At 63.9% G+C, this 113917-nt stretch carries 79 protein-coding genes and 1 riboswitch; of the genes, 34 read left to right on the top strand and 45 right to left on the bottom strand.

The genetic code is table 11. The annotated features are described in order from the left end of the window. Both APH27_RS27005 and APH27_RS09055 read right to left on the bottom strand, forming a co-directional pair. Nucleotides 1-11046, bottom strand: an 11046-nt coding sequence (locus APH27_RS27005; protein WP_060484614.1) for a non-ribosomal peptide synthetase, incomplete at its 3' end; no start/stop codon positions are given. 256 nt (nucleotides 11047-11302) lie between these two features. Further along, nucleotides 11303-17653, bottom strand: a complete 6351-nt coding sequence (locus APH27_RS09055; RefSeq protein WP_082435067.1) for a non-ribosomal peptide synthetase — start codon at nucleotides 17651-17653, stop codon at nucleotides 11303-11305. Between the two features lie 413 nt (nucleotides 17654-18066). On the opposite strand from APH27_RS09055, the gene APH27_RS09050 reads away from it, so the two are divergent. Then, nucleotides 18067-18837, top strand: a complete 771-nt coding sequence (locus APH27_RS09050; protein WP_027916627.1) for a helix-turn-helix transcriptional regulator — start codon at nucleotides 18067-18069, stop codon at nucleotides 18835-18837. A 17-nt stretch (nucleotides 18838-18854) separates the two neighbouring features. Next, entirely contained in the window at nucleotides 18855-20264 is a 1410-nt protein-coding gene (locus tag APH27_RS09045) for an efflux transporter outer membrane subunit (protein ID WP_060484612.1), read from the top strand. A 3-nt stretch (nucleotides 20265-20267) separates the two neighbouring features. Here the strand turns inward: APH27_RS09045 and mntP are convergent, their stop codons facing one another. Next, nucleotides 20268-20834 carry a manganese efflux pump MntP gene (gene mntP, locus APH27_RS09040; RefSeq protein WP_060484611.1) on the bottom strand — a complete coding sequence of 189 codons (567 nt, stop codon included), beginning with the start codon at nucleotides 20832-20834 and terminating at the stop codon, nucleotides 20268-20270. A 10-nt stretch (nucleotides 20835-20844) separates the two neighbouring features. Next, nucleotides 20845-21015: riboswitch (yybP-ykoY riboswitch) on the bottom strand. A gap of 268 nt (nucleotides 21016-21283) precedes the next feature. Between mntP and APH27_RS25780 the strand changes: the two genes are divergently transcribed. The 3 genes from APH27_RS25780 to APH27_RS09025 all read left to right on the top strand — a co-directional run bounded on the left by APH27_RS25780 (nucleotide 21284) and on the right by APH27_RS09025 (nucleotide 25605). Next, entirely contained in the window at nucleotides 21284-22096 is an 813-nt protein-coding gene (locus APH27_RS25780; RefSeq protein ID WP_082435066.1) for an RHS repeat-associated core domain-containing protein, read from the top strand. Between the two features lie 240 nt (nucleotides 22097-22336). Continuing rightward, entirely contained in the window at nucleotides 22337-23227 is an 891-nt protein-coding gene (locus APH27_RS09030) for a universal stress protein (RefSeq protein ID WP_060484609.1), read from the top strand. Between the two features lie 242 nt (nucleotides 23228-23469). Beyond that, on the top strand, nucleotides 23470-25605 hold the full coding sequence (locus APH27_RS09025; RefSeq protein ID WP_060484608.1) for a TonB-dependent siderophore receptor: 2136 nt from the start codon (nucleotides 23470-23472) through the stop codon (nucleotides 25603-25605). A 30-nt stretch (nucleotides 25606-25635) separates the two neighbouring features. Here APH27_RS09025 and APH27_RS09020 read toward each other — a convergent pair whose 3' ends face one another. The 4 genes from APH27_RS09020 to APH27_RS09005 all read right to left on the bottom strand — a co-directional run bounded on the left by APH27_RS09020 (nucleotide 25636) and on the right by APH27_RS09005 (nucleotide 28550). Next, nucleotides 25636-26157 (bottom strand): acyloxyacyl hydrolase, encoded by a 522-nt coding sequence (locus APH27_RS09020; protein ID WP_060484607.1) that lies wholly within the window; start codon nucleotides 26155-26157, stop codon nucleotides 25636-25638. A gap of 211 nt (nucleotides 26158-26368) precedes the next feature. Continuing rightward, nucleotides 26369-27115, bottom strand: coding sequence for a phytanoyl-CoA dioxygenase family protein (locus APH27_RS09015; protein ID WP_060484606.1), 747 nt, complete (start codon nucleotides 27113-27115; stop codon nucleotides 26369-26371). 55 nt (nucleotides 27116-27170) lie between these two features. Continuing rightward, a complete protein-coding gene (locus tag APH27_RS09010; RefSeq protein WP_060484605.1) occupies nucleotides 27171-27623 on the bottom strand; it encodes a hypothetical protein in 453 nt (150 codons plus the stop codon). A 60-nt stretch (nucleotides 27624-27683) separates the two neighbouring features. Then, entirely contained in the window at nucleotides 27684-28550 is an 867-nt protein-coding gene (locus tag APH27_RS09005) for a LysR family transcriptional regulator (protein ID WP_027916636.1), read from the bottom strand. A 105-nt stretch (nucleotides 28551-28655) separates the two neighbouring features. On the opposite strand from APH27_RS09005, the gene APH27_RS09000 reads away from it, so the two are divergent. Then, the gene (locus APH27_RS09000) at nucleotides 28656-30041 is read left to right on the top strand and encodes an aldehyde dehydrogenase family protein (protein WP_060484604.1); all 1386 of its coding nucleotides are present in this window, start codon (nucleotides 28656-28658) and stop codon (nucleotides 30039-30041) included. 121 nt (nucleotides 30042-30162) lie between these two features. Here the strand turns inward: APH27_RS09000 and APH27_RS08995 are convergent, their stop codons facing one another. Further along, nucleotides 30163-32076, bottom strand: a complete 1914-nt coding sequence (locus APH27_RS08995; RefSeq protein ID WP_060484603.1) for an AAA family ATPase — start codon at nucleotides 32074-32076, stop codon at nucleotides 30163-30165. A 329-nt stretch (nucleotides 32077-32405) separates the two neighbouring features. Further along, entirely contained in the window at nucleotides 32406-33305 is a 900-nt protein-coding gene (locus tag APH27_RS08990; protein ID WP_060484602.1) for a helix-turn-helix domain-containing protein, read from the bottom strand. 152 nt (nucleotides 33306-33457) lie between these two features. Between APH27_RS08990 and APH27_RS08985 the strand changes: the two genes are divergently transcribed. From APH27_RS08985 to APH27_RS08960, 6 genes are all read left to right on the top strand, one after another. Then, nucleotides 33458-34816, top strand: coding sequence for a glutamine synthetase family protein (locus tag APH27_RS08985; RefSeq protein WP_027916640.1), 1359 nt, complete (start codon nucleotides 33458-33460; stop codon nucleotides 34814-34816). Nucleotides 34817-34883: 67 nt separating this feature from the next. Continuing rightward, nucleotides 34884-35972 (top strand): polyamine ABC transporter substrate-binding protein, encoded by a 1089-nt coding sequence (locus tag APH27_RS08980; protein WP_027916641.1) that lies wholly within the window; start codon nucleotides 34884-34886, stop codon nucleotides 35970-35972. Nucleotides 35973-35986: 14 nt separating this feature from the next. Then, nucleotides 35987-37282: an FAD-binding oxidoreductase gene (locus tag APH27_RS08975; protein WP_060484601.1), complete on the top strand. Its 1296-nt coding sequence runs from the start codon at nucleotides 35987-35989 to the stop codon at nucleotides 37280-37282. 507 nt (nucleotides 37283-37789) lie between these two features. Further along, nucleotides 37790-38467: a DUF3313 domain-containing protein gene (locus APH27_RS08970; protein WP_027916643.1), complete on the top strand. Its 678-nt coding sequence runs from the start codon at nucleotides 37790-37792 to the stop codon at nucleotides 38465-38467. 249 nt (nucleotides 38468-38716) lie between these two features. Beyond that, the gene (locus APH27_RS08965) at nucleotides 38717-39298 is read left to right on the top strand and encodes a DUF1842 domain-containing protein (RefSeq protein ID WP_060484600.1); all 582 of its coding nucleotides are present in this window, start codon (nucleotides 38717-38719) and stop codon (nucleotides 39296-39298) included. 19 nt (nucleotides 39299-39317) lie between these two features. Beyond that, nucleotides 39318-39773 (top strand): DUF1842 domain-containing protein, encoded by a 456-nt coding sequence (locus APH27_RS08960; protein WP_027916645.1) that lies wholly within the window; start codon nucleotides 39318-39320, stop codon nucleotides 39771-39773. Nucleotides 39774-39821: 48 nt separating this feature from the next. On the opposite strand, the gene APH27_RS08955 is transcribed toward APH27_RS08960, so the two are convergent. Then, nucleotides 39822-41198 carry an L-serine ammonia-lyase gene (locus APH27_RS08955; RefSeq protein ID WP_060484599.1) on the bottom strand — a complete coding sequence of 459 codons (1377 nt, stop codon included), beginning with the start codon at nucleotides 41196-41198 and terminating at the stop codon, nucleotides 39822-39824. A 146-nt stretch (nucleotides 41199-41344) separates the two neighbouring features. Here APH27_RS08955 and APH27_RS08950 point away from each other — a divergent pair, with 146 nt between their 5' ends. Then, nucleotides 41345-42289, top strand: a complete 945-nt coding sequence (locus tag APH27_RS08950) for a LysR substrate-binding domain-containing protein (protein ID WP_027916647.1) — start codon at nucleotides 41345-41347, stop codon at nucleotides 42287-42289. Here the strand turns inward: APH27_RS08950 and APH27_RS08945 are convergent, their stop codons facing one another. The 12 genes from APH27_RS08945 to APH27_RS25775 form a co-directional block, all read right to left on the bottom strand. Continuing rightward, entirely contained in the window at nucleotides 42290-43951 is a 1662-nt protein-coding gene (locus APH27_RS08945; protein ID WP_060484598.1) for a phosphoethanolamine transferase, read from the bottom strand. It abuts the gene before it with no gap. A 36-nt stretch (nucleotides 43952-43987) separates the two neighbouring features. Continuing rightward, the gene (locus APH27_RS08940) at nucleotides 43988-45409 is read right to left on the bottom strand and encodes an undecaprenyl-phosphate glucose phosphotransferase (protein WP_027916649.1); all 1422 of its coding nucleotides are present in this window, start codon (nucleotides 45407-45409) and stop codon (nucleotides 43988-43990) included. A gap of 200 nt (nucleotides 45410-45609) precedes the next feature. Continuing rightward, the gene (locus APH27_RS08935) at nucleotides 45610-46359 is read right to left on the bottom strand and encodes a WecB/TagA/CpsF family glycosyltransferase (protein ID WP_060484597.1); all 750 of its coding nucleotides are present in this window, start codon (nucleotides 46357-46359) and stop codon (nucleotides 45610-45612) included. Then, the gene (locus APH27_RS08930; protein ID WP_060484596.1) at nucleotides 46359-47546 is read right to left on the bottom strand and encodes a glycosyltransferase family 2 protein; all 1188 of its coding nucleotides are present in this window, start codon (nucleotides 47544-47546) and stop codon (nucleotides 46359-46361) included. Before APH27_RS08930 ends, APH27_RS08935 begins: the two co-directional genes overlap by 1 nt. After that, the gene (locus APH27_RS08925) at nucleotides 47540-48745 is read right to left on the bottom strand and encodes a glycosyltransferase (RefSeq protein ID WP_060484595.1); all 1206 of its coding nucleotides are present in this window, start codon (nucleotides 48743-48745) and stop codon (nucleotides 47540-47542) included. Before APH27_RS08925 ends, APH27_RS08930 begins: the two co-directional genes overlap by 7 nt. Before the next feature lie 22 nt (nucleotides 48746-48767). Next, complete coding sequence (locus APH27_RS08920; RefSeq protein ID WP_060484617.1) at nucleotides 48768-49715, bottom strand: VirK/YbjX family protein; 948 nt, start codon at nucleotides 49713-49715, stop codon at nucleotides 48768-48770. A gap of 7 nt (nucleotides 49716-49722) precedes the next feature. Then, nucleotides 49723-50700, bottom strand: a complete 978-nt coding sequence (locus tag APH27_RS08915) for a glycosyltransferase family 2 protein (RefSeq protein WP_027916653.1) — start codon at nucleotides 50698-50700, stop codon at nucleotides 49723-49725. A 28-nt stretch (nucleotides 50701-50728) separates the two neighbouring features. Further along, the gene (locus APH27_RS08910) at nucleotides 50729-51253 is read right to left on the bottom strand and encodes a serine O-acetyltransferase (protein ID WP_027916654.1); all 525 of its coding nucleotides are present in this window, start codon (nucleotides 51251-51253) and stop codon (nucleotides 50729-50731) included. Nucleotides 51254-51261: 8 nt separating this feature from the next. Further along, complete coding sequence (locus tag APH27_RS08905) at nucleotides 51262-52218, bottom strand: glycosyltransferase family 2 protein (protein ID WP_060484594.1); 957 nt, start codon at nucleotides 52216-52218, stop codon at nucleotides 51262-51264. After that, nucleotides 52211-52828, bottom strand: a complete 618-nt coding sequence (locus APH27_RS08900; protein WP_060484593.1) for an acyltransferase — start codon at nucleotides 52826-52828, stop codon at nucleotides 52211-52213. The genes APH27_RS08905 and APH27_RS08900 overlap by 8 nt, the downstream gene beginning before the upstream one ends. Nucleotides 52829-52949: 121 nt before the next feature. Beyond that, the gene (locus APH27_RS08895) at nucleotides 52950-54416 is read right to left on the bottom strand and encodes an FAD-dependent oxidoreductase (protein ID WP_060484592.1); all 1467 of its coding nucleotides are present in this window, start codon (nucleotides 54414-54416) and stop codon (nucleotides 52950-52952) included. Next, nucleotides 54413-54607: a hypothetical protein gene (locus APH27_RS25775; protein ID WP_027916658.1), complete on the bottom strand. Its 195-nt coding sequence runs from the start codon at nucleotides 54605-54607 to the stop codon at nucleotides 54413-54415. Before APH27_RS25775 ends, APH27_RS08895 begins: the two co-directional genes overlap by 4 nt. A 293-nt stretch (nucleotides 54608-54900) precedes the next feature. Here APH27_RS25775 and APH27_RS08890 point away from each other — a divergent pair, with 293 nt between their 5' ends. From APH27_RS08890 to galE, 3 genes are all read left to right on the top strand, one after another. Next, nucleotides 54901-56427 carry an O-antigen ligase family protein gene (locus APH27_RS08890; RefSeq protein ID WP_060484591.1) on the top strand — a complete coding sequence of 509 codons (1527 nt, stop codon included), beginning with the start codon at nucleotides 54901-54903 and terminating at the stop codon, nucleotides 56425-56427. A 4-nt stretch (nucleotides 56428-56431) separates the two neighbouring features. Next, nucleotides 56432-59032, top strand: a complete 2601-nt coding sequence (locus APH27_RS08885) for a cellulase family glycosylhydrolase (protein ID WP_060484590.1) — start codon at nucleotides 56432-56434, stop codon at nucleotides 59030-59032. A 75-nt stretch (nucleotides 59033-59107) separates the two neighbouring features. After that, nucleotides 59108-60070 carry a UDP-glucose 4-epimerase GalE gene (galE, locus tag APH27_RS08880; protein ID WP_060484589.1) on the top strand — a complete coding sequence of 321 codons (963 nt, stop codon included), beginning with the start codon at nucleotides 59108-59110 and terminating at the stop codon, nucleotides 60068-60070. A gap of 43 nt (nucleotides 60071-60113) precedes the next feature. Here the strand turns inward: galE and APH27_RS08875 are convergent, their stop codons facing one another. From APH27_RS08875 to APH27_RS08850, 7 genes are all read right to left on the bottom strand, one after another. Then, nucleotides 60114-60920: a CpsD/CapB family tyrosine-protein kinase gene (locus APH27_RS08875; protein ID WP_027916662.1), complete on the bottom strand. Its 807-nt coding sequence runs from the start codon at nucleotides 60918-60920 to the stop codon at nucleotides 60114-60116. 11 nt (nucleotides 60921-60931) lie between these two features. Further along, complete coding sequence (locus APH27_RS08870; RefSeq protein WP_060484588.1) at nucleotides 60932-62497, bottom strand: Wzz/FepE/Etk N-terminal domain-containing protein; 1566 nt, start codon at nucleotides 62495-62497, stop codon at nucleotides 60932-60934. Nucleotides 62498-62517: 20 nt separating this feature from the next. After that, complete coding sequence (locus tag APH27_RS08865) at nucleotides 62518-63591, bottom strand: hypothetical protein (protein ID WP_082435069.1); 1074 nt, start codon at nucleotides 63589-63591, stop codon at nucleotides 62518-62520. A gap of 70 nt (nucleotides 63592-63661) precedes the next feature. Next, nucleotides 63662-64207 (bottom strand): polysaccharide biosynthesis/export family protein, encoded by a 546-nt coding sequence (locus APH27_RS08860; RefSeq protein WP_027916665.1) that lies wholly within the window; start codon nucleotides 64205-64207, stop codon nucleotides 63662-63664. Nucleotides 64208-64497: 290 nt separating this feature from the next. Then, the gene (gene eppA / locus APH27_RS26590) at nucleotides 64498-64674 is read right to left on the bottom strand and encodes an EPS-associated small membrane protein EppA (RefSeq protein WP_177331659.1); all 177 of its coding nucleotides are present in this window, start codon (nucleotides 64672-64674) and stop codon (nucleotides 64498-64500) included. Nucleotides 64675-65041: 367 nt separating this feature from the next. Continuing rightward, complete coding sequence (locus APH27_RS08855; protein WP_060484586.1) at nucleotides 65042-66160, bottom strand: glycosyltransferase family 61 protein; 1119 nt, start codon at nucleotides 66158-66160, stop codon at nucleotides 65042-65044. A gap of 52 nt (nucleotides 66161-66212) precedes the next feature. Continuing rightward, nucleotides 66213-67355, bottom strand: coding sequence for a hypothetical protein (locus APH27_RS08850; RefSeq protein ID WP_027916667.1), 1143 nt, complete (start codon nucleotides 67353-67355; stop codon nucleotides 66213-66215). Nucleotides 67356-67665: 310 nt separating this feature from the next. Between APH27_RS08850 and APH27_RS08845 the strand changes: the two genes are divergently transcribed. Further along, a complete protein-coding gene (locus APH27_RS08845) occupies nucleotides 67666-68124 on the top strand; it encodes a hypothetical protein (RefSeq protein ID WP_060484585.1) in 459 nt (152 codons plus the stop codon). Between the two features lie 11 nt (nucleotides 68125-68135). On the opposite strand, the gene APH27_RS08840 is transcribed toward APH27_RS08845, so the two are convergent. Beyond that, nucleotides 68136-69737: a bifunctional diguanylate cyclase/phosphodiesterase gene (locus APH27_RS08840; RefSeq protein WP_050437152.1), complete on the bottom strand. Its 1602-nt coding sequence runs from the start codon at nucleotides 69735-69737 to the stop codon at nucleotides 68136-68138. A 138-nt stretch (nucleotides 69738-69875) separates the two neighbouring features. Between APH27_RS08840 and APH27_RS08835 the strand changes: the two genes are divergently transcribed. The 3 genes from APH27_RS08835 to APH27_RS08825 all read left to right on the top strand — a co-directional run bounded on the left by APH27_RS08835 (nucleotide 69876) and on the right by APH27_RS08825 (nucleotide 73323). Then, a complete protein-coding gene (locus APH27_RS08835; protein WP_027916669.1) occupies nucleotides 69876-71495 on the top strand; it encodes an NADP-dependent glyceraldehyde-3-phosphate dehydrogenase in 1620 nt (539 codons plus the stop codon). Nucleotides 71496-71604: 109 nt separating this feature from the next. Further along, entirely contained in the window at nucleotides 71605-72072 is a 468-nt protein-coding gene (locus APH27_RS08830; protein WP_060484584.1) for a VOC family protein, read from the top strand. A 63-nt stretch (nucleotides 72073-72135) separates the two neighbouring features. Continuing rightward, nucleotides 72136-73323, top strand: coding sequence for a hypothetical protein (locus APH27_RS08825; protein WP_060484583.1), 1188 nt, complete (start codon nucleotides 72136-72138; stop codon nucleotides 73321-73323). Nucleotides 73324-73449: 126 nt separating this feature from the next. Here APH27_RS08825 and yiaY read toward each other — a convergent pair whose 3' ends face one another. The 4 genes from yiaY to APH27_RS26355 all read right to left on the bottom strand — a co-directional run bounded on the left by yiaY (nucleotide 73450) and on the right by APH27_RS26355 (nucleotide 77081). Further along, nucleotides 73450-74598, bottom strand: coding sequence for an L-threonine dehydrogenase (gene yiaY, locus APH27_RS08820; protein ID WP_027916672.1), 1149 nt, complete (start codon nucleotides 74596-74598; stop codon nucleotides 73450-73452). A 78-nt stretch (nucleotides 74599-74676) separates the two neighbouring features. After that, nucleotides 74677-76239, bottom strand: coding sequence for a threonine ammonia-lyase, biosynthetic (gene ilvA, locus APH27_RS08815; RefSeq protein WP_082435065.1), 1563 nt, complete (start codon nucleotides 76237-76239; stop codon nucleotides 74677-74679). 184 nt (nucleotides 76240-76423) lie between these two features. Then, nucleotides 76424-76855 (bottom strand): PACE efflux transporter, encoded by a 432-nt coding sequence (locus APH27_RS08810; protein WP_027916674.1) that lies wholly within the window; start codon nucleotides 76853-76855, stop codon nucleotides 76424-76426. 67 nt (nucleotides 76856-76922) lie between these two features. Then, a complete protein-coding gene (locus tag APH27_RS26355; protein WP_156335866.1) occupies nucleotides 76923-77081 on the bottom strand; it encodes a hypothetical protein in 159 nt (52 codons plus the stop codon). Nucleotides 77082-77343: 262 nt separating this feature from the next. Here APH27_RS26355 and wecB point away from each other — a divergent pair, with 262 nt between their 5' ends. The 5 genes from wecB (at nucleotide 77344) to APH27_RS08785 (ending at nucleotide 85720) form a co-directional block, all read left to right on the top strand. Continuing rightward, a complete protein-coding gene (gene wecB / locus APH27_RS08805; RefSeq protein WP_027916675.1) occupies nucleotides 77344-78498 on the top strand; it encodes a non-hydrolyzing UDP-N-acetylglucosamine 2-epimerase in 1155 nt (384 codons plus the stop codon). Continuing rightward, nucleotides 78495-80669 (top strand): cyclic di-3',5'-guanylate-activated glycosyltransferase NrfB, encoded by a 2175-nt coding sequence (nrfB, locus tag APH27_RS08800; protein WP_060484582.1) that lies wholly within the window; start codon nucleotides 78495-78497, stop codon nucleotides 80667-80669. The genes wecB and nrfB overlap by 4 nt, the downstream gene beginning before the upstream one ends. After that, nucleotides 80666-83668 carry a phage receptor gene (locus APH27_RS08795; RefSeq protein ID WP_060484581.1) on the top strand — a complete coding sequence of 1001 codons (3003 nt, stop codon included), beginning with the start codon at nucleotides 80666-80668 and terminating at the stop codon, nucleotides 83666-83668. The genes nrfB and APH27_RS08795 overlap by 4 nt, the downstream gene beginning before the upstream one ends. Beyond that, the gene (locus APH27_RS08790) at nucleotides 83668-84507 is read left to right on the top strand and encodes a DUF4434 family protein (RefSeq protein WP_060484580.1); all 840 of its coding nucleotides are present in this window, start codon (nucleotides 83668-83670) and stop codon (nucleotides 84505-84507) included. The genes APH27_RS08795 and APH27_RS08790 overlap by 1 nt, the downstream gene beginning before the upstream one ends. Nucleotides 84508-84631: 124 nt before the next feature. Further along, nucleotides 84632-85720 (top strand): GGDEF domain-containing protein, encoded by a 1089-nt coding sequence (locus tag APH27_RS08785; protein ID WP_060484579.1) that lies wholly within the window; start codon nucleotides 84632-84634, stop codon nucleotides 85718-85720. Here the strand turns inward: APH27_RS08785 and APH27_RS08780 are convergent. Beyond that, nucleotides 85695-86993: an ATP-binding protein gene (locus tag APH27_RS08780; RefSeq protein ID WP_027916680.1), complete on the bottom strand. Its 1299-nt coding sequence runs from the start codon at nucleotides 86991-86993 to the stop codon at nucleotides 85695-85697. The two genes, APH27_RS08785 and APH27_RS08780, sit on opposite strands and share 26 nt — an antisense overlap. A 6-nt stretch (nucleotides 86994-86999) precedes the next feature. Beyond that, nucleotides 87000-87701, bottom strand: a complete 702-nt coding sequence (locus APH27_RS08775; RefSeq protein WP_027916681.1) for a response regulator transcription factor — start codon at nucleotides 87699-87701, stop codon at nucleotides 87000-87002. A 252-nt stretch (nucleotides 87702-87953) separates the two neighbouring features. Between APH27_RS08775 and APH27_RS08770 the strand changes: the two genes are divergently transcribed. From APH27_RS08770 to mobA, 3 genes are all read left to right on the top strand, one after another. After that, on the top strand, nucleotides 87954-89123 hold the full coding sequence (locus APH27_RS08770; RefSeq protein WP_060484578.1) for an efflux RND transporter periplasmic adaptor subunit: 1170 nt from the start codon (nucleotides 87954-87956) through the stop codon (nucleotides 89121-89123). Nucleotides 89124-89134: 11 nt separating this feature from the next. Then, the gene (locus tag APH27_RS08765) at nucleotides 89135-92257 is read left to right on the top strand and encodes an efflux RND transporter permease subunit (protein WP_060484577.1); all 3123 of its coding nucleotides are present in this window, start codon (nucleotides 89135-89137) and stop codon (nucleotides 92255-92257) included. Between the two features lie 61 nt (nucleotides 92258-92318). Further along, on the top strand, nucleotides 92319-92894 hold the full coding sequence (gene mobA, locus APH27_RS08760) for a molybdenum cofactor guanylyltransferase MobA (protein WP_027916684.1): 576 nt from the start codon (nucleotides 92319-92321) through the stop codon (nucleotides 92892-92894). 67 nt (nucleotides 92895-92961) lie between these two features. On the opposite strand, the gene APH27_RS08755 is transcribed toward mobA, so the two are convergent. The 5 genes from APH27_RS08755 to peaA form a co-directional block, all read right to left on the bottom strand. Beyond that, nucleotides 92962-94635, bottom strand: a complete 1674-nt coding sequence (locus APH27_RS08755) for a fatty acid CoA ligase family protein (protein WP_060484576.1) — start codon at nucleotides 94633-94635, stop codon at nucleotides 92962-92964. Between the two features lie 138 nt (nucleotides 94636-94773). Then, entirely contained in the window at nucleotides 94774-95895 is a 1122-nt protein-coding gene (gene peaD / locus APH27_RS08750; protein WP_027916686.1) for a quinohemoprotein amine dehydrogenase subunit beta, read from the bottom strand. A 32-nt stretch (nucleotides 95896-95927) separates the two neighbouring features. Next, on the bottom strand, nucleotides 95928-96251 hold the full coding sequence (gene qhpC / locus APH27_RS08745; protein WP_027916687.1) for a quinohemoprotein amine dehydrogenase subunit gamma: 324 nt from the start codon (nucleotides 96249-96251) through the stop codon (nucleotides 95928-95930). 1 nt (nucleotide 96252) lies between these two features. After that, on the bottom strand, nucleotides 96253-97683 hold the full coding sequence (peaB, locus tag APH27_RS08740) for a quinohemoprotein amine dehydrogenase maturation protein (RefSeq protein ID WP_060484575.1): 1431 nt from the start codon (nucleotides 97681-97683) through the stop codon (nucleotides 96253-96255). A 49-nt stretch (nucleotides 97684-97732) separates the two neighbouring features. Next, nucleotides 97733-99298: a quinohemoprotein amine dehydrogenase subunit alpha gene (gene peaA / locus APH27_RS08735; protein WP_060484615.1), complete on the bottom strand. Its 1566-nt coding sequence runs from the start codon at nucleotides 99296-99298 to the stop codon at nucleotides 97733-97735. A gap of 493 nt (nucleotides 99299-99791) precedes the next feature. Here peaA and APH27_RS08730 point away from each other — a divergent pair, with 493 nt between their 5' ends. Then, nucleotides 99792-101285: an aldehyde dehydrogenase gene (locus APH27_RS08730; protein WP_060484574.1), complete on the top strand. Its 1494-nt coding sequence runs from the start codon at nucleotides 99792-99794 to the stop codon at nucleotides 101283-101285. Between the two features lie 35 nt (nucleotides 101286-101320). On the opposite strand, the gene APH27_RS08725 is transcribed toward APH27_RS08730, so the two are convergent. The 4 genes from APH27_RS08725 to APH27_RS08710 are packed head-to-tail and all read right to left on the bottom strand — an operon-like array spanning nucleotide 101321 to nucleotide 106915. After that, nucleotides 101321-102613 (bottom strand): NAD(P)/FAD-dependent oxidoreductase, encoded by a 1293-nt coding sequence (locus APH27_RS08725; RefSeq protein ID WP_060484573.1) that lies wholly within the window; start codon nucleotides 102611-102613, stop codon nucleotides 101321-101323. Beyond that, complete coding sequence (locus APH27_RS08720) at nucleotides 102606-103277, bottom strand: S8 family serine peptidase (RefSeq protein WP_060484572.1); 672 nt, start codon at nucleotides 103275-103277, stop codon at nucleotides 102606-102608. The genes APH27_RS08725 and APH27_RS08720 overlap by 8 nt, the downstream gene beginning before the upstream one ends. Next, nucleotides 103267-105000: an ABC transporter ATP-binding protein gene (locus APH27_RS08715; RefSeq protein WP_060484571.1), complete on the bottom strand. Its 1734-nt coding sequence runs from the start codon at nucleotides 104998-105000 to the stop codon at nucleotides 103267-103269. The genes APH27_RS08720 and APH27_RS08715 overlap by 11 nt, the downstream gene beginning before the upstream one ends. A 1-nt stretch (nucleotide 105001) precedes the next feature. Beyond that, nucleotides 105002-106915: a sigma-54-dependent Fis family transcriptional regulator gene (locus APH27_RS08710; protein WP_060484570.1), complete on the bottom strand. Its 1914-nt coding sequence runs from the start codon at nucleotides 106913-106915 to the stop codon at nucleotides 105002-105004. Between the two features lie 547 nt (nucleotides 106916-107462). Here APH27_RS08710 and APH27_RS08705 point away from each other — a divergent pair. The 5 genes from APH27_RS08705 to alkB all read left to right on the top strand — a co-directional run bounded on the left by APH27_RS08705 (nucleotide 107463) and on the right by alkB (nucleotide 113909). Then, a complete protein-coding gene (locus tag APH27_RS08705; protein ID WP_060484569.1) occupies nucleotides 107463-108791 on the top strand; it encodes a hypothetical protein in 1329 nt (442 codons plus the stop codon). Nucleotides 108792-108823: 32 nt separating this feature from the next. Then, nucleotides 108824-111058, top strand: a complete 2235-nt coding sequence (locus APH27_RS08700; protein ID WP_060484568.1) for an Ig-like domain-containing protein — start codon at nucleotides 108824-108826, stop codon at nucleotides 111056-111058. Between the two features lie 15 nt (nucleotides 111059-111073). Continuing rightward, on the top strand, nucleotides 111074-111544 hold the full coding sequence (locus APH27_RS08695; protein WP_027916697.1) for a curlin: 471 nt from the start codon (nucleotides 111074-111076) through the stop codon (nucleotides 111542-111544). A 16-nt stretch (nucleotides 111545-111560) separates the two neighbouring features. Further along, nucleotides 111561-113006, top strand: coding sequence for a curlin (locus APH27_RS08690; RefSeq protein WP_027916698.1), 1446 nt, complete (start codon nucleotides 111561-111563; stop codon nucleotides 113004-113006). 258 nt (nucleotides 113007-113264) lie between these two features. After that, entirely contained in the window at nucleotides 113265-113909 is a 645-nt protein-coding gene (gene alkB / locus APH27_RS08685) for a DNA oxidative demethylase AlkB (RefSeq protein ID WP_060484567.1), read from the top strand. Nucleotides 113910-113917: the final 8 nt, after the last annotated feature.

Below are 113917 nucleotides of genomic sequence, written 5' to 3'. Positions count from 1 at the left end.
GTCGTTGAAGTCCACCAGCACCCGTTGGCGCTCATTGGCCTCCAGCACCGGCAAACGCTGCAACAACAGCGCCGGCTCATGCTCCAGCGCTTCGGCCATGGCCTCCAGCACCTGGTTCATCTGCCCACAGATACGCGCCGCGCCAACCTCGGCCGGGGTCATGGCAACCAGGCGGAAGCCTTCGCCCAAATCGTCCACGTTCAGGCTCAAGGGGTAGTTGGTACGCTCTTGCCCGTCGAGCACCTCGATGCCTTGCCAGGCCTTGCGCTGTTCTGCATTGGCCTGGGCACCATGGCGGTAATTGAGCATGGCGCTGAACAGCGGCAACGGTGCGGCCACGCCGCTGCAACGCTGGGCCAGGGCCAGCGAGGCATGCTCGTGGGCCAGCAGCGCACTGAGCCGCTGGTGGGTGGCATGCGCGGCCTCGCGCAGGCTGACGCCACCCAGTTCGACCCGCAGCGGCAAGGTATTGATGAACATGCCCAGCGCCCGCTCGGCGCCCTCACCGCCTTGCAGGCGGCCCAGCAGCACGGTGCCGAACACCACGCGGTCCTGGCCACTGGCAGCGCCCAGCAGGCGCGCCCAGGCCAGGTGGAACAGGCTCGCGACGCTGATGCCGAGTACACGGGCCTGACGGCGCAGGCTTGTGGCAAGCGTCGACGCCAACGTCAGCTTGGCCTCCTGCATGTCACGGCCGTCGCCCTGCACGTCGCTCAGGCCAAACGGCAGGGTCGGTGCGTCGATATCGGCCAGTTGCGTCCGGAAGAACGCTTCGTGCTCGGCCGAGCTGGTGCCCAGCCTGGCCTGGGCCACGTAGTTGCGGTATGGCACCGGCGTGTGGGCCGGCGCTGGGGCGCCCTGCATGAAGCCTTGCAGTTCTTCGCCGACCACTTCCAGGGCGGTATGGTCGAGGACGATGTGGTGGAACTGCAGGGTGGCTTCGAGCACGCCATTGCCCGGGGTGTAGAACAGCTGGAGCAGTGGCGCCTGGTCCAGCCGCAGGGCCGGCAAGCCGCCGTCCAAGGCACCCGCCAACACGGTTGGCACGCTGCGCAGGACCACCTGCACCGGCTGCGGCAAACCGTCCCAAAGCACTGCGGTGCGCAACACATCGTGGCGCGCAATGACCTGGTCGAGGGCGCCGGCAAAGGCCTGCAGGCGTTCAAGGTTGTCGAAACGCAGGCGCGAATAGAGCACATACGGGTCGTGCCCGGCGGCGCTCAGGTGGTGATAGAGAATCCCCTCCTGCAACGGCGCCAGCGGGTAGATGTCCTGCACATTGGCAGCGCCGCCCGGCACCCTGGCGACGATCTGGTCGATGCTGGCCTGGTCGAGGTCGATCAGGCTGAGCAGGTCCGGGGTGATCTGGCGGCAGGCCGCCGGGATGCGGTTCTCGGGCACCTCGACCTGCTGAGCGTGCCCCAGGGTGGCCGCCAGTGCGGCGATGGTCGGCTGGCCGAACAAGGTCCGTACATCCACCTGCAGGCCCTCCAGGCGCAGGCGCGCGGTCAGGCTCACGGCCAGCAGCGAGTGGCCGCCCAGCTCGAAGAAATTGTCGTGCCGCCCTACTTGCTGTATGCCCAGCAGTTCGCTCCAGAGGGCGGCCAGCAGGGTTTCAGTGCTGCCTCGCGGGGCCTCGAAGTCGCGATGCTGCAGCGCGGCGTCGGGGGCCGGCAGGGCCTTGCGGTCAAGCTTGCCGTTGGGGCTCAGTGGAAACTGGTCGAGGTGAATGTACTGCGCTGGCACCATGTAATCCGGCAGTTGCGTCAGCAGCGCCTGGCGCAAGCCATCGGCCGTGTGTGGTTCGCCAGTGTGATAGGCGACCAGGCGTGCTTCGAACGCCAGCACCACCGCCTCACGCACACCTTCGATGCGGGTCAGGCAGGCCTCGATCTCGCCCGGCTCGATGCGCAGGCCGCGGATCTTCACCTGGTGATCGTTGCGACCGAGGAACTCAAGGTTGCCATCGGCACGCTGGCGTACCAGGTCACCGCTGCGGTACAGCCGCTCGCCAGCCGCGAACGGGCTGGCGATGAAGCGCTCTGCCTGTTGCTGCGCCAGGCCCAGGTAGCCACGGCTCACGCCGGCGCCACCGATGTGCAGGTGGCCAGCCACACCCCACGGCACTGGCTGGTCGCGGCTGTCGAGCACGTACAGTGCGGTGTTGTCGATCGGCTTGCCAATCGGCAAGCTGCCGCGGGGTAGCGCAGCGTCGGGCTCCAGCGTCCAGGCGCTGCAGTCGACGGTAGTTTCGGTGGGGCCATAGACGTTGTGCAGGCGCACACCCGGCAGGCGCTGGCGGACCAAGGCGGCCAGTGCTTCGGTGAGCTCGCCGCCGCCACAGACGATGTCGCTCAGGCTGGTACAAGCGGCGCTTTGTTCCTGCTCCAGGAACTGCTGCAGCAAGGCCGGTACGAACTGCACCACGTTCACCTGCTGGTGCTGGATCAATTGCGCGAGGTACTGCCCATCGCGCTGGCCACCCGGCCGCGCAAGGACCAGGCGCAAACCGCTGCACAGCGGCCAGAACAACTCCCATACCGAAGCATCGAAGCTGATCGGCGTCTTGTGCAGCACACGCCCGGCACCGGCGCACAGGCGCCGGCTCCAGTGCAGCAGGTTGACCACATTGCGGTGCTCGACCATCACGCCTTTCGGCACGCCGGTAGAGCCTGAGGTGTAAATCACGTAGGCCAGGTGCCGCGCCGTCAGGCCCGCCACTTGCGGGTTACTGGCCGGCTGGTGCTCCCAGCCTGGCCGGTCCAGGTCGACCTGCACCCCATGCTGCGCCACGTCGCGGGTCGCGGCATGCACCAGCAGCACCTGGGGTGCACTGTCGTCGAGCATGTGCCGAATACGCTCGGCCGGGTAGCTGGGGTCGACCGGCACATAAGCGCCGCCGGCCTTGAGAATGGCCAGCAGGCCGACCACCAGCGACAACCCACGCTCGACGCAAACCGCTACCCGATCATCGGGTTTCACACCCAGGGTGATCAGCTGATGCGCCAGGCGGTTGGCCTGCTCATCGAGCTCGCGGTAACTCAGTTCGCCCTCTTCAGCCACCAGTGCCAAAGCATCCGGCGTGAGCCTGGCCTGCGCCTCGAACAGGCTGTGCAGCGTTTGCTGCAGATCGTGTGGGTACTCGCTGGCGTTGGCATCGGCCAGCAGTTGCTGGCGCTCCTGCGGCGCCAGTACCGGCAATTGCTGCAGCGCCAGTTGCGGCTGTTGCTCCAGCGCATCGAGCAGACCAATCAGCACCTGCAGCAACTGCTCACAGATACGTTGTGCGCCTACCTGGGCCGAGACCTGGGCGGTGATGCGCAGGCCGTCACCAAGGTCGTCGACGTTGACGCTCAGCGGGTAGTTGCCATGGCCGCCGCTGGGCAACGCCTGGATGCCCTCCAAGGCTTCGCGCTGCGCCTGCTGTTCGCTGGCACTGGCGCCATGGCGGTAGTTGAGCATGGCGCTGAACAGTGGCAGGGGCGCAGCCACGCCGCTGCAGCGCTGGGCCAGGGCCAACGAGGCGTGCTCATGCTCCAGTAACGCACTCAGGCGCTGATGGGCCAGGCGCACGCCATCACGCACGCCAAGGCCGTCCAGGTCCAGGCGCAATGGCAAGGTGTTGATGAACATGCCCAGGCCATGATCGGCGCCGGCACCGCCCTGCAGGCGACCAAGCAGCACGGTGCCAAACACCACGCTGTCCCTGCCACTGGTGGCCGAGACCAGCCGAGCCCAGGCCAGGTGCAGCAGGCTGGCGGCACTCACGCCCAGTTGCTGGGCCTGTTGGCGCAGCCGTTGGTACTGGCTGCTGTCAAGTGCTACGGCAGCCAGGTCGAAGTGGCTGGCCTGGCCCTGCAAGTCGGTCAGGCCGAAGGGCAAGGTGGGTTCGTCGATGTCCCCGAGCTCTGCGCGGAAGAACGCTTCATGCTCGGCTTCGCTGACGGCCAGACGTGCCTGGGCCACGTAATTGCGGTAAGGCACCGGCGGCCTAGTCGGCTGATCGCCACGCAGGTGGTCGCGGATCTCTTCAAGCACCACTTTCATCGCGGTGTGATCGAGGGCGATATGGTGGAACTGCAAGGTGGCCTCGATGGCGCCGTCAGCGTCGCCGTACAGCAAGCGAATCAGCGGCGCCCGGCTCAACTGGAAGTCGGTGCCGCAGCCTTCGCGGGGCAACACGGCAAGCGGTGCATGGCGCCAGACCACTTGCACCGCTTGCCGCAGCCCGTCCCAGAGCACGGCGGTGCGCAGCACATCGTGGCGGGCGATGACCTTGTCCAGGGCCGCGGCGAAGGCGTGCAGGCGTGCCAGGCTGTCGAAAGCAACACGCCACTGCAGCAAGTACGGGTCGGCACCTGTGGCACTTAGATGGTGATAGAGGATGCCCTCCTGCAGCGGGGCCAGCGGGTAGATGTCCTGCACGTTGGCGGCGCCGCCCGGCACGCTGGCGACGATACACTCGATACTGGCCTGGTCCAGGTTGATCAACGGCAGCAGGTCTGGCGTGATCCGCGTGCAGCCGGCCACGATACGGTTTGCCGGCACCTCCACCTGGCGGCCCTTGCCCAGTGCGGCGGCCAGTGCGGCCACCGTCGGCTGGCTGAACAGCACCCGCACGTCAGTGTGCAAGCCTTGCTCGCGCAGGCGCTCGATCAGGGTCACAGCCAGCAGCGAGTGGCCGCCCAACTCGAAAAAGTTGTCGTGCCGGCCTACCCGCTCGACGCCCAGCACCTCGGCCCAGACAGCGGCCATGGCGGCTTCACGGCCGCCCTGCGGCTCGACATGACCTTGCGCTACCGCATCGGGCTCGGGCAGTGCGTTGCGGTCCAGCTTGCCGTGGCTAGTCAGTGGCAGCTGCTGCAGGCCGATGAACGCATGCGGCAGCATGTGCGCCGGCAAGCTGGCTTGCAGCGCCAGGCGCAACACATCGAGGTCGACCGCTGCGGTTTCGGTGAACCAGGCCAGCAGGCGCTCGCCGCGCACCAGCACCACGGCATGCTCGATACCGGGCTGGGCCGCCATGGCCGCTTCGATCTCGCCCAGTTCGACGCGCATGCCGCGGATCTTCACTTGGTCATCGTTGCGGCCCAGATAGTCGAGGCTGCCGTCGGCGTTCCAGCGCACCAGGTCACCACTGCGATACATGCGAGCGCCCGGCAGACGGCTGAACGGGTCCGCCAGGAAGCGCTCGTCGGTCAGTTGCGGGCGATTGAAATAGCCCCGGGCGACTTGGCCGCCACCGATGTACAGCTCGCCGGTAACCCCCACCGGCACCGGCTGGCGACGCTCGTCGAGCACGTAGACGCGGGTGTTGGCGATCGGCTGGCCGATGTGCAGCGCGCCGCCAGGCAGCACCGTGCCGGAGGTGGCGACCACGGTAGTTTCGGTTGGCCCGTAGTTGTTGACCAGGGCAAAGCCTGGGTCGCGGTCGAACTGGCGCAGGCGGTCACCACCGATCAGCAGGGTGCGCAAGGTCGGGTGCTGGCGTTCGCGGCGCAGCGCCTGTTCGGCGACCGGCGTCGGCAGGAAGCTGACCTTCAGTGGCTGTTCCAGCCACCAGTCGAGCAGTTCCTCGACGTGCTCGTTACCGATGTGGCGCGGTGGCACGTGCAGCGTGGCACCGGCACACAATGCCGGCCAGACTTCCCAGGCCATGGCATCGAAACCAAAGCCGGCAACGCTGGAGGTGCGCTCGCCAGCCCCCAGCGCGAAGGCCTGGCAGTGCCAATGCACCAGGTTGGCCAAGGCCTGGTGCTCAATCATCACGCCCTTGGGCTGGCCGGTTGAACCGGAGGTGTAGACCACATAGGCCAGTTGATGGGCATCGAGGCCAAGTACCTCAGGGTTGCTGTCCACTGCCAGCCAGCTTTCTGGCTGGTCGAGGTCCAGCCGCGGCAGGTGGCCTAGCAAACCATCGACGGACGAGTCGGCCAGCACCAGCGCAGGCGAACTGTCGGCCAGCAGGTAGGCGATGCGCTCACGCGGGTAGGTCGGGTCCACCGGTACATAGGCGGCCCCGGCCTTGAGCACGGCCAGCAAGCCGATCAGCCGTTCGATGCTGCGCGGCAGGCACAAGGCAACCCGGTCGCCGCATTGCACACCATGTTCGATCAGGCGGTGGGCCAGGCGGTTGGCGCGCAGGTTGAGTTCGCCATAGCTCAGGGCCTGATCGCCCTGGCTTACGGCCGACGCTTCAGGTGCGCGGGCGGCCTGGGCCTCGACCAAGGCATGGACGGTCTGGCCCTGCGGGTAGGCCTGCGCCGTGGCGTTGAAGCTGCCGAGCAACTGTTGGCGTGCCTGCTCACCGATTATCGGCAGGCTGTCGACCGTGGCCTCGTGCGCAGGCTCCAACGCTTGCAGCAACTGGGTGAGCGCGTTGGCCATCCATTCGGCGACGCGGGCGGCACCGATGCCTTCGACGGCCAGTACGCTGAAGCTGAAACCCTCGCCAAGGTCGTTGACGCTGAGGGTCAGCGGGTAGTTGCTGCGTTCTTCGCCGCCCAGCAGGCGCACACCCTCCCAGATGCCCTCACCTTCGCGCGGCGCATCGGCGGCGCTGTGGCGGTAGTTGAGCAACGCGCTGAACAGCGGTACCGAAGCGGCCACGCCACTGCAACGTTGGGCCAGGGCCAAGGGTGCATGCTCGTGGCCAAGCAACGCCGACAGGCTGCGATGGGTGGCCCGCACCGCCGCGTGCGCGCTGGCACGGGTGTCGACCCGCAGCGGCAAGGTGTTGATGAACATGCCCAGTGCGCGGTCAGCGCCTTCGCCACCTTGCAGGCGGCCCATCAGTACGGTGCCGAACACCACGTCGGTGCGGTTGGCCAGCACGCCCAGCACCCGCGCCCAGGCCAGGTGCATCAAGCTCGCGGCGCTGACACCCAGCTGCCGGGCCTGGCTGCGCAGCCGCAGGCAGAGGCTGGCATCCAGCGCCAGGAAGGCGCTGTCGATATTGCGCCCGTCGCCCTGCACATCGGCAAAGCCCAACGGCAAGGTTGGCTCGTCGACATCTGCCAGCATCTCGCGGAAGAACGCCTCCTGGCTGGCAGGGTCGGCCATGCGGGCCTGAGCCACGTAGTTGCGATACGGCACGGCCACCGGCAGGGTTGCGCCCTGGCCGAACAGCAAGGCGCGCATTTCCCGGGCGACCACATCCATGGCGGTGTGGTCGAGGGTCAGGTGATGGAACAACAGGATCGCCACCACCTGATGGTTGGCGGGGTCGAGGCTGTAGTGCAGGCGCGTGAGCGGTGCCTGGCCGAGGTCCAGCCGGTGATGGCGGGCATCGAACCGCGCGTGCAATTGTTCGATGCGCGACGCGCCAGGTTCATCGGGCAGGTCGTCAACCTCGCACACGGCCAGCTCGGCAGCACGCCATACCACCTGCAGCGGCTGCGCCAATCCTTGCCAGTGCACCGCGGTGCGCAGGATATCGTGGCGGTCGATGACTTGCTGCAAGGCGCCGGCCCAGGCCAGCAGGCGCTCGACGCTGTCGAACGCCAGGCGCGTCTGCAGCAGGTACGGGTCGCCCTGTTCGGCGCTCAGGTGATGGTAGAGGATGCCTTCCTGCAAAGGCGCCAGCGGGTAGATTTCCTGCACGTTGGCGGCACCGCCCGGCACCGTGGCGACGATGGCATCGATACTGGCCTGGTCCAGCTCGACCAGGCTGAGCATGCCCGGGGTGATGCGCGCAGCGCCCTGTGGCAACCGGTTGGCCGGCACCTTGGCGGCCTCGCCGCTTGCCGTCGCGCAGGCCAGCGCCGCCACGGTCGGCTGGGCGAACAGCACGCGCACGTCGATGACCAGGCCGGCCTTGCGCAGGCGTTCGACCAAGGTCACGGCCAGCAGCGAGTGGCCGCCCAGTTCGAAGAAGTTGTCATGCCGCCCTACCCGCTCGACGCCCAGTACTTCGGCCCAGATCGCAGCCATGGCCACCTCGGTCTGGCCTTGCGCCGCCTCATAGGGCTGGCCTGGCAGCAAAGCGCCGTCCGGGTTGGGCAACGCACGGCGGTCGAGCTTGCCGTGGCTGGTCAATGGCAGTTCATCCAGGCGGATGAACGCCCATGGCAACAGATGTGCCGGCAAGCTGGCCTGCAGGGCCTGGCGCAACTGTTCAGGATCGACTGGCGCGGCCTCGGTGTACCAGGCCAGCAGGCGACCTTCGCGCACCAGCACCACGGCATCGTCGATGCCCGGCCGGGCGGCCAGGGCGGCCTCGATTTCGCCCAGTTCCACACGCACGCCACGGACCTTCACCTGGTCATCGTTGCGCCCCTGGTAATCGAGGGTACCGTCGGCGTTCCAGCGCACCAGGTCGCCGCTGCGGTACATCCGGCCACCGGGGTTGAAGGGGTCGTCAAGGAAGCGTTCTGCGGTGAGTTCAGGCCGATTGAAATAGCCGCGGGCGACCTGCGCCCCGCCGATGAACAGCTCACCAATGACGCCAACCGGCACCGGTTGCCGGCCTTCGTCGAGCACATACACGCGGGTGTTGGCGATCGGCTGGCCGATATGCAGTGGGCCGTTGGCGTTGAGCTGGCCGGAGGTGGCCACCACCGTGGTTTCGGTCGGGCCGTAGTTGTTGATCAGGGCAAAGCCTGTTTCGCGCTCGAACTGGCGCAGGCGGTCGCCGCCCACCAGCAGCGTGCGCAAGGTCGGGTGCTGGTGGTCACGGCGCAAAGCCTGCTCGGCCACCGGGGTGGGCAGGAAGCTGACCTGCAGCGGCTGCGCCAGCCACCAGTCGAGCAGCTCGTCGACGTGTTCGTTGCCGATGTGTGCCGGCGGCAGGTGCAGCGTGGCACCTGCGCACAGGGTCGGCCAGACCTCCCAGGCCATGGCGTCGAAGCCGAAACCGGCGACACTGGAGCTGTGCGAGCCGGCCCTCAGCTGGAACGCCTGGCAGTGCCAGTGGACCAGGTTGGCGAGGGTCTGGTGCTCGATCATCACCCCCTTGGGCTGGCCGGTGGAGCCGGAGGTGTAGACCAGGTAAGCCAGCTGCCGTGCATCGAGCTCGGGCAGTTCAGGGTTGCTGCTGTTTGCGGCAAAGGCTTCGGCCTGGTCCAGGTCCAGGCGCGGTATCGGCGGCAAGCCTTCGATCGCAGTGCTCGCCAGCACCAGCGCCGGTGCGCTGTCTGCCAGCAGATAGGCGATACGTTCCGCCGGATAGGCCGGGTCGACCGGTACATAGGCGGCGCCTGCCTTGAGCACCGCCAGCAAGCCGACCAAGCGTTCCGGGCTGCGTGCCAGGCACAGGGCAACCCGGTCGCCAACCTTGACGCCGCGCTCGATCAGCCGATGCGCCAGCTGGTTGGCGCGCCGGTTCAGTTCGCCGTAGCCAAGGGCCAGGCCACCCTGCAGCAGCGCGGGCGCCTCGGGTGCGCGGGCTGCCTGGGCTTCGACCAGGGCATGCACGGTCAGCCCTTGCGGGTAGGCCTGGGCGGTGCGGTTGAACTGCTCCAGCACCTGCTCGCGCTCTGCCTGGGGCAGCACTGCCAACCCTTGCAGTGGTGTTTCAGGGGCCTGTTCAAGGGCGTCGATCAGGCTCGCCAGCACCTGCTCGAACTGCTCGCACAAGCGTGCAGCCCCCCACTGCGGCAGGCTCTGCACGGTCAGGCGCAGATCATCGCCAAGGTCGTCGACGCTGACGGTCAGCGGATAGTCGGTGCGCTCTTCAGCGCCGACGATATCGATACCCGGCGCCACCGGAATGATCTCGGCAGCATCGCCGGCAGCACTGTGGCGGTAGTTGAGCATGCTGTTGAACAGCGGCGCTGGCGCGGCCACGCCACTGCAACGTTGGGCCAGGGCCAGCGAGGCTTGCTCATGGCCGAGCAAGGCGCTGAGCCGCTGGTGGGTGGCCAGCAGGGCCTGGCGCACGCCGTGCTGGCCGAGGTCGATGCGCAGCGGCAAGGTGTTGATGAACATGCCCAGCGCCTGCTCACCGCCCTCACCGGTGGTCATGCGCCCCAGCAGCACACTGCCGAACACCACGGCCTGGCGTGCGGACAGTTGCCCGACCAGGCGGGCGAAGCCCAGGTGCAGGACACTGGCCGGGCTCACGCCCAGGTGCCGGGCCTGGTGGCGCAGGCGCAAGCTCAGCGCGGGCGCAAGGGTCAGGCGCGCCTGCTCCAGTGGCTGCTGGCCTTTGTCCTGCAAGCCGAAGGCCAAGGTCGGCTCTTCGATGTCGTTGAGCATTTCGCGGAAGAATCGCTCGTGGGCGTGTTCGTCCAGCGCCTGGCGCGCTGCCGCCAGCACGTTGCGGAACGGCATCGGCGGCGCCACCAGCGCAGCCTCGCCGGCCAGGTGCGCCTGGATTTCGCGGCGCACGATGTCCAGCGCAGTGTGGTCCATGACCACGTGGTGGAACATCAGCAAGGCGACCCACTGCTCGCCCTCGCCGGGGGCGTGCACCAGCTGCATCAGCGGTGCCTGACGCAGGTCTACGCGGTAGTGGTGCGGATCGAAGCGCGCGCACAGCCGGGCCAGGGCATCGTCGCCGTCGACCTCGATGGCCTCACGCACCAGGGTCGCTTCGCGCCACACCACCTGCACAGGTTCATCGAGGTATTCCCAGTGCAGCGCGGTGCGCAGGATGTCGTGGCGCTGGATCACCCATTGCAGGGCCTGGGCAAAGGCTTCGAGGTGTGCCTTGCTGGCAAAGCGCAGCTGCACCTGGGCCAGGTACGGGTCACCGTCAACGGCTGACAGGTGCTGGTAGAGCATGCCTTGCTGCAGCGGTGCCAGCGGGTAGATGTCCTGCACGTTGGCGGCGCCGCCCGGCACGCTGGCGACGATGCGGTCGATGGCCTGCTGCTCGAGTTGCACCAGCGGCAGCATGTCAGGGGTAATGCGAAACGCCGGGCTGAGCCAGCCGTCATCGCGCTCGGCGAGCATTTCCAGCAAGGCCGGCTTGTGCCGTGACAGCGCCTCCCACAGGGTGTCGTCCAGGGCTTCATCGTCGCCCAGGACGATCAGGTCCTGGTCTTCGCGCTGGAGTCGGATTGCATGGGTGGAGAGAGCAGCCATCAGTTCGCTGAAAAGCATCGGTAAGCATCCTGCTTTGCCTGGAAGGGGGTCGTCGACACGCTAAAGGATCGTGACCGGGTGGTCTGACATGGGAAGCGGGGACAGAGGGGATGGCTTGGGGGGTGGCTTGGGGTTTTCAGCGCCTGTGATATTTCTGGCTTGAGATTTTCAGAGTCCGTGATATTCCAGGCTTGAGATTTTCAGCGCTTGTGAGATCGAGCGCCGCACGGGCGGCGCTCATCTCACAGGCGACAAAACGATCAAGGCGAACCGTTCAAATCCGCCGACGTTTGCCCAAGCTCGGTATGGTCGTCTGCGGTATCTTCACCGCCACCTGCTCACGGCTGGTACTGGCCGCCAGCCCGGCCAACGTCGGCTGGCTGAACAAGGTCCGGGCATCGACATGCAGACCGGCCTGGCGCATGCGCGCCACCAGGCTCACTGCCAACAATGAATGCCCGCCCAGCTCGAAGAAATTGTCCTCACGCCCCACCTGCTCGATCTTCAGCACCTCAGTCCAGATCGCCGCCAGCGCAGCTTCCAGCTCACCTTGCGGCGCCTGGTACTGGCGGCTGATCACTGCCTCGGCCCCCGGCGCCGGCAGCGCGCGGCGGTCGAGCTTGCCGTTGGGGCTCAACGGCAGCTCGGCCAGCGCGACGAAAGCCTGCGGCACCATGTACTCGGGCATGCGCGCCAGCAGATAATTGCGCAGCACCTCCAGGGCCGGAGGCTGGCCGCCATCACGGCAGGTGAAATAAGCCACCAGGCGCTCTTCGCGCATCAGCACCACGCTTTGCCCGATCACCGGGTGCGCCGCCAGCGCAGCCTCGATCTCGCCCAGCTCTACCCGCAGCCCGCGCAGCTTGACCTGAAAGTCGTTGCGCCCGATGAAGTCCAGCTCGCCGTTCTCGCGGTAACGCACCAGGTCGCCGGTGCGGTATAGCCGGTCGCCCTCGACGAAGGGGCTGGCGATGAAACGTTCGGCCTGTAACACCGGCAAGCCCAGGTAACCACGGGCCACGCCAACGCCGCCAATGTGCAGCTGCCCCACGGCCCCCAACGGCACCGGGCGGTCATGCGCATCGAGCACATACAGCCGGGTGTTGGCGATCGGCCGGCCAATCGGTGGCGCCAGCTCGGGCAGGGGCTGATGGGGCTGCAAGGTCCAGGCGGTGCTGTCGACTGTTGCCTCGGTGGGCCCGTAGACGTTGTGCACGCGGACCTTCGGCAGGCACTGGCGAATGCGCTGCAGCAACGCCAAGGTCAGTTCGCCCCCCCCACAGAAAAGATCGGTCAGGCTGGTGCAACGCTCGACGCCGGGCTCCTCCAAAAACTGATGCAGCAACGCCGGCACGAACTTCATGATCGTCACCTGGCGTGCCTGCACCTGCTGCACCAGATAGCCCGGGTCACGGTGCCCGTCGGGCCGGGCCAATACCAGGCGCAGCCCGGCGACCAGTGGCCAGAACAGCTCCCAGACCGAGCCATCGAAACTGAACGGTGCCCGCTGCAACAGCGCGCCGCCCGGCTGTGGCGGGCAAATCTGCGAGCCCCAGTGCATCAGGTTGCACAGGCCGCGATGCTCGATCATCACACCCTTTGGCGTACCGGTGGAGCCGGAGGTGTACATCACATAGGCCAAGCCGGACGGCCCGAGGCCCGGCACTTGCGGGTTTGCGGCGCTGCACGTCTGCCAGTCGTCAGCGTCGAGGTCGAGCAGCGGTGTGGCCAGCGCGTCGAACAGCCCTAGCGTAGCGGCGTGCACCAGCAACACGGTTGGCGCGCTGTCGTCGAGCATGTAACGCAGGCGTTCGACCGGATAACCAGGGTCCAGCGGTACATAGGCGCCACCTGCCTTGAGCACCGCAAGCAGCGCAACCATCATCGAGCTGCCGCGCTCGATGCAGATCGCCACCCGTGAATCGACACCGACACCCAATGCGATCAGGCGATGGGCCAGGCGGTTGGCCTGGGCATTGAGGGTGTAATAGTCGAGGGCAGCATCGTCCGTTTGCAGGGCAAGGGCCAGTGGCGTGCGCTGCACCTGGGCCTCGAACAGTGCTGGCAGCGTACTGCCCAGCGGGCTGTGGCGATCCTGGCTGAGGTTGAAGGTGTGCAGCAGGCGCTGCAGTTCGTCCTGCGGCACGCTGCACAGCGCAGTCAAAGGGCTGTGCATGCCATCGGCGAATTGGCGCAGGGTGGTCAGCAGGCTGGCGAGTACCCGCGGCGCGCCGAGCGCACGCGGCGCACGCAAGCCAAGCTGCAGCGCGTCGCCCAGGTCGTCGACACTCAACACCAGCGTGTGACTCAGCACTTCGCTGGCCTGCAGCAATGTTACGCCCGGCAGCACTTCGCCTTGTGGCAAGGCACCTTGGCGGTAGTTGATCAGGCCCTGGAACAGTGCTGTGCCTGCGGGCAGCCCGCTGCACCGCTGGGCCAGCAACAGCGGTGCATCTTCGTGGCCGAGCAAGCTGGCAAGCTGTGCATGGGTCTGGGTCAGGGCCTGGCTCAGCGAGCCTGCGGCCAGGCTGATGCGCAGCGGCAGGCTGTTGATGAACATGCCCAAGGCGCGGTCTGCGCCGTGGCCGGCCATGGTCCGGCCCAGCAGCACGGTGCCGAGCACAACCTCGTCGCGGCCCGACAAGCTCCCGAGTACCTGGGCCCAGGCCAGGTGCAGCAGGCTGGCCAGGCTGGCGCCGTGGTGACGGGCCTGCTTGCGCAACAGCTCGCTCTGGGCGGCGTCGAGGGTGGCGGTATGGCTGTGCAGGTCGTTTTCATCGACTGCTTTGCCGCCCAACCCTGGGATCGCTGCCAGCGGCTCGACGCCAGCCAGCTGCTCGCGGAAATAGGTTTCGTGGCGAGCCTGCCGTTCAGCATTGCTGCTCAGTGCCACATAGTCGCGGTACGGCACCGGCGTCGGCAGCTGCCCACCGCGCGCGTGCATGAAAGCCTCGAGTTCGCCCAGCAGCACCTGCAACGACACCGCGTCGTTGACCAGATGGTGGAAGCGCAGCAAGCCCAACCAGCGGCCTTGGGCAGGGTCCTCGGCGGTGACCATCGCCAGCATCGGTGCCTGGCGCAGGTCCAGCGGCCGTTGTTGTGGGTCGAAGGCCTTGCACAACTGCCCGGCCAGATCGCCTGACGAAGGGGCAGCCCAGCTTTCCACCGGCAGGCGAGCCTGGCGCCAGACCACCTGCTGCGGCTGTTGCAACCCTTCCCAGGCGAGGCTGGTGCGCAGGATGTCATGCCGCTCGATCACCTGCTGCAGGCCATCGACAAAGGCCTGCCGTTGTTCGCGGCTGGCGAAGGCGAACAGCGCCTGCTGCTGGTAAGGATCCCGGGCTTCGCTGACATGGTGGTACAGCAGCCCTTGCTGCAACGGCGCCAGCGGGTAGATTTCCTGCACGTTGGCGGCGCCACCTGGCACCAATGCGACGATCTGCTCGATGGTGGGCTGGTCGAGCGAAGTGAGCCGCAGCATATCGGGGGTGATTTGCTGGCACCCCGGCAGTACGCCATTGGCTGGCACCCGCGCAACATCACCTACCGCCACCGCAGCCGCCAGGCTGGCCAGGGTCGACTGGCCGAACAGTACCTGCACGTCAGCTTGCATGCCTTGCTGGCGCATGCGCTCGATCAGTTGCACCGCCAGCAGCGAATGGCCGCCCAGTTCAAAGAAGTGGTCCTGGCGCCCGACCCGCTCGACCTGCAGCAACTCGGCCCAGAGCAATGCCAGCTGCGCTTCGATGTCCCCTTGCGGCGGTTCATGCTCGCGGCGTACCTTCGCGCCTTCATCCGCGGCCGGCAAGGCGCGGCGATCGAGCTTGCCGTTGGCCGTCAGCGGCCAGCCGGCCAGGCTGACGTAGGCCGCGGGCAGCAAGGCGGCAGGCAAGCGTTCGCGCAAATGCTCATGCAACGCGCGCGGCGTTACTGCTGCATCGCCGAGGTACCAAGCCTGTAACTGCCCCTCGCGCAGCAGCACCACGCTTTCGCGCACGGCCACATGGCTGTTCAGGGCGGCTTCGATTTCGGCCAGCTCGACCCGCACACCGCGAATCTTCACCTGGTCGTCGTTGCGCCCGAGGTATTCCAAGGTGCCGTCAGCCCGCCAGCGTACCAGGTCGCCGCTCCGGTACATGCGCTCCCCGGGGCGTGCACTGAACGGGTCGTCGAGGAAGCGCTCGGCGGTCAGCGCGGGACGGTTCAGGTAACCGCGCGCCACGCCGCCGCCAGCGATATACAACTCACCGACGGCGCCAGGCGGCAGCAATCGCTGCTGGTCGTCCAGCACATACAGCCGGGTGTTGGCGACCGGCCCGCCGATGTGCAGCGGCTGCCCGGCATTCACATCCCCTGAAGTGGCCACCACGGTGGTCTCGGTGGGGCCGTAGTTGTTCACCACCCGGTAACGGCGCTCGCGGGCCAGGCGACGCAGGCGGTCACCGCCGACCAGCAGGGTCTGCAGGGTCGGGTGCAGTTCGCCCTGAGCAAAGGCATGCTCGGCCACCGGCGTCGGCAGAAAGCTCACGTCCAGCGGCTGCGCGCGCCACCACTTCAGCAAGGCGTCGATGTCTTCGGCGCCCTCGCGTACCGGCGCCAGGTGCAGGGTCGCGCCGCTGCACAAGGTTGGCCAGACCTCCCAGGCCATCGCGTCGAAACCGAAACCGGCCAGGCTCGACTGCTGACGGCCCGGGCCCAGGTCGAAGGCGTTGCAGTGCCAGTCGACCAGGTTGGCCAGCATGCGGTGCTCGACCATCACGCCCTTGGGCAGGCCGGTGGAGCCAGAGGTGTAGATGACATACACCAGATGGTTCGGCGCCAGGTGTGCGACGGCCGGCGCCTCGGCGCTTGCCGCTTGCCAGGTGCAGCGGTCCAGTTCGAGTTGTGGCAGGTCGTGGGCTGGCAGGCATGCACTGAACCGGGAGTGGGTCAGCACCGCGCAGGGTGCGCTGTCTTCGAGCAGGTAGGCCAGGCGCTCCTGCGGGTGTGCCGGGTCGATTGGCACATAGGCGGCGCCGGCCTTGAGTACCGCCAGCAAGCCGACCAGCGTGTCCAGCCCGCGCTGGGCCACCACCGCGATGCGCTGGTCCGGGCCTGCGCCAAGGTCGATCAGCCGCCGCGCCAACTGGTTGGCGCGCCCGTTCAGTTCGCCATAGCTCAGGCGCTGGCCGGCGTGCAGTGCCGCCAGCGCCCCCGGCTGGCGCCTGGCTTGGGCTTCAATCCGTCGGTGGATCAATGGCTCCTGCTGCCCCAGAGTGATCGTCGCCTGGTTCCAATGCTGCAACTGCTGCTGTTCAGCGGCCGTTACCAGGTCAAACCCGGCGACGCTCAACCCGGGTCGCGCCAGCCCCTGTTGCAACACCTGCAACAGCCGCTCTGCCAGGGCGGCGACCTCGTCCTTGCTGAACCAGGCCAAGTTGTGCACCAGGTGCAGGCGGGCCTTGCCGCTGTGCGGGTTGCTGCGCAGGTGTAGGCTCAACGGTGTCGGTTCGTGGCTGTTGCAGGTCATCACCGTATGGCCGCAGGCGTCACCAAAGCGCAGCTCGTTGCCATCTTCTTCGTAAGACACCATCAGCTCGAACAGCTGCGGCCGTTCTTCGCGCAGGGCGCCTAGCGTGCGGTTCAACTCGCTGAGGGCGAAGCGCTGATGACGAAAGTCTTGCTTGAGTGCGTCGCGAATGCTGCGTACCAGCTCGGCAAATGACCCATGACGGCCAAAATCCATGCGCAAGGCGCTGACCTGGGTGAACAGCCCCAGGGTCGATTTGAAACGCGCATTGCCGCGATTGCGCACCGGCACGCCGACCACCCATTGGTCCCGCTGCCAGGTACGTGTGCAGCACACATGCATGGCCGCCAACAACACGTGGAAGGCCGACGCCTGCAGCTCGCTGCCCAGTGCGTTCATGCGCGCCAGCAGCTGGCTGTCGAAGGGCAGATCGAGGGCCGCGCTGGGCTCGCCGGCTGCCACCCGCCCGCGCTCGCGCGGCGCCAGCAAGGCATCGGGCAACTGCTGATATTTGCCTAGCCAGTAATCACGGTCGCGGCCATGGCGTGCCGACGCCTGGTACTGGCTGTCGTCTTCGATGAACTCGCGGTAACCGGGCGCGCTGTCAGGCAAGGGCGTGCCCTGGCCCAGCAGGCCATAGTAGTCAGCGACCTGTTTGAACCACAGGTCCACACCCCAGCCATCGAGGACCAGGTGATGCGCCTGCAGCGCGAACAGGTAGCGCTGCTCGCCCAGCCTGATCAACTGCGTGCCCCACAAGGGGCCGACGCCCAGCACAAAAGGCTTTTGCATGCAGCTGCCGAGCAGCGCCCGGGCGGCGGCCATCGGGCTTGGGGCAGCACGCAGGTCATGTTCGGCCAGATCCACCGTCAGCGTTTGCGCAAAGTACTGGCGCGGTACGCCACCCTGCCCCGCTGGCTCCACCAGCACCGTGCGCAAGCCTTCATGCAGCGCCACCAGGTGCGCCAGCGCCCTGCGCAGCCGCGGGACATCCATCGCGCCGTCGATCTCGACATAGGCACCGATGTTGTACAGCGGTGAATCGCCGTGGCCGATCTGGTCCAGCCAGATATCACGCTGGGCAACGGTCAGGGCAAAGGTTTGGGCGGCAGGCATGGGCGGGCAAGTCCTTCTTGGCTTGAACATCCGCGGATTCAAGCACCCCCTCTTCGCACTGTATGGCCCGTTAAACCCGGACAACCGAGGCGCCTATCAATAGCAGCTGAAAAGCCTGTAGGAAATCGACCACAGCTGGCCGCCCTTGATGACTTACGCCAAGTCTCATTGACCGGAAACAGCAGTGAACCGTCAGGGATACGGCGCCATTTCACTGGCTAATCCGAACTTGCCCTGCACGAGCCCAATTTCATGCCCCACTCGGGCAGTAGGAATTGATGGCATTTTCTGTCCCGGTTTTCCATTACAGACGCAGCCCCCGCTGCGGGCTTGAATACCGCCACCCCCCACCACCCGGAGCACTCGACAGCGAGACCACCCGCCGTAACGCTTTGAATCAAGGAAGACAGGATATGAAGCTGACCGCCAGCCTCGCACACCGCCCCGACCCTCAGCTGTACCTGCAACTGGGCGAACTGGTCGCCAGTACCGGCGCCGACGGTTTCGCCGCACAGATGTTACGCCTGGTCGATGCCCAGGTACCGATCCACCGGCTCGAGCTCAGCGAGTTGACCCTTGACTCGCGCCAGGCCAGTGTCAGCCGCATCAGGTTACTGGGCAGTGCCGGCCTTGCGCAGCAACGGCCTGGCAACGAGCCACTGCGCCACCCGTTGCTGCAGAGCATCATGCAGATGGACGACCCGCTGCTGATCGAGTTCAAGGCCCCGCTGGATGCCCAGCACCCCCACCAGTGCCACTTGGTGTCGTGCAGCGGCGACCGGCGCTGGGTCATCTGTTTCCATCGCCTGCCCGGGCAAAGGGCGTTTTCCCTGGCGGAGCTGTCTCAGCTCAAGAGCCTTTCCGACACCTTGCTGCCACTGGTCGAGCACCATGGTCAGTTGCTCGACCAGGGCCTCGTACGCCGCATCGGCACGCCCCCGGCCGACCTTGAAGCTGGTTCGCTGCGCCACGCCTTTGGCGAGCGCCTGGTCCAGGAAGCGGTCAGGCTTTCTACCCGCGAGGAGGAAGTGTGCATCGGCCTGCTGACAGGCGGCACGGTGCCGGAAATGGCGCAGAAGCTGAATGTGAAGAACAGCTCGATCGAAACCTACCTAAAGCGCGCCACCGCCAAGCTGGGGGTCAGTGGCCGCCATGGGCTGGCGAAATGGATGGCCGGCGCCTGACTGCACGAGAGCCCGTGATGCCCCCACACGCCCTGACCCTGTGCGCCGCGCTGCTGTGCGGCTGCTCCCTGGTACCGGACTATCAGCGCCCCGCCGCCCCTGTGCCCGGCCAGTTCCCTCAAGGCCCGGCCTATCAGGGCGACGCGTTGGCCCGCCAGCCCGCCGAGGACTGGCGGCAGGTGTTCCAGGACCCGGTGCTGCGCCAACTGATCGACAGCGCGCTGGCCAACAACCGCGACCTGCGCGAGGCTGCGCTGAACGTCGAAGCCTACCGCGCCCAGTACCGCATCCAGCGCGCCGACTTGCTGCCGAAGGTGTCTGCCGACGCCACGGGCAAGCGCCAGTACCTGCCGCGGGGTGTGACCGGCACCGACCAGGGGATGATTACCTCGACCTATGCCGCAACCCTGGGCATCAGCGCCTACGAACTGGACCTGTTCGGCCGCCTGCGCAGCCTCAGTGACCAGGCGCTGCTGACTTACCTGGCCAGTGAACAAGCGCGGCGAAGCACACAGCTGAGCCTGGTGGCCAGCGTTGCCAGCGCCTACCTGACCTGGCGCGCCGATCAGGAGCTGCTGGTGTTGGCCAAGGACACCCTGGCCGCCGACGAACGCAGCCTGCGCTTGACCAGTGCCCAGCGCCGCGCCGGCACGGTATCGGCGCTGGACCAGATCCAGTCACGCACCAGCGTCGACAGCACCCGTGCCACGGTGGCGCGCTACAAACGCCAGGTGGCCCAGGACCTCAATCAGTTGTCCTTGTTGGTGGGTACCGCCGTGGCGGGCGACCTGGCCGCCCTGCCCTTGGCCGACGAGCAGATCGCCGGGTTGCCGGCCGGGTTGCCTTCGGACCTGCTGCGCCGCCGCCCGGACATCGTCCAGGCGGAATATCAGCTGCGTGCGGCCAATGCCAATATCGGCGCGGCGCGGGCGGCGTTCTTCCCCAGTATCAGCCTCACCGCCAACGCCGGCAGCACCAGCCCGCAACTGAGCGGCCTGTTCGACGGCGGCAGCGGCACCTGGCTGTTTCAGCCACAGATCAGCCTGCCGATATTCACCGCTGGCAGGCTGCGCGCCAGCCTGGATTATGCAGCGTTACAGAAGGACATTCAGGTGGCGCAGTACGAGAAAGCCATCCAGAGCGCGTTCCAGGAGGTGGCCGATGGCCTGGCAGCGCGGGCGACCTATCAGCGACAGCTGCAGGCCCAGCACGATCTTGTGGCGTCGAACCAGCGGTATTACAACCTGGCCGAGCATCGTTACCGGATCGGCGTGGACAGCAGCCTGACCTTTCTCGATGCACAGCGCTCGCTGTTCACGGCGCAGCAGGGGTTGATCAGCGACCGCCTGGCGCAGCTGGTGGCGGAAGTGAACCTGTATGCGGCGCTGGGTGGGGGGTGGCAGGAGGCCGCAGAGCGGCCTCGGTAACGCTTACACCGCGCTCAGGTGCTCGTAGAGAATGGTTGCGCCGACCAGCATCAGCACGATGCCACCGACGATCTCGGCGCGCTTGCCCACCACCGAACCCAACGCACGCCCGAGCATGGTACCAAGGGTCACCATGGTCATGGTCGCCAGGCCGATCGCCGCGGCCGCCACCCAGATGTTGACGTCGACGAAGGCCAGGCCGACGCCCACTGCCAGGGCATCGATACTGGTGGCAACCGCAGTCACCGCAAGGATCCAGAACGAGTGCTGGCTCTGTTTTTCCACTTCTTCGTCATCCGGCTTCAGGCCGGCATGCACCATGTGCGCGCCCAGCAGCAGCAACAGGGCAAAGGCGATCCAGTGGTCCCACTGTTCGACATACTGGCTGGCCGCCTGGCCAAGCAGCCAGCCGATGACCGGAGTGAGGGCCTCGATGACGCCGAAGATCAGGCCGGTGCGCAGGGCTTCGGCCAGGCGTGGCTTGTGCAGGCTGGAACCTTTGCCAATGGCGGCCGCGAAGGCGTCCGTAGACATGGCGAAGGCGAGAAAGGCGAGGGAAATGGGATTCAACGATCAGACTCCAGCCGGGCAACGAGTCAACGACAGACGACCTGCAGGCCCGGTTTGGCTGCAGGAAGGTCGTTGGTCTCGCCAATCCGGGTGGATGCGCTGGCCATGGCAGGTTGCCAAATATGTTGACCAGAGCGCCTTTGCAGTGTGCGAAGGCAGGCTACTCCCCAATGAGTGGCGCGATGATACCAGCGTAAAGAGAAAAAAGCGTGAAAATCCACTTGCAGTAGGTGAAATCAAAAAATGCCCTGATCAACGGGCCCCTCTCACCACATCCGAACCCAGCGCTGCAGGCAATGCAGGGCAACAACGGCTCAACGTATTGGCATGGAACGGTTTAATTGCACGCACATTGAAAGCAGATGGTCAACTATTAAAAGTGCCAGTGGCGACCCACCTAAATTTCGCTATTGTTTCTTTTGCCAAAATTATGCCAGGAGGAACAAACGATGAGCAACTATGCCCCCTACGGTTGGAAAACCGTGACTCAGCACTCCACCCTCGCATTCAATGGTGAACTATTCGATGACAGGCTCGGCGGGTATTCTCTCGGGAATGGCAGGCGCCTATATAATCCTCGACTGATGCGATTTTGCATCCCCGACAGCCTAAGTCCATTTCACATAGGCGGCATCAACAGCTACGCCTACTGCCAAGGAGACCCGATCAATTTCACTGATCCAAGTGGCCACGCCCCCTCAATTCCAACAACGCATTCAAATCGAAAAGTCCCATCACTCCTGCAGCAGACATCAGTAAGAGTATCGCTCATGAAAATAAATAAATTATCGGAGCCTCTAAGAGGGAATGCTATTAAAGCCAGAAATGAACTACACAAACTAATGACCGATGATTTGAAGCGAATCTTTAAGGGTGAAAAACCGCTCATTTACAGTTTAGCCCAACTCGAAACATATCGTGACTGGCCAGACAGAGAGAGCATGACCAGGCATTCGGCAATTGTCGCCCCCGAGCGCTTCACTAGTGACCGCTTCGATAGAAGAGTGATTAAAAGGGATCGAGACTTACTTATAAATGCAGGGATCGAGAACGCCACAGAGGATCAAAAAGATCAAGCCATGTTAGCACTGTACAATATAAGAGAAAACATCCGCCCACGTGACCCTATAGTCTTACAGCTATTTTATGCAGGCGTTGTGCTCGAGTATCGTAAAAAAAGGCCATTCTTTAATGATAATCCGGACCTCAAAAATGAAGCAAAAAGGTATCTGCGCCAAAAAGGTATAATGCCCCAAAAGTGATCGCCTGGCGAGTGCGTTAAAGTGCTGCCTGTATGGAACGATCAAAATTTTTGAATGAGCTCAATGACGCAATGAAACGTACCCGAACACGGTGAAATCAACATCAACTGTTCATCCGATTTCAGATCTGGCATTGCGCGCAACCACTAGACTGATTGATTGGCTGTTCGATGCCATGAGCGCATTGGGCACGTTGTGAAATCTGTATAGCTGGGGGGCTGCCACACGTGGAGGTGTGCGATGAGCCAGTTCAAGCGTCTGTTGGTCATGCTCGGCCCGCAAATGCGCCATACCCCGGCGCTGCAGCGCGCTGCGGCGCTGGCGGAGTCCAGTGGTGCCCTGCTGGATATCAATGTGTTCGTCGACGATGTCGACACCTTCGGCCTGATGAGCGATGGCCGCGAGCGTGAGCGGCTGCTCGGCGACAACCGCCAGTGGCTGGCCGACGAGGCCGAGCAACTGGGCAACGCCGGGCTCGATGTGTCCACCGAACTGCTGCTGACCCGCGACCCTCTGGGCAGTGCGCTCGAACGTATCCAACGGCTGGGTTGCGACCTGCTGGTCAAGGACGTGCAGCACGAACCGGTACTCAAGCGCCTTCTGGTCACGCCGCTGGACTGGCAATTGCTCAAGGAAAGCCCGGTGGCCGTGCACTTGGTCAGCGACATTCGCCTACCGCTGCCCCGGCAGATTGCGGCGGCGGTCGATCTGAACTGCCACGGTGCGGGCGAACACCTGGACGACCAGGTGATTTACAGCGCCCATGCCCTGGCCCTGCAATGCAACGCCGAACTGCACTTGCTGCATGTATGCGATGCGGCCAAGACCCATATCGCCGACTTCGGTGCCGGCACCATAACCATGCCGGGGTTCGATGGCAGCGTGCGCACGGCGCAGCGGGCAGCGTTCAACCGGCTGGGTGACCATCACCAGATACCCCTGGAGCGGCGGCATTTTGTCGAAGGTGCGGCGATCCGGGCGATTGCCCAGTTCGTTAGCCACAGCCGGGTCGATGTGATCGTGATGGGCAGCCATCGGCATGATGCGATGCAGACGTTCCTGGGCGGCACCACGGCCCATGTGCTGGAGCATCCGCTGTGCAACGTACTGGCGATCAGGGCTGCTCACTGATTAGCGCACTGCCTGAGCCGGCCTTTTCGCGGGCCTGCCCGCCCCCACAGGTATACCAGCAGCCTGAAGCCCGCCGGTGCCGGTGGGAGCGGGCTTGCCCGCGAAAAGGCCAGGCCTGCCAACCAAATGGTATCTGGTACACCAGTGCCACTTAAAATTAATGCATTTGATAATGATTCGTAGTATTTTCTCGGCGCTTCCCACACTCCTCTCCAGCGCCCTACTCCAGGATCGTACCGTCGATGCGTCGCACGTTCGTTTCGCTTTGTGTGCTTCAAGCTCTCTCCCCGCTGGCCTTTGCCGAGCCTGAGCCGCTCGGCGACAACGCCCAGGTCGAACTCCAGGCCCTGAACATCACCAGCAGCGCCGACAGCGAGCGCGCCGATGGCCCGGTGGACGGCTACAAGGCCAGCCGCTCGGCCAGCGCCACACGCACCGACACGGCCCTGCACGAGACCCCGCAGTCGATCAGCGTGGTGCCCAAGGATGTGCTTGAAGACACCGGTGCCACTCGCCTGCAGGATGGCCTGGACTATGCCGGTGGCGTTGGCCGTGCCAACAACTTTGGTGGCCAGGGCCTGACCACCTTCACCGTGCGCGGCTTCACCACCGGCGAATTCTACCGCAACGGCTTCCCGATCAACCGTGGCTACCCCAACGCCCCCGACGCCAACACCGTCGAGCGCCTGGAAGTGATCCGCGGCCCGGCCACCAGCCTGTATGGCCGTGGCGACCCCGGCGGCACCTTCAATGTGGTCAGCAAGCAACCCCTGGCCGAGCCCAAGGTCACCCTGGGCAGCCAGTTCGATGACCAGGGCATGCACCGTGCAACCCTCGACGCCACCGGCCCGCTCAACGCCGACGGCTCGCTGGCCTATCGCCTGAATGTGCTGGGTGAAGGTGGCGACAGTTTCCGTGACGATGTCGAAAGCGAGCGCTACGACGTAGCGCCGGTGATCAGCTGGCAGGTCAACGATGCCACCAAGGTCACCTTCGAAGGCGACTTCATGCGCAACAACCACCCACTGGACCGCGGCCTGACCCGCCTGCCCGGCCAGCTCGGCAGAGCCTCGCGCGACACCAACATCTGGGAAAAAGGCAGCGACAACCTGCTGCACAACGACAACAACATGGCCCAGCTGCGCTTCGAGCACCTGCTCAACGACAACTGGACCTTGGGTGGCGGCATGCAATGGCTGGACGGCTCGCTCAAGGGCAACGCCGTGGAAGCCAACGGCCTGCAGCCTGACGGCCGCACGCTGGGGCGCAACTTCAACTACCGCAAGCTGGCGTGGACCGACCGCGATTACCAGCTCAACCTTACCGGGCACTTCGACACCGGCGGCTTCAGCCATACGCTGCTGACCGGCATCGAGTACGAAGATTACGACTACAGCTCGATCATCCAGCGCTCGGCTGCAGGGACCGGCGCCTATCCGATCGACATCTTCGACCCGGTGCTGGGCCAGACACGCCCTGCCCTGACCCGCACCACCACCCATGACAAGGAAAACCTCAAGACCTGGGCGGCGTTCATCCAGGATCAGGTGGCCCTGACAGAGCGCCTGAAAGCCCTTGCCGGTGTGCGCTTCGAGCGCTTCGAGCACGACTACGACAACAAGCTCAACAATGCCGGTGACTTCAACAAGGGCGAAAACGGCGTCACTCCACGCTTCGGCCTGATCTACGACCTGACCGATACCGTTGCCGTTTACGCCAACACCGCGCGCTCGTTCAAGCCCAACAGCGGCGCCAGCCTGCAAGGCACTGGCTTCGATCCGGAAAAAGGCACGTCATACGAGCTGGGCGTGAAGTGGGAGGCGCTGGACCGCCAGCTCAGCGTCGACGCCGCGATCTACCACATCGTCAAGGAAAACGTGCTGACCCGCGACCCGAACGACCCCAGCGGCACCTACAGTGTCGCTGCCGGCGAAGTGCGTAGCCGCGGCCTGGACATCAACGTCGCGGGCAACCTGACGCCGGAATGGCGGATGATCGGTGGCTATGCGTACGTCGACGCCGAGGTGACCAAGGACAACAGCATCCCCACCGGCACCCGCCTGGCGAACATCCCGCGCAACAGCTTCAGCCTGCTCAATACCTATGAGTTCCAGGACGGGCTGGCCAAGGGGCTGGGACTGGGGGTTGGCGTGAAATACGTGGACGACCGCGCCGGGCAGACGGCAGCGACGACCTACACCATGGAGCGCTATAGCGTGGTCGACCTGTTGAGCTTCTACAAGGTCAACGAGCACGTGCGCTTGAACCTGGATGTGAAGAACGTGTTCAACAAGGGGTATGACGAGGGGGCGTTCAACACCTACGTGTACCCTGGCGCGCCGCGCACGGTGCAGGCTGGGGTTTCCTACACCTTCTAGAAGGCTGGGGCCGCATTGCGGCCCCCGGCATCAGAACCCTTTGCTGTAGAACAGCGAGTAGGATTCGATACCGTCGTTCGGCTGCTTGATGCCAGCATTGGAATAGTGAATCGCACGGACACCCACTTTCTGCTCGCCCGGCAGCTTCAAGCCGAAGCCGATGCGGTCTTCGAAGTTGACCGACGAACCAAGGCGCTGATCGCCCACGTCGGTCTTGGAGAAGGCCGCCAGGCCAATACCGGCTTCGATGTAGGGGGTGTAGGTGAAACCACTGAACTCATAGGTGAACACCGGGCTGAACGACAGCGAGTGGGCGCCGCTGGCATCACCACCTTCCCAGTAGGTGTAGGCTGCGTCCCAGTAGCCGGTTACATAACCGATGTCACTCTGCAGCCACTTATTGTCCCAGTCGAACGACATACCGAGACGGTAGGTCATATCGCCCTGGCTGGTGACCCCCACGGCTCCGGACACCTGCGCGGCCTGGGCCAGGCTGGTGCCGGCGGCGGCCAATAAGGCGACAACCAGCGTGCTGGCAAGACGTTTTTTCATCAATGACTTCTCCTGATGGTCAACACGGGCAAGTCGTTGCCACTGGCAACGTTTGCTGACAAATGGGGGCTTGGGCCCCTCGATTTTTGCGGTGAGCGGTGCATCCAACCGGTCACACGGAGTAATACTTTTCTAATTATTGTCCAGATAATCAGAAAGTTGAAAGTGAATTGCCAGCATTGCTTGCATTTACCTACGCTTACGAACCACCTCAGTCGTATTCGGCCTCCTCATGTTCCCCCAGCAAGCGCCGTTGCCGTGGTGTCGCTTGCGCCAGCACCTGCGGGTTGAATTGCCAGCGCAGGTAGGGGGAAAACTTCTGCGCCACCATGCGCCTGCCGTAGTGCACCTGCAGCATGTCGCGCTCGCGCCCCTGGCTGCAGTTGGCGCCACCGCTGTGCCAGAGATCGCTGCGAAACAGCAGCGCGTCGCCCGCCTGGCACAGCACTGGCCGCGCTTCACGGCCCTGCCAATGGCACTCGCCTGGTTGCGGAGGGCGCGCAGCGCGGTGGCTACCAGGCACTACCCAGGTGGGACCGATGTCGACGTCGATATCGCTCAGGTACACCTGTGCAGTCAGAATTTGCATGGGCTGACAAAAATCGCCGCGTGTAACCAGCCATTCCGGCAACACCATGGGCAGATGATCCAGGTGCAGGCCCATGCCTGGGTAACCAGGGTGGCTGCGCCAGGCGGTCTGGCCAATCACGTGGCAGTCTGCGCCTAGCGCAGCTTCGGCGAGGTCGATCAACGGCGAAAGGTCGAGAAAGGGCAACCACAGTGGGTCGCGATTGAAGACGCACTTGTAGTGTTCCAGCAGGCCTTGGTAATCCCAGTGCAGTGGCTGCAGGTCGTCGATGGCGCCGCGCAGCAGCGCTACGCGCAAGCCATCGAGCACACCGCGCAACAGTAGGTAGCCTTGCTCCTGCAGCGTTTGCAGTTGTGGCTCGAGGCTCATGCCGACAGGCTCCTGCTCAGGCGGAGTGCAGCTGCACTCCGCCTGTTGTTACCGATCAGTGCCAGTTCAGGCTTGCAGTGGCAGGCGTCTTGCCATTCACCGTGACCATCTGCTGGACCGTAGTACCCTGCCCGTGGCCGACGACCTTGTACTGGCCCGGCGGTAGCTGGACATACACCAGCGGGCCGACATCCTGAAGGCTCAACACCGACTTGCCTTGTGCATTCTGGATATCGACTGCGGCACCGCTTTCGAACTGGCCGTGGGCTCCGGTCGACAGTTCGACGTGCAGGTCGTAACCCTTGGTGTGGCGCATGGCATTGGCCTCATCCTGCCCGATACCGCCTTCCAGGTAGCGCACGCCATTCTGCTCCTGCGGTTGCAGTTGCACGGCTTGCATGTCGATGGGGGCGTTGTGGTCGTCCACTTCGCCAGCGACGGCCAGGGTCCAGGGCAGCGCCAGTGTGATCAGCAACGTGGCGCCCAAAGCATAGTGATGGTTACGCATGGTCAGCTCCTCCTCAAGGAGATGGCTTACCTAATGTTTGACCCCAGCCAATGCCGTTGTTCACGCCGTTCGCCGCTCTTCGAGCAGTTTCACGAACATGCTCAGGCTGCGCGAAACCGTGCCGCGCCGCCACACCAGCCAGGTCTTGAGGTAACGGAACTGTTCCTGCATCGGCCAGGCGCAGACCGTGCTGCAGCCAGGCATGTTGTCGAGCATGCTGCGCGGCAGCATGGCCAGCCCGGCGCCAGCGCTGACACAGGCGAGCATGCCGTGGTACGACTCCATTTCGTGGATCTTGCCTGGCACCGCCTGGTCCTGGACGAACCAGTTCTCGAAGTGGTGGCGATACGAGCAGTTGGCACGGAAGGCGTAGATGCTCGCGCCGTTGACGTCCTGGGCACGGGTGACCGGGGCGTGGTTGAGCGGCGAGATGATCACCATCTCTTCCTCGAACACCGGCATGCCTTCAAGCGTGGGGTGCAACAGCGGGCCGTCGACGAAGGCCGCCACCAGGCGCCCCGACAGCACGCCTTCGAGCATGGTCCCGGAAGGCCCGGTGGACAGGTCGAGGTCGACTTTCGGGTAGCGCTGGTTGTAGGCGGCCAGCAGCGCCGGGATACGCACCGCCGCCGTACTTTCCAGCGAACCCAGGGCGAAGGTGCCCTGCGGGTCCTCGCCAGCCACGGTCAGCCGCGCCTCGTGCACCAGGTCGAGGATGCGCCGGGTGTACTCAAGGAAGTTCCAGCCGGCCGGCGACAGGCGCAGGCGGCTTTTTTCGCGGATGAACAGCTCGACGCCAAGGTCTTCCTCCAGCTGCTTGATGCGCGTGGTCAGGTTCGACGGCACCCGATGGATGTGCTGGGCGGCGGCGCTGATGCTGCCCTGCTCGGCCACGGCCTTGAAGATCTCCAGTTGCACCAGGTCCACAATCATTCTCCAAATGTGAATGTTTCGCTCATTATTATTCAGTTTTCATTAAAGCCATAGCCCACTAGTCTGGCCTCACTGATTAACAAACGAGAGTGTCCAGCCATGAGTGCGATCAGCAGCCTGACCCACGCCATCTCCGTCGACCCCTTCAGCGGCGAGCAGATTGGCGCCTACCCGTTTGACACCGACGCCGCACTGGAAGCGGCGCTGCAACGTGCCAAGGCTGGCTACGGCCAGTGGCGCCAAGTGTCGCTGGGTCAGCGCAGCGAGTACCTGCTCGCCTTGGCCAGCACCCTCGAAGCCAAGGCCGAAGCCTTCGCGCAGATGATCAGCCGCGAAATCGGCAAGCCGATCGCCCAGGCCCGCGGTGAAGTCGGCAAGTGCGTCGGCCTGTGCCGCTGGTATGCCGAGCACGGCCCGGCCATGCTGGCCGCAGAGCCAACCCAGGTCGAGAAAGCCCGCATCGAGTACCGCCCGCTGGGCCCGATCCTCGCCGTGATGCCATGGAACTTCCCGGTCTGGCAGGTGCTGCGTGGCGCGGTGCCGGCAATCCTGGCGGGCAACACCTATGTGCTCAAGCATGCGCCGAACGTGATGGGCAGCGCCTACTTGCTGGGTGAACTGTTCAAGGATGCCGGCCTGCCTGAAGGCGTGTTCGAGGTCCTGAACGTCACCCCGGACGGTGTTACCCGCGCCATCAATGACGTGCGCATCGCTGCCGTGACCCTGACCGGCAGCGTGCGCGCCGGCATGGCCATCGGCGCCCAGGCAGGTGCCGCGCTGAAGAAGTGCGTGCTGGAGCTGGGGGGTTCCGACCCGTTCATCGTGCTGGCCGATGCCGACCTGGATGCGGCTGTACAGGCCGCCGTCATTGGCCGCTACCAGAACACAGGCCAGGTCTGCGCCGCCGCCAAGCGCCTGATCATCGAAGAAGGCATTGTCGAGGCGTTCACCAGCAAGTTCGTCGAAGCCACGCGCAAGCTGAAGCTCGGCAACCCGCTGGAAGATGACACCTACATCGGCCCGATGGCCCGTTACGACCTGCGTGACGAACTGGATGGCCAGGTGCAGGCGACGCTGGCCGAAGGCGCCACCCTGCTGCTGGGCGGCAACAAGGTCGAAGGCGTGGGCAACTTCTACGCACCGACCGTGTTCGCCAACGTCACGCCGGACATGACAGCCTTCAAGCAGGAACTGTTCGGGCCGGTGGCGGCGATCATCACTGCCCGTGATGCCGAGCATGCGGTGGAGTTGGCCAACGACAGCGAGTTCGGCCTGGCCTCGACCATCTACACGGCCGACTATGCGCTGGCCGAGCGCATGACCGCAGCGCTGGATACCGGTGGCGTGTTCATCAACGGTTACTGCGCTTCGGACCCCCGCGTGGCGTTTGGTGGCGTGAAGAAGAGCGGCTTCGGGCGCGAGCTGTCGCACTTTGGTGTACGCGAGTTCACCAATGCCCAGACTGTCTGGCTGGACCGTAACTGATTTAAAAGCCTGGGGCCGCTGTGCGGCCCTTTCGCGACACAAGGCCGCTCCTACAGGATTACGCATTCCTCTGTAGGAGCGGCCTTGTGTCGCGAAAGGGCTGCACAGCAGCCCCAGGATCTCAATCCCGGATCTGGTCCTTGACCCAATCCAGCATCCCCCCCGGCACGATCAGTTCATGCCGCGCCCGCGAACAGGCGGTATACAACCCCGCCAGCATCCGCGCCCGCTCGTTGCGGTTGCCTGCCGTAGACGGCGCCACCATCAGCTCCGGCGACACCATCACCCGGGCAAACTCCATGTTCTTCACATCTCGCACCCGCCCAAGGAACAGCTTCGGCGCCTTGTCCCAGCGGTAACGGCTCTTGGCCTTGGCAAAATGCTCAGGGGTATAGCCTTTGCGCAGCATGCCGGCCACGGCGACAAAGGCCTTGTCGTCGCCCTTGTCCTGCTCCAGTGCCTGCCAGCTGGGGTAACGGAACAGCATCGGATGGCGTGCCCGGGTACCGTAGCGGTACAGCTCGATGCAATCTTCGACGAACAGCTCGAAGTCCTTGCGCGCGCTTTGCAGCAGCACGAACGGCACCCCTTGATGGGTCAGGCGCTGGAACCAGCCGAACAGGCCCCACTCATCATCGACGATCAATGCGGTCGGCTGTTCGGGCACCGTCACGGTGTCGAAGAAGCTCACCCGCGTGTAATGCTCGGCACTGCCGCTGAAAGCTGCCTGGACAGCCGCCGGGTGCGCCTGGATCAACGGGTTCAGCACGCCGTCCATGGCCGGGCCGGCGCGCAAGGAATGGTCGATGTAGCGCTGGCGGATGAAATTGCCATGGTGAGGGCTGAGGCCGTTGAGGTTCTGCAGCTCGTCACCCAGGGCGATGACCGACTGCGGGCTGCGGTCGAGTACCGCGAGCATCGGTGCCGACAACTCATGGGCTTCGTCGACGATGACGTGGCTGTAGCGGCTGTCGATCACTTCGGCGGTCAACGACAACAGCTTGACCCGGTGGTAATCACGCACCGGCAGCTGGATTTCGCGTGCCGAAGGGCGGATCAGTTCCTGCCAGTACAGGCGGGCCTTTTCCAGCAACACTTCCTGGTCCAGCGGCGTGGTCCCTGGCCCGGCCCAGGGCAAGTGATGCAACTGCAACTGGCTGTCACCGCTGCGGCAGAAGCTGCGCACGGCCTTGATGCACAGGGCCACCACATCGCGTGCGGCCAGCGGGCCGATGTCAGGGATATTCAGCCAGCGCACCACTTGCGCTTCCTGCGGGCGCCAGGACAGTTTGGTCCGGTACGGGTCGCGTAGCCTCCAGCCGTTGCTGGTGAGGTCGCGGTTGAGGAGCTCGTCGGCCAGTTGGCCGAAGGTCAGTGCCGTGTAGGCCTGGGCATCCTTCACCCGCGCCTGCAACGCCCGCAGCTGGCTTTCGGTGAGGGCCAGCAACAAGGTGCGCTGGGGGTCGAGCAGTCGCGCAAACTGGTGGATCAGGAACGTCTTGCCAGTACCGGCGAAACCCTGCACGGCAACCGATTCGTCCACGCCGCTAAGGAACTCGCGCAGCAGGCGGTTCTGTTGGTCACTCAGCATCAGGTCGCTGGCCAGCGAGGGCAGGTACACCGGGTGCAGCGGCGTGACACGCTGGCGGTAGGTGTCGGCGAACTGGAAATTCCACTGGCCTTCGGCGTCCTGGAACTCGTCGACCTGGTACTCGGTTTCAGCCGACACCAGGGCGACACCGTTCTCACCCAGCATGCCCAGGCCCATGGCGAACGCTTCGCGGTCGAAATGCTGCGCTACCTGCCCTTGGAAGCGGCCTGGGGCGGCGCCTTCGACGTCATTGGCGATGCGCACGATTTCGGCGAACCGGCGCTGCTGCGCATCCGCCGAGGCACTGGCCGGTTGCCGCGGCAGGTTCTGCACGAACAACACGGCGGCAGCCTCCAGCAGGCTGGCGGTCGGGAAGAAGTCGGTGGCGGTGGTCGCGCTGGCCAGGCGGTCGGCCTGGTCGCTGGGCAAAGGCAGGAAGAACATCGGGACCTCGGGTGGACACTGCCGGGCACGATAGCAATTTTCTAAGGGGAATGCTGGGTTGTCTGTGCCGGCCTCTTCGCGGGCAAGCCCGCTCCCACAGGGATATCACAAGGCTTGAAGGCAGCGCAGTACCTGTGGGAGGGGTTTACCCGCGAAGAGGCCGGCACGGGCAAAACCCCATCTCAGCGTCTGCTAAGCCTGAACGCCTCGCTAGCAAACTTCTTGAACAACTACCGGTAAAGCCTTGAAAAACCGACAAATACTAAAACCACCAAGTAGTACCTGTGGGAGCGGGTTTACCCGCGAAGAGGCCGGCACAGACAACAAGGTCAGCTCCTGCGCCTTTTGAGTGTCTCGCTCGGAAATTCCTTGAACAATTGCCGGTAACTCTCTGAAAACCTTCCCAAATGCCAGAACGACCAGCGCATGGCCACTTCGGCCACGGTTACTTCACCGCCACTTAACAGGTCCCGCCGCGCGCCGTTTAGCCGACGCAAGCGCAGCCAGTGCGCCGGCGGCATCCCGGTAAACGCCTTGAACGCTTGCTGCAGCTGGCGCAACGACACACCGGCCACCTCGGCCAACTCCACCAGATTGAGGGTTTCTTCCGGGCAATCTGCTGCCCATTCACTGACCCGTTGCATGATCGCCCGCTCCTCGCCACGCCGCCCAAGCGCCCCGCCTTGCAAACGCTGGCAGGCGTTGTCGAGGATGAACAGGCAGTCTTCGAGCAACTGCTCGGCCAGTGCCTGCCCTTGCAGTGGGCAATCAGCCTGGCCTAGGCGGGTCAAGGTGGCGCTAAGCCAACTGCCGAACAACGCATTCTGCCCGCTGCCCAACGGCACCATGAACAACCCTTCGAGCCGTTGCGGGTCCAGCCCGTGGCGGGCAAGAAACGCCTGGTCGAACACCACCGCCACCTCCTGGTAGTTCTCCGGCGTGATCCAGATATTGCGGCTCTGCTCGTTGAGCAGGTACAGGCTGTTTTCGCTCTGGTCGAAACAGAACGCCAACGAACCGCTCGGCGCACGGAAGAACTGCTCGACCCGAGTATTCAGGCGCTCCTCGTACACCTCCACGCCATCGAGCCCCAGGCAGCGCAACTGGCCGCTGAAATGCCCTGGCGACATTTGCCGGTATTGCTGCTGCCAACCGGGGGTGGCGCGCACCTGTTCGGTGACATCCGTGGTGTGGAAAGCCTGAACTTGCAAGGCATTGGGCGCTGTCACGCGTTGTCCTATTTGCACTCTTTTGGTGCATTCATGACTGAAGAAAGTGGATAGATGGCTTTGCGGGCCTGGCCCCAAGATAGTCTCCAGCGCGCCACCTGGGAAGTCACCGGCACCTGCCGCGCACACAAAAACCCAACCAAGAGGTCTGTATGAACGCCCCCTTCGATCAGCTGTCCACCTGGCTGAAAGAACACCGCATCACTGAAGTCGAATGCGTGATCAGCGACCTGACCGGCATCGCCCGCGGCAAGATCGCACCGACCGCCAAGTTCCTGCACGAACGCGGCATGCGCCTGCCCGAAAGCGTGCTGCTGCAGACCGTCACCGGCGATTATGTCGATGACGAGATCTACTACAGCCTGCTCGATGCGGCCGATATCGACATGGTCTGCCGCCCCGACCCGACAGCGGTCTACCAGATCCCGTGGGCCATCGAACCTACCGCCATCGTGATCCACGATACCTTCGACAAGCAGGGCAACCCGATCGAGCTGTCGCCCCGCAACGTGCTGAAGAAAGTGCTCAAGCTGTATGCCGACAAAGGCTGGCAGCCGATTGTCGCGCCGGAAATGGAGTTCTACCTGACCCAGCGCTGCGAAGACCCGGACCTGCCCCTGCAGGTGCCGCTGGGCCGCTCGGGCCGCGCCGAAAGCGGGCGTCAGTCGTTTTCGATCGACGCCGCCAACGAATTCGACCCGCTGTTCGAAGACGTCTACGACTGGTGTGAGCTGCAGGGCCTTGACCTGGACACGCTGATCCACGAAGACGGCCCGGCGCAGATGGAGATCAACTTCCGCCACGGCGACGCACTGGACTTGGCCGACCAGATCACCGTATTCAAGCGCACCATGCGTGAAGCCGCGCTCAAACATAACGTCACCGCCACCTTCATGGCCAAGCCGATCACCGACGAGCCGGGCAGTGCCATGCACCTGCACCAGAGCGTGGTCGACATTGCCACCGGCAAGCCGGTGTTCGCCAATGACGATGGCAGCATGAGCGAACTGTTCCTGCACCACATCGGTGGCCTGCAGAAGTACATCCCCAAGCTGCTGCCGATGTTCGCGCCGAACGTCAACTCGTTCCGCCGCTTCCTGCCGGACACCTCGGCACCGGTCAACGTCGAGTGGGGCGAGGAAAACCGCACCGCCGGGCTGCGCGTTCCGACCTCCAGCCCCGATGCCATGCGCGTCGAAAACCGCCTGCCGGGTGCCGATGCCAACCCTTACCTGGCGATCGCCGCCAGCCTGCTGTGCGGTTACCTGGGCATGGTCGAGAGGATCGAGCCGAGCGCGCCAGTGCAGGGCCGTGCCTATGAGCGGCGCAACCTGCGCTTGCCGATCACCATCGAAGATGCGCTGCAGCACATGGAAGATTGCGAGACCGTGCAGCAGTACCTGGGCAAGCAGTTCGTCCAGGGCTACGTCGCGGTCAAGCGCGCCGAGCATGAAAACTTCAAGCGCGTCATCAGTTCCTGGGAGCGCGAGTTCCTGCTGCTGAGCGTGTAATGCCCCGGGGGCGCCAGGCGCCCCCCCTTGCACCGAATTCAAAGAACAAGACCAACGAGGTGTCGACATGCGTCATCTGCAAGCCCTGATCCCCGCCACATTCGCCCTGCTGTTCGGCGCTGCCGCCCAGGCCACGCCCAGCGTCAGCGTCTACAACTGGACCGACTACATCGGTGACACGACCCTGGCCGACTTCCAGGCCAGCAGCGGGATCAAGGTCGTCTATGACGTGTTCGACTCCAACGAAACCCTGGAAGGCAAGCTGCTCGCCGGCCGCACCGGTTACGACGTGGTGGTGCCGTCCAACCACTTCCTGGCCCGCCAGGCCCAGGCCGGTGCATTCCTGCCACTGGACCGCAGCAAGCTGCCGAACTGGCAGCACCTGGACCCGAAGCTGCTCAAGCAGCTTGAGCAGAACGACCCAGGCAACCAGTACGCGGTGCCGTACCTGTGGGGCACCAACGGCATCGGCTACAACGTCGAAAAGGTCAAGGCCGCACTGGGCGTTGACCATATCGACTCCTGGGCGACCCTGTTCGAGCCGCAGAACCTGAAAAAGCTCAAGCAATGCGGCGTGGCCTTCATGGACTCGCCCGACGAGCTGTTCCCGGCGGTGCTCAACTACCTGGGCCTGGACCCGCGCAGCGAAAAGCCGGGCGACTATGCCAAGGCCGAAGCACGCCTGCTTGAGCTGCGCCCGTACATCACCTACTTCCACTCCTCCAAGTACGTATCGGACCTGGCCAACGGTGACATCTGCGTGGCCTTCGGCTACTCCGGCGACGTATTCCAGGCCGCCAACCGGGCGGTGGAAGCGAAGAACGGGGTCAAGATTGCCTACAGCATTCCCAAGGAAGGGAGCAACCTGTGGTTCGACCTGCTGGCGATCCCCAAGGACGCCAGCAACCCCGATCAGGCCCTGGCCTTCATCAACTACCTGCTCGACCCGAAGGTAATCGCCAAGGTCAGTGCCACGGTCGGCTACGCCAACGCCAACCCTGATGCCCAGGCCTACATGGACAAGTCGCTGGTCGACAACCCCGAGATCTACCCACCCCAGGCAGTACTGGACAAGCTTTACATCTCCAGCACCCCGAGCCCGAAGATCATGCGTGTCATGACCCGCTCCTGGAGCAAGATCAAGTCCAACCGCTGAACCGAGAACGCGCCATGCCTTTCGATACTCAACATACCGCATCGTACTACGCCGCCACGGCGCGTAACGCGGCGCCCTACCCCAGCCTCGACGGCGAACTGACGGCCGACGTTTGCGTGGTCGGTGGCGGCCTGACCGGGGTCAACACCGCACTGGAGCTGGCCGAACGCGGGCTCAGTGTGGTGCTGCTGGAAGGCCGGCGCATCGGCTGGGGCGCCAGCGGACGCAATGGCGGCCAACTGATTCGTGGCATCGGCCACGACGTCAGCGGCTTTGCCCGCTATGTCGGCCAGGACGGCGTGCAATACCTGAAGCAAGCGGGTATCGAGTCGGTGGCCCTGGTGGCTCGCCGTATCGAACAGTATGCGATTGCCTGCGACCTGCGCTGGGGCTTCTGCGAGCTGGCCAATACCTCGGCGCAGTTCACTGCCTTCAAGGATGAACAGGAAGAGTTGGCCAGCCTTGGCTACCGCCACGAAACCCGCCTGATCGGGCCCGAGGGCATGCACGAGATCGTCGCCAGCGACCAGTACGCCGGCGGCCTGGTGGACATGGGCTCGGGCCATCTGCACCCGCTCGATCTGGTCCAAGGCGAGGCGCGCGTGGCCCATGGCCTGGGCGTGCGCATCTTCGAGCAGAGCCCGGTGCTGCGCATCGAACATGGCCCCACAGTGACCGTGCATACGGCACGGGGCAAGGTGCGGGCGCAGAGCCTGGTGCTGGGCTGCAATGCTCACCTCGATGAGCTGGAGCCACGCCTGAGCGGTAAAGTGCTGCCCGCCGGCAGCTATGTGGTGGCAACCGAGCCGCTGCCGGAAGCACTGGCCAGCCAGCTGATCCCGCAGAACATGGCCATGTGCGACCAGAAAGTCGGCCTGGACTACTACCGCCTCACAGCCGACCGCCGTCTGCTGTTTGGCGGCGCCTGCCACTACTCCGGGCGCGACCCCAAGGACATCGCTGCCTACATGCGGCCGAAGGTGCTCAAGGTGTTCCCGCAACTGGCCGATGTGCGCATCGACTATCAGTGGGGCGGCATGATCGGCATCACCGCCAACCGCTTCCCGCAAGTGGGGCGGCTCAGCCAACATCCTAACGTCTTCTACGCCCAAGGCTATTCCGGGCATGGCCTCAATGTGACGCACTGGACGGCGAAGTTGCTGGCCGAAGGCATCGCACAGGGGCAAAGCCACGGGCTGGATGTGTTCAGCGCGGTACCTCATCTGACGTTCCCGGGCGGCAAGGCATTGCGCTCACCGCTGCTGGCGTTGGGGATGCTGTGGTACCGGTTGCGGGAGGCGCTGGGATAGCAAGGCGTAAGCCGTGAAAGCTGTGCCGCGTATAAGATCGAGCGCCGCCCGCGCGGCGCATCGCGGATAAATCCGCTCCCACATCTGTTTCGGGCCAATCCATTCTGTGAGGTCACCGCTGCCCGCCTCATTGGTACGGCTCTAGGGCAACCATGGCGCAACAGGTTCGGTACGTTGCAACAGATGTAGGAGCGGATTTATCCGCGATGCGCCGCGCGGGCGGCGCGCGATGTCACAGGCGCGCACTCGCTAAAGACATGCATTCAAGCTAATAAACCTTTTAACTGTAATTCATACGTTGTTGTTTTTTATCTATTTTTAAAAACCTAGAATCAACATTAATCACGCGATGAATCGCGCCCCTTCACTAAAGGCCTTGATACGCTCCACGCCTCGCGTGAGGCTCGAGAGGAAGCTGGATCAGACTGCTTTTCCTGAGACCACTGGCCTTCTGCCAAGCACCTGCTAGCGTTGTTCTGGCCGCCCCATCATGGATGCATGATCATCATGAAATCATTGCCTCGCGTTACCCTGCTGTGCGCCGCTTTGCTCGCTGTCGCTGCCTGCTCCAGCAACCGCGTGGATCCAAAGGACTATTCCGGCTTCCTCAAGGACTACAGTCGTCTGCAGGAAGCGAAAAGCCCATCGGGCGCACCCGTGATGCGCTGGATTGACCCCAAGGTAAACATCAATCAGTACACGCAGGTCTTCATCGAGCCCAGCCAGTTCTACCCCAAGCCGCAAGCGACAGCGGTCATTTCCCAGCAGACGCTGGCTGAAATCACCCGCTACTTCAACGATGCCTTGCGCCGTGAGCTGGGCAGCGTGCTGACGCTGGCCAAGGCGCCCGGCCCGGGCACCATCGTGGTACGCCCTGCGATTACCGCGGTATCCACCAGCAATGAAGGCCTCAAGCCTTACGAATTCATCCCGATCGCACTGGTTTCGGCGGGTGTCAACACGGCCATGGGTGGCCGCGACCAGCAGGTAGATGTTGGTGTCGAAGCGGCCTTTCTCGATGGCGGCAACCAGAAGGTGCTGGCCCAGGTGGTGCGCAAGGGCACAGGCAAAGAGCTGGAAAACGACACGACCAAGTTGACCCTCAACGATGTCAAGCCCGTGCTCGACGGCTGGGCCAAGGACATGCGCGCCAGCTTCATTACCCTCAAGAACAAGAGCAAGTAAGCGAAAGCCGCTCCGCTCGTCGGAGATCATGTAAAAACGCCATCACTGCCTGGCAGCCCTGCTTTACTCAAGCGGGCTGCCAGGCAGGCGGCACCGCAGACCAGGGACTGGTTGCACAAGCAGGCTGACAACAGCCGCTCGCTCCGGGCAAGCATCAGCGCCGCCCGGTTCCCTCTTCTCCCCGCCTTTTCCGCCCGCCTTCGCAGTCGTGTATCGGTTTTTCATTCATCGAATGCAATGGAGGCAATCATGTCTGATTCACTGCTCGCACCTTCGGTAGGCCTGTTTCCGGTGTCCTACCAGATAGGCAACAACGCCGCTGGCGCTGCGCGCCTGCAACTGGACCTGCTGGTTCACACCCCGGACCGCAGCGTCAATGGCACGGCCCAGATTACCCAGGCCATCAACCCACCGCTGGACCTGCACCTGGATGTCTGGGGCAGCTACACCTACCTCACCGTCCAGCCGCCGAGCGACGCCAGGATCCTGATCACTGCCCAGGGCAATCAGGGTGGGCCGCACGCCAACTCGCCCGTGCACTTCAAGTTCAGGGCGCTGCTCGATCCGACCTGGCAGCGCGGTGTGGCTGACTACGAGTACTTCAATGGCCAGCGCTGGGTGAGCGTGGATAACGTCCCGGTCACGCTGGAAGGCCAGCGCATCCAGCAGCTGGCCAATGTCGACCTGCACAGCGAACTGCACAACGCCACCCTGGAGGCGGCCATTGCCAACGGTGATGTCGCGCAGCTCAAGCAGCTGGCCACCGGCGGCCTCGACCAGGCCATTGCTGCGACCAAGTCCCCGGCCACCAAGGCCGCCAAGAAAGCCTGAGCTGGCAAGGAGATACACCATGGCAATCGGACTGTTCCATGTGCGCCTGAACGTCAGCAACGGCTTGCTCGGCGCACCAACCCTGACCCTCGACCTGCTGGTCAACACTGTGACCAAGAAGGTCTCCGGCAAGGCCCGCGCCAGCCAGGCCACGTACCCGCAGCAACCCTTCCAGGCCAACGTGTGGGGTGACTACAGCGAGCTGCAGTTCGCGCCGGCCGGCGCGCCCTCGATCGTCCTCAGCCTGGATGGCAGCCCCAGCGGCCCGCTCAGCCAGATCGCGCAGACCTTCCACCTGCACGGCCTGCTGGAAGCCGACTGGAGCAACGGCTCGGCCAGCTACCGTTACTTCAGTAACGGCCACTGGCTCGATCAGCATGGCCGAGTGCGCAAGGCGCCGGATGTGACCCACCAGGGCCGTCCGCAATTGGCGCAGCGGTTGAAGGCGGCCATCAACCAGCTGGAAAGCGTGTAACCCGCAACCAAGGTTCGCCGGCAAGCCAACTTGCCGGCGATACCACCATCAACACTCGACGAATGCCACCGCCAGGCCGCCGCGCGATGTCTCTTTATAGTTGGCATGCATATCGGCACCGGTGTCGCGCATGGTGCGGATCACCCGGTCGAGCGAGATGAAATGCTCACCGTCACCCCGCAGGGCCATCTGCACGGCATTGATCGCCTTCACTGCGGCAATCGCATTGCGCTCGATGCACGGCACCTGGACCAGCCCACCGACCGGGTCGCAGGTCAGCCCGAGGTTATGCTCCAGGGCAATCTCGGCGGCGTTTTCCAGTTGCGCTGGCGTGGCGCCCAGCACTTCGGCCAGGCCCGCCGCGGCCATCGAGCAGGCCGAGCCGACCTCCCCCTGGCAGCCGACTTCGGCACCTGAGATCGACGCATTCTTCTTGCACAGGATGCCGACTGCGGCAGCGGCCAGCAGAAACGCCACCACATCGTCGTCGCAGGCGCTCGGGTTGAACTTCATGTAGTAGTGCAACACCGCCGGGATGATGCCGGCAGCACCGTTGGTGGGCGCGGTGACCATGCGCCCGCCGGCGGCATTTTCTTCGTTGACCGCCAGGGCAAACAGGTTGACCCACTCCATGGCGCTCAAAGTCGAACCAATCACGTTGGGCTGCCCGGCCTCCTGCAAGGCGCGGTGCAGCCGTGCGGCGCGCCGCTTGACGTTGAGGCCACCGGGCAGGATGCCTTCGTTGCGCAGGCCGTTGTCGACGCAATCACGCATCGCTGCCCAGATCTTCAGCAGGCCTTCGCGCACCTGCGCTTCCGGGCGCCAGGCGCATTCGTTGGCCAGCATCAGTTGACCGACGCTCAGGTTATTGGCCTTGCACAAGGCCAGCAATTCGGCGCCGCTGGAAAACTCGTACGGCAGGTTGACGGCATTCGCCTCAGCCTGCGGTGCATCGATCTCGCCCTGCTCGACAATGAAGCCGCCACCGATGGAATAGTAGGTCTGCTGCAACAGGCTGCCCTGCCCACCGACTGCCTCCAGGGTCATGGCGTTGGGGTGATAAGGCAGGCTTTCGTCCAGCAGCAGCATGTCGCGGTCGTACTGGAACGGCAGTGGATGGCTGCCATCAAGCATCAGGCACTGCTCCTGCAGCAACTGATGGATGCGCGGCTCGATGGTGGCCGGGTCGATACGATCCGGCCACTGCCCCATCAGGCCGAGCAGGCAGGCGCGATCAGTGGCATGACCTACCCCGGTGGCAGAAAGCGAGCCATACAGGCGCACTTCAACACGCTGCACCTGTGCCAGCAGGCCTTGCTCACGCAACGCCTGGGCAAAGCTCGCCGCCGCCCGCATCGGGCCTACGGTATGGGAACTGGACGGGCCGATGCCAATCTTGAAAAGGTCGAAAACACTGATAGCCATACTAATGCCTGACCGTACCGGCGCTGAACGCTGCCGCACGGCTGTTTGAGAAAATTGAACGCTATTACCAATTTGCGCGATACTGCCGCGCTCACCGGTAGATGACCAACGAAACTTCCTAAGCAAGGCTTTAGTGGTACTAAACGATGCGACGGCAACTCAATGGCCAGATGTTCGTCTGGCTGCATGTCTTTTCCTGTGCGGCGCGGCACCTGTCGTTCACCCGCTGCGCCGAAGAACTGCACATTACCCCGGGCGCGGTCAGCCAGCAGATGCGTCAGCTCGAAGAACGCCTGGGCTACAAACTGTTCCTGCGTCGGGCGCGGGGGGTCGAACTGAGCGCCGAGGGCCAGCGCCTGGCACAGGCCGTGACCGAGGCCTATGGCAGCATCGAGGCCGAACTGCTGCGCCTGGATGCCGGGGAAATTCGCGGCACCTTGCGTTTGCGTTCAATTCCTTCGTTCCTGGCCAAGTGGCTCACTCCGCGGCTGCCGCGCTTCCAGCAGCGCTACCCGGACATCGCGCTGCGCCTGGTCGCCGAAGACAGCGCCCAGGCCTTGCACCCTGGCGACTTCGACCTGGCCATCGACCTCAACGACGGCAGTTACCCCGGCATGCTGTCGACCCCGTTGCTGGACGAACAGATCTTCCCGGTCTGTTCACCCGCGCTGCTGCGGGGCCGCCCGCCGCTGCATGGTCCGGCCGACCTGGCTCACTACCCGCTGCTGCATGACATCACCGCCTGGCGCGGCAGTTCGGAATACGCGGAGTGGGAGTTCTACCTGGAGGGTATCGGCGCCACCGGGCTGGATGTGCGCCGAGGGCATACCTTCAACCGTAACCACCTGACCATCGAAGCGGCGATCGCGGGCATCGGCGTGGCCATTGCGCGGCGCACACTGCTCAATGACGAGCTTGAACGCGGCGCCTTGATCGTGCCCTTCGGCCACCCCATCGCCAATCACAAACGTTACATGGTGCATTACCCGCCAGGCGGCCTGAACCAGCCCGGCGCCCGTGCGGTGCATGACTGGTTGGTAGAAGAAGCACAAAGCTTTCGCACCTTGCACCCACTGGCGCTACCGGCCTGATCATTCGGCGGCAATGTGCTTGATGTCGAAGTTGAACGACGGCACATAGCCGGTACCGAGCAGGTGCGGGCATTGCGAGGGCTTGTAGTCATCGCTGAGCAAGTCCTGCGTGCTGTCATAGCCCGGCATCGAAATCCCGGTCATGTTCAGCACCGTATGCGGCAGCGAGGCGATGCTGACCTGCTGGTCCTCCCTGGTCTTCAACTTCTGCAATTTGCCCGATTGCTCAGCTGACAGGTTGCCGCTTGACCAGATAAACGCCGAGGTCGACAGGTCATATTCATTGCCCATGCCATGGCCCAGCAGTTGCCGGCTGTCATCCAGCAGGTTCTCGCCATGGTCCGATGAGTAGACCAGCAGCGCTTTCTTCTGGCTGGCCGTCAGTTGCTGCATGATCGTGGACAGCAGCCAGTCGGTATACAAAACCGAATTGTCGTAATCGGCCGTGATCCGGTCTTTCTGGCTGCTGCTGGCAGGCTTGAACTGGGCAAAGTCACTGGGGTAACGCCGCGCGTATTGGAAGTGGCTGCCCTTGATATGAATGAATATTGCCTGCCGGCGCCCATTGGCCTTGCCCAGAACGCTCTGCAAGGCCGGCATCAGCGCACCGTCATAGCTGCGCTCCAGATACTGGCGGTATTGCGCTTCTGCGGCGATCTGCGGAATGATGCCGCCAAAGCTGTCTACCTCCTGTGAAGACAGCCAGTAAGTGTCGTATCCAGCCGCGCGCAGTATCCCTACCAGCGATTTGTTCGAGGCGATCAAGTCCCAGTCACGGATGGGTTCCAGGCTGAGCAGCGAAGGCACGGCAACCGATGTATAGGGCGCGGTGGTGCACATGCGGTTGAACTTGAACAGCCCCGGCTGCTGGTCGAGATGGGGCGTGGTTCGGTTGTGGTAACCGTACAGCGACCAGTTGTGCGGGCGCGAAGATTCGCCGATGACGAACACCAGTGTCTGGATGTCGGCCTGGTCGGAGATGCTGGTGATCTTCACCTCCGATTCCAGGCGCTGCTTGATGTATCCCTTGGACTCAACATACAAGGTGGCCGTCAGGCCGATCTGCGACAGGTAACCAACCGGCGTGCTCTGGTCTTTCGCCACCAGATCGAGCACGGCACCTTTACTCAACGAATTGACCTTCACGGTCTTGTAGAAGTACGCCCCATAACCCAGCAGCAGGCCGCTGAGCGCCAGCGCAAAAATGGCCTTGTTGCGGTACAGGCGACGCCCGTGCAACCCGGCCAAACCCACCCCATAGCACACTGCGAAAACGGCCAGGATGCCAGCGATCGAGCGCCAGTAGGTGGCGAGAAAGTCGGTCGCTTCCTTGTAGTTGGTCAAGGCGATGAACAGGTAGGCCGCCGTCAGGCGCGAACCAAAGTTCAGCACCAGGAACAGGTCGATGCTCGCCAGCAGATAGAAGGGCAACAGCAGCAGATGCACCTTGAACTGATTGGCGGATGCGAAACGGATTGCCAGCAGCCACAAAAACGAAATGGCAAAGGTGTATAAAACCAGCAAGTCGATCTTCGCGCATTGGCAGTCCGCCAACAGCCTGGCGAACAGCGGCGAAAACAGAAACGCCCACAGCACCAGCGAGGGCCACTCGGCTTTCAACAGTCTGGCGGCACCTGCCCCTCCCGCTGACAAGATGCTCATGCCCCCTCCCCCTGTACACCACGCTGGATTCCGGCGTCAGTAAGCCTGCTTGCCGGTGAAGGCATTGATCGTGCGCACCAGGATCACGAAGTCGAGCCACAATGACCAGTTGTTGATGTACTCGATGTCCGAATTGACCCGCTGGATCATCTGCTCGATGTCCTTGGTTTCACCCCGGTACCCGCGCACTTGCGCCAGGCCCGTCATGCCGGGCTTGATGTTGTGGCGGGCGAAGTAGTCGACGATGTCCTGTGAATACAGCGTGTCATGCTGCAGGGCATGGGGGCGAGGGCCGACCAGCGACATGTCGCCGGTCAGTACGTTGAACAGTTGCGGCAATTCATCGAGGCTGGTGCGCCGAATGAATGCCCCGACACGGGTCAGCCTCGGGTCATTGCGCTGCGCCTGCGCGACCACGCCGTTTTCCGGCTGATGCACATGCATGCTGCGGAATTTCCAGATACGGAACGACTCCCCGGTCCAGCCTGTGCGGTCCTGGCGGAAGAACACCGGCCCCGGGCTGTCGAGCTTGATGATCAGCGCGACCGTCAGCAACACCGGCGATGCGCACAGCAGGATGAGCGCGGCCAGTACGCGGTCCTCAAGGTTTTTCAGGAACAGGCTGGTGCCGGTCAGTGGCGTTTCCGACAAGGTCAGCACCGGAATCCCGGCAATCTCACGCACGCTATGGTTGATCAGGCGCAGCGAGAAGATGTCCGGCACCCAGTTGACCGCGATGCACTTGTCGAGCAGCTTGAGGTAGACATCCTGGATGACTGCCGACCCCCCAAGAGGGGTTACCAGGTACACCGTGCGAATACCATGTTGGGCAATGATATCGTCCAGGTCGGCAATGCTGCCCAACACTGGCAGGCGCTGCTTGTTATCTAGCGCCTCGCGCCCCTGGTCCTCTTCCTGATCGACCCAGATGCAGCCCATCACCCGCTCGCCGAACCACGGGTTGTTGCTGATCTTCTGGTACAGGAAGTTGGCCAGGTCGCCATTGCCGATGATCAAGGCATTATCCAGCCGCGCATGGGCCGTGAAGCGCTTCTGCAACTCGCGCATGGCCACGTGCAGGAACAACTGGACGAAATAGCCAATGACAAACAGTTGAACGACCAACAGCCGTGAGTAGGTTTCGCTCTGCTTGGTCAGGAAGGCGATGACCACCAGGAAACAGAATGTTGCCGACCAGGCCTTGAACAGCCTGAAGGCCTTTACCGAAAGCCCTACGTTGCTGCGGTAGATGGCGTAGTGGTCATAAATGACCGCCAGTGCGCCGATCAGCAGCAGGAGCATGATCACGTAGTCCGAAGTGATGTAACCAAACTGGTCGTAGATCAGGTACCACGCCACACTGGTGACGGCAATCCCATCAAGGCCTGCTTGAACGGCGTTACTGACGCTGCTTCTTCGCTGGAGCAACGACCGACTGCTGCGGGGTTCGAACACCATCGTAAGGCCTCACTGATCTGTGTGTATGGCACATGCCTGACCATCACAACGAAGCGATGGAAACTCACCTCAGGTACCTGAAAAACCTTTGAAATTTTGCTGCCGGGCGCGCGGCTATAGACTGATATCACTGTAGCAGTACCCGGGGGGTTGCTGCGGCGCAGATCGACCACTCCGACAGACTGCGTTCAGCTTCGCCACTACAGCCGATGCGCAGGCGCCCTGGCATAGAGCAGCGCCCGCAACAGGAACAACGGATTACCAAGCACATAGCGCGTAAACAGCCGCTTGGGTTCTTTGAGCAACCTGAAAATCCACTCACCGTTCAGTCGCCGCACCCAATGGGGCGCTCGCGTTACCTTGCCACCCAGAAAATCCACAATGGCCCCGCCGCACACGATCAGGCAGGGGTAGCCGAGCGTCGCCAGCCGGGCAGCCACCTGTTCCTGCTTGGGCATCCCCATGCCCAACACGATCAACGCTGGCTGTTGTTGCTGGGCGAGACCCAGGTAAGTATCGACCTGGGCAAAACCATCGTGCCGTGACACCACGTGCACGCCATACCGCGCTTCGCAGCGCTGAGCGGCCTCGGACAGGAACGGCTCCCGCGTCCCCCAGAACGCCACGCGCCTGCCATTGAAGGCCGCCAGCACCTTGGGGATGAAATCCGTGCCGTTCATGTTGAGCCCAGGCGCCAGCCCCAGGCGCCGCAGCAATATCGCCATGCCGGCCCCATCGCGCAGCAGCACGTCAGCTGACGCCAGTGCCTGGCAGTAATCAGCCTTGCCGGCGACCAGGTTCATGGCATGGGCGTTGACGAAGCCCAGCACCGTTGGCTGCTGTGCTGAACATAGCGACGCAAGCAACTGTTGCTCGCCTGCGGCATCCTCGACCAGGTGCAGTTTGCCCATGATCGTCTTCCAGCGTTGCAGCCAGGCCCAGGCACCCATCAGCTGTCATCCCGTTTTGAACGCACCCAGTCCACCTGGCGCTTGAGTAGGAACCCCAGGTACAGGGGGATTTTCCTGGCCGCATAGAACGGCGCGTACATCAGTACCGAAAACGGCATCACCTCCCGTGCAAAACGTGCCCACGCCAGCAAGACTGCAGTGCCCAACAAGCCCAACGCCAGCGTGGCAAGCAATGCAGGCAACAGCAGCCCAAATAGTCCGAACGCCAGCCAGGTGACCACGAAAAGCACCGTCAGCAGCAATGACAGCAAGGCCAGCGGGGGCACCAGCAGGTCCATGGCCATGCCCAACAGCGGCCAGTTACCTCGCGCCAGCGCATGCCCGACAAGCTTCGGGCCTTCCGCCAGCACCACCCCCAGGTGCCCATGTTCCCAGCGCTTGCGCTGGATGCTCAGGCCTTCCTGGCTGGTGGGGAAATGACTGTTGACGACAGCTTCCGGGCAGAACAGCGGCGGTTTGCCGAGCGCGGCACACTCCAGCCCCAGCTTCAGGTCTTCAACCAGATGCCCGGTGGCCAGGTTGACGGCCGACAAGTCTTGCCAGGTAAATGCCATGCCCGCTCCCATCAACTGGCAGGGCAAGCCGGCACGGGCCCAACCACGCGGGCGGACCAGGTTCTTTACCCGCCAGGCAAAGGCGGCGACCTGCACTTTCAACCCCGCGCCAGCAGGTGCATGCATCAGGTACAGCGCTTGTGCCGGCCGGCCGTTGTCGACACAACAGCGTGCCAGTTGCTCAAGCGCATCCGCGCCAACCTGGCAGTCTGCGTCGATGATGATCAGTACATCCGGTGGCGACTGGCGCAGATGCTGCACCCCGAAGTCCAATGCGTAACCCTTGCCGCGGCGCTGTTGATCCTGGCGCTCGACCACTTGTGCGCCTGCCGCGCGGGCCAGGCTTGCGGTCTGGTCCGTGCAGTTGTCGGCTACCACCAGCAGTTGGTCGCCTTCACGCAATTGCGGCCTGATGCTGGCGAGCGTGGAGGCAATCAGCGTTGCCTCGTTGTGCGCGGGCACCAGCACGGCAACCCGCGCACGCTTGCCTTGCCGGGTAACCCGCACAGGCGCAGGCAGGCAGGCCAGTACTACCTGGGTGAACAACAGCAGTGCCGGCAACAGCAGCAGTAGCGCCGCCAGCACCAGCAACCCGCCCAACAGGGTCAGCATGTCGGCTCCTTGAAATGGCTGACCAACCTGGCCGCTTCAGTATCGATGTCGTGGCGCTTGAGTACGCGCTGGTAAGCCGCCTCGCCCATGCGATGCAACACTTCTGCAGGTTGCTGCAGGCAGTCGAGCATGGCCTCGGCCAACGCTTCGACCGAACCTGCCGGGAACAACCAGCCGTTCTCGCCCTCGCGCACCAGTTCGGGAATGCCTGCCACGTAGGTGGTAAGCACCGGGCGGCGCAGCGCCATGGCCTCCATGATGACCACCGGCAAGCCTTCGGCAAAACTGGGCAATACCAGTGCGCGCGCGGCAAGGATTTCGTCGCGCACCTGCGCGCTGCTGATCCAGCCGGTGATGCGTACCTGCGCCTGCAAGCCGTGCCGGGCGATCAACGCCTCGATCGGGCCACGCAATTCGCCATCGCCTGCCAACACCAACTCAAAGGCCACGCCCCGGCTCGCCAGGGCTTGCGCGGCCTCGATCAACAGCAACTGGCCTTTCTGTTCACACAAACGCCCCACACAGACCAGCCGGGGCGCGCCCGCCAGGGCCAGTGCAGCCCCTTCGTGGAAACTGCGTTCCAGGCCACAGTGCACCACCTTCACCTTTTCCCAGTGCTCATGTGCCACCCAGCGGTACAACTGGCTGCGCCCGAAGGAGCTGACAGCGGCAACGAACGCGGCCCCGCGCACCTTTTCGCCAAGGTGCAGAAGCTGCGCCTTGTCGAACTCTTCCGGCCCATGCACGGTGAAACTGTAGGTGGGCCCGCCCAGCGCGTTGGCCAGCATGACCACCTCTGTCGAGTTGGTACCAAAATGCGCGTGCACGTGCTCGGCAGCAGATGCCTGCAACCACTGCACCACCCGGCACGCTTCGGCCAGGTAGACCAGGTGGTAGGGCCATGGGCGATCGGCACGCCAACCTAGGCGAAGCGCCAGGCGCAGGGCTGCAAGAAACGCTTTGGGGCGTGCCCGAATCACCTCGACCAGGGGCTTGAGCAAGCCCCTCACCCCCTCCTGCAGCACATAGCGAGTCTTGCCCCGCTCTGCCAGGTCTTCGGCGTCGTGCAGTTCGGCGTCCCAGCCACGCAAGGCGATGCGTTGTACCTCCACGCCCTGACGCTCCAGCGCCAATATTTCGCGGCGGATGAAACTGTGACTGACCTTGGGATACTGATTGATGAAATAAGCAATGCGCATAGTGCCCCGAATCTGAGTCCATTTACTGAATGGCCAGGTCTGCCGTGCTCTGCTGCACAGAGCTGGCAGCCAGGGCGGCCTGTATCTGGCCAAACACGTCATCCAGCAACGCGTGGCGCCTGCGATACATCGCCCGTTTCTTGGCCGCGACTTCCTCTACCGCGCGCTGCGCAGGTGCCAAAGGGATGGTGAAAAAATCCTCGCGCTCCGAGGGAGCAGCACCGTTTTCCTGCCAGATCACATCGTAGTTGGCGGCCAGGTCCTGGTGCTTGTCAGCGCCAAAATAAGGATGGCGATGGTGGCGATATTCATCCCCCACCGCATAGATGCGCTCGGCCCCCAGGGTTCTGGCCACGCATTTGATCGCCTCGATCAACAGGCTTCTGGGGCGCAGGCCTTCGAAGTCCTTGGTCAGGTCGCGGTAGATCGTCAGCGAGGTCTCGCTGTCCACGCCTTTGTGAATGCCTTGCACTGCGCCGATGTACAGGCACAGGCCCGCTGCTTCGCGGCACAGGGTGAACGCGAGCGAGGCCACGCGCAGCTCGCCCTGGAACAGGTTGATCACCAGCTCCCCTTCGCGCTTGAACCAGATAGGCCGATCGAGCACCAGGCTGCAGCCGCTGGAGTACGCCGACAGGTTGCACAGCAGCCGATGTTCGTCACGCTGCAACAGCAGCAGCGGGGCACAGTGAGCAGCGACCACTTCATAGTGCGACGCCACCGCTTCGAGCCGCTGAGGGGCACTCCAGCTCTTGCTGATATACGGCCACTGCACGACGCCGATGCAGTCCACGCCCAACCGTTCGAAGCGGTCTTTGCCAAGCGCCTGTGACATGCGCTTGGCGAATGCCTGCAAGCCAGGCCACTCGCGGGCCATCGATACCGTCAACTTGAACTTGTTGTTGAGCGCGCGCAGCGAATAGCCGGGCTGCAAGATGAGCACACTCTTGGCTAACGATCTGAACGTCATCGACATGTCATTTGTACTCGATCAGCAGCGCCTTGCCGGCCGCGTACCTGTTAAGAAGGAACTTCGCCTGGCCGAGCATTTCGGGAAACTTGCCCAGCACCAGGAACACCGCCTGCCACCAGTTTTCCCGCGTCGAACGCCCGCCCCGGCGGGCCAGGCGCACGATCTGCAGCGGATAGACCAGCAACAACCACAGCCCCCAACCGCCCGACAGCAGGCTCACGACCAGGATCGCCAGTGGCAGTTGCAGGCCCCATAACCAGGCGCGCCGAGATTCACGCAACCAATGGCGCTCCGGCGCCAGCCCATGCAGGTAGGCGCCCTCGGCATAGGCATAGCCGGCTCGTAGACTGCGCCGCCACCATTGCCCGAAACGGGTCATGGCGGCATCGTGCAGGGTCATCTCATCGGCCAGGCGCCAGACCTTCCAGCCAGCCGCGCGCAAGCGCACGCACAGCTCCGGCTCTTCACCGGCAATCAGTTCCGGGCGAAACCCGGACACCGCCATGAAGGCATCGACACGCATCAGTGCATCGCCCCCGCAGGCCTTGGTTTCCCCCACCGGTGTGTCCCATTCCAGGTCGCACAGCAGGTTGTATACCGAGCGCTGCGGGAAGCGCTCGCGGCGCCGCCCACACACCACCGCCACGTCCGGGTGCTGGTCGAGAAACGCCTGGGCCTTGCCCAGCCAGCCGGCATCGACTTCACAATCACCGTCGACGAACTGCACATGGCGTATACACGGCACGATGCCTTGCAGGCAGGCAAAACCCTCGTTACGGGCCCGCGCCGCGGTAAAAGGTTGCGTCATGTCCAGCGCCACCACTTCGACGCCAAGCCGTCGCGCCAGCTGCACCGAACCGTCGGAGGAGCCGGAATCCACGTACACCAACTGGTCCGCCCGCCCCACCAGTGACAACAGGCAGCGCTCCAGGCGCTGGCCTTCATTGCGGCCGATCACCACCACTCCAATGCCTGTCACCATGGGCTTCACTCGTCAGCTGCGGGCTGGGTCACGTGTACTGCATGGCATCGCTGTGCTTGCGCGACTTGATCGTCGCGGGCACCCCCACTGCCAGGGAGTTGTCCGGCACATCGGTCAACACCACCGCGTTCGAGCCTATCGCAACGTTGTTACCGATGCGTATATTGCCCAGCACCTTGGCCCCGGCGCCGATATCCACGTTGTTGCCGAACACCGGTGCGATGGGTTCGTCGACGTTCTTCAGGCCAACCACCACACCGTTGCGGATCCGGCAGTCATCGCCAAAACGCGCATAGCCACTGATGACGATGCCGCCGAAGTGGTCGATGACGAAATTGCGGCCAATCACGACCTCGCAGGGCAGCTCGACCCCGGTGATGATCTGCACGAACTTGAATAGCACCTTGTAGACGAAGGAACACACTTTGCGCAGCAAGGCCGGACGTACGCCATAGCGCCAACGGCCGAAGCGGTAGACCAGCAGCACCCAGAACCCTTGGGCACCCCAATCACCACCGTGAGCACGCAAGTCTGCGCGGATGTTGTCGAACATGGTTTCACCTACCGTGTGGGTTGGCTGGCAAACTGGGTCTTGAACAGCAGGGACCACGTGACGCGGGTATGTTTCCAGCACGCCTTGATCGCAGCCAGGCCGCGGCCTTTGAGCATTGCCTTGAGCGCCAGTACCAGGTCACCCAGGCTCACCAGCAGCATATGCAAGGCCAGGCCTGCCACGCCGTGGTGCTTGCGGAAATACAACAGCTCGCTCTCGATCTGATAACCGGATATCTGCCGGCTCGCGGCTTCCAGTTCGGCCACCGACTTGGAGCTTTCACCGCCGATGTGCACCACCGTGGTGTCAGGGAAATACACCACTTTCCAGCCGGCCGCCTTCACCCGCTTGCAGTGGTCCACCTCCTCGTAATAAAGAAAGTAACGCGGGTCGAACAGCCCCACCTGGTCGAGCACTTCACGGCGCACCAGGTAGAAGCAGCCGGGCAGCCAGTCACACTCACGCACCGAAGCATGGTCCCAGTCCATTTCATCGACCATTTTCAGGCCCGGGAAGAAACGCCCGAGCCCGGTGCGCGAGACGAATACGTTCAAGGGTGTCGGGAAATAGCGGCAACTCGGTTGCAGATCGCCGTCACGGCCCACCAGGCGCACGCCAAGAATGCCGCACTCCGGGTGTGCGTCCATGTAGTCGACGGTTTTCTGCAGGCTGTCGGCAGCCACGAAGGCATCGGTGTTGAGCAGCAGCGCGTACTTGCCCTGCAGGTGCGCCAGCAGTTGATTGTTGGCGCGGCCGAAGCCGACATTGAGCGTGTTGCTCAGCAGCAAGGCTTCAGGGCAGACCTTGCCCAGGCGCTCCACCGAGTCGTCAACCGACGCATTGTCCACCACCAGGTAGCTGGCCAGGGCTTCCCCGCCGGCGGCGCGCAGTGCGTCGAACATCGGCTGCAGCAACGAGGCGGTGTTGAAGTTGACCACCATCACATCGACAGGCTTTTTATCCATTGCTGCCGTCCCCGAAGAAATAGCGACGCCTGTGCATCGCCAAGGTTGGCTCCAGCGTTGGGTCGAATGAGCCTGAGCGCTGCTTGATCAGGTCTATCCAGGGGTAGGTCTCGCAACGTTCCTCGACCCGTTTGATCAGGTCCTGCGTGGTGCAGATGAACTTGGCCGGGTTGCCCCCGACCACTGTGCCCGGTGGCACGTCCTTGGTCACCACGGCGCCGGCTGCCACCACCGAATCAGGCCCGATGGTCACGCGTGGCATGATGATTGCGCCGTGGCCGACGAAGCTGTTGTCCCTGACATCGATGACACCGACCGAGTCCAGTTTCTTGCCATAGCAGAGCTCGATCAGCGCCACCACGCCGTCATGGCCCAGCAACGTACAATCGGACAAGCCGACGTTATTGCCGATGCGCACCAGCGCCCGGTCGGTGACGTTGCAACCGACATTCATGTGAAAGTTGCTGCCTACGGAATAGAACCCGCCCCATCGGCACTGGTATTCGCCCCACTGCCTGGGTGTGGGGTTGCAAAGCTTCTTGTAGGCCGCAACACCTCGTCCGGTCGTATTGGCATAATGCGCCACTGCATTGCGTATCCATCCAAACATACGGCATGCCTCGCAAATCAAGCGATCCTGGACTGTCCCTGAGGCGAACAAGGTCTCGTTCTTGTAGGTGCTGACCCTGTTGCACTCAACCCTTGCACATCGCTACTTCAGTTCAACGGTTTCAAGCCGCCGCCCCCGTTGCCGAGCGCATCTTCTCGTTGAGGTGGTCGGCCAGCCTCAAGGCGAACTGCAGCAATGGCATTGTCGGGTTCGAAGCCCCGCCGGTGGCGAAGACACTGCTGCCGGCGACATAGAGGTTTTCGGTGCCAAACACCTTGCAGTTGATATCGACCACCCCGTCCTTTGCCGTGGCCGCCATCCGCGTGGTGCCCATGTGATGCGCGTGGGGTGACATCTTCAGCGGCAGGCTGGTGTCGTAGACGAAGTCGTTGAGCTTGACGAAACCCAGGCCCGTCTCGGCGAACTGCTTGGCCAGTTCACTGCCGATGCACTTGATGGTGTGCCGGTCGTTGTCGCTCAGCACCCAGTTGACGTTGACCTTGGCCACCCCCAGTTCGTCCTGCTCGTCCAACAGCGAGATACGGCTATGAACGTTGGGAAACTGCTCGATCAGCGTGCTGATCACGCCATCGCCTGGGCAGCTGAACTTGGCCACGAACTCGATCTTGCTGGCCACACCCATGTCACACGCCAGGTTTTCCAGAAAGCGCTTCACCTCGGCCGTACGGCCATAGGTCTGCACGTCGGCCAGCACAGACGCCAGGACGTTGCCCTTGCCTGCCCGGTACTCGGCGACAAAGGCATCGGTGGTGAAATACTGGCGCGGCTCGGTATCTTCACCGCTGCGCAGGATGAACGTACCCATGTCGATGTTCAGGTGTTCCATGAAGCAGCGGCCGACCAGCCCGTCCTTGCTCACCACGCCTGCCTGCGCCAGGGACTTGCTGTTGAGCAGTTGCCTGGCGTTTTCGATGGCGCCCATGGCGAGGATGTAGTTGCGCGCAGTAACAGGCCGGCGCTTGCCGTCGTAGTCGGACACCTGCACAGCCTTCAATTGGCCAGCGGCCTGATCGCACAGCAGGTCGACGCAGTTGCAGTTGATGAACACATCCAGCCCTGGCGTCTCGTCAAGCGCCGTGGCGTACTTCTGCGCAAAGCGCGTTGGTGTGCTTAGCAGGAAACGGTCGGCATCGAAATCGCCACCGTTCAGGCCGGCATTCATGGCGCGAAATTCCGCGCCCTGGGGCAGGTCGACGATCTCCATGGCGGCCGGCAGATAGCGCTCGACTTCAGCGTATGTAATCGGCCAACCGGGCATGTCCACCGGGGGCGGAACGGCAAAATCCGAAGCGGTGAAGGGGCGGCAGCGACCGGCCCAGTGATTGGACGTACCGCCCAGGTAGCGCAAGCGGTCTTCGGCGGGAAACAGCTCAAGGCCCGTGGAGGTGCACTTGTAAAGCCCCTGCGAACGCGGTGTGTACTCACGCCCGCCGCCTTCGAGCAACGCCACGCTCCACCCGGCCCCGGCCAGGCGCAATGCCAGCGTGATGCCCGCGGGGCCTGCGCCGATGATGCAGAAGTCGTAAGCGTCACGCAGGCTTTTGTCAGTGTCGTAGTCCTTGATCATGAGCGTCCGTCCTGGAAGTAGCCAACCGGCAAGACCCAGCCATTGATGACGACGAAGCCACCCTTTGGCTCAGGCTTGCGCGCTGCATTGGCGCTGACACCAAACACGGCCGCGCCGGCACTCAACAAGACACAATTGCGAATAAAGCCTCTGCGCCCCAGCAACGGCGTACAAAACTGCAGCGTCCCCATGATCACAGCCCCATACCATTGATTTTCTTATGCCCCGCTCTCTGCTGCGGGCCTTGTCGGGCGACCATCAGGGTCAATCGAAAAAGCGCGTCAACAGAGAGGCACTGAGTGCCCCTATCGCAATCATAGGCATAACCAGCGCCACGCGCCTGCACTGGAAGATTCGCATCGCCACGACTTCAATCGACTGCATGACTTCAATCTCTGACCGAATGGCTAGAAGTCACTATAGTTTCATTTAGCCACGATGCTAGCCTCCATCCAGTCCACCGAGGGATAGGTGCCTACAACCCATGCCTGAACACTTAAGAGCCCTGGTCGTCATTCTGCTTGTGGCCAGTGTGGTTTTCTTCATGGCCCGGCGTCCGGCAACGGACCTGATCCCCCTGACGGACTTCAAGCGACGCCGCAACCTGTGGTTTGCCCTGACCCTGGTGGCATTCATTGCCCACAGCTTCTGGCTGTATGCCGGCGCCGCCACGGTCATCCTGCTGGTCGCCCAGCGCCGCGAGCACAACCCGCTGGCGCTGTTCTTCCTGTTGCTGTTCCTGATCCCGCCAGCCATGACCGAAGTGCCTGGCTTTGGCGTGATCAACTACCTGTTCGACATCAACCACCAGCGCGTCCTGACCCTGTGCGTGCTGCTTCCAGCGGCATTGGTGCTGAGCAAGCAAAGCGCAAGCATTCGCTTCGGCCGCCTGCTGCCCGACAAACTGCTGCTGGCCAGCCTGGTGCTGACCAGCGCGCTAGCCCTGCGCGAGACCACGGTCACCGACACGCTGCGCCAAGTGCTGAGCCTGTATATCGATGTGTTCCTGCCCTACTACGTGGCCAGCCGTGGCTTGCGTGAGCTCAGCGACTTCAAGGACGCCCTGCTGGCGTTCGTCATCGCAGGCTTCCTCCTGGCGCTGCTCGGGGTTGCCGAGTATGTACGTCACTGGCTGCTGTACAACGCCCTGATCGATGCCCTGGGCCTGCAATGGGACATGAAAGCCTACCTGAGCCGGGGTGGCTCGTTGCGTGCCAGCGTCACCACCGGCCAGGCCATCGTGCTCGGCTATGTGATGGCCGTGGCCATGGGCTTATTCCTGTTCGTGCAGCACTTCGTGCAGAAACCAGCCCATCGCTATCTGGGCGCCCTGCTACTGGCCGCCGGGCTGTTCGCGCCGCTTTCACGCGGCCCGTGGATAGGCGCAGGCGTGATCGTGGTGGTGTTCATCGCCCTGGGCAGGCACGCCGTGTCGCGCCTGGCGCTGCTGGCACTGGCCGGGGTACTGGCCATACCGTTGCTGAGCGTCATCCCCGGTGGCGACAAGGTGCTCGACCTGCTGCCCTTCATCGGCAAGGTGGACACCGAGAACATCACGTACCGCCAACGCCTGCTCGACAATTCGTGGATCGTCATCCAGCGCAACCCGCTGTTCGGCTCGTTCGATTACCGCAGCACCCCGGAAATGCAATCGATGATCCAGGGCGAAGGCATCATCGACATCGTCAACACCTACGTCGGCCTGGCCTTGCGCGTCGGCCTGGTGGGGCTGGGGCTATTCCTGGGCTTTTTCGCCTGCATCGTGCTGGGTATCCGCAAGGCGATGCGCCCGTTCACCGATGATGCCGAGCCGCGCCGGCTGCTGGGGCGGGTATTGCTGGCGACCTTGCTGGGGATCCTGGTAACCATTTTCACCGTCAGCAGCATCACGGTCATCCCGATCGTGTACTGGTCGATTGCCGGGCTCAGCGTCGCCTACATAGAAATGTTGCGCCGACAGGCCGCAACCGAGACCAGCCAGGTGACCACCGTCAACCTTCAACCGAGGTAGTCAGATGCCCAGCCTTGCCCTGTGTACATGGACCCGCACATCGTTACTCGTCGGTCTGCTGGCATTGCCCATCAGCGGCTGGGCGTCAGACTGGATCGTGCGTGTGGACGAACAGAACGGTTTGCCCACCCTGACCCACGGCGGTGGCCCGGCTTTCGTGCCCAGCTTCGATTTCTGGGGCGCGAACTGGGGCTGGACGGGGTTCTATCCAGCGCTCAAGGTCGAAGGGCCCTACCGCTACACGGTGACCGGCAGCAACAAGGACCTGGACTTCGACCTGAAGGCCGACATCCAGAAGCCCCAGGCGCAAACCCTCACCTGGGACTTCGACCTGCAGGCGCACAGCAGGCAGAGTGGCGTGATGGGCGGCGGCATCGTCTGGCGCTTCGACCCCACGCTGATCGCCGGGGAAATGGGCGACCCCGTGCTGTTACCGGAAAACCGCGGCTGGGCGTGGGGCAAGAACCCCAAAGGGCCGCATGTCGAAATGCGCTTCGACCCACCGCTGGCCAAGGTCTATTTCGAACGGGGCAACACCGACCAGGTACGCACCTTCTTCTACACCGACCCGATCAAGCCCGGGCAACAGCAGATCAAGGCGCAGCTGAGCGTGACCGGCGATATCACCATCGGCCAGACCGCCACTGAACGCTTTGGCATCACCGACCCCGCGTCCTGGCCAGATGACCAGCTCGACTGGCGCACCTCACCGGTTGACCTGTCGTTCCTCAACGCCGCGGAAAAACCGGCCGGCAAGCGCGGTTTCGTCAAGGCCGATGGCGAACAGCTGGTGTTCGCTGACGGCACACCGGTGCGCTTCTGGGGCACCAACATGGCGGCCTACTCGCTGTTCCGCACGCCCGACGAGGAAATCAAGCAACAGGCCAAGCGCTTGTCGGCCCTGGGCTTCAACCTCGTACGCCTGCACCACCACGACTCCCCTTGGGTGACACCCAACGTCTTCGGTGACTTGCAGCAGCTCAAGGATACCCAGCAGCTCAGTGACGAGTCGCTGAAGAAGATCGACCTGTGGATCAAGAGCCTCAAGGACGAAGGCATCTACGTGTGGCTCGACCTGCATGTGTCACGCCCGCTCACCGCAGCGGACAACATCTATGGCTTCGACGAGCTGCCCAAGGAGCACTCGGTCGCCAGCCTCAAGGGCTACCTGTTCGTCAACGTCACCATGCAGCAAGCGATGAAGCGCTTTGCCGAGCAGTACCTGACCCACGTCAACAGCTACACCGGGCTCGCCTACAAGGACGACCCGGCAATTGCCGCAGTGCTGATCACCAACGAGAACGACGTCACCCACCACTTCGGCAATGCGCTGCTGCCCGACAAGAATGTCCCCAAGCACAACCGCCTCTACATGGATCAGGCCAAAGCCTTCGCCGAGCGCCACGACTTGCCGGCGGACAAGACCTGGCGCGCCTGGGAGCACGGCCCCTCGAAGCTGTTTCTCAACGACCTGGAGCAGCGCTTCTACGCCGACATGATCAGCTACCTGCGCACCCTCGGGGTCAAGGTGCCGATCGCCACCACCAGCACCTGGGGCCTCAACGGCCTGTCCTCGCTACCAGCACTGACCGCTGGCGACGTGGTCGACGCGCACAGCTACGGTGGGCTCGGCCAGCTGGAGAAGAACCCGCTGAGCAGCGACGGCATGATCCACTGGCTGGGTGCGGCCCAGGTGCTGGGCAAGCCGATGACCGTCACCGAATGGAACGCCGAACCCTTCCCCTTGCCTGATCGCCATTCACTGCCGCTTTACGTGGCCGGCACCGGCAGCCATCAGGGTTGGGACGCGATCATGCAATACGCCTACAGCCAGCAAGCGTTTTATGAACAGTGGCGCCGGGCCGACAACTGGAACGCCTACAACGACCCGGGGCTGATCGCCACCCTCCCCGCGGCCGCCCTGCTCTATCGGCGCCAGGACGTGCACCCGGCCAAGACCCGCTACGTTTTCGCGCCCACTGCAGCCACCCTGTTCAACCAGGAGATCTCCCCGGCCAACTCGGTGATGCTGCGCACGGCCATGGAGAAAGGCCGCCTGCAGATCGCCATGCCGCAAACCCCGGAGTTGCCATGGTTGCAAGCCGGCGCACTACCTGCAGATGCGCAGGTACTGAAAGACCCTGGTCAGTCGCTGATCGATAGCGATGCCAGTGAGGCGGTAACCGACACCGGCGAGCTGCGGCACAACTGGCAACAGGGCCTGTACACCATCGATACACCCATGACGCAGGCGGCAACCGGATGGTTGGGCGGCCAGTCGCTCAACGTGGGTGACATCCAGCTCCAGCTGAAAACCGCCTACGCCAGCGTCGTGGTGCAGAGCCTGGACGCCAAACCGCTCACCCAGTCACGCAGCCTGCTGATTTCGCTGGGCAGCCGCGCCGTGCCCAGGCCCGACGACGTAACGCCGTTCCATGTCGAACCCCTGCAAGGCAGCCTGAGCATCAAGGCACCGGCGGGCCTGAAACTCTACAGCCGCAGCAGCGACGGCCAGGAAAAAAACCTGCCGGCGAGCTACAAGGATGGGCGTTATCTGATCACCTTCGATGGCCAGCACATGGCCAACTGGCTGTTCTTGAAATAGGGCATATCGCCATCTACAGTCATTGAAGCCCTGTATTCCAGGCATTCGACGCTGCGTCTGTTCCAGGAGGATTGGATGAAGTACTTGGTTGTCGGTGGTGCAGGTTATATCGGCTCACATATGGTCAAGCACCTGCTGCGTGCCGGCCATGAGGTGGTGGTGGCGGACCTTGAGGCGCCGGCACCCGGCATCGAATGGGTATGCCTGGACATCGCCGACGGCCACGCGCTCGACGCTTTGTTCAGCGATTATCACTTCGACGCGGTGTTCCATTTCGCGTCGTTCATCCAGGTCGGTGAGTCGGTGGTCGACCCCGACAAGTACTACCTGAACAACGTCTGCGCGACCCTGAGCCTGCTCGAGGCCATGGTACGGGCAGGTATCAAGCGGCTGATCTTCTCGTCAAGTGCCGCCGTGTATGGCGACCCTCAGTATGTGCCCATCGACGAGCAACACCCGAAGCTGCCGATCAACCCCTACGGGCGCAGCAAGTGGATGGTTGAACAGATGCTCCAGGACTTCGACCAGGCATATGGCCTGCGCTCGGTAAGCTTGCGTTACTTCAACGCGGCAGGCGCCGACCCGGAGGGTGAACTGGGCGAATGCCATGAGCCGGAAACCCACTTGATTCCGCTGATTCTGCAGGCGGCCTCCGGGCGACGCGAAGCCGTGACCGTGTTCGGCCATGACTACGACACCCCGGATGGCACCTGCATACGTGACTATATCCACGTTGCCGACCTGGCTTCGGCGCACGCGCTGGCGGTCGAGTACCTGCTGAGCGACGGTGCAACCGTATCCTTCAACCTGGGCAACGGGCTGGGCTTTTCGGTGCAGGAAGTGATCGAGACGGCGCGCACGGTGACTGGCCGGCAGATCGCTGTCAACGAAGCGCCGCGCCGCGCCGGGGACCCGCCTCGGCTCGTGGCGGATGCTGAGAAAGCCAGGGCAGTGCTGGGCTGGCAGCCCGTGTTCAGTGCACTGGCTGAGATCGTCAGTCACGCGTGGGCGTGGGAGCAGAAATACCCCTGGAAGTAACAGCCAACCCCTTCGCGCCAGCTCGACGCGAAGGGGCCAACCCTCAGTAATAGGTCCGCGGTTGCTCATCCGCCTTGTTCAGTACCGCCCCAACCAGATTCGACGAGGCCAGGTGATACAGGCAATCTTCGATGTCTTTCTTGCTGTTCATGCCATTGGCCACCACCAGCAGCACGCAGTCGAACTTCGGCAGCACGGTGATCGCGTCATCCGAACTCAGCAGCGGCGGCAAGTCGAAAATGCAGATCCGAGAGTCATAACGGTCGCGCAGGTCGGTGATCAGGTTGCTGACCTTGGGTGACGACAGCACCTCGGTAGACATCGGTACCGGCTCGCGCGTCGGCAGCACCACAAAACGAGGCAGCGTCGGGTTGACCAGCGCCTCTTCGAGCCAGGCCTTGCCATTGAGCACGTCGTTCAGCGCTTTCTCCATCGGCAGGCCGAGGCTGCTACCCACCCGTGGGCGGCGCAGGTCGAAGTCCACCAGCAAGGCCGTCTTGTTGGTGTGGTGGGCGATGCTCATGGCCAGGTTGACGGCCAGCACCGTCTTGCCCGCCTCGGGTGTTGGCGAGGTGATTGCCAGCGTGCGCCAGCCATTGTCCTCCATGGCCTGCAACACCTGAGTGCGCAGCAGGTCGATCGCCCCGCTCATGTTCGAGTTCTTGTTGAAGGAAACGATCCGGTTACGCTCCAGGAGCTCCGCATTCAGCGGCACCACCCTGGTCTGTACATAATCGAACTGGCCGAGCTCCCCGGGCTTTTCCATGACCGAAGGCACCTGCGCCGTCTCGGAGGTGGCAGGCGAAACCTGGTGAATGTTCTTACCAATAGCCGGCGTAATTCTGTCCATCGCTGCGCTCCCTATTCAAACCGAGCCATCGCTTTGTAAAGCAGGAGGTCCAACGGCATGTAGACCACATGGACGACCACCAACAGGATAGCAACCAGCAGCAAACCGGCACCGATCATCATCGACAGCAGCTTCTTGCGCCTGGCCTTGTCCGCCTTGGTCGAGATATACGGCACCGCCACCAGCACGCGCCTGCCCAGCACGCTTTCCAGCGCCCCGACCCCGCGCACGCGCTGATTGAGCATTTCCAGCAGCATCACCAGGCCACCGCCAGCGGCCGGGGCCAGCACCAGGCCGAGGGCGACAATTTTCTTGCGGTTGGGTTTGACCGGTTTTTCCGGCATCAGCGGTGGCTCCAGCAACACGAAGCGCTCGGCCTTGTTTTCCTGCTCGAGGCTTTCGGTGATCTTCGCGCCCATTTCCTTGTTGCGGATTTCTTCGTACTTCTTGCGCGCGTTGTCGTGATCGCGCATCAGCGTCACCAGGCCGCGTTCAACTTGCGGTGCTTCGAGGATATCGGCCTCGTAGCCTTCCATCTTGGTGGTCAGCTGGCGCTTCTGCTCGGCCAGCGATGCGATGCGCGACTGCGCCGCAGCCATCTTGGTGCGCACCCTGGCGGCATCCAGGTTCAGTGCCCCGGCGGCGGCGATGCCCTGGTCGCCCGAAGCCTTGAGCACGTCGATCTTGCGTTTGATTGCCACCACATCCGGGTGCGCTTCGGTGTACTTGGTCAGCAGGCGTGCATACTCCGCCTTCAGCCCTGGCAGGTCTTGCGGATCAGGGGCTACGGCCCTGCCATTGGCGCCCTGGGCCGGGGCGCCGGAGTTGGCCGCTGCAAGTTCCAGCTCCAGGTAGCGCAGTTCTTCCTGCGCGGCCTTGTAGTCGCGGTCCACTTCGCGGTATTCCAGTTCGGAACGCGACAACATGCTCATGCGCAGTTGCTGGTTCTCGGGCAAGGCATTGGAATGGGTCTGCTTGAAGTCTGCCAGCTGATTTTCCAGGTCGGCCAGCTCGGCGCCGAGCTTGTTGGCTTCCTGAGTGAGGAATTCGGTGGTTTCGGTGGCACGCTCGGTACGCTGCTTCATGTTCTCGTTGAGGAACAGCGACACCAGTTCATCGGCCACTTCCTTGGCCACGTCCGCGCGTTTGTCTTCGTAGGAGACGGTGAAAGCCACGGTGGCCTCTCCGCGCCCTTTGACAAAGGTGCTGAGCGTGGCCACCACGATGGCGCTGCGCATCTGCTCGATCTTGTCGGTTTCGCTGAGGCGGCTGCCGCGGTCGGCAAACAGGCTGTACTTGTCGATGATCCGCAGCAGGTTCTCGCGGGTCATCACCCGCTGGCGGATGACCTCGATACGCTCGTCGGCAAAACTGTTGTTGCCGGCCGAGACCAGGTCCGGGGAAATCTGCTGCGATTCCACCAGAATGGTCCCGGTCGATTGATAGATCGGTGGCACGCTGATTGCCACCCCCACGGTCGCCGCCAGCACGACCACTATGACAACCCCCAACAGCAAGGCACGGTCCTTGATGATGGCGATGTAATCTTTGATAGAAAGCTCGTACTCAGATTTCATAGTGGCCACCAATCCGATGTTCAGATGTCGGGGTATCTATACGTCAGCGTCAAACCAGCGATGGTAGCGTCGGCATCGGGCAGGCCATCCTGTTCACGCTTCTTGTACAGCAACGAGAAACGCAGGTCCCAGGCTGGCGAAAAGGCCCGGCTGGCCCAGACGCTGTAAGTCTGCAGGGTGTTGGGGTTCTGCCCTTTGCTGTCCTGCCACCAGGCATCGGCGCCGACCCGGGTGGTTTCAGTGACCAGGTAGCTCCAGCCGGCACGTACCGTGTCCATCTCGGCAGCGCCGCCCTGGGCGTTGGACATCGTGCTGCGGTCGGCACTGAGGTTGGCCTCGGTACGCGAGCCACGGTAGGTCAGCGATGCACCGCCTTCACCACGGCGCTGGGTACCGGCACCGTTGGTCTGGTTGACACCAACATGCATGTCGCCGACCAAGCTGTCAGAGAACTGGTACTTGACGCCAATACTGGGGACATAGCTGTTGGTGGCGATTGCCGTAGTGCCGCTGTCCGGCTCGTATCGCCGGGCCTCGAAACGGGTAATGATGTCGGTGCGCTCGCTCCAGGCGTACGTCCAGTTGAAGTCGTTGGCGTACTCGTCATAACCGGTCAGCGAGCTGATGTCGTAGCTGGCATGGGAATAGCGAAGTTCGTTGGCCAAGGTGCTGCGCTCGGTCACCGCGCTGCTCCAGTTGCCCGAGAGCCTGGACATCTTCTGCGTGCCGTCGGTGGTGGTCACCACGCCGGTATCCTGCACCGCGCCGGAGAGCGTCGAGCTTTCATCGTATTGCGCCAGCAGGCCAAAGCCGCCGCTTTCGGTTTCGCGCTGCCAGCCTAGCCTGAGGTTGGGGTCTTCACGGTCATCCATCACCGAGCGGTCGGATGAGCGCAGCACATGCATGCCTACGCCCATGCGCAACTGGTCGCGATCGAACTGACCTACCAGGGTGTAATCAGGCGCAATGATGGTACGCGTCACACCTTTCTCCTTGGACGTCAGGAGCAATGGGTTGCTGTCGTACTCGACAGTCGTGGGAACTTCGACTGAAGACTGCCAGCTAGCGGCATCAACCACCCCAGAGAACGGCATCATCATGATTGCCGTTACAACACTCGTCGTTTTATTGATAGGCACAAGTCGTTCTTAGTTATTAGGAGAGTCAAGGTACGACCAGCGTATCGCCAGCCTGAAGTTGGAAGTTGGTGGACATGTCACGCCCAGAAACCAGATCCTTGTATCGCACCGGCATGACCTTTTGGCCGCGAATGACCTTGATGGCACTTTCGTCGGCGAATTTGTCCATTCCACCCGACATGCTCAAGGCCTGAAGCACCGCCGTAGGGCCTGCCATCGGCACCGGGCCGGGCTTGATCACTTTGCCTTGGACATACACAAGGTTGCCAGCCGTGCTGGTGACCACCACGCTGACGTTGGGCTGCGCCAGGTAAGGTTTCAGTGCGGTCTCGATTTTTTTCGCCACGGCAGTTGCTTCAAGGCCGGCGACATCCACGCGACCCGCCAGCGGGAAGGTGATACTGCCATCGGGAAGGACCACGGTTTCTTGACGCAGGGTATCTTCCTGCCAGACCGAGATCATGACTTTGTCACCAGGGCTTAACAGGTAGGCAGAAGAGGAAGTGTCGGCAGCGGCGGTGCCAGACCAAGCCACCAAGGCACAGAAAACGGACATCAGCAAACGTACCATGAGGGATCCCTCCGGCCAGTCGGCCCAGGTTAAGAGCACTGAATGAGAACAGCAGCAAACCTCTCGCTCCACGTCGCAGGGGCATTACCCGCCGCGCTGGCCTCTACCTTCCTCGAGGCCCGATGCCGCAATGTCGCCACCCTTGCCTCTGCCGCTTCGCACCCACTGGGGGCACTGGCTAGTGGAATATAGCAACGGCTGTAAAATTGACAAGCACTGGCCGGCCGGAAAAACGTAAATATCCCTTTTCTAGCGTCAATCCATTGGCATGGCGGCAACATTGAAACAACTTAGATCTTCTTTCTGTTGGCCACCGCCACAAAGCCGATAATGGCAAATGCAAATAACCAACCTGCGGTTGCCAGCGGCACAATATTGGTTTGACTCATATAAGAGTCTGCGGCTCGCGCTGCACCACTCATTAACACCAACAGGAATATCGATTTGATGAAGAGAGTCGAGCGCATGTGCCCCTCCTGCAAAGAGGACAGATCATTATTATTGAGGTGGCGGAAGACTTGATCGCTGCTGATTTGAGCTTATGGGCAGAATGATATTACGTCAACGATCCGACACCATAATAAAAATTAATGACCACCACATGGTCGCGTCAGAAACCCGCCGCCGCGCTGCAGCAGGCCTGACGGTATGCGCATCTTTTGACAGGAAGGCTCTGGCATAGGGTTTTCAGCCGCACAGGTTACAAGCTGAAAAGTGAACAGCGGCGCCCCTGTTCGCATGACACGCCAAAACAGGGGCGGCACCACTGTTGCGTTACTGAAATACTGAACGGCAATCATTGTTATATCGATATGAAAATCGTCACGCCAATATTCAGGCAGGCAACAGGTCCAAGGTTCGCTCAACTTCATCGAGACTGATGCTGAAACCCTCGCCGTCTGGCTGCCCGACCACGAACGCGAAGTGTTGACCGTCACGGTCGGTCAGGAACTTGTAATAGCTGACAAAGCGGTTCGGTGGCTGCAAGGCGAACACGGTGCCACCCGGCTGAAGGACATTGACACCGTGCACCAGTTGGCTGCCTTCGACACCCATCACCACGCGGGCGCCGGCACACGCTTCAACGATTTCCGGCACCTGCATCCTCAGCGGGTTGATAACCCTGAAACCCCGTGACTTGCGCAGGTGCTCGGCCAGTTCCAGTTCATTGCGCAACATGCGCCGCTCGCCATCGGCGCCACGCAGAATGAACACGCCAGGGTGCGGCGCATGGGAAACATGGGCCAGCAGCTTGTTCCCCATGTCGCGAAAACGCTGGAAACGGCTGTCGTTGTTGCTCATGTCGTCGAACAGCACCAGCTCGCGAAACAAGGCCGTGCGCAGGCGCAGGGGCTGCATGCCCAGCCAGGCCTCGTATGCCGGCGCTTGAGTAAACAGCGGATAACGTGCCGATGGCGCAATGGTTACCGGCACGCCCTCATTGCTGGCCAGGGCATAGGTCGGGCAATCCTCCATCATCCACGTACCGAACCAGCTGTTGCCGTTGTGCGTGCAGTAGATAGCCGCACGCTCGATCTCGTGCTCGACCCTCAGCGAGGGAATGGTAGCTTGCCGCAACGACAGCCACTGGCTTGCCTTGCCCTTGTACAGCGCACCATCGATCAGCCACACATCCTTCAGCAAATAGCCGCGCGTCGGGCCGTGCGTGACCGACAGCCCACCCCGCATGGTCGGGCCAGGGTGCACGTAAGGAAAGAATTCTTTCTCTTGCCAACCCGTGACCCGTTCCATCTGGCCGGGCAGGAAAATCGCCGCAGGCGAAACGGCGCTGCCACCCGGCGCGATATCCCAGCTTTTTTCGGCCAGGCTCTTGAGTTCCAGACCGGGCTGGTGCCCCAGACGCTTCCTGACCATGGCGCTGTAGGCAGCCAGTGTCCATCTGTGGCGGCCGAAACCGCTTGGCGTAGCGAACCTGGAAATATCAGTACCCATTTGCGCCCTCCCTTGAAGGCCAGGTCAGTACATGCGTCGGCACGGCTACCTGTCATTGACAGGCAACGTGTTCCAGAATCGGTGGGCTGGGAAAGCCCGCATAGCGGCTGCGCAGCGTCTGCAGGAACACCTCCTCTGCCCGCCTGGCGCTGTACAGGTAGATCTTGTGCAGGCCGCCAAACACCATTTCCTGATAACGGCTGGCAATTTCCTCGTCGCTGGCTGTATCTGGCAGGCCCAGGTGCAAGGTGACCTTGTTGCCTTCCATTGCAAACAGTGGCGTTTCCCAGAGGAAGTCCGCCTTGCCGGTTCTGGGCAGGCGCACGAACAGGCAGGCATGGTTGTTCAGGGTGTCCACATCACCGCCACGCCTGCGCTTCCACCTCAGCAACCCGTCATCCGGACGCGCCACGCACAGGCCGATATCGTGGTAATCGAAACCATTGGCCAACGCCCATTCCAGCGTCATGAAGGTGGTCATGGAATTGACTTCGCGCAGCTTTTTTGCGTCCGAAAACACACTTTCGCAATAGCCAAAACGCAATGTGCTCCAGTAACGCTTGCCACCGCGGATGACCTCACAGCCCAGATGGCAGGCGACCACCTCGTCATCGAGCGTGATCAGATCGAGCCGCCCATAGCCTTTGGCCAGGCGGAACACTTCTTCGGTGGGAAACTGCGCCGCCTTGCTGCCCTGCCTGGCGGTGGCGTATGGCCGCAGCAGGTCACGGTCGGCCATGGCGATTTCTTCATCCGACATCACCGGGCGCATCTGGTACAGCGACCGGTTCTTGCGGATACTGCGGCGCAGTTCGCTGTCGTAGCGGGCAATGATCTCGTCCAGTGGCCGCCCCAGGGGCACCACCGCGCTGACATAATGCGGCACCGACAATGCGCCGGCAGTGGGCAGTTCACTTACCAGCACCACCGGGCGCTTGGCGCCGCTGGCCGCCAACGATACCGGCGCCTGATCCTTGCCGCCAATCAGCAGGCTGGCCATTTCCCGTTGCTGCTTGCGGCCGATGTAAAGAATTTCGTAGGGGCTTTGCTGCCGCAGGCTGAACCTTGCGACTTCCCATCGCCAGAAACAGGCACGCCCAACCGCTTCGCGTAACTTGTCTGATACATTTCGTATTTCGTAGCGCATGGAGGGCGAGATGAATTTTCGCGCAACAGCCGTCAGCTTCGCTTTCATGTCTTCTTCAACGTCCTTTGCTGTTGCCAATGGGGCTGATCGGGAAAGAGCATGATAAAACTGCGAATGCACACATAAGTCCTTGATGCATATAACATCAATTAGCTTAACCCGCCTCACATTCAGTAACAATTTAAGATGCAAGCGCGCGCCTTGGCAAGCGGCATTTTGACAGCATGCGGGCCTATTTCATGACGTCAAAAAACACCATGCCGCACAAACGGGCGGTATTACTTTTGCTATATACCTGGCTTATTTCACACACGTGAACGTTGCGGTACCCCACTACCGCTCCGTCTGCAGGCCAACGATGCTGCAGGCACGCCTGGCCGAGCGCGGTTTCACTGAACCGCTGCGCACCAGTGAACGTCTGCGCGTGGACCGAAGCTGGAATTGGCAAGTATTGCGCTTTCTCTACAGCCACCGTCCTGACAATTTGTTGTTGCAGGCCGCGCTGCAGCACTTTGCCGATGACGAATCGTTCATCAACGAACGTGCAATTTCCAATCGCGATGCAATCCAGGTGACGCCGAACACTGTGCAAGCGACAGCGGTGACTGGGCCACAGACGCCAGCCGTGCATTTTAAGCTGGCATCGGAGCGCGCCAGGGATGATTGGGTGCTGCTCGACCTTGATCCATTCACTTCGCGCCCGAGGCGAGCCCGCGCAGCGTTCTGGCGCCGTCTGAGGGCGATCGACCGAAACCTGCAATTACGTCGACACGTACTCGGGCAACCGGCCCGTGAGCTTTTCAACATGGCGCGGTAAGCACCCTGCCATTAACGCGGCAATCGCGCCCTGAGCGGGTTGCCCACCACCCATTTCTGCAACTCGGCGGCCGGCATCGGCCGCCCCAGCAGGTAGCCCTGGCCCTGGTCACACCCGGCATTGCGCAGGAAATCATACTGCTGCTGGGTCTCGATCCCTTCGGCAGTGATGCGGTAGCCCAGCGCATGCCCCAGGTCGATGATCGCCCGGGCAATGGCCACCGCGTCATCGTCATCCGGCAAATCCTTGATGAACGCCCGGTCGATCTTCAGGTGGTCGATGGGCAAGGCGCGCAGGTAAGCCAGCGACGAATAGCCGGTGCCAAAGTCGTCCACCGCCGTGGCCACGCCCATGGCCTGCAGCTGGGCCAGGGCCGCGCACGCCTGTTGCTGGCTTTCCATCAACAGGCTTTCGGTGATTTCCACCTCCAGCATGTTGGGTGCCAGGCCATGGCGCTCCAGGGCCATGGCCAGGCTCGAGACGTAGTCGCTGCGCTCGATCTGCAGCGCCGCCACATTGACCGCCAGAGGCCCCGGCAGGCAGTCGGCGGCGCGCCACGCCGCCAATTGCGCACAGGCCAGGTCGAGCACCCGCTCCCCCAAGGGAATGATCAGGCCACTGCGCTCGGCCAGCGGGATGAAATCGCCAGGGGGTATCAGCCCATGTTCCGGGTCGCGCCAGCGCAGCAGCGCCTCGACCCCTTCCAGCTGACCGCTGAACAGGTCGACCTTGGGCTGGTACCACAATTCGAACTCGTTATCCTGCAACGCCCGGCGCAAATTGCGCTCCAGTTCCAGGCGCTGGTGCAGCCGTGCGGTCATGTCGGGGTGATAGGGGCGCCAAGCGTTGCGGCCGCCTTCCTTGGCCGCGTACATGGCGGTGTCGGCATGGCGCAACAAGCTGCCCACGTCTTCGCCATGCTGCGGGCACCAGGCCAGGCCGATGCTGCCGGTCACCAGCGCGGTGTTGCCGTTAAGGTCGAACGGCCGCTGCAGGCAGCGCAGCAGTTGCCGAAGCTGATGGCTGACCTGGCCCTGGGTGCCCTGGAGCATGAACACGAATTCATCGCCGCCAAGCCGGCACACCCGGTCGCTGCTGTCGAGCTCCTGCAGGAAGCGCGCTGTCGCCTGTTGCAGCAGCAGATCGCCCATGGCGTGGCCAAGGCTGTCGTTGACCTGCTTGAAACCGTCGATGTCCAGCAGCAACACGGCCAGGCCATGGCCCTCGGCAGTGGCCTCGGCCAATTGCTGCTGGAACAACACCCGATTGGGTAACCCGGTGATGGTGTCATAGTGCGCCAGGCGTTCCAGCTGGGCCTGCGAGCGCTGCAATTCACGATTACGCTGGTGCAGCTGACGCTGCTTGCGGTTGATCTGGGCAATGAACAGGCTGAGCAGGCCGCTGCAGGTCAGGGCGAACCAAAACAGCGGCGAGTGGAACAGGCTGGCATCCTGCTGGCTTTGCTGGCGCTGTATGTCCACGTGGCCAAGCACCATGGACACGCCGATGCCGGCCAGGGAAACACCGACCGGCAACAAGCGGCAAAGGGCACGACGCGGCGTGCCGGCAGTCGGTTTCTGTTCGTGGGTCATCGGGGAATTGGACGGGGTCATAAGCCTGCAGGTGTGGGCGATTGCCCCTGTATCGGCGCGGCCCACGCAATATTGAGCCAGACTGGTGTTTTTCTTGCTCAGGGTGCATGCTCGAAGCTGAAGCGTTTCACCCGTCCAGACACGTGAGGTGCAGTACCCATGGATCATCTGCTCGATTCGCTGTTTCCTGCCGCCGGCAACATTCCCGAAAACTGGCGCCTTGATGCACCGCTGGAACAACGCGACTACCTGGTGAACGGTGAACTCAGGCGCTGGGACGGGCCGTTGGCCACGGTACGCAGCCCAGTCTGGCTGAAGGAAGCGGACAGCGAACGCCAGGTCGTGCTCGGCAGCGCGCCACTGCTCGACGCCGACACCGCCCTTACCGCCCTGGACGCGGCGGTAAACGCCTACGACAAGGGCCGCGGTGCCTGGCCGAACATGCGCGTGGCCGAACGCATCCAGCATGTGGAAACCTTCCTCGCGCGCATGCGTGAGCAGCGCACCGCCGTGGTCAAGCTGCTGATGTGGGAGATCGGCAAGAACCTCAAGGATTCGGAAAAGGAATTCGACCGCACCTGCGACTACATCGTCGATACCATCAACGCCCTCAAGGACCTCGACCGCCGCTCCAGCCGCTTCGAGCTCGAACAAGGCACCCTCGGCCAGATCCGCCGTGCGCCGCTGGGCGTGGCGCTGTGCATGGGCCCGTACAATTACCCGCTCAACGAAACCTTCACCACGCTGATTCCGGCGCTGATCATGGGCAACACCGTGGTGTTCAAGCCGGCCAAGTTCGGCGTGCTGCTGATCCGCCCGCTGCTCGAAGCGTTCCGCGACAGCTTCCCGCCGGGTGTAATCAACGTGATCTACGGCCGTGGCCGGGAAACGGTCAGTGCGCTGATGGCCAGCGGCAAGGTCGATGTGTTCGCTTTCATCGGTACCCACAAGGCGGCCAGCGACCTGAAGAAACTGCACCCACGCCCGCACCGGCTGCGTGCGGCGCTGGGCCTGGACGCGAAGAACCCCGGCATCGTCCTGCCCCAGGTGGACCTGGACAACGCCGTGGAAGAGGCCGTTACCGGCGCGCTGTCGTTCAATGGCCAACGCTGCACGGCGCTGAAGATCCTGTTCGTCCATGAAGATGTGGTCGAAGCCTTCCTCGACAAGTTCCAGCGCAAGCTCGCTGCGCTCAAGCCGGGCATGCCTTGGGAACCCGGCGTTGCGCTGACGCCGCTGCCGGAGCAAGGCAAGGTCGATTACCTCGACCAACTGGTGGCCGATGCCACGGCCAAGGGCGCACGGGTACTCAACGAAGGTGGCGGGCAAAGCCGCGGTTCGTTCTTCTACCCCGCCCTGCTCTACCCGGTGAATCGCGACATGCGCGTGTATCACGAGGAGCAGTTCGGCCCGGTGGTGCCGGTGGTGCCTTACCGCGACCTGCAGACCGTGATCGACTACGTGCTCGACTCCGACTACGGCCAGCAACTGAGCCTGTTCGGCAACGACCCGGCAACCATCGGCAGCCTGGTCGACATCTTTGCCAACCAGGTCGGCCGCATCAACCTCAACGCGCAGTGCCAGCGCGGCCCCGACACCTACCCGTTCAACGGCCGCAAGAACAGCGCCGAAGGGACACTGTCGGTGCACGATGCCTTGCGCGTGTTCTCCATCCGGACCTTGGTCGCGACTCGCTTCCAGGAAGCGAACAAGGAGCTGATCAGCGAAATCATCCGCAACCGCCAATCGAGCTTCCTGACCACCGACTACATCTTCTGACCGCGCGCTTATAGAGAATCGATCTAGGGTCATTGTCGATTTTCCATCTGCGCAGACGACTCTAAGCATCAGGGCGCCCATCGGCGCCCATTGCAAAGGAGCGTCGAACATGGCTGCCAAACCCATCCCCGATGGCCAGCACAGCATCACCGCTTACCTGGCCATCAATAACGCCGCCAAGGCCATCGAGTTCTACAAGCAGGCCTTTGGCGCTTCAGAGATGTTCCGCCTCGAAGGCCCGGACGGCACCGTCGGCCACGCCGAACTGCGCATCGGCGACTCGTCACTCATGCTCGGTGACCCCTGCGACCGCGAGGGCGGCCTGACCGCCAGCCAGAAACTCGCCGGTGCTGGCGTAGGCCTGCATCTGTATGTCGAGGACTGCGACGAGGTCTACGCCCAGGCCCTGGCCGCCGGCGCCACCCAGCTGCACCCGGTGACGGACCAGTTCTACGGCGACCGCAGCGGCACCCTGAAAGACCCATTCGGCAATATCTGGTTCGTGTCCACCCACAAGGAAGACCTGACCCCCGACGAAATCCGCGCCCGCGCCGCCAAGATGTTCGCCGGCAACTGAGCGACGAGTTGAAAGCGCGGCGCGTTTGCTTGAAGCTTGAGGCTCGTAGCTTGGAGCTGCTTCATGCGAATCATCGACAAAACCGCCGCGCAGGTGCGCAGCCTGACCCCGGCCGAAGAGGAACTGCTGGTCGGTTTCGCCACCGGCAGCCTCGCCGGGCCGCGCCTGCTGCAGGCCAACCAGCTGCTGATGAAGGTGCGCAGCGCCAACCACTGGCTGGCCTGCGATTGCCGCAAGGATGCCTTGCCGGTGCTCAATGTCACCCTTAATGGCAGCACCGGCACGCTGTTTTTGAAGAACAACCCGGGCACTGCCGAGCATGCACCCGGCTGCCCGTTCACCAAGGACGAACGAGAAGCCAGCGAGCGCGAGGATGAACCCGTCACACCAGCCGCCTGGCTGGCTCCTGACACCCCACTGCGCCTGATCGGTGATTTCCGCCCTGCCAGCGATACCAGCACAGGCGTGGCGGACGGCAACGACCGGCGCGAACAGCAGCGCCTGTTGTCGCTGCTGCTGACCTGGGTCGAGATCAGCGGCCTGAACCTCTACGCCACGCACCTGAAGAAAGACCTCACCAGCCAGTTCGCCGAGCTGCGCAGTGTCGCCAGCCGTTACCCGCTGCTAGAACGGGTGCCGGCCGGCAACTACCTGGAAACCCGACTGGACATGAAGCACATGATGATGCTCAAGTCCCGCCTGCGCGAAGCCACGGTGTTCGGCAACCACCGCCGCCATGGCCTGTTGCTGGATTGCGTCGACCAGATCAAGGGGCGCAAGCTGTTCAACAACCGCAGTGAGGACGGTTTCGACTTCCAGGGGCACCATTTGTATTGGGGCGGCAGCCGGGCGTCGGGCCCACTGTTGGCGCTGGCCCTCTACTCGCCCACCACGGCGGGCAGCCACTTCTATGAATTGATCCACGTGGCGAGTGTGCCGGTGCTGTCGCGCGCGCACCTGTTCCCGGTGTACCGCGACGAGGAGCGTGAGCCACTCAAGGCGCTGGTGTCGCTGATCGACTGGATGGCCAGCAAAGGTGTGAAAGTGCAGATGCGCCGACCGGTGATCGGTGGTCAGGTGATGGATGAGCTGGTGCTGACCTCGGATCAGGACCGGGTGCTGTCGGTGTCGTTGCTGGAGAAACCGATCGGGCCGGAGCCCGATGCCGAGAACTTCAAGCGCTATGCCGACTTCAAGAGCCTGGAAACCTTCCGCAAGTATGTGGCCGGGTTCTTCATGCGCGAGCGCTAAAGACCGTGTCGCCTGCTTTGCGGCTAAAGCCGCTCCTACAGGGATCGCGCTGAATCTGAAATGGGCGCCATACCTGTAGGAGCGGCTTTAGCCGCGAAGAGGCCGGTGCAGCCAAATCACTTTCGACTAAAACGCAGCCCGGAAAATCCCCTCGATCTCATCCTGGCTGGCCGGCCGCGGGTTGGTCAGCCCACAGGCATCTTTCAAGGCATTCTCCGCCAGGATGCCGACATCCTCGAGCTTGGCCCCCAGCTCCGCCAACCCTGCAGGAATGCCAACCGCTGCCGCCAGGTGCTCGATGGCCGATATCGCCGCCCCCGCGCCCTGCTCCGCGTCCAGCCCGCAGACCTTGATGCCCATGGCCTTGGCCACATCGCGCAGGCGCGCGGCACTGACCTTGGCATTGAAACGCTGCACATGGGGCAACAGCACGGCATTGCACACGCCATGGGGCAAGTCGTAGTAACCACCCAACTGGTGGGCCATGGCATGCACATAGCCCAGCGAGGCATTGTTGAACGCCATACCGGCCAGGAACTGCGCGTAGGCCATGTTCTCCCGCGCCTGCAGGTCGTTGCCATCGTTCACGGCCTGGCGCAGGTTCTCGCTGATCAGGCTGATGGCCTTGAGTGCGCAGGCATCGGTGATCGGCGTGGCCGCCGTCGACACATAGGCCTCGATGGCGTGGGTCAATGCGTCCATGCCGGTGGCCGCCGTCAGCCCCTTGGGCATGGCGACCATCAGTGCCGGGTCGTTGACCGAGAGAATCGGTGTGACGTTGCGGTCGACGATGGCCATTTTCACATGGCGGCTTTCGTCGGTAATGATGCAGAAGCGGGTCATTTCACTGGCCGTGCCTGCCGTGGTGTTGATGGCGATCAGCGGCAGCTGCGGCTTGCGGGAGCGGTCGACACCTTCATAGTCGCTGATAGGCCCGCCATTGGTGGCGCACAGGGCAATGCCCTTGGCGCAGTCATGGGGCGAGCCACCACCCAGCGATACCACGCAGTCGCAGCGCTCGCGCTGCAACAGGGCAAGGCCCGCCTCGACATTGGCGATGCTGGGGTTGGGCTTGGCGCCGTCGAACACCACCGAGTCGATATCCTGCAAGGCCAGCATGCGCCCGATACGGGCGGCGACACCGGCCTTGGCCAGGCCCTGGTCGGTAACGATCAGCGCCTTGCGCAAGCCATAACCGGCAATTGCGGCCATGGCCTCGTCGAGGCAATCGATGCCCATGATATTGACGGGCGGAATGAAGAAGGTGCTGCTCATGACCGGATCCTCCTGGCAGGTCTGTCTGCCCATGAGCATCCGCCCGTTCAATGAACGCGATGTTGATCCAGGGCAACGTTAGCCAAGGAACAGCTGGTAAGCCGGATTAGCGGTTTCGTCCCAGTAGCGGTAGCCCATTTCATCCAGCGCCTGGGGCAGGCTGGCCTGCTCGTCGGCCGGCACTTGCAGCGCCGCCAACACCCGCGCCTCCGCCGCGCCGTGGTTGCGGTAATGGAACAGGCTGATGTTCCAGCGCTTGCCCAGCCGCTCCAGGAACCCCAGCAGTGCCCCTGGCCGCTCGGGGAATTCGAAGCGCAGCACCCGCTCATCGGCGCCTGGCGCTGCATGCCCACCCACGGTATGGCGCACATGCAGCTTGGCCAGTTCGTTGTCGGTCAGGTCGAGCACGCTGTAGCCCTGCCCGCGCAGGCTGGCCAGCAGTTGCTCGCGTGGGTCGTGCAGTGGGTGGGTCTGCACGCCAACGAACAGGCGCGCCTCCTTGCCCGGGTAATAGCGGTAGTTGAACTCGGTGATCTGCCGCTTGCCCAGCGCCTGGCAGAAGGCCCGGAAGGCGCCGGGCTGTTCGGGGATGGTCACGGCGATGATCGCTTCCCGCTGCTCGCCCAGCTCGGCCCGCTCGGCCACGTGGCGCAGGCGGTCGAAGTTGACGTTGGCGCCGGAGTCGATGGCCACCAGGGTCTGCCCCTGCACGCCCTCGCGGGCCACGTACTTCTTGATCCCGGCCACGGCCAGGGCACCTGAGGGTTCGGTGATCGAGCGGGTATCGTCATAGATGTCCTTGATTGCCGCGCACAGTTCATCGCTGCTGACGGTCACCACTTCATCGACAAAATGCCGGCACAGTTCGAAGCAATGGGCACCGATCTGCGCCACCGCCACGCCATCGGCGAAAGTGCCGACCTGCGGCAGGATCACCCGCTCGCCCGCCGCCATGGCAGCCTGCAGGCAGTTGGAGTCCTCCGGTTCGACACCGATCACCTTGACCTCGGGGCGCAGGTATTTCACGTAGGCGGCAATGCCCGCGACCAGCCCGCCGCCGCCGACCGGCACGAAGATCGCGTCCAGCGCACCCGGTTGCTGGCGCAGGATCTCCATGCCCACAGTGCCCTGGCCGGCGATCACGTCCGGGTCGTCGAACGGCGGCACGAAGGTCGCCCCTTCGCTGTCGGCCAACGTCAATGCGTGGGCCAGGGCATGCGGAAAGCTTTCGCCGTGCAGCACCACATGGCCACCCCGCGAGCGCACCCCTTCGACCTTGAGCGACGGCGTGGTGGTGGGCATGACGATGGTCGCCTTCATGCCCAGGTGCGCAGCCGCCATGGCCACGCCCTGGGCATGGTTGCCGGCAGAGGCGGTGATCACGCCGCGTTCGCGCTGGGCGCGGCTCAGGCGCGACAGCCGGGTATAGGCGCCGCGGATCTTGAACGAGAAGGTTGGTTGCAAGTCTTCACGCTTGAGCAGCACCTGGTTGCCGAGGCTGGCAGAGAGCGCGGGGGCAGCTTGCAGGGGCGTCTCGATGGCCAGGTCGTACACCGGCGCGGACAGGATGCGGCGCACCTGTTCCGATAGCAGCTGCTGCGGGGTGGACGGGGTACGAGGGTTGACGTTGAGGCTGGTCATCGGTTGCAACTCCTTGGCTTTGTTCACGTTGCCCAGGAGTCAGAGAGAAAAAACCCGCCTCCAGGGCGGGTTCGGTGCACGTACGCGCTAGCCCGCCAAACTGATAATGGCGGTAATAATAATGGCGTTGACGTGCTGGAAGGTTTTCATGGGTAGCGAAGTTATCCCGCCTGGCTTGGCCAAGTCAACACTTGGCTTGCTGCGCCGACAGCGGCACGTCGAAGACCTTGTCGAAGCCCCACTGGAACACAAAGGCATAGACGAAGAAGAACACGAAGAGTGCCAGGTTGGTGAGCAGCGCCGCCCACAGGCTGACATCCAGCCAGTACGCCACCAGTGGCAACAAGATAAGCACCAGCCCGCCCTCGAAGCCCAAGGCATGCAGCAGGCGCCGCATAAAGGTGCGCTCGCGTTGCTGCTGGCGTGCTTCCCAGCGCTCGAAGGCCCAGTTGTAGCCCATGTTCCAGCTCATGGCGATGCCCGACATCAGGATCGACAGCACGGTCGACTGCGCCATGCCGGCGCCAAACGCCAGTTCCAGCGCCGGCGCCACGCAGGCTACGGCGATGGCTTCGTAGAGAATGGCCTGGACGATCTTGCGTGCCTTGCCTTGCATGTTGAGCTCCATCGAGATACGGCCTGACAAAGTACAAGATGAATGCTTGAAGAAAAAGGTTGTTCGGTCAGGTGCCCGCCTTGGGTTTTGCGAGGGTGCGCAGATCGAGCGCCGCCCGCGCGGCGCATCGCGGATAAATCCGCTCCCACATCTGTTTCGGGCCCGTCACGCCTGTGAGGCCAACAGGGCCCGCCTGGTTGGCACGGCGATACATCTCGGTGGGCATTGACGCTGCTCCATCGGTCTACAGTGGTGCACCAAGGCGGACAGCGATGGACTGACAGCAACAACTGGCCCGAAACAGATGTGGGAGCGGATTTATCCGCGCTGCGCCGCGCGGGCGGCGCTCGGTCTCACAGGCGCTGGGCTTGTCGCGCCGAACTCCTCACCCATTGGACAACCCCGCATCCAGCTGCTTGTATCTAATCACTTGCAAGCGGCGACAGGTCGACCCACTTCGTCCAGGGAATCGAACGAGGAACAAGACTATGGCGAACTCCGTCATGATGGTTTTCGGTACCCGCCCGGAAGCGATCAAGATGGCCCCGCTGGCCCGCGTCCTGCGCGAATGGCCCGAGGTCGATCTGCACATCTGCTCCACCGGGCAGCACCGCGAAATGCTCGAACAGGTACTCACCGCCTTTGGCCTGAGCGTCGACCAGGACCTCAAGGTCATGACCCAGAACCAGACCCTCAACGGCCTGGCCCGCGACCTGTTGGGCAAGCTCGACCAGGCCTACGAACAGGTCAAGCCCGATATCGTGCTGGTTCACGGCGACACCACCACCAGTTTCATTGCTGGCCTTGCCGCATTTCATCGGCATATCCCCATCGCCCATGTCGAGGCCGGGCTGCGCACCGGCAACCTGCAGCAACCCTGGCCGGAGGAAGCCAACCGGCGCCTGACCGGGGTCATTGCCGACCTGCATTTCGCGCCCACCACCAAGGCCCGCGACAACCTGCTGCGCGAAGGCGTGCCCGTGGAGCAGATCGAGGTCACCGGCAACACCGTCATCGATGCACTGCTATGGATGCGCGAGTACCTCACGCAAAGCGCATGGCAGCCCGCCGCCGATTCGCCGCTGCACACGCTGCATGCCGACCAGCGCATGGTGCTGATCACCGGCCATCGTCGGGAGAACTTCGGCGCAGGCTTCGAGCGCATCTGCCTGGCCCTGGCCGAACTGGCCCTGCGTTACCCCGACGTGCAGTTTGTCTACCCGGTGCACCTCAACCCGCAGGTGCAGAAAGCGGTCTACGGCCTGCTGTCCGGGCACGGCAACATTCACCTGGTGGCGCCCCAGGACTATCAGCATTTCGTCTGGCTGATGAACCGCGCCTACATCATTCTCACCGACTCCGGCGGCGTTCAGGAAGAAGCCCCGGCGCTGGGCAAACCGGTGCTGGTGCTGCGCAAGGTCACCGAACGCCCTTCGGTGCTGGAGGGCGGCACGGTGAAACTGGTTGGCACGCGCACCGAACGTATCGTCAAGGAAACCAGCCAGCTACTCGACGACCCCGAGGCGTATCAGCGCATGGCGAGGGTCTTCACCCCCTTCGGTGACGGGCATGCCAGCGAAATCATCGCCACACGCCTGAGCCGCTGGCTCGAGGAAACCGCCGCCGAGCGAGGCGACGCATGAGCCTGGCGTTTGTCGACTTCCTCACTTATGTGCTGTTCGGCCTGAAGATCCTCGCGATCATCCTCGCCTCGCTGATGTTCCTGCTTGGCCTTGACGACCTGTTCATCGACCTGTGCTACTGGGGCCGCAAGCTGATCCGCCGTTTTCGCATCTACGACAAGCACGAAAAGGCCGATGAGAAACGCCTGTTCGAAGTACCGGAAAAACCCTTGGCAATCATGGTCCCGGCCTGGAACGAGGTGGGCGTGGTCGGCGAAATGGCGCGCCTGGCGGCCTCGACCATCGATTACGAAAACTACCAGATCTTCGTCGGCACCTACCCCAACGACCCGCAGACCCAGGCCGACGTCGACGCCGTGTGCCTGCACTACCCCAACGTACACAAAGTGGTCTGCGCGCGCCCCGGCCCCACCAGCAAGGCCGATTGCCTGAACAACATCATCGACGCCATCCTGCGCTTCCAGGACGATGCCCGTATCGAATTCGCCGGTTTCATCCTGCATGACGCCGAAGACGTGATCTCGCCCATGGAACTGCGCCTGTTCAACTACTTGCTGCCGAGCAAGGACATGATCCAGATCCCGGTGTACCCCTACGCGCCGGAATGGAAAGGCTTTACCGCTGGGCACTACGTCGACGAGTTCGCCGAAAATCACGGCAAGGACGTGATCGTGCGCGAGGCCCTGACCGGCCAGGTGCCCAGTGCCGGTGTCGGCACCTGCTTCAGCCGGCGCGCCATCAGCGCCCTGCTCGAGGACGGCGATGGCATCGCCTTCGACGTCCAGAGCCTGACCGAAGACTACGACATCGGCTTTCGCCTGAAGCAAAAGGGCATGAAGTGTATCTTTGCCCGCTACTCCATCAGCGACCCGGCGCTGGCCCTCAAGCATGAGTGGCGCCCGGGCATGAGCCGCGAGTTCGCCCAGGTGATCTGCGTGCGCGAGCACTTCCCGCGTGACTGGCAGCACGCCATCCGGCAGAAGTCGCGGTGGATCGTCGGCATCGTTTTCCAGGGCACCAGCAACCTTGGCTGGAGCCGCACCGGCGCGCTCAACTACTTCCTCTGGCGCGACCGCCGGGGGCTGTTCGCCTACCTGCTGAGCTTTCTGGTCAACCTGTTGCTACTGGTGCTGCTGGCCATGTGGCTGGTGACCGTGATTGCCCCGGATTCCTGGCGTTTCATGTCGATCCTCAGCGACAGCCACCTGCTCACCACCCTGCTCTGGCTCAACGGCCTGATGCTGGTCAACCGCCTCTTCCAGCGCGGCTGGTTCGTCACCCGCTACTACGGCATCTTCGAGGGCCTGCTGTCGGCACCACGGATGATGTGGAGCAACTTCGTCAACTTCTTCGCCAACCTGCGTGCCCTGCGCCAAGTCATGGAAATGGGCGACTCGCGGCGGGTGGCGTGGGACAAGACCACTCACGAATTCCCTGCCCTCGCTACGCCTGCGCGTACGCCGCTGGGCCATCGCCTGGTGGAAAAGGGCTACATCACCGAACAACAGCTGGAGCAGGCGATCACCAGCCCGGTACGCCGGCGCCTGGGCCGAGAATTGCTGCTGCGGGGCTGGCTGAACAGCGAGCAGCTTGTAGAAACGCTGGCCGAACAGCTCGACCTGCCCTGGGCACCGCTCAACCCATTCAAGCTCGACCCTCAGTTGATCGCCCTGCTGCCTCGCCGGTTGGCCACGCACTATGGCGTGCTGCCGGTCGCCGAAGACGGCAACACCCTGGTGCTGGCCAGCGAAAGCCCGGTCAGCCAGGTATCGCTGGGGGTGATCAGCCGCCAGCTGAAACGCCCGGTCAGCTGCCGCCTGGCGCCCCAGGGCCGGGTCACGCTGGGCTTGCGCTATCACTACCCGAGCCCCTGGCAAAAGCCCGAAACCCACGACATGCTGACCGTGCTGGAGCGGCACCAGGACGATGCCGACCTGCTCGAACGGGTCAGCCAGCACCAGGTCATGCTCGGCGCGCTGCTGCAGGTGCGCGGCATGGTCCCGGTCACCCTGTTCAACCAGGCACTGATCGATTTCGACCCCGAACGCCAGAGCCTCGGCGAGCACCTGATCGCCCGCGGCATCATTACCGAGGAGGTGCTGCAACAGGCCCTCGCCGAACAGGCCAGCGAACAGCAGGCAGCCTTTGACCTGACCCGGGAGGTGGCATGAAGCCGCGTCTGTCCCTGACCCTTTCTGGCCTGCTGCTGTGCTCCACCGCGCTGGCCACCCAGGCAGCGCCGATGACCGAATTCCAGCGCTTCACCAGCTACCCGTTCATGGAGCGCAGCTACCGCGAAGCGAAGAAAGACAACTGGGCCGAAGTCGAACGCCTGACCCGCCATGTCCTCACGCGTGTGCCGAACAACGATGAAGCCCGTGCGTTGCTGGTCGAGGCCCTTGCCCACCAGCGCCGCTACAAGGAGGCCGAAGCCATGGCCGAGCAGCTCGGCGACGGCCCCGAATACGCCAACGCCCTGCTGGAGCTGCGCCTGACCTGGATCGAGCAGGACCCACCAGCGGCGAGCCAGGTGGAAGACTGGCTGGCCGGCGCCGACGGCATGCAGCGGGTACGCCTGTGGCAAGCCTACAGCCTGAGCCTGGCCAAGTTCGGCGGTGCCGGCAAAGCCCTGGACTGGCTCAGCCAGCTGCCGCCACGCGACGATGGCCAGGTGCTGCGCCTGGCCCGCGCCAACTTTGCCGAGCAACTGCGCAACTGGAAAGAAACCATCGAACAACTCCAGCCACTGGCCGACAAGGGCCAATTGCCGCCTGAAGACTGGCAACGGCTGGCCAATGCCTATGTCCAGCAGGTGGACGAAAAGGGCCTGACAAAACTGCTGCAAAGCGCTCCGTCAACCGAAGCCGCCAACCAGACGCGCCTGGCCATGGCCCACCGTGCCATCGCCGTCGGCCATAACCAGCTGGCGCAGCGCTGGCTGCAGCAACTGCCGACCGAACAACTGCAGCAACCCGAGCAACGCCAGCAACTGTGGGAGCTGGCCCGCGAGGGGGACGATGCACAGCTGGTACGCCAGCTGAGCAACGAACTGCAGCGCCCCTGCCTGGAAACGGTCGATTGGCTGTCGCGCCACGACCCGGAGGTCGCCCGTGAGCAGTTCAAAGGTTGCCCCGCCAACGCCGACCCGCGTGCGTATGCGGTACTCAAGCAACGCCTGTATGGCGACCCGGTGCAGCCGCCACAACCGCGCACGGCCGCCGAATGGGAAAAACGCTACGGCCAGAGCGGTGACCTGGCGGCGCTGGAGCAAACAACGTTCCTCTTGCTGCAACAAGGCCGGAATGAACATGCCCGCACATTGCTGGAGCAGGCCTATGACCGCCGCCAAGGGCGCCTGACCCCTTCGCTGCTGCAACGCCTGGCCAACCTCTACGCGCGCAATGATGGCCCGTTCAACAGCCGGCGCCTGCTTGAGCTGATCCCCAGGGTCGACGCCAATGCCCGCGCACAGCTCCTCGGTCGTTTGGCTGAAAACGGCCAGTGCGATGCTGTGCGCCAGTCGATACCGGCAAACCCGAGCGAAGCTGGCCAGTTTCGTGCCATGGGCCGCTGCGCCATGCCCGACCGCCCCGGCGAGGCGGTGGTCTACTACCAGGCGGCCGAGCGCCTGGGCGGCGGCGGCAACCGCCTGCCCCTGGCCTATGCCCTGGAAGCCGCAGGCGATTCCGAAGCGGCCCTGCCGATCTGGCGCAGCCTGCCGGCCAGTGCCTGGAACGATAACGCCCGCCTGACGGCCGCGCGCGGCGCACTGAACGCCGGCGACGCCAACGCCGCCCGCCGCTACTGGGAGGCCGCCGCGCACCACAGTGCCGATGACTGGGCGCTGGGCGCCGCCATTGCGCAACGTCAGGGCGACCTGCAAGCAGCCCTGGGCTTCCAGCGCCAGGCCCTGGCGCACAACCCGCGAGCCGATCATTACTACGCGGCCGCCAGTACCGCCCAGTCAGCCGGCGACAGCGCGCAGAGCACCGCTTGGCTGGAAGAGGCCGTGCGCCTGGCGCCCGATCAGCCACGCTATCGTGCCGACTACGGCATGCGCCTGGCAGGCTCGCAGGACCTGGCCCAGCGCCGCCAGTCGATCCCCTATCTGGAACGCGCCACCCACGACTTCCCCGAAGACTATCGCCTGGGCGAAACCCTCGCCCTGCGCTACGACGAAGCCGAGAACAGCGCCGCCGCACGGCGCGAGCTGCGCCGGGTAATCGACGTGGAAGAAAATCTGGTCGATGCCGACGACGAATACGGCAGCCTCGAAGCCCGCAAGTACCGCCAGCGCCGCGCCCACGAAAGCCTGTCACGGCGCGACACCATCACCCTGGCCAGCACCTGGTCACCCGCCGGCACCTCGACCAACGACAAGTTCCTCGACAATGGCCAGCGCAGCGGCACTTCACGGCGCGCGCAATCGCAGAACGTGCAGCTGGCCATGTGGGACCACGCCCTGGGCGAGGAGCCCAGCCGCAACGGCAGCACCTTGTCGGTCTACGGCCGGGTGCTGTTCGGCGGCCAGAGCCGCACCGACTATGCGCAAAGCATGGGCACCGGCCTCGGCCTGCGCTACAAGCCGCTCGGCCAGGCCAACCTCAACCTGTATGCCGAGCTGTATCACCAACGGCAGATCGACGACGACCACTACAGCGGCCTGAGCCTCGGCGAGCTGCTGAGCCCTGCCAAGGTCGGCGGCAACTGGGGTGACCTGCGCCACCATGCCGAATCCAGCAACGACCTGCTGCTGCGGGCCACTGCCTCGTTCCTTGACCAAGGCGACTGGCGCAACGACTGGCGGGTCGACGAGGACGACTGGAACGAGCGCTTCCTCTACCTCGACGCCGCCTGGTGGACCCGCGCAGGCGACCACGCCTGGCTGTCGCGCTACCAACAGGGCCATGCCTGGAAGCTGCCAGGCAATTCGCCACAGACGCTCATGCCGTACGGCTTCTTCGAGTTCTCCAGCCAGGACCCGAGCAACGACTGGCGCCAGGACGCCCGTGCCGGGGTCGGCGTGCGCTGGCAATGGTGGTTCGACGACGACCGCTACAACGCCTACCGCGGCTCGCTGAAGGTGCGCGCCGAGTATCAGCAGTCGCTGGGTGGCAACCTCTACAAAAGCGCCAATGGCGTGCTGGTTGGCGCGGAGATGACCTTCTGATGCGTACGCTCCTGGCAATCTGCATGCTCGCCCTGTGCCTGCCGGCCATGGCCGACCAGCGCCTGTTCTATCAGCCGCTCAACCGCGATGAAGCCGTGACGCCGGCGCAATGGCAGCAGTTATGGCGCGCCACCAAGGCACAGGGAGGCAAGACCCTGATCGTGCAGTGGAGTGCCTACGGCGACAGTGACTTCGGCGGCGCGCAGGGCTGGCTGGCCAACAGCCTGCGCGAGGCCCACGCCCAAGGCCTGGAGCTGGTACTCGGGCTGTACCTGGACCCGGCCTACTACCAGCGCATCGAGGAACTGGACGGTGATGGCCTGGGCAACTACTGGAAGTCGCAGTTGGGCCGCTCGCTTAGCCAGTACCAACAACTTCGCCAGCACTGGCAGCTGCCCGTCAGCGGCTGGTACCTGCCAATGGAACTGGACGACCTGCACTTTCGCGATGCCGGGCGCCGCGAGGCGTTGTACAGCCAGTTGCAGGCATTCAACCGGCAGCTGGACAAACCGCTGCACATCAGCGCGTTCAGTGCTGGCAAGCTGGCACCGCGGGTCAATGGCGCCTGGCTGGATCAACTGGCCGGGCTGGGCTTGACGGTGTGGTGGCAGGACGGTGCTGGCACCGGGCGGTTGCCGCAACTGGTGCGTCAGAACTACGAGCAGGCGCTGCCATGCCGGGTGGGTGTGGTGCGCGAGGCGTTTCGCCAGGTGAGCAGCGCGGGCCAGGCGTTCAGGGCCGAGCCTGCCGAGCCGAAGCTCAATGGCGGGTGCCATGCCGAGGCGGTATTTGCCTTGCGTTACCGCCCCTGGGCCAAAGGTGTGTTGCCACAGAATTGAGTCGCCAGGCCCGGCCTCTTCGCGGGTAAACCCGCTCCCACAGAACTCTGTGCGGTCTCTGTAGGAGCGGGTTTACCCGCGAAGAGGCCGGGCCTGGCCAAGCAGTACTCCCAGGAGCCCACCGATGTACAAGACCATCGAAGAGCACGTACGCAAGCAAGTCGCCCCCGCTGCCCTGCGCGCCGAGTTCCGCCAGCATGAATTCGACCAGTCCCGACGCTTCTGCCAGCTCATCTTCTGCCTCAGCATCACGGTCTGGCTGATCTTCGACCTCATCGTCAGCTACTTGGGCAACCAGGGCTTCACGTGGTTGTCCGGCCTGTTCATTGGGCTGCTGTGCAGCCTCACGGTGGTCCTCGGTTTCACCCGCAAAGCCCACCACTTCGACGTGCTCAACCTGCTGTTCATTGCCATCATCACCCTGGGCATGCGCCTGCTCATCGAAGGCATCCCGATCGCCCTGCGCCCGGTCTGGCTGGTGCTGGGCACCTCTACCGTGCTGTACAGCGTCTCGGTGTTGCCGGTACGACGCTGGTCGTTCTTCTGCGCCATGGCCATCACCTGGGCCATGCTCAACCCGTTCTACCGCACCAATATCGACCTGGACGACCTCGAAGCCGCGATGCTGTTGAGCTATGCCGTGTTCCTCAGCGGCCTGGTGACCTACAGCTACCTGCAGATGCGCCAGGCCAAACTGCACAACTTCTACATGTCCAAGCTGCTGCTCGAACAGGCCTATGTCGACGTGCTGACCGAAATCCCCAATCGCCGCTCGTTCATGACCAAGGCCGAACGCCAGTTGCAACAGGGGGCTGGGCAATACCTGGCGATGATCGACATCGACAACTTCAAGAAAGTCAACGACCGCTTCGGGCATGACATTGGCGATGAAGTGCTCAAGCGCGTGGCGCTGCACATCAAGGCATCAATGGGAGCGCATGAGTTCGCCAGGCTCGGCGGCGAGGAGTTTGCGATCTTCTTCCAGGGCCTGGACCAGCAAACGGCCGAGCGAGAAGTCGGCAGCTTGTGCAAGCGTGTACGGGAAGACCAGGGCGCGCACCCGGTGACTATCAGCATCGGCCTGGCCCAGGTGGACGCTGCAGACACCCTGACCATGGCGCTGGTCAAGGCCGACCAGGCACTGTACGCGGCCAAGCACCGTGGCAAGGACCGCTTCGTGCTGTGGACTAGCCAGCTGGCAGGTGAATCCTGAACTGTGCCCCGCCCAAGGCGGATTGCGCCACCGTCAGCGTCCCGCCCTGCCCTTCGATCGCCCGGCGGCTGATCGCCAGCCCCAGGCCAAACCCACCCGTGTTGCGGTCACGGCTGCGGTCCAGCCGGTAGAAGGGCTGGAAGATCCGCTCGCGCTCCTCCACCGGAATGCCGATGCCGTCGTCCTCCACGGTCAACAGGCAGGCGCCGTCTGCCTCCAGGCGCAACCTGAGCAACAGGCTTTCATCGCAATAACGCATGGCATTGCGCACCAGGTTTTGCACCGCCCGGGCGGTCAGGCGTGGGTCCAGCACGAAACGAGGTAGATTGCCCTCGGCCTGCACCTCCCACTGGATACCTCGTGTATCCAGTTCTTCGGCAAACCCGCCGAGCACACTGTCGACCAGCTCCAGCAACGACACCTCGACCCGTTCGCGGGCCTGGTCGGCGTTATACAAGCGGCTGTACGACAGTAGCTCAAGCACCAGCTCGTCCAGCTCGCGCACGTGCCCGACCAGCTCCAGCAGGCGCTTGCGGCTGGCCGCAGGCACCTCGTCAAACAGCAGCACCAGGCCGAAATCCAGCCGGGTCAGCGGCGTGCGCAGCTCGTGGGATACCGCGTTGAGCAGCTCGCGCTGTTGATTGACGTGGCGTTCAAGGTCGCTGGCCATGGTGTCGAACACCCCTGCCAGCTCACCGATGTTCGAATGCGCCGAAATGTGCGTGCGCTCGGCCATCTGCCCCTGGCCCAAGCGCCGGGCGGTTTCCTTCAGGCGCTCCAGGTCGCGCCAGTGCGGCCATACCCACAGCAGCAGGCAGCCGAGCATGGCCGCACCGATCAGCACTGTCACGCCCCAGGACAGCACGTTGATATCCAGCGGGTCCGGCGGTGAATGCAGGCTCACCAGCCAATCCTTGTCCAGAGGCGCCAGCACCGTTTCGTAATAGCCCCAGTCGCCGATGCGTACCGCGTACTGGCCATGCTCCAGGCGCGCTTGCTCCGACGGGCTCAGGCCGGCCTGGTCGTTACGCAGCAGGTTGACTTGCAACGGCGCGAACAGCTTGGCCAGGTCCTGCTCCACCGCCGGCCACTGTTCGCGCGGCACCTGGCGGAACTGGCGGACGATCAGCGACTGCACGCCCTTGGCCTGATCCAGGTTGTAGGCCATGAACCGCTCGTGGAACAGGCCGACGATGGTGTCCGGGATCAACAGCAGCGCGCCGGCGTAGGCCACGATGATCACCAGATACAGGCGCACCAGGATTTTCAGCATGCTCGGTCAGCACTCCCACTCGACGCGGCTGAACAGGTAACCCTTGCCCCACACGGTCTTGATCTTGCGCGCCTCACCGGCACTGTCGTCAAACTTGCGGCGCAGCTTGGAAATAGCCACGTCCACCGAGCGGTCGGTGCCGTTGAACTCGATACCGCGCAGTTGCTGCAGGATACGGTCGCGACTGAGCACCACACCGGCATTGCGTGCCAGCACCACCAGCAGGTTGTATTCACCGCTGGACAGCTCCACTTCATCGCCGCGCCAGCTGACCAGGCGCTCGGCGAGGTCGATGCGCAAGCCGCCGATGAGGATCTGGTGGTTGTCCAGGCGCGGCTCGTTGACGCTGCTGCGGCGCAACAAGGTGCGCACACGGGCCAGCAGTACCCGCGGTTCGCAAGGCTTGGTCACGTAGTCGTCGGCGCCCATCTCAAGGCCCAGTACCTGGTCGTGGCTGTCGTCGCGGGCCGTCAGCATCAGGATCGGCAGGCTCTGGGATTCCTGGCGCAGCAGGCGGCACAGTTGCAAACCATCGATGCCAGGGAGCATCAGGTCGAGAATCACCAGGTCGGGGTTGTCCTGCCGAAAGGCATCCAGCACGTGGTCGCCCCGGGCAATCACCCGGACATGGAAATCGTTGCGTTGCAGGTAACTGGCGATCAGCTCGGACAGCGCGCTGTCGTCTTCGACCAGGAGAATGTTAGGCATAGGGGCCGCTGGAAAAATGGACGGGAGCGTCACCGGCCTCTTCGCGGGCAAGCCCACTCCCACAGAATGCTGTACTGCACCTGTGGGAGCAGGCCCACCCACGAAGAAGTCGGCACAGATACCTGCAGAATATAGAAACCCACAAACCGGTAGGACTGTTCTTAACACTTTTTCACACAGGCCCTACAGGTGTTAACAGCCACCCGAGGAACGGTTGCCTTAGGATACGCAGGTCATCATCGGAAGATCCGTATGCCTATTACCCTCCCCCCGCGCCTGCGCCCCCTGGCGCTCGTGGCGCTGCTTGCTCTGTCCCTGGCCGGTTGCGACGATTCGGCTGAGCAGGAAGAAAAACAGCCCGTTCCCCAGGTCCGGGTCGAGACGCTGCAACTGCAGCCCCTGGCCATCAGTACCGAGCTGAGCGGGCGCATCCTGGCGCCGCGCACGGCAGAAGTGCGTGCGCGCGTCGCTGGCGTGGTGCTCAAACGGGTGTATCGGGAAGGCAGCGACGTCAAACAGGGCGATGTGCTGTTCCTCATCGACCCGGCGCCGTTCAAGGCCGACCACGACAGTGCCCGCGCGACCTTGGCCAAGGCCGAGGCCACGCTGTACCAGGCGCGCCTGCAAGAGCAACGCTACCGCCAGCTGGTGGACGACAAGGCCGTCAGCCGCCAGGAATACGACAACGCCCGCGCCGCCTTCCTGCAGGCCGACGCGGCCGTTGCCGAAGCCAAGGCCGCGCTGGAGCGCGCCCGCCTGAACCTTGGTTACGCCACCGTCACCGCGCCGATATCCGGGCGCATCGGCCGCGCCCTGGTCACCGAAGGTGCACTGGTCGGGCAGAACGAAACCACGCCGCTGGCGACCATCCAGCAGCTCGACCCGATTCACGCCGACGTGACCCAGTCGACCCGCGAGCTCAACGCCCTGCGCCGTGCGCTGCGCGCCGGTGAACTGCAGCAGGCCGGCGACGGCCAGGCCCGCGCCACCCTGATTCAGGACGATGGCAGCGCCTACCCGCTGCCGGGCAAGCTGCTGTTCTCCGACATCAGCGTCGACCCGAGCACCAACCAGATCACCCTGCGCAGCGAGTTCCCCAACCCGGACCTCGACCTGCTGCCGGGCAGCTACGTGCGCGTGCGCCTGGAGCAGGCCGTGCAACCCAAAGGCTTGAGTGTGCCGCAGCGGGCCATCCTGCGTGACAGCGCCGGGGTGCCGAAGGTGCTGGTGGTCGACGCTCAGGCGCGCGTCAGCGAACGCCAAGTGGTACTGGGCAGCGTCCAGGGTGACCGCTGGCTGGTCAGCGAGGGGCTGGCGCCCGGCGAACGGGTGGTGGTCGAAGGCCTGCAGCACGTCAAGGCGGGCGACCAGGTCCAGGTCGACCCCGCCGCCCAGCCCATCGTCCAGCACACCGGCCAGTGAGGGCCTGATCCATGCCGCAGTTCTTCATCGACCGCCCGATCTTCGCCTGGGTCGTCGCACTGTTCATCCTCCTCGCCGGCGCCCTGGCCATCCCCCAGCTGCCGGTGGCGCAGTACCCCAACGTGGCGCCGCCGCAGGTGGAGATCTACGCCGTGTACCCGGGCGCCTCGGCAGCGACCCTGGACGAAAGCGTGGTCAGCCTGATCGAGCAGGAGCTCAATGGCGCCGACAACCTGTTGTACTTCTCGTCGCAGAGCAGCCTGGGTAGCGCCACCATCACCGCCACCTTCGAGCCAGGCACCCACCCAGACCTGGCCCAGGTGGACGTGCAGAACCGCCTGAAGGTGGTCGAGTCGCGCCTGCCGCGCCAGGTGACCCAGCAAGGCCTGCAGGTAGAGAAGGTGTCCACCGGGTTCCTGCTGCTCGGCACCCTCACCGCCGAGGACGGCAGCCTCGATGAAACCGCGCTGTCCGACATCCTCGCGCGCAATGTGATGAACGAAATCCGCCGCCTCAAGGGGGTCGGCAAGGCGCAGCTGTATGGTTCCGAACGCGCCATGCGCATCTGGATCGACCCAAGCAAGCTGATCGGTTTCAACCTCACGCCCAACGATGTGGCCGAGGCCATCGCCGCACAGAACGCCCAGGTCGCCCCCGGCAGCATCGGCGACCTGCCCGCCCGCAGCACTCAGGAAATCACCGCCAACGTGGTGGTCAAGGGCCAACTGAGCACGCCCGAGGAATTCGCCGCCATCGTCCTGCGTGCCAACCCGGATGGCTCCAGTGTCACCGTCGGCGATGTCGCCCGGGTCGAGGTCGGCGCCCAGGAGTACCAATACGGCACGCGCCTGAACGGCAAGCCGGCCACCGCCTTCAGCGTGCAGCTGGCGCCAGGGGCCAACGCCATGGAAACCGCCACCCTGGTGCGGGCAAAGATGCAGGAGCTGTCGCGCTACTTCCCCGAAGGCGTCAAGTACGACATCCCCTACGACACCTCGCCGTTCGTCAAGGTCTCGATCCAGCAAGTCATCAGCACCCTGTTCGAGGCCATGTTGCTGGTGTTTGCGGTGATGTTCCTGTTCCTGCAGAACCTGCGCTACACGCTGATCCCGACCCTGGTGGTGCCTGTGGCGCTGATGGGCACCTTCGCTGTGATGCTGGCCATGGGCTTCTCGGTCAACGTGCTGACCCTGTTCGGCATGGTCCTGGCCATCGGCATCCTGGTCGACGACGCCATCGTGGTGGTGGAGAACGTCGAGCGGATCATGGCCGAGGAAGGCCTGCCGCCCAAGGAGGCCACGCGCAAGGCCATGGGCCAGATCAGCGGCGCCATCGTCGGCATAACCCTGGTGCTGGTGGCCGTGTTCCTGCCCATGGCCTTCATGAAAGGCTCGGTGGGGGTGATCTACCAGCAGTTTTCGCTGTCGATGGCGGTGTCGATCCTGTTCTCGGCCTTCCTCGCCCTGAGCCTGACCCCGGCGCTGTGCGCCACCTTGCTCAAGCCATTGGCCAAGGGTGAGCACCATGAGCGCAAGGGCTTCTTCGGCTGGTTCAACCGCCGCTTCGAAAGCATGAGCAACGGCTACCAGCGCTGGGTGCTGCAGGCGCTCAAGCGCAGCGGCCGCTACCTGCTGGTGTATGGCGTGCTGCTGGCGGTGCTGGGTTATGGCTTCAGCCAGCTGCCCACGGCGTTCCTGCCCACCGAAGACCAGGGCTACACCATCACCGATATCCAGCTGCCGCCGGGCGCCAGCCGCATGCGCACCGAGCAGGTGGCGGCGCAAATCGAGGCGCACAACGCCGAGGAGCCGGGGGTGGGCAACACCACGTTGATCCTTGGCTTCAGCTTCTCGGGCAGCGGCCAGAACGCCGCGCTGGCTTTCACCACGCTCAAGGACTGGTCCGAGCGCGGCGCCGATGACAGCGCGCAATCGATCGCCGACCGGGCCACCATGGCCTTCACCCAGCTCAAGGACGCCGTGGCCTATTCGGTGCTGCCACCACCAATCGACGGCCTGGGCGAATCGACCGGCTTCGAATTGCGCCTGCAGGACCGCGGTGGCATGGGCCATGAAGCGCTGATGGCCGCCCGCGACGAGCTGCTGGCCGGCGCACAGAAGAGCAAGGTGCTGGCCAACGTGCGTGAGTCTTCGCTGGCGGAGAGCCCGCAGGTGCAACTGGAAATCGACCGCCGCCAGGCCAATGCCCTGGGCGTGTCGTTCGCCGACATCGGCTCGGTGCTGGATGTTGCAGTGGGCTCCAGCTACGTCAACGACTTCCCCAACCAGGGCCGCATGCAGCGGGTGGTGGTGCAGGCCGAAGGCGACCAGCGCAGCCAGGTCGAGGACCTGCTGAAAATCCACGTGCGCAACAATAGCGGCAAGATGGTACCCCTGGGTGCCTTCGTCCAGGCCAAGTGGGTCAGCGGCCCGGTGCAACTGACCCGCTACAACGGCTACCCGGCAGTGTCGATTTCCGGCGAGCCGGCGGCCGGCCACAGCTCGGGCGAGGCCATGGCCGAAATCGAGCGCCTGGTCGCACAACTGCCGGCCGGTGCTGGCCTGGAATGGACCGGCCTGTCGCTGCAGGAGCGCCTGTCCGGCAGCCAGGCGCCGCTGCTGATGGCGTTGTCGTTGCTGGTGGTGTTCCTGTGCCTGGCAGCGCTGTACGAAAGCTGGTCGATCCCTACCGCGGTGCTGCTGGTGGTGCCGCTCGGCGTGCTCGGCGCGGTGCTGGCCGTAACCTTGCGCGGCATGCCCAACGATGTGTTCTTCAAGGTCGGCCTGATTACCCTGATCGGCCTGTCGGCGAAGAACGCCATCCTGATCATCGAATTCGCCAAACACCTGGTCGACCAGGGCGTGGACGCCGCTGACGCAGCACTTCAGGCCGCACGCTTGCGCCTGCGGCCGATCGTCATGACCTCGCTGGCGTTCATCCTCGGCGTGGTGCCACTGGCCATTGCCACCGGCGCCAGCTCCGCGAGCCAGCAGGCGATCGGTACCGGGGTGATCGGCGGCATGCTCAGTGCCACGCTGGCGGTGGTGTTCGTGCCGGTGTTCTTCGTGGTGGTGATGCGCCTGGCCGGGCGCGGCCGTACCAAGGCCGAACAGGCGCAAGCCGGCGAAGCCTGACTGGACAAGCCGGGCGTTGAATGAGAGGGTTCCGGGCATTGACTGCCCGGAACCCTTTTTCATGCCTGATGCCCTGCCCCCCTGCTCCGTTCTGATCCTCGCCGGTGGCCGCGGCCAGCGCATGGGCGGGCGTGACAAAGGCCTGATGCAATGGCGCGGCGAGCCCTTGGTTGCGCATATCCACCGCACCGTGCGGCCGCTCAGCGATGACCTGGTGATTTCCTGTAACCGCAACCAGCAGGCGTATGCCGCTTATGCCGACCAACTGGTAGGGGATGCCGAAGCGGACTATCCAGGGCCACTGGCCGGTGTGATTGCCGGGCTACAAGTGGCCAGGCATGAATGGGTGGTGCTGCTGGCGTGCGATGCGCCGTTGGTTGACCAAGGCCTGATCGATGCGCTCAGACAACGGGCTATCGACGGGAACAGTGCCGCGATGGTGCGCCAGGGTGGGTATTGGCAGCCGATGTTCAGTGTACTGCCACGCCGCGTGCTGCCGGTGCTGGAGCAGGCCTGGGCAGCGGGTGAGCGGAGTTTGCAGAAGGCCTTGCTGCGGGAGGCCGTGCAGGGGTTTGAGTGTGCCGGGGATGATCGCAGGTTGAGCAATTTCAATAGCCCGGAGTTGCTGCTCGACTAAATACGTGACGCGGTCGATGTAGGAGCGGCACCATGCAGTTAAAAGATCGCGCAGCGGCACCATGCAGTTAGCCATTGGTCAGTTCCTCGATACTGATCTCGCGCATCCTGAACTTCTGCACCTTGCCGGTCACCGTCATCGGGAATTCGTCGACAAAGCGGAAATACCTGGGCACCTTGAAGTGCGCGATCCGCGCCTTCGCCCACTCGCGCAGCTCGTCCGCGCTCGCGATGTGCCCCGGGTGCAGGCGTACCCAGGCGACGATCTCCTCGCCATACTTGCTGCACGGCACGCCAATCACCTGCACATCGGCCACCGCCGGGTGGGTGAAGAAGAACTCCTCCAGCTCCCGTGGGTAGATGTTCTCGCCGCCGCGAATGATCATGTCCTTGCTGCGCCCAACGATGCGCACGTAGCCCTGCTCGTCCATCACCGCCAGGTCGCCGGTGTGCATCCAGCCGTCACTGTCGATGCTCTCGGCGGTGGCCTTGGGGTTGTTCCAGTAGCCAAGCATCACGCTGTAGCCGCGGGTGCACAGCTCGCCGATCTCGCCATGCGGCACCGTATTGCCGTCGGCATCGATCACCTTGTTCTCCAGCCGAGGCTGTGTGCGCCCAACGCTGGTCACGCGGCGCTCCAGGTCGTCGTCGGGGCCCGTCTGCAGCGACACCGGGCTGGTTTCGGTCATGCCGTAGGCAATCTGCACCTCGGCCATGTGCATTTCGCCGATTACCCGACGCATCACTTCGATGGGGCAAGTGGCGCCGGCCATGATCCCGGTGCGCAGGCTCGACAGGTCGAAGTCGCCGCGCTGCGGGTGATCCAGCTCGGCGATGAACATGGTCGGTACGCCATACAGGGCGGTGGCCTTTTCCTCGGCCACGGCGCGCAGGGTCGCCAGCGGGTCGAAGGCGTCATTCGGGTAGATCAGCGTGCTGCCGTGGGTCATGCAACCGAGGTTGGCCATGACCATGCCGAAGCAGTGGTACAGCGGTACCGGTACGACCAGGCGGTCATGCTCGGTCAGGCCCAGGCTTTCGCCGACCATGTAGCCGTTGTTGAGGATGTTGCTGTGGCTGAGCGTGGCGCCCTTGGGGAAGCCAGTGGTACCGGAGGTGTACTGGATGTTGATCGGGTCGTCGCAGCGCAATTGCGCCTGGCGCTCGGCCAGGGCAGCAGGGCTGACGGACTGGGCGCGGGCTTGCAATTCATGCCAGGCGAGGAAGCCGGGCGGCGGTGACACCGCCAGGCTGACCACACCGCGCAGTTCGGGGAAGCGCTCGCAGCCCAAGGCACCGGGCTGACCGTTTAGCAGGCCCGGGACCAGGCCCAGCAGCATGGCGTGGTAATCGGAAGTCTTGAAGGCGTCGGCACAGATCACCCAGCGGCAGCCGGACTGGCCGAGCGCGTAGTCCAGCTCACTGGAACGGTAAGCCGGGTTGATGTTGACCAGGATCGCGCCGACCTTGGCGCTGGCAAACTGGGTGATGCACCATTCGGCGCAGTTGGGCGCCCAGATGCCCAAGCGGTCGCCGGGTTGTACGCCCAGGGCCATGAGTGCGCGGGCGTGCTGGTCGACGGCGTCGGCCAGCTGCTGCCAGGTGTAGCGCAGGGCCTGGTGGCGGACCACCAGCGCATCGCGCTCGGGGAAGCGGGCGACGGTGGTGTCGAAGGCATCGCCGATGCATTGGCTGAGCAGGGCCTTGGTCTGGTTGCCCTGGGAGTAGCTTGGCTGAGACATCGGCATTCTCTTGTTGTTCTTGTGTTGATAGAACCGGCCTCTTCGCGGGTAAAACCGCTCCCACAAGATCACCACAGTATTCGAAAACAGCGCCGTAACTGTGGGAGCGGGTTTACCCGCGAAGGGCCCTGCACTGAACTACCTTACGAACACCTGCGGCGTGGTGGTGGACATGTCCCCCCCCGGCAACTTGATGTTCTTCACCTTCTCCAGCGTCTGAGGGTCGAACACCGCCAAGTCGTTGAAGGTACCGCCCAGGTACAACTTGTCGCCCTTCTTGTCGAAGGTCACGCAGTAATAGGTGTGCTCCAGATTAGCCGCCTTGATCAGCTTGCGCTGCTTGATGTCGTACTTGGCCAGGCGGTTGAGCACACCGTAGATCTGGTTCGGATCTTTCGGTGAACGCAGGCCGGTGAAGTACAGCTCGGTCAGGTCGGCGAACTCCTGGGTGTGGGTCTTGCCGGTCTTGAGGTCGACACTCAGGTAGCCATACAGCAGCTCGGCCTCGTTCGGGTCCTGCTTGGCGTCCTTGAACTTGGCGATGGTGTAGAGCATCGAGAACTCGTGGCGCGGGCTCTGGTGCGGCCAGAAGTACAGCACATCCGGGGCGCTGTAGCCCTTGCGGTTCCAGTTGCGCAGCGGCAGCGCCACCGTGTACTTGCCGGTCTTGACGTCCATCTTGTAGATGTCCGGCCCGGCGACGAACAGGCTGCCGTCGTCGGCGGCGCGCATCAGGTAGACCTGGCGCGGCATCGGGAAGGTACGCACCGGCTTGGCCTCCAGGCCATCTGCGGTGCTGTACACCTCCAGGCGCGGTGGTTTGACCACATAGTGGTCGTTCAGGTGCTGGGTCGGGTTGACCGTGGCGTACACCTCTTTGCCATCGGGGCTCAGGGCGAACGAGTACATCGACTTGCCGACTTCGCCCGGCACGCTGGAGAGGTTGGCGTGGAAAGTGGTCTTGCAGGTGTCCAGGTCGATGCCGTAGATGTCGGCATAGTGGTTGTTCAGCACGTAGGCGGTGCGGTTGTCCGGCGCCATCATCGCGGTGCCGGGGCCGAACTTGTCGGGCATCTGGCAGCTTTTGTACAGCGTGTCGCTGGCCACGTCGATGACGTGCAGGTTGTTCGGGTAGTTGGTGGTGATCAGGTATTCCTGGCCAGCCTTGAGGGCCGGCCCGGCATCGTCGGCCTGTACCGCCCAGGCGCAGGCCGTGGCGGCGATGGTCAGCGCAAGTTGCGCGCAGCGTCCAGCTTTCATGCGGTTTCCCCTTGTCATTCTTGTTGGGCCGGTCACTTGTCTTTCGGGAACACGGTGCCGAGGTTGCGCCAGTCTTCCTGGGAGTTGTTCGCCTGGGCGTTCCAGTCCTGGTAGGTGCTCATCATGTCCGGCACCTGGGCCGGCCACCAGCAAGGGTCGGAACAACCATAAAGGTCGGCTTCCATCGGCTGGCACAGCGAGCTGACGCCACCAAAGGCGTCCACTTCCCAACCCGGGTCGGTGGTGGCGGTGCAACCAGCCACCGCGCTCATGGCCATGACTTCTTCGACGCGGTCTTCGGCGGCGGCCTGCTCGAGGATGCGCGCCTTGTTGTTCAGGGGCTTCAAGTGCTTCATGTCAGTGCGCCTTCCGCGGGGTGATGTAGTGGTCGATGAAGGCCGGGTTGGCGGCCATGATGCGGCTGTAGACTTCGATGCCGAAATCGACCCAGTCGCGCATCAGCTCGCAGTAGTGGTAGGTCGGGTGCTGCGGGTCGCCGTAGCGGGCGTAGCTCTCGTGGTAGCAGCCGCCGGAGCACAGGTTACGGATGCGGCAGCTTTCGCAGCCGGTGTTGCTGCGGTCCAGGCGCTGGGACAGGAAGTCGTTGAGCTGAGCCTGCTTCACCCCCTGGTGCACGTTGCCGAAGGTTGGCAGGCTAGAGCCGGTGAAGCGGTGGCACAGGTTCAGCTCGCCCTCGTGGTCCACGGCCAGCATCTTCAGCCCGGCACCGCACGGCAGGGCCTTCTTGTGGCCTTCGTGGATGTCGGTGATCAGCTGGTGCAGGTTGGAGAAGCCGATATTGCGGTGCTCCAGCGCCGCCTCCAGGTACTTGCGGCCAAGTGCCTTCATGTTGGTGAACACCTGCACCAGCTCTTCGCTGGTGAGGTTGAAGTCGGCCATGTCGCCGGAAGTGACCGGGGCAAAGCCGACTTCGGCGAAGCCCATTTCGTTGAACAGGTGGTTCCAGATGGTTTCGACGTCGGTGATGCCACGGGTCAGCGTGACCCGCGCCCCCACCGGGCGGCTGGTGTAGCGCGACAGCAGCAGGTCGGCCTTGCGCCGCACCACGTCATAGGTGCCCTGCCCGCCCACGGTGATACGGTTGCGGTCGTGCACGGTCTTCGGGCCGTCGATGCTGATCGACAAACCGAAGCGGTGGGCGTTGAGCCAGTCGATGATCTCTTCGGTGAGCAGGGTCGCGTTGGTGGTCATGATGAACTCCACCTGCTTGCCGGCTTCGGCGAAGCGCCGCTCGCAGTAGGCGACCATGTGCTCGATCAGCGGCCGATTGGACAGCGGCTCGCCACCGAAGAACACCACGCTGTAGCGTTGCTCGTTGGGCGACTCCTTGAGCAGCATCTCCACCGAGGCTTCGGCGGTGGCGGTGCTCATCTTCTTGCCGGCGGAGGGTTTGTCCAGGTCTTCCTTGTAGCAGTAGGTGCAGCTGAGGTTGCAACCGGTGTTGACGTTGAGCACCACGGTGTTCAGCGCTGTGCGCTCGACCTGCTTGAGGGAGATTTCCGGGGTCAGCGGCGAGCCGTCGCTGACCAGTTCCAGCGCGATCAGCTCGCGCAGGGTGTCCTGGATATCATCGCCGGCAAACTGCTGGCCAAGGCGCTGCATCAGCTCCTCGGCCGAGCAGCCTTGCTGGCGCAAAGTATCGATGATGCTGCCTGTCACCGCATCGGTGGCAAACAGCGAACTGCTGGGGATATGGAACAGCATGCGGTCGGCATCGACCTGCACTTCGTGCAGGTTGCGCTCGACCAGGTTCAGTAGTACGCCCATGGCGACCTCCCGATAATCGATCCGTTGGAAAAACCGTTACGCCCTGCCGTTATGGCAGCGGCGGGTTGTTCCAGCGCTGAACGGTGACGATCATGTGCCCTTCGCCAGTCTGGCCACCGTCGGCCAGCGTGGCGATGACTTTCAGGTTGCCGGCGTTGTTGGTCATCATCTTGCGCTCAGGGTTGGGGCCGGCACCGCCGGGTACGAACACGCCATCGGCCTGCATCTGCCCGGCGAACTTGACGTCCTCGTCTTCACCAGCACGCTCGTTGAAGGGTTCCACCGCCCAGGTAGCCGGCAGATAGCCGATACGCAGTGGCTGGCCGCTGGCGTCCTTGCCCCAGGCTTCGGCTTCGAAACGGCCCTGGACCTTGGGTACCGAAGCGCCGTTCTCGCCGATACGGGCAATGGAGAACGCCGGCACCACCTTCACTTCCTCGACCTTGTCGTAGACCGCCAGGTTGACGCCCTTGAGCGCACCGACCGTGACCTCGCGCTGGCCAGGCTTGGCATCTGCCACAGCGCGGGCTTTCACGCGCACCAGGGTCGGGGTCTGCTCCAGTACCTCGGTCACCTCCACGCCAGCCCCTAGTTCAGGCTTGCCGGCCAGGCCGGTTCCGACCAGGGTGATCTCGCTTTCGCCCCCGGCCTTGATGAACTCAGGCTGAACCGCCAGCAAGCGCGCCTTGCCTTCTTTGGCTGCGGTGAAGTCCAGGCCACGCTCGTCGTGATCGGCTTCGAACATGCGGCCTTTCATTTCGCCATCCAGCGCAGCGAACACCTGGCGCAGGTTGCTGTCGCCGACCTGTACGTTGCCGCGCCACTCATAGCCGTTGTAGAGAATGGCCGTGCCAGTGCCGTTGAACGGGGTACCGTCGGCGTAGCTGCCTTTGACCTCGACCTTGAAGGTATCGCCCTGCTCGGCACTGACCGTCATCACCCCGCGCACATCCCCCTTGGCCAGCATGTGGCCGCTGAACGCCCACTGCCCCGGCAGCGCGTCGGCGGTCGGCTTGGCCTGCTGCCACTCGGCCCAGGCCGGGCTTTCCAGCGGGAAGCGCTTGGCCAGGTTCGGGACCACTTGCTTGAGGGCGATTTCCAGCCAGTCGCGGTCACGCGCCTGGGCCTGGTATTCGAGGGATGGCCATTGGCCGAGGTGGAAGTTGATCAGGTGTTCCCACTCCTGCGCCGGGCGGCGCTGCAAGGCGACACGGGCACCGGAGTGGCAACGGCCACAGGTTTCGCTGAGCTGGGTGTCGAAGTGCTCGACAGTGTTGAGCCGGCGCTCCATGGCGTAGCGCACGCCATCGGTCTCGCTTGGCGCCAGGCCCTGCTTGTCGGCCAGGTACTTGACCAGGGTACGTCGGTCATCGTCGCTGATTTGCAGGCCATGCATGACTTGCATGCGGGCGATGCTCATCAGCCAGCCTTCCGGGGTCTTGCGCTGGTGGCTGATGCGGCTGTAGGTATCGTTGCCCTCGGGGATATGGCACCCCATGCACTTGTTCTGCAACAGGCTCGGGCCCTGCTCGGCCGCCATGGCCTGGGTGCCCAGCAATGCGGCGGCGACCAGCGCCAGTTTGCCCGCCTGCCGCCGGAGTCGAGTCGTCTTCAAGGTCAGACCTCCACGGTTGTTGTTCTTATCGTTTTCACACGCTTTGGTACAGCAGGTGTGCTTGTGACGGTTGTGATACAGAAACTGTGCCAAGTGCTGCAAAGGCGTTGTATTTCAGGCTTTTAGCTGGCCTGAATGGGCAGCCTGATGCGTTGCCGGGCTAGCCGGAGCGTGCCATTTCGCGACAGCGTGTTTCATCCTGAGACAGGGCCTGCTGCGCAGGCCATCGCAGGCAAGCCCGCTCCCACAGGAAAAGCGCATGGCCACGGCTCAACACAGTGCCTGTGGGCGCGGGCTTGCCCGCGTAGAGGCCGGCACAGCCACTGTTTCATCACCGTCTCACACTGTCTCAATGTGCAACAGCGCACGCCTGCAATCTCAACCTTGCAACGTGGCAAAACCCATGTAGTTCAGCGCCTTGCGGCCATCGACCGACCTTGGCACGGCCATTGCGCCTGTACCGGCCACATCCAATGACAAGAGGCACAGCCCCATGCTTTCCGAACTGCCCATCCTGCCCGCCACCCGCGCCTTCCTCGAACGCACCCTGAAGATGCGCATCGGCGCCGACTGGCAGGACGCCGCCAGCGGTCGCACGCTGTCCTTCCGCAACCCGGCCACGGGTGAAGTCCTCGGTGAAGTGCCCGCCGCCGAGCAGCAAGACGTCGACCGCGCCGTACGCGCCGCCCGCCAGGCCTTCGATGACTCGCCGTGGAGCCGCGTGCGCCCGCGCGAGCGGCAGAACCTGCTGTGGCGCCTGGCCGACCTGATGGAGCGCGACGCCCAGCAGCTGGCCGAGCTGGAATGCTTGAACAATGGCAAGAGCGCTGCGGTAGCCAAGGTCATGGACGTGCAGCTGGCCATCGACTTCCTGCGCTACATGGCCGGCTGGGCCACCAAGATCGAGGGTAGCACCGTCGAAGCGTCCATGCCGTTGATGCCCAACGACCAGTTCCATGGCTTCGTGCGCCGCGAGGCCGTCGGGGTGGTCGGTGCCATCGTCGCCTGGAACTTCCCGCTGCTGCTGGCCTGCTGGAAGCTCGGCCCGGCCCTGGCCACAGGCTGCACCGTGGTGCTCAAACCGGCCGACGAAACCCCGCTGACGGCGCTCAAGCTGGCTGAGCTGGTAGACGAGGCAGGCTACCCGGCCGGGGTGTTCAACGTGATCACCGGCACCGGCCTGAACGCCGGCGCAGCGCTGAGCCGCCACCCGGGCGTGGACAAGCTGACCTTCACCGGCTCCACCGAAGTGGGCAAGCTGATCGGCAAGGCGGCCATGGACAACATGACCCGCGTCACCCTGGAGCTCGGCGGCAAGTCGCCGACCATCGTCATGCCCGACGCCAACCTGCAGGAAGCCGCCGCCGGCGCCGCCACGGCGATCTTCTTCAACCAGGGCCAGGTGTGCTGCGCAGGCTCGCGCCTGTATGTGCACCGCAAGCACTTCGACAACGTGGTAGCCGACATCGCCGGCATTGCCAACGGCATGAAGCTCGGCAGCGGCCTGGACCCAGCGGTACAGATGGGGCCGCTGATCTCGGCCAAGCAGCAGGACCGGGTCACCGGCTACATCGAGCTCGGCCGTGAACTGGGGGCGACCATCGCCTGTGGCGGTGAAGGGTTCGGCCCGGGTTACTTCGTCAAACCGACCGTGATCGTCGACGTCGACCAGCGCCATCGCCTGGTACAGGAAGAGATCTTCGGGCCGGTTCTGGTCGCGATGCCGTTCGACGACATCGACGAAGTGATCGGCATGGCCAACGACAACCCTTATGGCCTGGGCGCGAGCATCTGGTCCAACGACCTGGCGGCAGTGCACCGGATGATTCCGCGGATCAAGTCGGGGTCGGTGTGGGTCAACTGCCACAGCGCGCTGGACCCGGCGCTGCCGTTTGGTGGCTACAAGATGTCCGGTGTCGGCCGTGAGATGGGTGCTGCAGCCATCGAGCACTACACCGAGCTCAAATCGGTGCTGATCAAGCTCTGATTTAAAGTCTGGGGCTGCGAAGCGGCCCCAAGATCTCAGATGTAACCCTGCTCGCCGAGCCACCGCCGCAGCATCATCTGTTGTTCCCTGGATTTTCCATTTAAGACTTCATCAAGCAATTCACCTGCCAGCAAACTGCACACCACCGGCGCCAGCTCGATCCCCTGCACATGCCAAACCCCCAATGGCTGATCCGCCGTCACCACCACCTCGGCCTCGTCCACGAATCCATCGCGCAATACAGGCCGCCGCGCCACCCCCACCGCCGCCCAGTCCGCCGCCAGGTGCAACGGCTGCGCATCCGGCCATACCTGACGGCGCCTCCAGAATGGCTGCCCGGCACGTTCAAGCTCCTGCCCGTAAAAATCCCGCCCGATACGGGCGAAACGCAGGAACAGCTGCTCGATCCGCTGCTGATGGAACTGCCTCGCCAAGCCCGCGCGCTCTGGCCGGCGCAGTAAGGTATTGATCACCACTGGCGCCTGCAGCGCAGACGACAGCGACTGGAAAATCCCGTTCCCCGACAATGGGTCCACCGCCATCGCCGCATCGCCCACCCGCAACCAGTCGTCCCCGACACAGTCGCCAGCGAGAATGGCCGTGCTGCTGCGCGCATGCACCTGTGCAGGCTCCAGCGCATGCCCATCGAACAGCTCGGCCACCAGCGCCGACGCACGACGGCGTGCGGCGCAAAATTCAGGCAGCGCCGCCTTGCCCGGTAGCCCCTCGGCGTCCAGGGTCACCTGCCAATAGCAGCGCCCGTCGGCCAAGCGGGCCATCCAGGCCCAGCCATCGTCCAGGCTTTCCACCGCCGACGCCGGCGTGCCAGGTGCTGATTGCCAGAGGTTGAGCAGGCTCACCGTTTCCGGCCCGCGCAAACGGTCCGCCGCCAACGGTGCCTGTCGGCCACGTGCCTCGACCAGGAAGTCGCCCTGAAGCAGCTGCCCATCATCCAGCCGCACCTGATAGCCCTCGGCGCGCACAACGTCACGCACACGCCCTTGTACCAGTGTCACACCTGCACGCAGCAAGTCATTACGCAACGCACGATCAAAGCGCTGGCGGTCAAGCAGGTATTCCTGATTGAGTTGCAGGTGCTGGCCACTCCAGCGCACCTGCCGTGTCGCTGGCACCGCCGCCTCGGCCAGGGCGCCGCCCAGCCCGGCATGGCGCAGCCCTTCCAGTACCCGCTGCGAAACCCCTTCCACGGCGGCAAAACGCCGCCAGTCGGAGACCACCGTCACCGGGTAACCCAGCCGGCGCAGGCCCAGCGCGGTAGCGGCGCCGGCAGGCCCGGCGCCCAACACCAGAATGCGCGCTTCAGGCATCTGCCGCACCTCGACGCTCTGGCCCGCTGAACGTGGCATGCGCCTGCAGCCAGGCATGCACCTGCTGGCGGTCCATGCCAGGCTGACGCTGCAACAGCGCCGCAATCCGCCCAGTGACAGCGGCACAACCCAGGCTTGCCCCCGCCATGCCGCGCTCGCCCACGTAACCACCGAAATCGGCCTGGGCAGTACCCAGCCAAGACCACTGCCCCGGCGTGCAACGGGCATCACCGGTAATACGGATGACGCCCGGGTAGCAGGCCGGATACACCGCATTACCCTGCGCCGGGCTGGACGCACAAAGCAGCACCCCGGCTGCCTGCACCTCGGCGCACGCCTGGCGCAGCACCGGCCGATCCTGCTGCAGGCCAAGGCTGAGGTTGATCAACGAAACGCCCTGCTCCGCCAACCAGAACAACCCGGCGGCAACCTGCAAGGCGCTGGTACTGCCTTGCTCGGTAAACACCTGGGCCAGCAACAGCGGCAGCTCGCCGGCTTCAGCTTGCAGCCTGGTGACCACGGCGCTGCCATGACCAAGCCGGTCTGGTTGCAATTCGCCCTCGCACAGCACGCCCTCTTCCAGCCAGAAGCGTCGCGCCATGACCAATGCCTGCGAGGGCGCACAACCACTGTCGATCACACCGACCCTGAACTCAGCGGCCATGCTTGATCGCCTCCTGGGGCAATACGCGCAATTGCCCACCTTGCAGATGCAGATGCAGGTCGGCATCGGCCAGCGTCGAGGCGCGGTGGCTGATCAAGATGCGCGTGCGCCCGGCGAACAGTTGGTCGATGGCGGCAATCACTTCGCGTTCGGTGGCTTCGTCCACCGCCGAGGTGGCTTCGTCGAGCACCAGGATCGAAGGGGCCTGGAGCACCGCCCGAGCGATGGCGATACGTTGCTTCTGCCCACCGGAGAGCTGCTGGCCACGCTCACCGAGCAACCCGTCCAGCCTCAGCGGCAGGCTCTCGACCAGGCTGTCTAGGTGGGCCAGTTGCACCACCCGTTCCAGCTCCCCACGGCTGGCCTGCGGGGCGCCGTAGGCCAGGTTCTGCGCCAGGGTGCCGCGGAACAGCACGATGTCCTGGCTGACCACGGCGATGCGCTGGCGCACGGCGGCCAGATCGAGTTCGCGCAGGTCGGCGCCGTCGAGCAGGATGCGCCCGGCATCCGGGTCATAGAAACGCTGCAGCAGGTCGATCAGGGTCGATTTGCCGACACCGGAGGCACCGCTGATGGCGACTTTCAGGCCTGCGGCGATGCAGGCATCGACCTGGGCCAGCACCGCACCCTGGCGCCCGTCATGGGCAAAGCACACGCCTTCCAGGCGCAGCTCGCCCGGCCCGTGGGGCATGGGCCTGGGCGTTTCTGCTTCGCGCACTGCCACGGCCTCCTGCTTCAGCTCCATTACCCGGCCCAGGCTCACCGCCATGCGCTGCACCGCCACGTACAGGCCCAACAGGCTCTGCACCGGGCCGACCGCCATGCCCATGTAGGTGGAAAACGCAATCAGTGCGCCGAGCTGCCAGGTGCCCTGGATCACCCACCAGCCACCGACCAGGAACGCGCAGGCGCGGCACCAGGAGGTCAAGGTGCCAGGGATCGCCTGGGTGAAGAACTCGGTGACCTGCACCTTGAGCAGCTGGCGCATGTAGCCCTGCCCCAACTGGTCCAGGCGCCCGGCCTCGCGATTTTGCTGGCCGACAGCCTGAATGAACTTCATCGCCGGCAATGTCTCGACCAGAAACGACGACACGTCCGCCGAGCGCTCGCGCAGGTTGCGCACCTCGCGCTCAACCTTGCGCCGCATCCAGCGCAGCCACAGCACTTCGATCGGGATCAACAGCGCCAGCAGCAACGACAGTTGCCAGGACAGCATCAACATCAGCGCCACCGCGCCCACCAGGCCAATCACCGCCGATACCGCCGAGAACAGCGAATCCACGGCAAAACGCTGGATCTCGGCAACATCACCGTCGAGCCGCGAGAGAATGTCACCGGTACGCCGGCGCCCGTAGAAGGTCGGCGACAGCTGCTGCAAGTGGCGGTACAGGTCATCGCGCAGGGCGAACAGAATACGCCCCGACAAACGTGTGTGCAGGTAGCGGTTGACGCCCGCCAGCACCGTGCCCAGCAGGCCGGCGCCAATCATGATCGCGGCCATGTGCCAGAGGGTCTGGTAGTCCTTGGCCAAGAGGCCTTCGTCGATCAGCGTCTTGACCAGCCAGGGTTGTACCAAGGCCAGCAGCGATGCGCCGAAGGACAAGCCCAACAGCACGCCGATAGCCCGTCGATGGGGGCGGACGAAACCGTACAGCCAAGCCAGGGCCTGGCGCATGAGGAGCGGGTTGCTGGACTCCACCAGCCTGGCGAACAGGTTACCCATGTCAGCCACGCAACGGTTTGAGCTTGCGGTACAGCGTCGCCCGGCTGATACCCAGGGCTTCGGCAGCCGCCGAGACATTGCCTTGGTGCCGCGCCAGGGCGGCACGGATCAGCTCCAGCTCGTTATCCTTCAGGCTACCGGATGGCGCCGCGCCACTGGCCAGTTCGTCCAGCAGGCAGTCGGTCAGGTGCTCGAGGGTCAGCACCTGCTCGCCGTCCTCGCGCATGGCCAGGGCGGTACGCACGACCATTTCCAGCTGGCGGATGTTGCCCGGCCAGTTGAAACCTTCGAGCAATGCTGCCAGGGCTGGGTCAAGGGTCACACCGCTGGCGCCGGCCTTGTCCAGCAAGCCCTCGATAATGCACACCAGGTCATCGCGTTCGCGCAAGGCCGGCAGGCGCAGGGATACGCCATTGACCCGGTAGTACAAGTCTTCGCGAAAGTGCTGTTCCTGCACCAGGCGCTTGAGGTCGCGGTGGGTGGCGCAAATCAGTGCCACGTCGATATCCTGCTCGTCGCCCGCGCCCAGCGGCGCGACCCGGCGCTCCTGCAGCACGCGCAGCAGCCGCGCCTGCAGGGCCAGCGGCATGTCACCGATTTCGTCGAGGAACAGCGTGCCGCCATGGGCCTGCATCAGCCGCCCGACCATGCCGCCACGGCGTGAGCCGGTGAAGGCGCCTTCGCGATAGCCGAACAGTTCGGATTCGATCAGGCCTTCGGGAATGGCGGCGCAGTTGACCGCAACAAACGGCTTGTCCGCCCGCGGGCTGGCCTGGTGCAGGGCACGCGCCACCACTTCCTTGCCGGTGCCGGTCTCGCCCATTAGCAACACTGGCAGGCCGTTGCCCAGGCCTTGGCGGGCCATGCGCAGGTTACGCGCCAGCCGTGCATCACCGCCGGCGAGGGCATCCAGCGCAGGCGATTGGTTGGCCGGCGCCGGTTTGGCAGGCGCCGCGCTGCCGTTGAGCGGGCTGTGACGCGGCAGCTGCAACGCACGGAAGAAAAATTCGCCCTTGGCCGTTTGCACATTGCTCACCCCGCCCTGCCACAGGCGGGCGATGAAGGCCGGTGAACGTTCGCCCAGCAGGTCGCTGCTGCGCCGCCCGATCAAGCCCTGGCGCGGCACCTGCAGCAATTGGCAGGCATTGTCGTTGGCGGCCAGCACCTCGCCGTCCAGGCTCAGCGCCAGCAAGCCGTGCCAGGCGCTGTTGAGGTATTGCGGGCGGCTGTGGAAGGCCAGCACCAGCTGTTGGGGGTGGCACAGGCCGAACATCCTGCTCTCGATATTGCCAGCCGCCATCATCAGCATGCTCAGGCTGTCCTGTGGCTGGGCCATGACCCCTTCGCGGGTGATATCGAGTACGCCGATCACTTCGCCATGCGGATCGCGCAACGGGACAGAGGTGCAGGAGAACGGGCTGAGCCGGTCCAGGTAATGCTCGCCGCAGTTGATCAGTGTCGGCCGGCCTTCCACCACCGCGGTGCCGATGGCATTGGTGCCACGCAGCGATTCGCTCCAGCAGCTGCCAGGGTGCAGGTCGCGCAGGCCTTCGCGTTCCAGCACGTGGGTCTGGCCTTCGATGGCCAGCACGTTGGCCTGGGCATCGCCGAGGATGATGATGCCGCCCTTGCCCTGGCGCGAGACCAGGTAGTCCAGTTCAGGGGTGACGGCGTCCACCAACAGCCGGTTGCGTTCCAGCAGCGCGCGCAGGTCGTGGCCTTGCTGCAGCCCCAGGCCGACCTGTTCGCCTTGCAGGCAGTCCAGGCCATGACCAAGGCTGCGGCGCCAGGAAGCATCGATTTCATCGCGCAGCATGCCCAGCGGCAGCTCGCCTTCGCTGGCCAGGCGCAGGCGAGCCTGGCGGGATTCGTGCAGCGGGTCTTGGGCGTTTGTTATGGGGAATTGTCGCGCCATGTTTGCTCCAGCTGTGGCCCCCGTGTCAGGGCAACGGGCTTGGTTTTTTTCGCAGTGTGCGGGAGATTTTTGTGGGCGTCGAGGTGCATGCCTTGAGGGGGGGTGCCTGTGAGATCGAGCGCCGCCCACGCGGCGCATCGCGGATAAATCCGCTCCCACATCTGTTGCAACGTGGCCATGCCTGGCACGCCATGGTTGTCGGCCGGTTTGCACGGCTCAAGTCATGCGCCAGGGCGGGCAACCATGGCGTAACAGGTTCGGCACGTTGCAACAGATGTAGGAGCGGATTTATCCGCGATGCGCCGCGCGGGCGGCGCTCGATCTCCCAGGCGGCATCTCTCTCAAGGCATGTACTCCCCAACCCCACCGCTAACCCCAATGCTGGGGAACACCGCCCACCAGAAAACCTGCAAAGACCATCAGCCCCACACCTGAAGCCCAAGCCACACAAGGCCTGCAGCCCAATGTGAAAATCTTGGCATGGCTGTTGCCATAGTCCTCCCAGACGCCCCAAGTCCATGGGCCCGTTAGCAGGAGGAACTGACTCATGCTCCGACCGATACCCAACCCGCTGGCAGTGGCGATCGTCGCCGGCCTGTTCCAGCTCCCGGCGCAGGCAGCGCTGTATGCCGTCGACACTGGGCCCTATACACCTGAAAACGGCCACTACGCCGCCTGGTACCAAGACACCCACGGCCGCACCCTCGACCTGTGCCTGTCCAAGGCAGTGAGCTCGCGGGTTGCCGGCGCCCCCGGTGCACCGTCGTACATGTGCACCCTGCTGCCTGCCCCAGGCATCTTCGACGACACCAAGCCTTTGGTCTTCCCGGCCAACTGGCCGGATGAAGCCTTCTGGTTCACCGCCGACGCGGCCATCACCGACGCCGCCCGCGGGGTCACCCTGAGCTACGGCAGCGCCATCGAAGCGGCATTCGGCGGCGGTGACCCGGCAGAAAACGACCAGATCAGTTTCGCCCGCGTGCGGATCCGGGTCGATGTTCCCGCCGCCGGCACCTACGTGGTCACCCACCCCTATGGCGTCGAAGTGTTCGATGTACCCGCCGCCGGGCGCCGCGCGATCAACATGACCCGCGACATCGGTATCGGCTCTGCCGGCACCTTTACTGGCGCATTGAAGGGCGATGTCGGGCCGTTCCTGCGCAGCGTCAACGGCCCTTACACCGAAGGCAGCGAGAAATTCATCGGCGACCCCAACCTCAACGAACGTGTCACCGGCAGCCCGTTCAACACCAACTTCGTACGCATCGAAGGCCCTGGCGGCATCGACTTGCGCACCGACCTGTTCGCCATTTCCGGCAAGCTCTCCGAAGTGGTCCGGCCAACCCCGTTGATCCCGCTGCGCAGCACGTATTCGCGGCACACCGAAAACGGTGACCTGCGCGCCCAGCAGGACGTGTTCGTGCTAGCCCCACCACCGCCTGGCAGCGCCACCCTGACCAGCCAGACGCCCAACCTGCCACTGACCGAAGCCAACGGCACCGGCACCTGGTATGCCCAGTCGGCACTCAACCCGGCGCTGCCGACCAGCATGCTGATCAGCGCTGACAACAGCGTGGCGATCCCCACCAGCAGCGTGACCACCGCCGACCTGCCGCTCACCGACCTGGTGACCATCACCAAGGCCGAATACAGCCTGGCCAACGCCACCCTGACATTGATCGCCACCAGTAGCGACGAAACCAGCCCGCCGGCAATGACTGCCCGCACCGGCAACGGCACCTTCATCGGCAACTTCATTGGCAACGGCGCGCAGAAAAGCCTGACCGCCAACTTGTCGCCCATTCCGCCGGCCAAGGTGCAGGTCACCAGCGCCAACGGCGGCACCGACATCGAAGACGTGGTGCTGGTGCCATGAACAGACAAAGGCTTGGCCTTCAAGGAGGCAGCATGAACACTTGGCAACGCCGTGCGCTGTTGGCCGCCGGTTTCTCCCTCACTATCAGCAGTGCGGCCTGGGCTGCGCTGTCCGATGTCGACCCTGGGCCCTACACCTTCGCCACCGGCGGCTACCCACTGTGGTACAAGGACAGCGACGGTCTGTCACTGGAACTGTGCCGCTCACGCGCCGTCAGTACCCTGGTAGCCGGCGCACCGGGGGCACCGGCCTACATGTGCACGCTGCTGCCGGAACCGGGCATCTTCGACGATACCCTGCCGCTGGTGTTCCCCGACAACTGGCCGCCGGAGATGTTCTGGTTCCTGGCAGAAACCAGTATTCCGGCCGTGGGCAACAGCGGTTATGAGCTCGACGCCTATGTCGCCGGCGTGGAGGCGGCCTTTGCCGCTGAAAACCCGGTCGATGGTGACCAGCAGAGCTTTGCGCGCATCCGTATCCGCGTCTCGGTCCCCCGTGCCGGTACCTACACCATCACCCACCCCTACGGCGTGGAGACGGTCAACGTCACCACCCCCGGGCGCCGGGCGATCAACATTACCCGTGACGTCGGTATCGGTGCGCCAGGCAACTTCACCGGGGCGCTCAACGGTGCCATTGGCCCGTTCATCCAGGGCTTGGGTGCACCCTATACTGCAGTGAACCCGGACACCGGCACCACTGACACCTTCATCGGCGACCCCAACCGGCCGGAAGCGATCAAGGGCAGCCCGTTCGGCACCAACTTCATTCGCATCGACGGCCCGCCCGGGCGCATCGAGACCAACCTGTTCACCGTTTCCGGCAAGGTGCTCGACCAGCGTCCGCAGTTGCCGGCGACGCTTGAGCGGGCCACTTACTCGCGCAATGGCAGCGGTACCCGGGTGGAAGTGTTTGCCAAGGCTCCGACAGGCGCCAGCGTCTGCTTCCGTAATGGCCTGGCACTGGTCGGCACGCCGCCATCGGCGTGCCAGTTCAGCATGCTCACCGACAACAGCGGGCTGTTCTTCAGCCAGCAACTGAGCCAGGTGGCGCCACCGCCAGTCGTGGTGGTGACAGCCAGCAGCAGCGATATCAATACCCAGCCGACCGCCATTTCCAGCAAGTTGTCCGACGTGGTCAACGTCAGCACCGCGCGTTACGAGTGGAGCAACAAGCGGCTGACCATCGAAGCGCGCTCCAGCGATGAAGTGGTGATCCCGGACATGGTCGCCCAGGGCTACGGTCGCCTGTCCAAGTCCGGCACCCTGCAGACACTCACCATCAATGATGTGAGCCAGCCACCTGCGACCGTCACCCTCAAGTCGAGCCATGGCGGCATGGATGTGGAGCCGGTGGTCGTGGTCGGCACCGCGCCGGTCGAGGCTGGCAACCAGCCACCGGTCGCCCAGGCCGATGTCGGCAGCACCAGCGTCGGCGTGCCGTTGACGATGAACCTGCTGCTCAACGACAGTGACCCGGACGGCAACCTGCCACTGAGCATCACCGACGTAACCCAACCGGCTACCGGCCAGGGCAGCGTGGTACTCAACGGCAGCACTGCGGTGACCTACACCCCGCCGCCCGGCGCCACGCAACCCGTGGTGGCTAGCTTTACCTACCGGGCGATGGACGCCAAGGGGCTGAAATCGCAGCCAGCCACCGTGACCGTCAACGTCGCGCCCAACCAGGCACCAACCGCCAACGCGGACACTGCGACCACCCTGGCCGCCCCGCTGACCATCAACGTGCTGGCCAACGACACCGATCCGGAAGGCAACGTGCCGCTGACCGTGGTCAACCTCACCCAGCCGGCAGCCGGCCGCGGCACGGTGACCAGCGACGGCACCACCGTCAGCTACACCCCACCGGCCACCGTCACCACGGCCTTCACCACCACCTTCACCTACCAGGCGCGTGACTCCCTGGGCGCGGTATCCGCACCGGCCACCGTCACGGTCAACGTGCAGCCACGACCGGCAGCCGGCGAGACTTTCGCCGTCACCGCCGCCACCGTCCTGGCCCGCTCGAACAACCGTTACAACTGGGATGTCAGCGGCACCTCGTCGGTGACCACCGGCAACACCATCACCGTGCGGGTCACCACCACCACCGGCGTGCAGACCCTCGGCACCACAACGGTACCGGTGACTGGCCGTTGGCGCCTGACGGTGAGCAACAGCACCACGGTCGTCCCGACGGCCGCACCGACCGCCACCGTGACCAGCAGCCAAGGCAGTACCCGTACCGTCAACGTAACTGTGCAGTAAGGCCTGGAGACCGCCATGAAGCGCCTGTATCCACTGCTGCTGAGCCTGGCCCTGGCGGGCCAGGCCGGGGCCGATGACCTGATGGACAACGCCGACCTAGCGCCCGGCAGCGACCTCGGTGAACCGGTGATCATCCGCCTGCTGCCGGCCGGTGCCGGTCAGGCGGCGGTGATCGAGCAGCAAGGTAACGGCAACCGCGCCGCCCTCGACCAGAACGGCCAGGCCTTGCTGGGCCGCATCGTCCAGGCCGGGGGTGCGCAGGAGGCGTACATCCTGCAGGAAGGAAGTGACCTGATGGCCAGCATCAGCCAACAGGGATATGGCAACAGCGCTGCGATCCGCCAGAGCGGCACCAGCAACAGCGCCAGCATCGAGCAGATCGGCAACAACAACAGCGCAACTATCGAGCAGGCAGGCGCAGGCCTGAGCAGCTCAGTGACCCAAGCCGGCAATGGCCAGCGTGTTCAGATCACCCAATACCGATAGACCTGGAGGCACCACCATGTTCAAGCTCGCTCCCCTAAGCGCCGCTATCGTCCTGGCCTTGGCCGGCCAGGTCATGGCTGACGACAGTACCTCGAACCAGTCGCAGACCGGTAACCAGAACATCGCCGAGGTACAGCAGACGGTTGCGCCGTTCGCTGCGGCCACCCAGACCCAGACCGGCAAGGGCCACAACCACCTGGCGGTGCAGGAAAACAGCACCAGCACCATCACCCAGAGCGCCAGTGGCTCGTACAACGCAGGCTACGGCGAGCAGCTGTTCGAAAATGGCAGCCAGATCACCCAGCAGGCATCCGGTTCCTATAACGATGCCTTCGCCAGCCAGTCGGTGGGCGAGAGCAACCAGTCGCTGCAGAACCAGCAAGGCAGCGAAAACCGCTCGACGGTGTGGCAGGACACCCAGACCAACAGCCAGGCCACCACCACCCAGAGCGGCCAGCGCAACGAAGCCTTCGTCGAGCAACTGTTCGGCGGCAGTAACAACCGCGCCAACATCACCCAGGATGGCCAGGACAACTACGCCGCCTCCGAACACATACTGCAAAACGACGGCTACGTGCAGATCTACCAGCAAGGCAAGCAGAACTTCGCCTACGGTGACCAGCGCGACGGCATCGGCGGCACGCTGACCATTGACCAGTACGGCACCGGCCACTCGGTGGAAGTCTGGCAGGACACCCAGACCGACGCACGCGCCACCGTCAACCAGACCGGCCAGACCAACGAAGGCTACATCGACCAGAGCTTCGGCAAGGACAACGTCGCCAACCTGTATCAGACAGGTCAGTCCAACGCCAGCTGGTCGGATCAGTTCGAAACCAACAACTCGAACACCACCGTCTCGCAAAGTGGCAAGAACAACAGCAACTTCAGTTACCAGACCGGCGATAACCAGAGCCTGACCATCAACAGCAAGGGCACCGGTAACAAGGTCCTGGCCAGCAACTGGAAAGGCGACAAGCTGGGTGGCCAGTTCGGCAAGAACCAGACCGCCAACATCAACCAGAACGGCACCAACAACAGCGCCAACCTGACCCAGAACGGCGAGTACCAACTGGCCACGCTGAACCAGAAAGGTACCGGCAACACCATGCAGACCAAGCAGGCCGACAGCTACAACGAGCTGTACTTCGAGCAGAACGGGAGCGACAACAGCCTCATCGCCGACCAGCGCGGCACCGACAACTACGCCTACGGCTCGTCCACCGGCAGTGGTAACAGCATCAACCTGGACCAGTCCGGCTACGCCAACCAGAGCTACACCACCCAGCTGTACGGCAGTGGCAACAGCGCGACGATCAAGCAGGCTGACAGCGCCAACGTCGCCTACGTGACCCAGGGCGGCAACAACAACGCAGCCATCGTCAACCAAAGCGGCGCCTACCAGAGCGCCACCATCAGCCAGATGGGCAACGGCAACACGGCTACCGCTACCCAACGCTAATCGGCTCCCCCCTTGAACCGCGGCGTCTCCTCTCCCTGGCGTCGCGGTTCCTTTTTATCTCCCTGCTTTGCACATGAGTGATGACGCGGTCCTTGTAGGAGCGGCCTTGTGTCGCGAAAGGGCTGCAAAGCAGCCCCGGCGATATCTGCGGCGAAGCTGAGATCCTGGGGGCGCTCTCCCCCCTGCGCGACACAAGGCCGCTCCTACAAGGACCGCGTTGGGCTTACAATGCCTGGAACTCACCCACGCCGCAGCCCCATGATCCAGTCCGACCTCGACCTGTTCGGCCCCCAGCCGCAACGCCTGGCCAACCACACCGTGCTGCTGCCCGGCTTCGCCCTGGCCGGCATCGAGCCACTGCTCGACGCCCTGCGCCCGGTGCTGCGCGCAGCGCCATTCAGGCACATGCAGACACCGGGTGGCCTGAACATGGCGGTGGCGTTGACCAACTGCGGTTCGCTGGGTTGGGTCAGTGATGCCAAGGGCTATCGCTACAGCGCCACCGACCCAGTCAGCGGCCAACCCTGGCCAGCCCTGCCCCAGGTCCTGCTCGAGCTGGCGGGCCGCGCAGCGGCGACGGCCGGTTTCGAGGGTTTCGTGCCCGATGCCTGCCTGGTCAACCATTACCTGCCCGGCACCCGCCTGAGCCTGCACCAGGACCGCGACGAGCAGGACTTCAGCCAGCCGATCGTGTCGGTTTCACTGGGGTTGCCAGCGGTGTTCCTGCTGGGCGGGTTGCAGCGGTCGGACCGGACTCAGCGGGTTCCGTTGAGCCATGGGGATGTGCTGGTGTGGGGTGGTGAAGACAGGCTGCGCTTTCATGGGGTGTTGCCGATCAAGCCGGGTGTGCATCCACGCATGGGCGAGCGGCGGATCAACCTGACCTTGCGCAAGGCCGGGTGATTCAAGGG

This window comes from Pseudomonas sp. NBRC 111123 (assembly GCF_001320205.1).
Taxonomy (GTDB): Bacteria; Pseudomonadota; Gammaproteobacteria; order Pseudomonadales; family Pseudomonadaceae; genus Aquipseudomonas; species Aquipseudomonas putida_J.
This window is presented reverse-complemented; position numbering and strand designations above follow the sequence as displayed.

Bases quoted from the DNA above. Each gene is read 5' to 3' on its own strand.
- APH27_RS09055 (WP_082435067.1), bottom strand. From the start codon at position 17,653: ATGCCTGCCGCCCAAACCTTTGCCCTGACCGTTGCCCAGCGTGATATC.
- APH27_RS08975 (WP_060484601.1), top strand. From the start codon at position 35,987: ATGCCTTTCGATACTCAACATACCGCATCGTACTACGCCGCCACGGCG.
- wecB (WP_027916675.1), top strand. From the start codon at position 77,344: ATGGCGAACTCCGTCATGATGGTTTTCGGTACCCGCCCGGAAGCGATC.
- APH27_RS08780 (WP_027916680.1), bottom strand. From the start codon at position 86,993: ATGCTGAAAATCCTGGTGCGCCTGTATCTGGTGATCATCGTGGCCTAC.
- APH27_RS08715 (WP_060484571.1), bottom strand. From the start codon at position 105,000: ATGGGTAACCTGTTCGCCAGGCTGGTGGAGTCCAGCAACCCGCTCCTC.
- APH27_RS08970 (WP_027916643.1), top strand. From the start codon at position 37,790: ATGAAATCATTGCCTCGCGTTACCCTGCTGTGCGCCGCTTTGCTCGCT.
- APH27_RS09000 (WP_060484604.1), top strand. From the start codon at position 28,656: ATGAGTGCGATCAGCAGCCTGACCCACGCCATCTCCGTCGACCCCTTC.
- APH27_RS08995 (WP_060484603.1), bottom strand. From the start codon at position 32,076: ATGTTCTTCCTGCCTTTGCCCAGCGACCAGGCCGACCGCCTGGCCAGC.
- APH27_RS08695 (WP_027916697.1), top strand. From the start codon at position 111,074: ATGAAGCGCCTGTATCCACTGCTGCTGAGCCTGGCCCTGGCGGGCCAG.
- APH27_RS08895 (WP_060484592.1), bottom strand. From the start codon at position 54,416: ATGATCAAGGACTACGACACTGACAAAAGCCTGCGTGACGCTTACGAC.
- yiaY (WP_027916672.1), bottom strand. From the start codon at position 74,598: ATGAGCAGCACCTTCTTCATTCCGCCCGTCAATATCATGGGCATCGAT.
- APH27_RS08940 (WP_027916649.1), bottom strand. From the start codon at position 45,409: ATGGTGTTCGAACCCCGCAGCAGTCGGTCGTTGCTCCAGCGAAGAAGC.
- APH27_RS08900 (WP_060484593.1), bottom strand. From the start codon at position 52,828: ATGTTTGGATGGATACGCAATGCAGTGGCGCATTATGCCAATACGACC.
- APH27_RS08965 (WP_060484600.1), top strand. From the start codon at position 38,717: ATGTCTGATTCACTGCTCGCACCTTCGGTAGGCCTGTTTCCGGTGTCC.
- APH27_RS08795 (WP_060484581.1), top strand. From the start codon at position 80,666: ATGAAGCCGCGTCTGTCCCTGACCCTTTCTGGCCTGCTGCTGTGCTCC.
- mobA (WP_027916684.1), top strand. From the start codon at position 92,319: ATGCCTGATGCCCTGCCCCCCTGCTCCGTTCTGATCCTCGCCGGTGGC.
- APH27_RS08790 (WP_060484580.1), top strand. From the start codon at position 83,668: ATGCGTACGCTCCTGGCAATCTGCATGCTCGCCCTGTGCCTGCCGGCC.
- APH27_RS08810 (WP_027916674.1), bottom strand. From the start codon at position 76,855: ATGCAAGGCAAGGCACGCAAGATCGTCCAGGCCATTCTCTACGAAGCC.
- nrfB (WP_060484582.1), top strand. From the start codon at position 78,495: ATGAGCCTGGCGTTTGTCGACTTCCTCACTTATGTGCTGTTCGGCCTG.
- APH27_RS08770 (WP_060484578.1), top strand. From the start codon at position 87,954: ATGCCTATTACCCTCCCCCCGCGCCTGCGCCCCCTGGCGCTCGTGGCG.
- APH27_RS08870 (WP_060484588.1), bottom strand. From the start codon at position 62,497: ATGAAATCTGAGTACGAGCTTTCTATCAAAGATTACATCGCCATCATC.
- APH27_RS09015 (WP_060484606.1), bottom strand. From the start codon at position 27,115: ATGAGCCTCGAGCCACAACTGCAAACGCTGCAGGAGCAAGGCTACCTA.
- APH27_RS08960 (WP_027916645.1), top strand. From the start codon at position 39,318: ATGGCAATCGGACTGTTCCATGTGCGCCTGAACGTCAGCAACGGCTTG.
- APH27_RS08690 (WP_027916698.1), top strand. From the start codon at position 111,561: ATGTTCAAGCTCGCTCCCCTAAGCGCCGCTATCGTCCTGGCCTTGGCC.
- APH27_RS08920 (WP_060484617.1), bottom strand. From the start codon at position 49,715: ATGACGTTCAGATCGTTAGCCAAGAGTGTGCTCATCTTGCAGCCCGGC.
- APH27_RS08845 (WP_060484585.1), top strand. From the start codon at position 67,666: ATGCTGCAGGCACGCCTGGCCGAGCGCGGTTTCACTGAACCGCTGCGC.
- APH27_RS08980 (WP_027916641.1), top strand. From the start codon at position 34,884: ATGCGTCATCTGCAAGCCCTGATCCCCGCCACATTCGCCCTGCTGTTC.
- peaD (WP_027916686.1), bottom strand. From the start codon at position 95,895: ATGAAAGCTGGACGCTGCGCGCAACTTGCGCTGACCATCGCCGCCACG.
- APH27_RS08875 (WP_027916662.1), bottom strand. From the start codon at position 60,920: ATGGACAGAATTACGCCGGCTATTGGTAAGAACATTCACCAGGTTTCG.
- APH27_RS08835 (WP_027916669.1), top strand. From the start codon at position 69,876: ATGGATCATCTGCTCGATTCGCTGTTTCCTGCCGCCGGCAACATTCCC.
- APH27_RS08955 (WP_060484599.1), bottom strand. From the start codon at position 41,198: ATGGCTATCAGTGTTTTCGACCTTTTCAAGATTGGCATCGGCCCGTCC.
- alkB (WP_060484567.1), top strand. From the start codon at position 113,265: ATGATCCAGTCCGACCTCGACCTGTTCGGCCCCCAGCCGCAACGCCTG.
- APH27_RS08730 (WP_060484574.1), top strand. From the start codon at position 99,792: ATGCTTTCCGAACTGCCCATCCTGCCCGCCACCCGCGCCTTCCTCGAA.
- APH27_RS08765 (WP_060484577.1), top strand. From the start codon at position 89,135: ATGCCGCAGTTCTTCATCGACCGCCCGATCTTCGCCTGGGTCGTCGCA.
- APH27_RS08700 (WP_060484568.1), top strand. From the start codon at position 108,824: ATGAACACTTGGCAACGCCGTGCGCTGTTGGCCGCCGGTTTCTCCCTC.
- APH27_RS08840 (WP_050437152.1), bottom strand. From the start codon at position 69,737: ATGACCCCGTCCAATTCCCCGATGACCCACGAACAGAAACCGACTGCC.
- APH27_RS08885 (WP_060484590.1), top strand. From the start codon at position 56,432: ATGCCCAGCCTTGCCCTGTGTACATGGACCCGCACATCGTTACTCGTC.
- APH27_RS09010 (WP_060484605.1), bottom strand. From the start codon at position 27,623: ATGCGTAACCATCACTATGCTTTGGGCGCCACGTTGCTGATCACACTG.
- APH27_RS08775 (WP_027916681.1), bottom strand. From the start codon at position 87,701: ATGCCTAACATTCTCCTGGTCGAAGACGACAGCGCGCTGTCCGAGCTG.
- APH27_RS08710 (WP_060484570.1), bottom strand. From the start codon at position 106,915: ATGGCGCGACAATTCCCCATAACAAACGCCCAAGACCCGCTGCACGAA.
- APH27_RS08720 (WP_060484572.1), bottom strand. From the start codon at position 103,277: ATGGCCGCTGAGTTCAGGGTCGGTGTGATCGACAGTGGTTGTGCGCCC.
- APH27_RS08785 (WP_060484579.1), top strand. From the start codon at position 84,632: ATGTACAAGACCATCGAAGAGCACGTACGCAAGCAAGTCGCCCCCGCT.
- APH27_RS08905 (WP_060484594.1), bottom strand. From the start codon at position 52,218: ATGGATAAAAAGCCTGTCGATGTGATGGTGGTCAACTTCAACACCGCC.
- APH27_RS09045 (WP_060484612.1), top strand. From the start codon at position 18,855: ATGCCCCCACACGCCCTGACCCTGTGCGCCGCGCTGCTGTGCGGCTGC.
- APH27_RS08935 (WP_060484597.1), bottom strand. From the start codon at position 46,359: ATGGGTGCCTGGGCCTGGCTGCAACGCTGGAAGACGATCATGGGCAAA.
- APH27_RS08855 (WP_060484586.1), bottom strand. From the start codon at position 66,160: ATGGGTACTGATATTTCCAGGTTCGCTACGCCAAGCGGTTTCGGCCGC.
- APH27_RS08755 (WP_060484576.1), bottom strand. From the start codon at position 94,635: ATGTCTCAGCCAAGCTACTCCCAGGGCAACCAGACCAAGGCCCTGCTC.
- eppA (WP_177331659.1), bottom strand. From the start codon at position 64,674: ATGCGCTCGACTCTCTTCATCAAATCGATATTCCTGTTGGTGTTAATG.
- APH27_RS08945 (WP_060484598.1), bottom strand. From the start codon at position 43,951: ATGAGCATCTTGTCAGCGGGAGGGGCAGGTGCCGCCAGACTGTTGAAA.
- APH27_RS08930 (WP_060484596.1), bottom strand. From the start codon at position 47,546: ATGCTGACCCTGTTGGGCGGGTTGCTGGTGCTGGCGGCGCTACTGCTG.
- APH27_RS08925 (WP_060484595.1), bottom strand. From the start codon at position 48,745: ATGCGCATTGCTTATTTCATCAATCAGTATCCCAAGGTCAGTCACAGT.
- APH27_RS08890 (WP_060484591.1), top strand. From the start codon at position 54,901: ATGCCTGAACACTTAAGAGCCCTGGTCGTCATTCTGCTTGTGGCCAGT.
- APH27_RS25775 (WP_027916658.1), bottom strand. From the start codon at position 54,607: ATGGGGACGCTGCAGTTTTGTACGCCGTTGCTGGGGCGCAGAGGCTTT.
- APH27_RS09020 (WP_060484607.1), bottom strand. From the start codon at position 26,157: ATGAAAAAACGTCTTGCCAGCACGCTGGTTGTCGCCTTATTGGCCGCC.
- APH27_RS09025 (WP_060484608.1), top strand. From the start codon at position 23,470: ATGCGTCGCACGTTCGTTTCGCTTTGTGTGCTTCAAGCTCTCTCCCCG.
- APH27_RS08865 (WP_082435069.1), bottom strand. From the start codon at position 63,591: ATGCCGTTCTCTGGGGTGGTTGATGCCGCTAGCTGGCAGTCTTCAGTC.
- APH27_RS08825 (WP_060484583.1), top strand. From the start codon at position 72,136: ATGCGAATCATCGACAAAACCGCCGCGCAGGTGCGCAGCCTGACCCCG.
- APH27_RS25780 (WP_082435066.1), top strand. From the start codon at position 21,284: ATGAGCAACTATGCCCCCTACGGTTGGAAAACCGTGACTCAGCACTCC.
- APH27_RS08830 (WP_060484584.1), top strand. From the start codon at position 71,605: ATGGCTGCCAAACCCATCCCCGATGGCCAGCACAGCATCACCGCTTAC.
- APH27_RS08850 (WP_027916667.1), bottom strand. From the start codon at position 67,355: ATGAAAGCGAAGCTGACGGCTGTTGCGCGAAAATTCATCTCGCCCTCC.
- APH27_RS08950 (WP_027916647.1), top strand. From the start codon at position 41,345: ATGCGACGGCAACTCAATGGCCAGATGTTCGTCTGGCTGCATGTCTTT.
- APH27_RS08910 (WP_027916654.1), bottom strand. From the start codon at position 51,253: ATGTTCGACAACATCCGCGCAGACTTGCGTGCTCACGGTGGTGATTGG.
- APH27_RS09030 (WP_060484609.1), top strand. From the start codon at position 22,337: ATGAGCCAGTTCAAGCGTCTGTTGGTCATGCTCGGCCCGCAAATGCGC.
- APH27_RS08915 (WP_027916653.1), bottom strand. From the start codon at position 50,700: ATGGTGACAGGCATTGGAGTGGTGGTGATCGGCCGCAATGAAGGCCAG.
- peaB (WP_060484575.1), bottom strand. From the start codon at position 97,683: ATGGGCGTACTACTGAACCTGGTCGAGCGCAACCTGCACGAAGTGCAG.
- APH27_RS08860 (WP_027916665.1), bottom strand. From the start codon at position 64,207: ATGGTACGTTTGCTGATGTCCGTTTTCTGTGCCTTGGTGGCTTGGTCT.
- APH27_RS09050 (WP_027916627.1), top strand. From the start codon at position 18,067: ATGAAGCTGACCGCCAGCCTCGCACACCGCCCCGACCCTCAGCTGTAC.
- APH27_RS08705 (WP_060484569.1), top strand. From the start codon at position 107,463: ATGCTCCGACCGATACCCAACCCGCTGGCAGTGGCGATCGTCGCCGGC.
- APH27_RS08985 (WP_027916640.1), top strand. From the start codon at position 33,458: ATGAACGCCCCCTTCGATCAGCTGTCCACCTGGCTGAAAGAACACCGC.
- APH27_RS26355 (WP_156335866.1), bottom strand. From the start codon at position 77,081: ATGCCCACCGAGATGTATCGCCGTGCCAACCAGGCGGGCCCTGTTGGC.
- galE (WP_060484589.1), top strand. From the start codon at position 59,108: ATGAAGTACTTGGTTGTCGGTGGTGCAGGTTATATCGGCTCACATATG.
- qhpC (WP_027916687.1), bottom strand. From the start codon at position 96,251: ATGAAGCACTTGAAGCCCCTGAACAACAAGGCGCGCATCCTCGAGCAG.
- ilvA (WP_082435065.1), bottom strand. From the start codon at position 76,239: ATGACCAGCCTCAACGTCAACCCTCGTACCCCGTCCACCCCGCAGCAG.
- APH27_RS08725 (WP_060484573.1), bottom strand. From the start codon at position 102,613: ATGCCTGAAGCGCGCATTCTGGTGTTGGGCGCCGGGCCTGCCGGCGCC.